Source organism: Haloarcula sp. CGMCC 1.6347 (genome assembly GCF_037078395.1).
Classification (GTDB): Archaea; Halobacteriota; Halobacteria; order Halobacteriales; family Haloarculaceae; genus Haloarcula; species Haloarcula amylolytica.
Genome location: NZ_JAYMGX010000002.1, coordinates 219613 through 330646 on the forward strand (window position 1 = coordinate 219613; position 111034 = coordinate 330646).

General features: G+C 60.1%; 114 protein-coding genes, 2 tRNA genes and 6 pseudogenes (2 of these 122 running past the window's edge). 40 read left to right on the forward strand and 82 right to left on the reverse strand.

All coding sequences use genetic code 11. From position 1 onward, the window contains the following. Positions 1-532: the 3' portion of a chemotaxis protein CheW gene (locus tag VI340_RS09460; protein ID WP_336358256.1), read on the forward strand. The gene continues 452 nt to the left of window position 1, outside the view; only the last 532 of its 984 coding nucleotides appear in the window; its start codon lies beyond the left edge, outside the window; its stop codon occupies positions 530-532. A 263-nt stretch (positions 533-795) separates the two neighbouring features. Here VI340_RS09460 and VI340_RS09465 read toward each other — a convergent pair whose 3' ends face one another. From VI340_RS09465 to msrA, 5 genes are all read right to left on the reverse strand, one after another. Further along, complete coding sequence (locus VI340_RS09465; protein ID WP_049943004.1) at positions 796-1113, reverse strand: RPA12/RPB9/RPC11 RNA polymerase family protein; 318 nt, start codon at positions 1111-1113, stop codon at positions 796-798. Between the two features lie 135 nt (positions 1114-1248). Next, complete coding sequence (locus VI340_RS09470; RefSeq protein ID WP_336329199.1) at positions 1249-2394, reverse strand: NAD(P)/FAD-dependent oxidoreductase; 1146 nt, start codon at positions 2392-2394, stop codon at positions 1249-1251. Positions 2395-2463: 69 nt separating this feature from the next. Beyond that, complete coding sequence (mvaD, locus tag VI340_RS09475; RefSeq protein ID WP_008311607.1) at positions 2464-3438, reverse strand: phosphomevalonate decarboxylase MvaD; 975 nt, start codon at positions 3436-3438, stop codon at positions 2464-2466. Between the two features lie 103 nt (positions 3439-3541). After that, entirely contained in the window at positions 3542-4078 is a 537-nt protein-coding gene (locus VI340_RS09480) for a cob(I)yrinic acid a,c-diamide adenosyltransferase (protein WP_336358257.1), read from the reverse strand. A gap of 94 nt (positions 4079-4172) precedes the next feature. After that, complete coding sequence (gene msrA / locus VI340_RS09485; protein ID WP_336329197.1) at positions 4173-4841, reverse strand: peptide-methionine (S)-S-oxide reductase MsrA; 669 nt, start codon at positions 4839-4841, stop codon at positions 4173-4175. 91 nt (positions 4842-4932) lie between these two features. Between msrA and VI340_RS09490 the strand changes: the two genes are divergently transcribed. The 3 genes from VI340_RS09490 to VI340_RS09500 all read left to right on the forward strand — a co-directional run bounded on the left by VI340_RS09490 (position 4933) and on the right by VI340_RS09500 (position 5782). Next, positions 4933-5103, forward strand: coding sequence for a DUF7838 family putative zinc beta-ribbon protein (locus tag VI340_RS09490; protein ID WP_004591646.1), 171 nt, complete (start codon positions 4933-4935; stop codon positions 5101-5103). A gap of 68 nt (positions 5104-5171) precedes the next feature. Beyond that, a complete protein-coding gene (locus VI340_RS09495) occupies positions 5172-5375 on the forward strand; it encodes a DUF7511 domain-containing protein (RefSeq protein WP_336358258.1) in 204 nt (67 codons plus the stop codon). Positions 5376-5413: 38 nt separating this feature from the next. Beyond that, on the forward strand, positions 5414-5782 hold the full coding sequence (locus VI340_RS09500) for a response regulator (protein ID WP_008311595.1): 369 nt from the start codon (positions 5414-5416) through the stop codon (positions 5780-5782). On the opposite strand, the gene VI340_RS09505 is transcribed toward VI340_RS09500, so the two are convergent. The 6 genes from VI340_RS09505 to VI340_RS09530 form a co-directional block, all read right to left on the reverse strand. Further along, on the reverse strand, positions 5779-8883 hold the full coding sequence (locus VI340_RS09505; RefSeq protein ID WP_336358259.1) for a PAS domain S-box protein: 3105 nt from the start codon (positions 8881-8883) through the stop codon (positions 5779-5781). The two genes, VI340_RS09500 and VI340_RS09505, sit on opposite strands and share 4 nt — an antisense overlap. Before the next feature lie 76 nt (positions 8884-8959). Continuing rightward, entirely contained in the window at positions 8960-10381 is a 1422-nt protein-coding gene (gcvPB, locus tag VI340_RS09510; RefSeq protein WP_336358260.1) for an aminomethyl-transferring glycine dehydrogenase subunit GcvPB, read from the reverse strand. 316 nt (positions 10382-10697) lie between these two features. After that, on the reverse strand, positions 10698-12041 hold the full coding sequence (gcvPA, locus tag VI340_RS09515) for an aminomethyl-transferring glycine dehydrogenase subunit GcvPA (protein ID WP_336329194.1): 1344 nt from the start codon (positions 12039-12041) through the stop codon (positions 10698-10700). A gap of 108 nt (positions 12042-12149) precedes the next feature. Beyond that, a complete protein-coding gene (gcvH, locus tag VI340_RS09520; protein ID WP_008311586.1) occupies positions 12150-12527 on the reverse strand; it encodes a glycine cleavage system protein GcvH in 378 nt (125 codons plus the stop codon). Next, on the reverse strand, positions 12524-13615 hold the full coding sequence (gcvT, locus tag VI340_RS09525) for a glycine cleavage system aminomethyltransferase GcvT (protein ID WP_336358261.1): 1092 nt from the start codon (positions 13613-13615) through the stop codon (positions 12524-12526). The genes gcvH and gcvT overlap by 4 nt, the downstream gene beginning before the upstream one ends. A gap of 143 nt (positions 13616-13758) precedes the next feature. Further along, a complete protein-coding gene (locus tag VI340_RS09530) occupies positions 13759-15558 on the reverse strand; it encodes a sensor histidine kinase (RefSeq protein WP_336358262.1) in 1800 nt (599 codons plus the stop codon). A gap of 167 nt (positions 15559-15725) precedes the next feature. Between VI340_RS09530 and VI340_RS09535 the strand changes: the two genes are divergently transcribed. Both VI340_RS09535 and VI340_RS09540 read left to right on the forward strand, forming a co-directional pair. Continuing rightward, positions 15726-16172 carry an NYN domain-containing protein gene (locus VI340_RS09535; RefSeq protein WP_336358263.1) on the forward strand — a complete coding sequence of 149 codons (447 nt, stop codon included), beginning with the start codon at positions 15726-15728 and terminating at the stop codon, positions 16170-16172. 52 nt (positions 16173-16224) lie between these two features. After that, a complete protein-coding gene (locus VI340_RS09540; protein WP_008311577.1) occupies positions 16225-17070 on the forward strand; it encodes a TatD family hydrolase in 846 nt (281 codons plus the stop codon). A gap of 29 nt (positions 17071-17099) precedes the next feature. On the opposite strand, the gene pstB is transcribed toward VI340_RS09540, so the two are convergent. From pstB to VI340_RS09560, 4 genes are read right to left on the reverse strand one after another with little or no spacing between them, the layout of a single operon-like run. Continuing rightward, the gene (gene pstB / locus VI340_RS09545) at positions 17100-17999 is read right to left on the reverse strand and encodes a phosphate ABC transporter ATP-binding protein PstB (RefSeq protein ID WP_336329191.1); all 900 of its coding nucleotides are present in this window, start codon (positions 17997-17999) and stop codon (positions 17100-17102) included. A 3-nt stretch (positions 18000-18002) separates the two neighbouring features. Beyond that, the gene (gene pstA, locus VI340_RS09550) at positions 18003-19703 is read right to left on the reverse strand and encodes a phosphate ABC transporter permease PstA (protein WP_336358264.1); all 1701 of its coding nucleotides are present in this window, start codon (positions 19701-19703) and stop codon (positions 18003-18005) included. A 19-nt stretch (positions 19704-19722) separates the two neighbouring features. Next, positions 19723-20655: a phosphate ABC transporter permease subunit PstC gene (pstC, locus tag VI340_RS09555; RefSeq protein WP_442905121.1), complete on the reverse strand. Its 933-nt coding sequence runs from the start codon at positions 20653-20655 to the stop codon at positions 19723-19725. Between the two features lie 51 nt (positions 20656-20706). After that, the gene (locus VI340_RS09560) at positions 20707-21717 is read right to left on the reverse strand and encodes a PstS family phosphate ABC transporter substrate-binding protein (protein ID WP_049943001.1); all 1011 of its coding nucleotides are present in this window, start codon (positions 21715-21717) and stop codon (positions 20707-20709) included. Positions 21718-22027: 310 nt separating this feature from the next. Here VI340_RS09560 and VI340_RS09565 point away from each other — a divergent pair, with 310 nt between their 5' ends. Next, positions 22028-23026 (forward strand): phosphate uptake regulator PhoU, encoded by a 999-nt coding sequence (locus VI340_RS09565; protein WP_008311572.1) that lies wholly within the window; start codon positions 22028-22030, stop codon positions 23024-23026. Positions 23027-23081: 55 nt separating this feature from the next. Here VI340_RS09565 and VI340_RS09570 read toward each other — a convergent pair whose 3' ends face one another. After that, complete coding sequence (locus VI340_RS09570) at positions 23082-23453, reverse strand: 30S ribosomal protein S8e (RefSeq protein WP_008311571.1); 372 nt, start codon at positions 23451-23453, stop codon at positions 23082-23084. A gap of 90 nt (positions 23454-23543) precedes the next feature. Between VI340_RS09570 and VI340_RS09575 the strand changes: the two genes are divergently transcribed. Next, positions 23544-23984, forward strand: coding sequence for a DUF2240 family protein (locus VI340_RS09575; protein WP_008311569.1), 441 nt, complete (start codon positions 23544-23546; stop codon positions 23982-23984). Next, positions 23984-24328: a hypothetical protein gene (locus tag VI340_RS09580; RefSeq protein WP_008311568.1), complete on the forward strand. Its 345-nt coding sequence runs from the start codon at positions 23984-23986 to the stop codon at positions 24326-24328. The genes VI340_RS09575 and VI340_RS09580 overlap by 1 nt, the downstream gene beginning before the upstream one ends. Before the next feature lie 53 nt (positions 24329-24381). Here the strand turns inward: VI340_RS09580 and VI340_RS09585 are convergent, their stop codons facing one another. After that, positions 24382-24864 carry a hypothetical protein gene (locus tag VI340_RS09585; RefSeq protein ID WP_049943000.1) on the reverse strand — a complete coding sequence of 161 codons (483 nt, stop codon included), beginning with the start codon at positions 24862-24864 and terminating at the stop codon, positions 24382-24384. Between the two features lie 121 nt (positions 24865-24985). On the opposite strand from VI340_RS09585, the gene pyrF reads away from it, so the two are divergent. After that, positions 24986-25819 (forward strand): orotidine-5'-phosphate decarboxylase, encoded by an 834-nt coding sequence (gene pyrF, locus VI340_RS09590; RefSeq protein ID WP_336358266.1) that lies wholly within the window; start codon positions 24986-24988, stop codon positions 25817-25819. Here pyrF and VI340_RS09595 read toward each other — a convergent pair whose 3' ends face one another. Then, positions 25820-26020, reverse strand: a complete 201-nt coding sequence (locus tag VI340_RS09595; RefSeq protein ID WP_008311563.1) for a hypothetical protein — start codon at positions 26018-26020, stop codon at positions 25820-25822. Between the two features lie 83 nt (positions 26021-26103). On the opposite strand from VI340_RS09595, the gene VI340_RS09600 reads away from it, so the two are divergent. After that, positions 26104-26292, forward strand: a complete 189-nt coding sequence (locus tag VI340_RS09600; RefSeq protein ID WP_008311561.1) for a hypothetical protein — start codon at positions 26104-26106, stop codon at positions 26290-26292. Here the strand turns inward: VI340_RS09600 and trpG are convergent. Genes trpG through trpD form a run of 4 tightly spaced genes read right to left on the reverse strand, consistent with a single transcriptional unit; the run spans position 26289 to position 30179 of the window. Continuing rightward, positions 26289-26912, reverse strand: a complete 624-nt coding sequence (gene trpG, locus VI340_RS09605) for an anthranilate synthase component II (protein WP_008311559.1) — start codon at positions 26910-26912, stop codon at positions 26289-26291. The genes VI340_RS09600 and trpG overlap by 4 nt on opposite strands. After that, positions 26909-28546 (reverse strand): anthranilate synthase component I, encoded by a 1638-nt coding sequence (gene trpE, locus VI340_RS09610; protein WP_336358267.1) that lies wholly within the window; start codon positions 28544-28546, stop codon positions 26909-26911. Before trpE ends, trpG begins: the two co-directional genes overlap by 4 nt. Next, a complete protein-coding gene (locus tag VI340_RS09615; RefSeq protein ID WP_336358268.1) occupies positions 28543-29187 on the reverse strand; it encodes a phosphoribosylanthranilate isomerase in 645 nt (214 codons plus the stop codon). The genes trpE and VI340_RS09615 overlap by 4 nt, the downstream gene beginning before the upstream one ends. Further along, positions 29184-30179 carry an anthranilate phosphoribosyltransferase gene (gene trpD / locus VI340_RS09620; protein ID WP_008311553.1) on the reverse strand — a complete coding sequence of 332 codons (996 nt, stop codon included), beginning with the start codon at positions 30177-30179 and terminating at the stop codon, positions 29184-29186. The genes VI340_RS09615 and trpD overlap by 4 nt, the downstream gene beginning before the upstream one ends. A gap of 178 nt (positions 30180-30357) precedes the next feature. Between trpD and VI340_RS09625 the strand changes: the two genes are divergently transcribed. Further along, a tRNA-Val gene (locus VI340_RS09625) sits at positions 30358-30432 on the forward strand. Between the two features lie 283 nt (positions 30433-30715). Continuing rightward, positions 30716-31069, forward strand: coding sequence for a hypothetical protein (locus tag VI340_RS09630; RefSeq protein WP_008311551.1), 354 nt, complete (start codon positions 30716-30718; stop codon positions 31067-31069). Positions 31070-31080: 11 nt separating this feature from the next. On the opposite strand, the gene VI340_RS09635 is transcribed toward VI340_RS09630, so the two are convergent. Together VI340_RS09635 and VI340_RS09640 are read right to left on the reverse strand one after the other, a co-directional pair. Continuing rightward, positions 31081-31572, reverse strand: a complete 492-nt coding sequence (locus VI340_RS09635; RefSeq protein WP_008311549.1) for an HTH domain-containing protein — start codon at positions 31570-31572, stop codon at positions 31081-31083. Between the two features lie 181 nt (positions 31573-31753). Further along, positions 31754-32074, reverse strand: coding sequence for a lycopene cyclase domain-containing protein (locus VI340_RS09640; RefSeq protein WP_014040839.1), 321 nt, complete (start codon positions 32072-32074; stop codon positions 31754-31756). Between the two features lie 108 nt (positions 32075-32182). Here VI340_RS09640 and VI340_RS09645 point away from each other — a divergent pair, with 108 nt between their 5' ends. Continuing rightward, positions 32183-33325 carry a CBS domain-containing protein gene (locus VI340_RS09645; RefSeq protein ID WP_050007162.1) on the forward strand — a complete coding sequence of 381 codons (1143 nt, stop codon included), beginning with the start codon at positions 32183-32185 and terminating at the stop codon, positions 33323-33325. Positions 33326-33342: 17 nt separating this feature from the next. Here the strand turns inward: VI340_RS09645 and VI340_RS09650 are convergent, their stop codons facing one another. Further along, positions 33343-34356 (reverse strand): NADP-dependent oxidoreductase, encoded by a 1014-nt coding sequence (locus VI340_RS09650; protein WP_049943038.1) that lies wholly within the window; start codon positions 34354-34356, stop codon positions 33343-33345. Between the two features lie 188 nt (positions 34357-34544). Further along, positions 34545-36770: a CDC48 family AAA ATPase gene (locus tag VI340_RS09655; RefSeq protein WP_336358269.1), complete on the reverse strand. Its 2226-nt coding sequence runs from the start codon at positions 36768-36770 to the stop codon at positions 34545-34547. A gap of 200 nt (positions 36771-36970) precedes the next feature. Here VI340_RS09655 and VI340_RS09660 point away from each other — a divergent pair, with 200 nt between their 5' ends. Together VI340_RS09660 and larC are read left to right on the forward strand one after the other, a co-directional pair. After that, positions 36971-37387, forward strand: coding sequence for a universal stress protein (locus VI340_RS09660; protein ID WP_044951939.1), 417 nt, complete (start codon positions 36971-36973; stop codon positions 37385-37387). 75 nt (positions 37388-37462) lie between these two features. Then, positions 37463-38800 (forward strand): nickel pincer cofactor biosynthesis protein LarC, encoded by a 1338-nt coding sequence (gene larC, locus VI340_RS09665; RefSeq protein WP_336358270.1) that lies wholly within the window; start codon positions 37463-37465, stop codon positions 38798-38800. On the opposite strand, the gene VI340_RS09670 is transcribed toward larC, so the two are convergent. Continuing rightward, positions 38797-39606: a hypothetical protein gene (locus VI340_RS09670; RefSeq protein WP_049943037.1), complete on the reverse strand. Its 810-nt coding sequence runs from the start codon at positions 39604-39606 to the stop codon at positions 38797-38799. The genes larC and VI340_RS09670 overlap by 4 nt on opposite strands. A gap of 163 nt (positions 39607-39769) precedes the next feature. Between VI340_RS09670 and VI340_RS09675 the strand changes: the two genes are divergently transcribed. Both VI340_RS09675 and radB read left to right on the forward strand, forming a co-directional pair. Then, positions 39770-40600, forward strand: coding sequence for a hypothetical protein (locus VI340_RS09675; protein ID WP_008311539.1), 831 nt, complete (start codon positions 39770-39772; stop codon positions 40598-40600). Between the two features lie 54 nt (positions 40601-40654). Then, a complete protein-coding gene (gene radB / locus VI340_RS09680) occupies positions 40655-41365 on the forward strand; it encodes a DNA repair and recombination protein RadB (RefSeq protein WP_008311538.1) in 711 nt (236 codons plus the stop codon). Between the two features lie 320 nt (positions 41366-41685). Here the strand turns inward: radB and phoU are convergent, their stop codons facing one another. The 7 genes from phoU to VI340_RS09715 form a co-directional block, all read right to left on the reverse strand. Further along, positions 41686-42366, reverse strand: coding sequence for a phosphate signaling complex protein PhoU (gene phoU, locus VI340_RS09685; RefSeq protein ID WP_014040846.1), 681 nt, complete (start codon positions 42364-42366; stop codon positions 41686-41688). Positions 42367-42492: 126 nt separating this feature from the next. Continuing rightward, positions 42493-42804: a hypothetical protein gene (locus VI340_RS09690; RefSeq protein WP_008311535.1), complete on the reverse strand. Its 312-nt coding sequence runs from the start codon at positions 42802-42804 to the stop codon at positions 42493-42495. Between the two features lie 57 nt (positions 42805-42861). After that, positions 42862-44193, reverse strand: a complete 1332-nt coding sequence (trkA, locus tag VI340_RS09695; protein WP_008311534.1) for a Trk system potassium transporter TrkA — start codon at positions 44191-44193, stop codon at positions 42862-42864. 159 nt (positions 44194-44352) lie between these two features. Beyond that, positions 44353-44481, reverse strand: coding sequence for a hypothetical protein (locus VI340_RS09700; RefSeq protein WP_004957274.1), 129 nt, complete (start codon positions 44479-44481; stop codon positions 44353-44355). A gap of 397 nt (positions 44482-44878) precedes the next feature. Further along, on the reverse strand, positions 44879-45592 hold the full coding sequence (locus tag VI340_RS09705; RefSeq protein ID WP_336358271.1) for a DUF7344 domain-containing protein: 714 nt from the start codon (positions 45590-45592) through the stop codon (positions 44879-44881). 485 nt (positions 45593-46077) lie between these two features. After that, positions 46078-47778 carry a helix-turn-helix transcriptional regulator gene (locus VI340_RS09710; protein ID WP_336358272.1) on the reverse strand — a complete coding sequence of 567 codons (1701 nt, stop codon included), beginning with the start codon at positions 47776-47778 and terminating at the stop codon, positions 46078-46080. A 108-nt stretch (positions 47779-47886) separates the two neighbouring features. Further along, positions 47887-48645, reverse strand: a complete 759-nt coding sequence (locus tag VI340_RS09715) for a helix-turn-helix domain-containing protein (protein ID WP_336329184.1) — start codon at positions 48643-48645, stop codon at positions 47887-47889. Positions 48646-49519: 874 nt separating this feature from the next. Here VI340_RS09715 and VI340_RS09720 point away from each other — a divergent pair. Continuing rightward, positions 49520-50935: a DUF4330 family protein gene (locus VI340_RS09720; RefSeq protein ID WP_336358273.1), complete on the forward strand. Its 1416-nt coding sequence runs from the start codon at positions 49520-49522 to the stop codon at positions 50933-50935. Positions 50936-50984: 49 nt separating this feature from the next. Then, entirely contained in the window at positions 50985-51434 is a 450-nt protein-coding gene (locus VI340_RS09725) for a hypothetical protein (protein ID WP_336358274.1), read from the forward strand. A gap of 53 nt (positions 51435-51487) precedes the next feature. Here the strand turns inward: VI340_RS09725 and VI340_RS09730 are convergent. Beyond that, positions 51488-51805, reverse strand: a pseudogene (locus VI340_RS09730) (transposase); the annotation flags it as partial. Further along, positions 51794-52004 (reverse strand): annotated as a pseudogene (locus VI340_RS09735) (transposase); the annotation flags it as partial. The pseudogenes VI340_RS09735 and VI340_RS09730, both read right to left, overlap by 12 nt. 73 nt (positions 52005-52077) lie before the next feature. On the opposite strand from VI340_RS09735, the gene VI340_RS09740 reads away from it, so the two are divergent. The 4 genes from VI340_RS09740 (at position 52078) to VI340_RS09755 (ending at position 54133) form a co-directional block, all read left to right on the forward strand. Further along, a complete protein-coding gene (locus VI340_RS09740) occupies positions 52078-52647 on the forward strand; it encodes a DUF7342 family protein (RefSeq protein ID WP_336358275.1) in 570 nt (189 codons plus the stop codon). After that, positions 52640-53077, forward strand: coding sequence for a hypothetical protein (locus tag VI340_RS09745; protein WP_336358276.1), 438 nt, complete (start codon positions 52640-52642; stop codon positions 53075-53077). The genes VI340_RS09740 and VI340_RS09745 overlap by 8 nt, the downstream gene beginning before the upstream one ends. Positions 53078-53652: 575 nt before the next feature. Beyond that, complete coding sequence (locus VI340_RS09750; RefSeq protein ID WP_165896008.1) at positions 53653-53847, forward strand: hypothetical protein; 195 nt, start codon at positions 53653-53655, stop codon at positions 53845-53847. Continuing rightward, positions 53840-54133: a type II toxin-antitoxin system RelE family toxin gene (locus VI340_RS09755; protein WP_336358277.1), complete on the forward strand. Its 294-nt coding sequence runs from the start codon at positions 53840-53842 to the stop codon at positions 54131-54133. The genes VI340_RS09750 and VI340_RS09755 overlap by 8 nt, the downstream gene beginning before the upstream one ends. Before the next feature lie 545 nt (positions 54134-54678). Here VI340_RS09755 and VI340_RS09760 read toward each other — a convergent pair. The 7 genes from VI340_RS09760 to VI340_RS09790 form a co-directional block, all read right to left on the reverse strand. Beyond that, positions 54679-55878 carry an orc1/cdc6 family replication initiation protein gene (locus VI340_RS09760; protein ID WP_336358278.1) on the reverse strand — a complete coding sequence of 400 codons (1200 nt, stop codon included), beginning with the start codon at positions 55876-55878 and terminating at the stop codon, positions 54679-54681. Between the two features lie 452 nt (positions 55879-56330). After that, positions 56331-56882: a hypothetical protein gene (locus VI340_RS09765; RefSeq protein WP_146417103.1), complete on the reverse strand. Its 552-nt coding sequence runs from the start codon at positions 56880-56882 to the stop codon at positions 56331-56333. Between the two features lie 534 nt (positions 56883-57416). Continuing rightward, positions 57417-58385 (reverse strand): IS1595 family transposase, encoded by a 969-nt coding sequence (locus tag VI340_RS09770; protein WP_146417102.1) that lies wholly within the window; start codon positions 58383-58385, stop codon positions 57417-57419. 245 nt (positions 58386-58630) lie between these two features. Beyond that, positions 58631-60436: an ABC transporter ATP-binding protein gene (locus VI340_RS09775; RefSeq protein WP_146417101.1), complete on the reverse strand. Its 1806-nt coding sequence runs from the start codon at positions 60434-60436 to the stop codon at positions 58631-58633. Between the two features lie 229 nt (positions 60437-60665). After that, on the reverse strand, positions 60666-61550 hold the full coding sequence (locus VI340_RS09780) for an IS1595 family transposase (protein ID WP_146417100.1): 885 nt from the start codon (positions 61548-61550) through the stop codon (positions 60666-60668). Positions 61551-61685: 135 nt separating this feature from the next. Next, on the reverse strand, positions 61686-62645 hold the full coding sequence (locus tag VI340_RS09785) for a hypothetical protein (RefSeq protein ID WP_336358279.1): 960 nt from the start codon (positions 62643-62645) through the stop codon (positions 61686-61688). A gap of 88 nt (positions 62646-62733) precedes the next feature. Next, positions 62734-63600, reverse strand: coding sequence for a hypothetical protein (locus VI340_RS09790; RefSeq protein ID WP_146417099.1), 867 nt, complete (start codon positions 63598-63600; stop codon positions 62734-62736). A 99-nt stretch (positions 63601-63699) separates the two neighbouring features. On the opposite strand from VI340_RS09790, the gene VI340_RS09795 reads away from it, so the two are divergent. From VI340_RS09795 to VI340_RS09820, 6 genes and pseudogenes are all read left to right on the forward strand, one after another. After that, positions 63700-64641 carry a UDP-glucuronic acid decarboxylase family protein gene (locus tag VI340_RS09795; protein WP_186764069.1) on the forward strand — a complete coding sequence of 314 codons (942 nt, stop codon included), beginning with the start codon at positions 63700-63702 and terminating at the stop codon, positions 64639-64641. Positions 64642-64646: 5 nt separating this feature from the next. After that, a complete protein-coding gene (locus VI340_RS09800) occupies positions 64647-65879 on the forward strand; it encodes a glycosyltransferase family 61 protein (RefSeq protein WP_146417097.1) in 1233 nt (410 codons plus the stop codon). A 627-nt stretch (positions 65880-66506) separates the two neighbouring features. Then, on the forward strand, positions 66507-66836 hold the full coding sequence (locus tag VI340_RS09805) for a hypothetical protein (RefSeq protein ID WP_146417096.1): 330 nt from the start codon (positions 66507-66509) through the stop codon (positions 66834-66836). 283 nt (positions 66837-67119) lie between these two features. Further along, entirely contained in the window at positions 67120-68031 is a 912-nt protein-coding gene (locus VI340_RS09810; protein ID WP_146417095.1) for a glycosyltransferase family 2 protein, read from the forward strand. A gap of 119 nt (positions 68032-68150) precedes the next feature. Then, positions 68151-68735 (forward strand): annotated as a pseudogene (locus VI340_RS09815) (IS66 family transposase); the annotation flags it as partial. Between the two features lie 291 nt (positions 68736-69026). Continuing rightward, positions 69027-69551, forward strand: a pseudogene (locus tag VI340_RS09820) (IS66 family transposase); the annotation flags it as partial. Here VI340_RS09820 and VI340_RS09825 read toward each other — a convergent pair. From VI340_RS09825 to VI340_RS09840, 4 genes and pseudogenes are all read right to left on the reverse strand, one after another. Further along, positions 69551-70309: pseudogene (locus VI340_RS09825) on the reverse strand (ISH6 family transposase); the annotation flags it as partial. The pseudogenes VI340_RS09820 and VI340_RS09825 overlap by 1 nt on opposite strands. Before the next feature lie 712 nt (positions 70310-71021). Then, the gene (locus tag VI340_RS09830) at positions 71022-72236 is read right to left on the reverse strand and encodes an O-antigen ligase family protein (RefSeq protein ID WP_146417093.1); all 1215 of its coding nucleotides are present in this window, start codon (positions 72234-72236) and stop codon (positions 71022-71024) included. Further along, a complete protein-coding gene (locus tag VI340_RS09835; protein ID WP_146417092.1) occupies positions 72233-73351 on the reverse strand; it encodes a glycosyltransferase family 4 protein in 1119 nt (372 codons plus the stop codon). Before VI340_RS09835 ends, VI340_RS09830 begins: the two co-directional genes overlap by 4 nt. A gap of 22 nt (positions 73352-73373) precedes the next feature. Further along, a complete protein-coding gene (locus VI340_RS09840; protein ID WP_146417091.1) occupies positions 73374-74168 on the reverse strand; it encodes a hypothetical protein in 795 nt (264 codons plus the stop codon). 297 nt (positions 74169-74465) lie between these two features. Between VI340_RS09840 and VI340_RS09845 the strand changes: the two genes are divergently transcribed. Beyond that, entirely contained in the window at positions 74466-75638 is a 1173-nt protein-coding gene (locus VI340_RS09845) for an ISH3 family transposase (protein WP_146417090.1), read from the forward strand. 539 nt (positions 75639-76177) lie between these two features. On the opposite strand, the pseudogene VI340_RS09850 reads toward VI340_RS09845, so the two are convergent. Then, positions 76178-76372 (reverse strand): annotated as a pseudogene (locus VI340_RS09850) (transposase); the annotation flags it as partial. Positions 76373-76670: 298 nt separating this feature from the next. Between VI340_RS09850 and VI340_RS09855 the strand changes: the two are divergent. Then, positions 76671-77852 (forward strand): glycosyltransferase family 4 protein, encoded by a 1182-nt coding sequence (locus tag VI340_RS09855; protein WP_146417089.1) that lies wholly within the window; start codon positions 76671-76673, stop codon positions 77850-77852. Positions 77853-77932: 80 nt separating this feature from the next. Here the strand turns inward: VI340_RS09855 and VI340_RS09860 are convergent, their stop codons facing one another. From VI340_RS09860 to VI340_RS09995, 28 genes are all read right to left on the reverse strand, one after another. After that, positions 77933-78889: a polysaccharide deacetylase family protein gene (locus tag VI340_RS09860; protein WP_146417088.1), complete on the reverse strand. Its 957-nt coding sequence runs from the start codon at positions 78887-78889 to the stop codon at positions 77933-77935. Between the two features lie 5 nt (positions 78890-78894). Beyond that, positions 78895-80451, reverse strand: a complete 1557-nt coding sequence (locus tag VI340_RS09865; protein WP_146417087.1) for an alkaline phosphatase family protein — start codon at positions 80449-80451, stop codon at positions 78895-78897. A 75-nt stretch (positions 80452-80526) separates the two neighbouring features. Then, a complete protein-coding gene (locus VI340_RS09870; protein ID WP_146417086.1) occupies positions 80527-81363 on the reverse strand; it encodes a glycosyltransferase in 837 nt (278 codons plus the stop codon). A 259-nt stretch (positions 81364-81622) separates the two neighbouring features. Then, positions 81623-83086 (reverse strand): preprotein translocase subunit SecY, encoded by a 1464-nt coding sequence (gene secY / locus VI340_RS09875; RefSeq protein WP_008312928.1) that lies wholly within the window; start codon positions 83084-83086, stop codon positions 81623-81625. Between the two features lie 6 nt (positions 83087-83092). Further along, the gene (locus VI340_RS09880; RefSeq protein WP_008312927.1) at positions 83093-83590 is read right to left on the reverse strand and encodes an uL15m family ribosomal protein; all 498 of its coding nucleotides are present in this window, start codon (positions 83588-83590) and stop codon (positions 83093-83095) included. Next, positions 83590-84054, reverse strand: a complete 465-nt coding sequence (gene rpmD / locus VI340_RS09885) for a 50S ribosomal protein L30 (protein ID WP_008312926.1) — start codon at positions 84052-84054, stop codon at positions 83590-83592. The genes VI340_RS09880 and rpmD overlap by 1 nt, the downstream gene beginning before the upstream one ends. Next, the gene (locus VI340_RS09890; protein WP_004957374.1) at positions 84054-84692 is read right to left on the reverse strand and encodes a 30S ribosomal protein S5; all 639 of its coding nucleotides are present in this window, start codon (positions 84690-84692) and stop codon (positions 84054-84056) included. The genes rpmD and VI340_RS09890 overlap by 1 nt, the downstream gene beginning before the upstream one ends. Then, positions 84689-85252: a 50S ribosomal protein L18 gene (locus VI340_RS09895; RefSeq protein ID WP_336358280.1), complete on the reverse strand. Its 564-nt coding sequence runs from the start codon at positions 85250-85252 to the stop codon at positions 84689-84691. Before VI340_RS09895 ends, VI340_RS09890 begins: the two co-directional genes overlap by 4 nt. Beyond that, positions 85252-85701: a 50S ribosomal protein L19e gene (locus VI340_RS09900; protein WP_008312924.1), complete on the reverse strand. Its 450-nt coding sequence runs from the start codon at positions 85699-85701 to the stop codon at positions 85252-85254. Before VI340_RS09900 ends, VI340_RS09895 begins: the two co-directional genes overlap by 1 nt. After that, positions 85701-86426, reverse strand: a complete 726-nt coding sequence (locus VI340_RS09905) for a 50S ribosomal protein L32e (RefSeq protein WP_004516954.1) — start codon at positions 86424-86426, stop codon at positions 85701-85703. Before VI340_RS09905 ends, VI340_RS09900 begins: the two co-directional genes overlap by 1 nt. After that, positions 86426-86962, reverse strand: a complete 537-nt coding sequence (locus VI340_RS09910; protein WP_004591564.1) for a 50S ribosomal protein L6 — start codon at positions 86960-86962, stop codon at positions 86426-86428. The genes VI340_RS09905 and VI340_RS09910 overlap by 1 nt, the downstream gene beginning before the upstream one ends. Positions 86963-86964: 2 nt before the next feature. Next, positions 86965-87357, reverse strand: a complete 393-nt coding sequence (locus VI340_RS09915; protein ID WP_004516956.1) for a 30S ribosomal protein S8 — start codon at positions 87355-87357, stop codon at positions 86965-86967. Between the two features lie 2 nt (positions 87358-87359). Continuing rightward, entirely contained in the window at positions 87360-87545 is a 186-nt protein-coding gene (locus VI340_RS09920) for a 30S ribosomal protein S14 (RefSeq protein ID WP_008312921.1), read from the reverse strand. Further along, entirely contained in the window at positions 87542-88075 is a 534-nt protein-coding gene (locus VI340_RS09925; protein ID WP_004591562.1) for a 50S ribosomal protein L5, read from the reverse strand. The genes VI340_RS09920 and VI340_RS09925 overlap by 4 nt, the downstream gene beginning before the upstream one ends. After that, complete coding sequence (locus tag VI340_RS09930) at positions 88072-88776, reverse strand: 30S ribosomal protein S4e (protein WP_008312920.1); 705 nt, start codon at positions 88774-88776, stop codon at positions 88072-88074. The genes VI340_RS09925 and VI340_RS09930 overlap by 4 nt, the downstream gene beginning before the upstream one ends. Then, positions 88773-89135, reverse strand: coding sequence for a 50S ribosomal protein L24 (gene rplX / locus VI340_RS09935; RefSeq protein WP_008312919.1), 363 nt, complete (start codon positions 89133-89135; stop codon positions 88773-88775). Before rplX ends, VI340_RS09930 begins: the two co-directional genes overlap by 4 nt. Positions 89136-89139: 4 nt before the next feature. After that, entirely contained in the window at positions 89140-89538 is a 399-nt protein-coding gene (locus VI340_RS09940) for a 50S ribosomal protein L14 (protein WP_004516961.1), read from the reverse strand. Continuing rightward, complete coding sequence (locus VI340_RS09945; RefSeq protein WP_008312918.1) at positions 89538-89891, reverse strand: 30S ribosomal protein S17; 354 nt, start codon at positions 89889-89891, stop codon at positions 89538-89540. The genes VI340_RS09940 and VI340_RS09945 overlap by 1 nt, the downstream gene beginning before the upstream one ends. Continuing rightward, entirely contained in the window at positions 89882-90166 is a 285-nt protein-coding gene (locus tag VI340_RS09950; RefSeq protein ID WP_336329133.1) for a ribonuclease P protein component 1, read from the reverse strand. The genes VI340_RS09945 and VI340_RS09950 overlap by 10 nt, the downstream gene beginning before the upstream one ends. Beyond that, positions 90166-90381 (reverse strand): 50S ribosomal protein L29, encoded by a 216-nt coding sequence (gene rpmC / locus VI340_RS09955; protein WP_004516964.1) that lies wholly within the window; start codon positions 90379-90381, stop codon positions 90166-90168. Before rpmC ends, VI340_RS09950 begins: the two co-directional genes overlap by 1 nt. Further along, positions 90378-91295: a 30S ribosomal protein S3 gene (locus VI340_RS09960; RefSeq protein ID WP_008312915.1), complete on the reverse strand. Its 918-nt coding sequence runs from the start codon at positions 91293-91295 to the stop codon at positions 90378-90380. Before VI340_RS09960 ends, rpmC begins: the two co-directional genes overlap by 4 nt. Beyond that, positions 91295-91762 carry a 50S ribosomal protein L22 gene (locus tag VI340_RS09965; RefSeq protein ID WP_008312913.1) on the reverse strand — a complete coding sequence of 156 codons (468 nt, stop codon included), beginning with the start codon at positions 91760-91762 and terminating at the stop codon, positions 91295-91297. Before VI340_RS09965 ends, VI340_RS09960 begins: the two co-directional genes overlap by 1 nt. A gap of 2 nt (positions 91763-91764) precedes the next feature. Beyond that, the gene (locus tag VI340_RS09970; protein WP_004516967.1) at positions 91765-92187 is read right to left on the reverse strand and encodes a 30S ribosomal protein S19; all 423 of its coding nucleotides are present in this window, start codon (positions 92185-92187) and stop codon (positions 91765-91767) included. After that, positions 92184-92906, reverse strand: a complete 723-nt coding sequence (locus tag VI340_RS09975; RefSeq protein WP_336329132.1) for a 50S ribosomal protein L2 — start codon at positions 92904-92906, stop codon at positions 92184-92186. Before VI340_RS09975 ends, VI340_RS09970 begins: the two co-directional genes overlap by 4 nt. A gap of 2 nt (positions 92907-92908) precedes the next feature. Beyond that, positions 92909-93166, reverse strand: coding sequence for a 50S ribosomal protein L23 (locus VI340_RS09980; RefSeq protein WP_004591553.1), 258 nt, complete (start codon positions 93164-93166; stop codon positions 92909-92911). Then, positions 93163-93903: a 50S ribosomal protein L4 gene (gene rpl4p / locus VI340_RS09985; RefSeq protein WP_008312892.1), complete on the reverse strand. Its 741-nt coding sequence runs from the start codon at positions 93901-93903 to the stop codon at positions 93163-93165. The genes VI340_RS09980 and rpl4p overlap by 4 nt, the downstream gene beginning before the upstream one ends. Positions 93904-93906: 3 nt before the next feature. Next, positions 93907-94923, reverse strand: a complete 1017-nt coding sequence (gene rpl3p, locus VI340_RS09990; protein WP_008312890.1) for a 50S ribosomal protein L3 — start codon at positions 94921-94923, stop codon at positions 93907-93909. Positions 94924-94927: 4 nt separating this feature from the next. Continuing rightward, a complete protein-coding gene (locus tag VI340_RS09995; RefSeq protein ID WP_004957426.1) occupies positions 94928-95773 on the reverse strand; it encodes a putative RNA uridine N3 methyltransferase in 846 nt (281 codons plus the stop codon). Between the two features lie 349 nt (positions 95774-96122). Here VI340_RS09995 and VI340_RS10000 point away from each other — a divergent pair. The 5 genes from VI340_RS10000 (at position 96123) to VI340_RS10020 (ending at position 99064) form a co-directional block, all read left to right on the forward strand. Continuing rightward, positions 96123-96194: transfer RNA gene (locus VI340_RS10000), tRNA-Gly, on the forward strand. A gap of 307 nt (positions 96195-96501) precedes the next feature. After that, on the forward strand, positions 96502-97152 hold the full coding sequence (locus VI340_RS10005) for an HVO_2922 family protein (protein ID WP_008312886.1): 651 nt from the start codon (positions 96502-96504) through the stop codon (positions 97150-97152). 118 nt (positions 97153-97270) lie between these two features. Beyond that, on the forward strand, positions 97271-97603 hold the full coding sequence (locus tag VI340_RS10010; protein WP_008312885.1) for an MTH1187 family thiamine-binding protein: 333 nt from the start codon (positions 97271-97273) through the stop codon (positions 97601-97603). A 24-nt stretch (positions 97604-97627) separates the two neighbouring features. Beyond that, entirely contained in the window at positions 97628-98560 is a 933-nt protein-coding gene (gene mch / locus VI340_RS10015; protein WP_336358281.1) for a methenyltetrahydromethanopterin cyclohydrolase, read from the forward strand. Between the two features lie 6 nt (positions 98561-98566). Continuing rightward, complete coding sequence (locus tag VI340_RS10020) at positions 98567-99064, forward strand: hypothetical protein (RefSeq protein WP_008312883.1); 498 nt, start codon at positions 98567-98569, stop codon at positions 99062-99064. Between the two features lie 12 nt (positions 99065-99076). On the opposite strand, the gene VI340_RS10025 is transcribed toward VI340_RS10020, so the two are convergent. The 3 genes from VI340_RS10025 to VI340_RS10035 form a co-directional block, all read right to left on the reverse strand. Next, on the reverse strand, positions 99077-100708 hold the full coding sequence (locus VI340_RS10025; protein WP_336358282.1) for a GTPBP1 family GTP-binding protein: 1632 nt from the start codon (positions 100706-100708) through the stop codon (positions 99077-99079). A 265-nt stretch (positions 100709-100973) separates the two neighbouring features. Next, on the reverse strand, positions 100974-101657 hold the full coding sequence (locus tag VI340_RS10030) for a phosphoglycolate phosphatase (protein ID WP_014040882.1): 684 nt from the start codon (positions 101655-101657) through the stop codon (positions 100974-100976). A 37-nt stretch (positions 101658-101694) separates the two neighbouring features. Continuing rightward, positions 101695-102264, reverse strand: coding sequence for a J domain-containing protein (locus VI340_RS10035; RefSeq protein ID WP_064287673.1), 570 nt, complete (start codon positions 102262-102264; stop codon positions 101695-101697). Positions 102265-102838: 574 nt separating this feature from the next. Here VI340_RS10035 and VI340_RS10040 point away from each other — a divergent pair. Then, on the forward strand, positions 102839-105940 hold the full coding sequence (locus tag VI340_RS10040; RefSeq protein ID WP_336358283.1) for an adenosylcobalamin-dependent ribonucleoside-diphosphate reductase: 3102 nt from the start codon (positions 102839-102841) through the stop codon (positions 105938-105940). A gap of 82 nt (positions 105941-106022) precedes the next feature. On the opposite strand, the gene VI340_RS10045 is transcribed toward VI340_RS10040, so the two are convergent. Then, on the reverse strand, positions 106023-106313 hold the full coding sequence (locus VI340_RS10045; RefSeq protein WP_008312878.1) for a DUF7526 family protein: 291 nt from the start codon (positions 106311-106313) through the stop codon (positions 106023-106025). A gap of 43 nt (positions 106314-106356) precedes the next feature. Next, the gene (locus tag VI340_RS10050) at positions 106357-107877 is read right to left on the reverse strand and encodes a sulfite oxidase (RefSeq protein ID WP_336358284.1); all 1521 of its coding nucleotides are present in this window, start codon (positions 107875-107877) and stop codon (positions 106357-106359) included. A gap of 105 nt (positions 107878-107982) precedes the next feature. On the opposite strand from VI340_RS10050, the gene VI340_RS10055 reads away from it, so the two are divergent. Then, on the forward strand, positions 107983-108105 hold the full coding sequence (locus VI340_RS10055) for an HVO_2523 family zinc finger protein (protein WP_004591539.1): 123 nt from the start codon (positions 107983-107985) through the stop codon (positions 108103-108105). 46 nt (positions 108106-108151) lie between these two features. After that, a complete protein-coding gene (locus tag VI340_RS10060) occupies positions 108152-110731 on the forward strand; it encodes a PAS domain S-box protein (RefSeq protein ID WP_336358285.1) in 2580 nt (859 codons plus the stop codon). Here VI340_RS10060 and VI340_RS10065 read toward each other — a convergent pair. Next, a protein-coding gene (locus VI340_RS10065; RefSeq protein ID WP_008312874.1) for a TVP38/TMEM64 family protein crosses the window boundary here: on the reverse strand, positions 110709-111034 show its 3' end. The gene runs 334 nt beyond the window's last position; only the last 326 of its 660 coding nucleotides appear in the window; the start codon falls outside the window, past its right edge; its stop codon occupies positions 110709-110711. The genes VI340_RS10060 and VI340_RS10065 overlap by 23 nt on opposite strands.

Consider the following 111034-nt stretch of genomic DNA (forward strand, 5'->3'; position numbering starts at 1 on the left):
ACTCATCGAGGAGGCGATGGCGTCGGACAACACCGCCACGACCGAAGGCGGCGCTCGCGCCGCGGCTATCGACGACGACGCGACCCAGACGGAAGAGATGGTCCGGGTACTCGAGTTCGCGCTCGGCGACGAGTACTACTGTCTCGACATCGACTACGTCGAGGAGATCGTCAAACGCGAGACGGTCACCCGCGTGCCCAACACCGAGGACTACGTCGAGGGCGTCGTCGACCTCCGCGGGCAGATTACGACGATTCTCAACCCCAAGGCGATGATGGACATCGACAGCGACGGGACTGAGAACCTCATCGTCGTCTTCGACGCAGGTGTGTTCGAGGAACAGGGCGCGATGGGCTGGATCGTCGACGAGGTCCGGCAGGTCGTCCCTGTCGCCGAATCCGAAGTGAACACCGCCCCGGTCGACGGCGAGTACATCAACGGCGTCGTCGACCGCGACGGCGAGGACGAGTTCGTCATCTGGATCGAGCCCGACGACGTACTCGGGAACGCAACTGCGGACAGCGAGGACTGACGCGCCGCTGTACTGTTTTCAGCTTGACTGCATCCCCTCGTAACGGACAGAACTGCCGTGCTGCATAGAGCGGTTCCACGCAGCACAGGCTCCGTTCCTTTCGTGTCGGAGACGTTGAACCAACCGCTCGTTGACCGACAAGAACGGTGTGAGAGTTGGTTCGAAGTCGATGTCTGGTCCTACGTGAGACCGAGTACCACCGGGAGTTGCGGGGCTGAATCGGTCTCTGCATATTGACCCGGCGGGGTTCGCGAGATACGCCGTCAGGACTCGCGCCACTTGTGGCCGCAGTCGACGCAGGTGAACAGCCGAACCTCGTAGGAACCGCCCGGTTTCGGCAGCATCTCGTAGTAGGCCCGGTCGCTGTCGCAGTCGTCCGCCGGACAGGGCTCCTGCATCGTCTCGGAGGTGCTCTGGGTCGCGTCGGCCACGGCGGGTGCCCCGTCATCCCGCTGTGCATCCTGGGTCGCCATCGCCGCTTCTGCTTGCGAGTCCCGGGGCGCCTCGTTTTCACAGGAGCGACACACCCAGGTGTCGCCCTCCGTGTGCATTACCGAACCACACTCATCACAGAATTGCATATAACGTCGGGATACACGGGTGTCGGATATATGTGTTAACTTCCGCTCCGCCGTGGGTTTCAGGTACCCGCTCGTGCTGACGCCCGTGAAAATCTCTCGTCTTTGAGAGGGTCACCCAGGCCGCTTTCCTGCCTCTTACTCACTGTCCGGCTTCTCGTCGTGGAGGTCCAGTTCCTCGCTGACGAGGTCGACCGCGTTCTGGACGGCTCCGACCGTTCCGAGATAACCCGCGCCGACAGTCGTCTTGAGCGCCAGCGCGGCCCGCCCGGTGAGGATAGAGGGGCCGACCTTCGCCACGGCGTCGTCGCCGACCGAGACGAGCCACCCAGGGACGTTGAACTGGTACTGGGTCAGTCGGGGCTGGAAATCGCCGGGGCCACCCTGCTGCTGGTCGACGAGCGTCCCGATGTTGTCCGCGGCCACGCGGGCCTCGCGGATGGCCGCCGCCGCGCTCGCCGGCACGGCCTCGCCGTCGCTGTCGACGACCCGGGCGGCGTCGCCGACGGCGAACGTCGACTCGCCGAGTCGGAGGTCCGCCCGGACGACGGGGCGGTCGGCATCGAGCGCTGGCGACCCCTCGATACCGCCGGTCCAGACGAACTGGTCCATCGCTAGGTCCGTGCCGTCCTCGAGCGCAATCGCGTCGGCATCGGCTCCGGCCACGCCCGTTCCGGTCCTGACTGTCACGCCGGCGTCGACCAGCGCGTCGTGGACGGCCGACTGGAACGACGCCGGGAACGACGGCGCGACGGCGTCTTCCTGTTCGAGCAGCAGCACCTCGATATCGCTGTCCGAGGCCATTTCGGCCAGTTCGCCGGCCACCTGCACGCCAGACAGGCCAGCGCCGCCGACGACCACGCGGTCGCCGTCGCCGAGGTCGAGGAACTGCTCGCGGATCTCGCGGGCGTCGTCGAGGCGCTTCAGCGGCGCCGCGTGCTCTCGCACGCCCGGAAGGTCGTAGAAGGCCGTTTGCGCACCGAGACACACCGCACCCACGTCGTAGGACAGCGTCTCGGAGCCATCCAGCGTCGCCGTCCCTTCGTCGGGCGAAACGTCCGTGACCGTCGCCTGTCGGACCTCGCAGTCGAGGACGGCGTCGAGGTCGACAGTGATCTCGTCGGCCAGCGACGGCCGGCGGACGACCCGGTGGAGTTCGTGCTGGACGAGGTGTTCGGGCTCCTCGTCGACGACGACCAGCGAGACGCTATCGGGAAGAGTCTGTTCGAGCTTTCTGGCGAGCGTGAGCCCGGCGTATCCGGCTCCGAGAACGGCGACGCGCATTGTGTTCTCCGGTTAGGACGGCGTCGGGTTAACCCTGTGCTCGGGAGCGACGATTCGATCAGTGCCGGTTCAGAACAGCGCCTTGTCCTCGTCGAGAATCTGTGCGGGGCCGCCAACATCCCAGACGCGGGTGTCGACGCCGCAGTCGGCGACCGTCTCTTCGACGCGGCCGACGTACTCCTCAGTCGTATTGATGTAGACGCTCGCGCCGGTGTCGACGGAGAAGTACACCGGCACGTCCTCGGTGTTCCGGAGCTCCCGGACGGCGTTGAAAATCTCGATGGTGCGGGGCTGCCAGTACACCCAGCCGGCGGGACCGGTCATCGTCGCGGCGGCCAGCGACAGGGAGTCCTTCTCGGCGAGGTCGAAGACGGCGTCGAAATCGCCGTCGTACAGCGCGTCGCGCATGTCCGAGATCTGGCCGTGGATGTGGGCCATCCGCGACTCGAACATGTGGCTCTCGGCAGCCTCCTTGTGGGCTTCCTCGGTTTCCTTGTAGGATGGGACCATCCCGGCGACGATCCGCAGGTCGTCTTCGAGGTCCGTCTCGATGCGCTCGCTCCGACAGTCCTTGTCGTTCATGCCGGTCCGCAGGTGGGAGAACGCGCCCGTCACCGCGCGAGCGGCCGAGGAGGAGCCGCGCCGGGCGACCGTCGATATCTCGGGTCGCGTCATGTCGAGCCCTGCTGCCTCAACGAGGGCCATCGCCGCGGCGGCAAAGCCCGAGGAGGAGGAGCCAAAGCCGATGTTCGTCGGGAAGTTGTTCGCCGACTCGAAGCGGACGCCGTGGTCGATGCCCGCCAGGTCGCGGACGTGGTCCACGACGGCGTCGATGCGCTCGGCACCGCGGCCAGTGACCTCCTCGCCGTCGATGACGTACACGTCTTCCTCGCGGTCCGGGTCGAAGGCGGCCGTCGTCTTCGAGTGGCTCGGTGCGGTACAGACGGAGATGCTGTCGTGGTACGGCAGTCGCAGTTCCTCGTCGCGCATCCCGTGGTACTTGACCAGCCCCTGAATCGGATGTGCCTTCGCGGTCGCTTTCATACCTCACCCTTCCGGGCCGGTCACTTTGCTATTGCGAACCGCCGGCGCTAGCATGGAGTCAAGTCACGACGGCTACCTACCCGACAAAAAACGTCCTACAGCGTCAGTAGTCGGGATTCTCCTCGCGGATGCCCTCGCGCTTGTTGACGAGGCGAGCGAGCGTGAACAGGGCGTCAGAGAGGCGGTTCAGGTAGATGATCGCCGTCTCGTTGACGCCAGCCTCCTCGGCAGCAAAGGAGACGCAGCGGCGCTCGGCGCGCCGACAGACCGCACGGGCGTGGTGGAGCTTCGCCCCAGGTTCGGAACCGGAGGGAAGGATGAACGATTCGAGCGGGTCCAGTTCCGCATCGGCTTCGTCGATGAGGTCCTCCAGCGTTTCGACGTGGGACTCCTGTATCCGCGGGTCGCCCTCGTCGGGGTCGGGGTTGGCGAAGTCGGCCTGGACGATGTGGAGGTGGTTCTGGATGACACGGAGCTTCTCGTCGATGTCGTCGTGGCCGGTCGGCCGCACGACCCCGACCAGCGCGTTCACCTCGTCGACGGTCCCGTAGGCCTCGATACGGCGGCTGTCCTTCGATACCCGCTCCATGTTCCGGAGATCCGTCTGGCCCTGGTCGCCGCGGCCGGTATAGATAGTCATAGCTGAATCTGGCACTGCCAGCGTCTTATAGCCGTGGGCGAATCGTTGGGGCGCGCGGGCAGCCCGTGGCGACTGGAGACCGCCAACACCGCGTTCAGAGCCGGCGGCGCACTTCCGAGAGCGCAGCCGGCGAGATATCCAGCTCGGCGAACAGCGCCTCGCGTTCGTCACCCTCGCCGTGGCCAGCGACGAAGCCGTTGAGCCGGGCGGCGACCGTCGAATCGACGAACGCGTCGCCGTAGCGGTCTTCGAGCTCGTCGGCGACCACCGGCGTCGAGCGGAGCTCGTACTTCTGGTGATACCCCTCTGCCAGGTAGAACCGGTCGAGGGCTTCGATTGCCGTCTCGACTGACTTCCCCGTCCGCGATTCGAGTTCCTCGCGCGTCCGCTTGGCGGTTTCACGCTGCTGATCGTTACGAGCCAGCACCACGCCGCGGTACTGGCGTTTCAGAGGGGCAGAGAACGGCGCGTGATTCGCCCAGAACACGTCAAGCAGGTCCTCATAGCGCACTACCTCGGGGTCGTACTCGACCTGGACGACCTCGGTGTGGTCGCCCAGCGAGTAGTAACTGGGGTCCGGGTCGGTGCCGCCGGCGTAGCCGACTCGTGTCCTAACCACGCCCGGTGTCGCGCCGAAGCGGGCGTCCGGCCCCCAGAAACAGCCCATGCCGAACGTCGCCGTCTCGGTCGCCGACGGCGGCAGCGATTCAGCGTCGACGGCCAGTTCGGTCGGATGGGTCGGCTCGTACGCGCTCGGAATCATACTGGGATACAGGGGTTCGAGCGGTTTGCCTGCTTCGACGCCCCGAGTGGAACCGGGAAATTCAACTGTACCCCCGCGGAAACAACTGGATATGGGCCTCGAACTCGAACACTACTGTCCTGAATGCGAAGAGTACCGCGACTTCTGGAAGGTCGCGAGCACGACGATGCACCTGGGGACCAAGATCAAGTGGCACTGCCCGGAGTGTGACTACGGGTTCGTCCGCATCGACGGCGAAGTCGACACCGGCCAGGCGGCATAGCTCTCCGGAGCGGTATAGAGACCTCTTAGCAGCCGTTTTACATCGTCCCTGAGAGATATCCATTACCGATGAGTCTCGACCCGGACGGTGCGGGAAACGCGACCACCGAGCGAACGCAGGCCCCGCACGACCTGTCGATGACCGTGGTTGAGTACACCGGCGAACCGGACCGCTGTACCGTGTCACCACGGGGGCTCTCCGGCATTGCCAAACTGTCGACGTGGATTACCGTGGATAAGGCGGTCGTCGTCGACCTGAATACAATGCGGTGACCGAGAGTTTTTATCGGGGAACCACGGACCTAGAACCGATGAGTATCGAGGTCCTACTGGTAGACGAGGATGTAGACGTTCTGGACATCGTCGGGACGTTTCTGGGACAGGAAGACGGGTTCGAGATCACGACGGAAGCCGACCCAGAGGCGGCACTGGACCTGGCAACTGACGGCGATTTCGACGCCGTCGTCAGTGACTACAAGATGCCCCGACTCGACGGGATGGAGCTGTGTGCTGCGCTCCGAGAGAACGACGTTGACATCCCGTTCCTGCTGTTTACGGCCCGCGAGTACGACGACGTCGCAGATGCTGCCGCGGAGCACGGCGTCACTGCCGTGGTCCAGAAGGGGACGGGCACGGAGCAGTACAGCGTGCTCGCCGACCGGATCCGCGACGCCATCTAGGTATCCAACCGAGGCAGTTCTAGCGTGACGACTGTCCCGCCGTCCCGGCCGCTAGCGAAGTCGACGGTGCCGCCGTAGGTTTCGGTCACCCAGACGACCAGCCACAGGCCGAGTCCCGTCCCGTGACGGAGTTGTGTAATCGGTTCGTCGCCGGTCACGACGTCGAGTTCGTGCTGTGGAATCCCCGGGCCGTCGTCGGCGACAGTGATTGAGATGGTTCGCTGGTCGGCCGTCACGTCGACGCTAATCGACGGGTCGTCGCCGGCGTGTTCGAGGCTGTTTTCGAGGAGTTCACCGAGGATTCGATGTAGCCGCCCATCACCCGCCGTAACCGACACATCCGGGAGGTCTGTTTTGATTTCACCGGCGTACTCGTCGTGATACGAGGATACGGTATCCGTAACGGTTGCGGGCACGTCGACCGGGTCCACGCCGTACTGGTCGCGGCGAACGGAACGCTCCATGTCGCGCGCCCGCTCACTCAGCGACGCCATCTCCTCCGCCTTTCGCTGAAGCCTGTGGAGAATGGCCCGCTGGTCCTCGTCGTCGATACGCTCGTCCAGCGCGTCAGCCATCCCGAGGACGACAGTCAGGTCGTTCCGGAGGTTGTGCCGAAGGACGCGGTTGAGCAGTTTCAGCCGGCGTTCGCGCTCGCGCTGCTCAGTGATGTCGGTGTAGATACCGAACCCGCGGACGCTGTCACCGTCCCGGCTGTACGGCACGCCCCGGAAGAGGAAGTCACGGAACCCCGTCTCGGTCATCAGTCGGAGTTCGGTCTGGAAGGGGTCGCCGTTCGTCTGCTTGTCGTCGAACTGGGGCAGTTCGTCGTGTGCAGTGTCCGGTGGTCGGAGGAGGTCGGACAGAGGACTGTCCACAGCCGTATCCTGACCGTACCCGAACACGTCAGAGAACGCGGGGTTGACCGACCTGACGACCGACTCGTCCGCGACCGTCTCCGTTTCGATGACGGCGTCTGGGAGCGTGTTGAACAGGTACGAGAACCGGTCACGCTCGTCTTTCAGCTCTGCCCGCGCCTGCTTGAGTTCGGTCAGGTCCCGGACGACGCCGACAGTGCCGCGGAACTGGTCCGCGTCGAGCAGCGATACCTCGATTTCGGCCGGACGCGTCCCTCCGCTGGCCGTTTCCAGCGCCGCTTCGAGCTGGACCGCCCCGGTTCCGCCCGCGCGGCAGAGGTCGCCGATACGACAGGCGAACTCGTCGATAGTGTCCTGGTCGAGAACAACGCGCGGGTGCTGGCCCAGAAGCGTCGCCCGCTCGTAGCCGAGCCACTCCGCGAGCGGTTCGGTGACCAGCTGGAACCGACCCTCGTCGTCGAGGACGTACATCATGTCACGGACGTTTTCGAACACTGACTCGTACCGTAACAGGCTTCGCTCACGCTCGACGCGGTCGAACGCGGCGGCCGCATTGGACGCGAGAATCTTGCCGACGGAGACGTCCGACTCGGTGAACTCGTGGCCCTGTCGCGCACCGATGCTCACGACTCCGTGGTCTCCCATCGGGAGGTACATCACCGCTGTCAGCACGTCGGAGTCGTAGTTGTCGATCCGCTCGAACTCGTCAACGATCAGCGGCTCGTCGCGCTGGAACGCGTCGCCGGGGAACCCTTCGTCGGCGTCGTACACCGGTCGTTCCGGGACCTTGTCGCTGGCTGCGACCGGTCGGAGCGTGTCCGCCTCCTCGTCGTACAGCCTGACGAGCGAGTGGTCGAACCCGAGATCCGACTCGGTCGCCTCGATGACTGTTTCGGCGACCTCCTGGGGTGTCTTGGCCTGCATGAGCGACCGAGTCGTATCAAGCAGTCCGGACAGCGCCTCGTCGCGCCGTTTCTGTTCCGTGATATCCCGGATGACGCCCGCGGTCCCAGCGAATCGCTCGTCGTCGTCGTACAGCAGCGTCATGTGGTCCTGGGCGGGGAACGAGTTCCCCGACGCCTGCTGAATCTCCAGTTCGAACGATTCCTCGTCGTCGCGGTCCCCGAATATCATCTCCTGAACGATTGATTCGGCGCGCTCGACGACGGCATCGTTCTTGATGAACCCGGTGTAGGCGCCGAGCAGCTCCGACTCGGAGTAGCCAGTGAGGTCGGTCATTGCTTGGTTGACGAACTCGAAATACCCCTCTGAGTCGAGTGCATAGACGCCGTCATCGACCGCTTCGATGATGTTCTCGTATCGTTCGAGTTCGTCCTCGCGGCGGCGGCGTTCGAGTTCGCGGTTCATCCATTCGGTCAGCAGTTCGAGAAATGCCTGCTCCGAGTCCGAGAACGGCTCCGGACGCGGGTCGCTGTCGGCGAAACACAGCGTCCCGTAGGTCGTCCTGTTGACGCTGAGTTCGCTCCCGATATAGCAGGATATCCCGGATTTCTGTGCGATTGGCGGACCGCCCGCCACGTCAGTAGCGTCGGCGACCTCGTACATCTCGCCGGTCTCGATGACCCGATCACAGTAGGTCTCTTCGACCGGGGTCGTGGTCCCGGGCTCGAAGCGGGGGTGATCGCCGACCATTACCGCGACCTCGTGTGTCCCGTCCGCGATTCGGTTCAGAAAGCCAAGTGACACGCCGAGCCGCTGGCATCCGATTTCGAGGACTCGTTCGACCGTTTCGGTCTCCGTGAGCCCGTCTTCCGTTGCGAGCTGTGCTAGCTTCCGAAGCGCCGCGTTGTTCGTCTGTAGCTCGTGCTTGCGCTCGATGGGATCGGCTGGACTGTCGGCGTTCGTGTCGGTCCCTGTCAGGATGTCGCCGACCCGTGTCGCCAGGTCCACGTCGCTCCGCGGGACGTACTCAGTGACGGCCAACTGCGTCGCACGGGCGGCGACCTCGCCGTCCGGTTCGGCCGTACAGAGAACGACCGGGAGGGCGTCGTATTGCTCGCGTATCGCCGCCAGCACGTCCAGACCCGTTTCGTCCCCCGGGAGCTCTTGCTCGCAGATGACGGCGGCGTAGTCGCGGTCGGCCAGCTCCGACAGCGCGTCTGCCGCGCTGGTGACTAGTGTGGCTGGGGCCGGTGTGTCTGGTGTGGCTGTGTCCGCGTCATCGTCGGTAGGACCTACGTACAACAGGTGCGGCGTATCGGACATAGCGTTGCGTTGTAACTGCTATACAACGAGGTGGCATATACGCTCGGGCGGGAGTATCAATTGTCGAAACGAGCAGCTACGTGTCGTCAAGCGCCTGCCAGGAGAGCCGCGGGTTTCGGGCCGCAGTCGCCTGGTCGATGCGTTTCGCCGCCGGACGCGACGGCGCGTCGGCCAGTTCGGCGTCGGAGTCGCCGGCCACGGCGTTGAACGCGGCCGCGAGCTGGTCCAGCGAGCGTTTGGTTTCGCTCTCCGTGGGCTCGGTCATCAGCGCCTCGTCGACGATTTCGGGCCACTTCGTCGTCGGCGGGTGGACGCCGTAATCGAGCATCCGCTTGGCCGCGTCGGCGGCGTCCTGCTCGCCGGCGCTGGCGACGAACTCGTGGTGGAACGGGCCGAAGGGCACCTCGTACTCGATCTGCTCGGCGAGGTAGTTCGCGTTCAGCACGGCCTTCGCGCTGGCGTCCCGGAGTCCCTCGTCGCCCAGTCTGGCGATGTAGGCGAAGGTCTTGAGCAGTACCGGCCAGTTACCGTAGAAGCCGTGGACCTTCCCGATCGTGTTGTCCGGCTCGTAGTGTTCGTAGTTGCCGCCGCGCTCTCTGACGTGTGGGTCCGGGAGGAACTGGGCCAGTTCCTCGCGGACGCCGACCGGGCCGGCCCCGGGGCCGCCGCCGCCGTGGGGCGTCGCGAACGTCTTGTGGACGTTGTAGTGCATCACGTCGAAGCCCATGTCGCCGGGGCGAGCCCGCCCGAGCAGGGCGTTGAGGTTCGCGCCGTCGTAGTACAGCAGGCCACCGGCGTCGTGGACGATGTCGGCGATGTGTTCGATGTCGCGCTCGAACAGCCCCAGCGTGTTGGGGTTCGTGAGCATGAGCGCGGCGGTGTCGTCGCCGACGGCAGCCTCCAGTGCCTCGATGTCGACGCGGCCGTCGTCGCCGCTCGGCAGTTCCACGACCTCGTAGCCGGCCATCGCCGCCGTCGCGAAGTTCGTGCCATGTGCCGAGTCCGGGATGACGACCTCCGAGCGCTCGTCGCCGTTGTTCTCGTGGTAGGCCTTCGCGATCTGGATGCCGGTGAACTCACCGGCCGCGCCGGCCGGCGGCTGCAGTGTCACAGCGTCCATCCCACCGATACGGCCGAGGTAGTCCTGTAGCCGGTGACACAGCGCCAGCGTCCCCTGCACTGTGGAATCAGGCCGGTCCGGGTGGATGGCGGCATCCCCCCGTGCGGCCACGTCCTCGGTGAAGGAGGGGTTGTACTTCATCGTACACGAGCCAAGCGGGAACGGCCCGCTCTCGACGCCGTAGTTCATCTGGGAGAGGCGCGTGTAGTGCCGGGCCAGTTCGGGTTCGGCGGGGTCCGGCATCGAAAGCGAGTCCCGTGTCAGATCGTCGGGTAGCGGCGAGTCCTCAACCTCGACCGTCTCGTTGGCTTTCTCCGAGAGCAGCGGCTCGTACCGGTCGTCACTGTCGTCGGTCCAGCGCGCCTGGTCGTATTTCACGCGAGACACCCCCGTGTCGAGCGTGAAACTCGTGGGACGTGGTTTGTCCCACGGTGTTTCGCTGAGTAGCGCGAAGCGAAGAGACACCCCCGTGTCGAGCGTGAAACTCGTGGGACGTGGTTTGTCCCACGGTGTTTCGCTGAGTAGCGCGAAGCGAAGAGACACCCCCGTGTCGAGCGTGACGCTCGTGGGACGCGGTTTGTCCCACGGTGTTTCGCTGAGTAGCGCGAGGCGAAGAGACACCCCCGTGTCGAGCGTGACGCTCGTGGGACGCGGTTTGTCCCACGGTGTTTCGCCGAGTAGCGCGAGGCGAGTGTCATTTCGCCACCTCCCGGAGCGCCGCGACGAACTCGTCTTCGGCTTCGGCGGTCGTCTCAGTCGCACACACCTGCACCAGATGGTCGCCGACCGCGTGGACCGCAAAGCCCTCGGCTGCGAGGTCGGCGACGATGGCGCTGGCCGGCTGGTCCGTACGGGCGAGGAATTCCCTGAAGTGGTGGCGGTCGTGGACTGGTGCCTGCACCCCGACGATGTCGTCGAGGCGGTCGGCGAGGTCGCGGGCGCGGGTCACACAGTCCTCGGCGAGGTCGATCAGCCCGTCCGGGCCGAGCCACGCGGCGTGCATTGCGGTCCGAAGCGCGACCCACGCCTGATTCGTACAGATGTTGGAGGTGGCCCGCTCCTTGCGGATGTGTTGCTCCCGCGTCTGGAGCGTCAGCGTGTACGCGCGGCGGTCGGCGGCGTCTTCGCTGGCCCCGACCAGCCGGCCGGGGACCTGCCGAAGGTACTCCTCGCGGGTGACGAACATTCCGAGGCCGAATCCGTAGGCGGTGCCGGTCCCCAGCGACGCGGCGTCGCCGACGACTACGTCGGCTCCGACGTCGGCCGGGCGCTCCAGCAGGGACAGCGCTATCGGGTCCGAGCCGAGACAGAACAGCGCCTCGTGGTCGTGGGCCAGGTCGCCGACAGCCCCGAGCCGTTCTTCGATGACGCCCCGGACCGTCGGCGACTCGGCGTACACCATCGCGGTGTCGTCGCCGATCTGGTCGGACAGCGCCGCCACGTCGACAACGCCGTCGGTCATCGGATAGGATTCGACGGTAAGGTCCGGGCCATCGGCGTAGTTCGACAGAACGGTGCGTTTACCCTCCCGGAGGTGCTCGGGAACCAGAATCCGGTCGCCCGAGACCGAGCGCACTCGCTGGGAGAGCGTCGCCGCCTCGCCCAGCGCCGTCGCGTCGTCGTACATCGAGCAGTTGGCGACGCCCAGTCCCGTGAGTTCGACCAGCATCGACTGGAACTCGAACAACGCTTGGAGAAAGCCCTGTGCGACCTCTGGCTGGTACTGCGTGTAGGAGGTCAGGAACTCCGAGCGGCTGGCGAGGTCGTCGACGACGCTCGGGACGTAGTGGTCGTAGTGGCCACGGCCGAGAAACTCGGTGAGGTCGGCGTTGCGGCCCAGGAGGCCGGCGACTTCCCGGCGCGCCGCCCGCTCGCTCCGGGCGTCGATACCGAACTCGCCGTCGAAGGCGACGGACTCAGGAACGTCGAACAGCGATTCGAGGTCGTCGGCCCCGACTGCATCGAGCATCGCCGCGGTCTCTGCGGCCGTCTGCGGTGCGTACGGACTGCCTGTCGCGTGTGAGTCACTATTGCTCATTGGAGAACCACCCAGTAGCGCCGGGGTGACATGATATCGGCAGCTAGCGACCGTGTCCACATTAGGTTACTCCTTTCACCCCCGCAAGAGATCACTCCCACCGGGAAGTTACTCGATCTGGTCGCGGTACGCGGCGGGTGAGAGCAGCTCGTCGCTCTCGTCGGCGATCTCGACCTCAAGCATCCACCCGTCACCGAACGGGTCCTCGTTCAGCAGTTCCGGCTCGTCGCGGAGCCGGTCGTTGACTGCTGTGACGGTACCGGAGACGGGGGCGTACACGTCGGACACGGCCTTGATAGACTCCACCACGCCGAAGTCCTCGCCCGCGGTCAGCTCCGCCCCTTCCTCGGGCAGTTCGACGAACACCACGTCGCCGAGTTCGTCCTGTGCGAACGCCGTGATGCCGACCTCGGCGGTGTCGCCGGAGACGCGTACCCATTCGTGTGACTCCAGATATCGCAGGTCGTCGGGAACGTCGAAGCTCATCTATCGAGGAATGGTGTGCTCCTGGTACGTGCTTTCTTCGGTTCGCCGCGGACGACAACGCGGACGGACTCGTCCGGTTGGGCGTACGCCGCCGGGACGTAGGCGAGGGCGATCGGCGCTCCGAGCGTCGGACTCATCGTGCCGCTTGTGATGTGGCCGATGGGCTCTCCGTCCGGCGTCGTCACGTCGTACCCGTGGCGCGGGACGCCGCGGTCGACGAGTTCGATGCCAACGAGCTTTTCTTCGGGACCGTCCGCGGCGATGCCCTCCAGTGCGTCCCGGCCGACGAATTCCGTATCGAGCTTGACGGTCCAGCCGATACCGGCCTCGTAAGGCGTTCTGGGCTCGTCGACCGGGTGAAACTCCTGACCGGAGAGCAGAAAGCCCATCTCAAGGCGGAGGGTGTCGCGCGCGCCGAGCCCGCAGGGCTGGCACTCAAGCGCGCCCCAGACCGCCTCGGCTTCGTCGGGCGGACAGAGGATTTCGAAGCCGCGTTCGCCCGTGTATCCCGTCCGAGCGATCAACGAGTCGACACCGGCGACAGCCCCGTCAGCCACCTCGAACCGCGACAGGTCAGCGAGCGAGACAGTTGTCTCGGCTGCCAGCAGGTCCGGCGCGTCGGGCCCCTGAACGGCGATCATGGCGTACTCTTCGGTCCGGTTCGCCACCGTCGCGTCGAGCCCCCGTTCGTCCCGCTCAGAGAGCCACCGTTCGGTCATCTCCCCGTCGTGCCCGGCGTTCGGGATGAACAGGAATTCATCGGCTGCGCCTTCCGGCAGTCGGTAGACGACGGTGTCGTCCAGCATGATTCCGTCCTCGTCTGTGATAGCCCCGTACTGGGCCTCGCCCGGGTCCAGCACGGTCACGTCGTTGGTGGTCAGCCGCTGTGTCAGCGTCGCCGCGTCCGGACCGGCCACGGTTATCTGTCCCATGTGCGAAACGTCGAACTTCCCGGCTTCGCTCCGGACGGCCTCGTGTTCTGTGCGGATCGACTCGAACTCGACCGGCATCTCCCACCCGCCGAAATCGGTGAACGAAGCGTCGGCTCGCTGGTGAACCGCAGAGAGCGGTGGTGCCCGCAGTGTCATACGCGGACCTCTCGTACCGCGTGGTCTTACCGTTTGGCCCTTGACCGCCTGTGGCCTCATGATAAATCATATGTGGCGATATCAAATCGCCGATTGCGCTAGATGGAGCGACAGAACCGGGACGGAAAATACGCTGTCGTTCGTTACTCGCTCCGCGCCAGCGGGAACGCGAGTCGAACTCGCGTTCCGCCGCCATCGGCGTCTTCGTCGAGCGTCACAGACCCGCCGAGACGTCGGACAAGCCATGTAACCGCCCACAGCCCGAGACCGCGACTGTGTGCCACTGGCCCTTCCGTCTCCGAAGCCAGGACCTTGCGCTCCATGTCGGGGATACCGGACCCGTCGGTATCGACGCTGACTGTCACCTGGCCCGACGAGGTCTCTTCAGCCGTAAGTTTGACCCTCGGGCTAGGTAGATCACTGTATTCCAGCGCGTTTTCGACAAGAATCTCCAGCATCAGGTCGATAGCCATCCTATCACCAGCCACCTCCGCGTCGGTAGGTGTCACCTCGATTGCGGCCTCGGGATGCTGGTCTACAAGATCGTCACGGACATCGGTGAGGACTTGCCGTAGGTGGACTGTCCCGCTTCGGAGGTCGCGCTCGATGACCCGGTCGAACGTCCGTGCTCGTTCGGCCAGTGAATCGAGCTCTTTCGACGCGTTCTCGATTCTGTCGATGTGTCCTCTGGCAGCGTCGACTGAGAACTCGGACGAGCCGAGTTCTTCTTTGAGGAGCCTCGAATTACCCCGTATCACGGTCAACTTGTTTCGGATGTTGTGCCGGAGAATCCGACTCATGACCATTATCCGCTGTTCTCGCTCCTTGTCCTGAGTGATGTCGCGAACGATGCCTCGCAGTTTCGGTTCCCCGCCCCGGACGGTTTTTTCTGCCCGGAGTCGGAACCAGCGCTCGGTTTCGTCCGCGGTCTGGCGGCGCGCTTCCAGCTCCATCGGGCCGCCGGTTTCGCGACAGGTCTCGATAGCGTCACGAAGGGCCGCTCTATCGTTGGGATGGTACTGCTCGAGTGCCTCCTCGAGCGTCGGATTGTACTCCGGGAGCCCGTACAGGCGTTTCATCCCCGCGGTTCCCTCTATTAGACCTGTCTCCAGATCCAGTTCCCATCCGCCGACGTCGGCGAGCATCTCCGTCCCGATAAGCCACTCCAGTTGCTCCTCCCGCTGTTTCAATCTCGTTGCGTCGTCCATGCCAACGGCGACACGCTCGACGGTCCCGTCATCACCCAGTATCGGCGCGGCATTGCTCGAAAGCCACCGTTCGGTCCCGTCGGCGAGTTCTATCCAGTGCTCGAATCCGAACACTGGCTCGCCGGATTCGAGTACTCTCGTAACCGGATGCTCCGCTTCAGGGACCGGAGTGCCGTCTTCGTAGAAGAGATTCCACTCCGCTTCGTCGTACCGCCTCCCAGTGATTGTACCGCGTTCGAGGCCGAGCAAGTCCTCAGCGCGGTCATTGGCGAACAAAATCTTGCCTGACGGTTCGACGACGACGAGACCGACCGGGCTTATCTCGAACACTCGCTCGATGAGGACCTGCTTCTCCTCGCGTCGCTTTCGCTGCGTGATATCCTCGGCCAGCCATAGCACGTGTTCTGTACTGTCACTGCCAACCGGCGTGACGCGAGCCTCGAAGTACCGATCCCCGTCGTCGAGCGATAGGTGGTACTCGATGTGTTGCTGTTCGCCTGCCTGCAGAGCGTCCTCGATGACTGTGTAGAACTGGTCAGCCTGTGCTGTGGAGAAGACGTCCCAGAGATCTGAGCCTAACAACGTTTCCGGCTGTCTGAAGAATAGTGCCCCGTTGTGGGCATTATGGATGACGTCGACAAAGACGCCATCAGCATCTAGTACGATCGCTGGGTCGGAAATTATCTCGCAAAGCCCGTTTAGGACGTCTCGATTGTGAAGAGATTCCTTACTCATAGTACCGAATATCGAGCAGTTGCCGCCAGTCGCCGCTGTCTGGAAAGACTATCCATGAAGTGAGGAGGGGATCCTCCTAAGTGTTGTGCAGTTGCATTTGATATAGCGGTTACTGATTTACGATATGAAACGGCACGCATAAGCGGGCCGGGAAGGGAAAGGGGCGCATGGAGCTGTTTCGTCGGATATTCGGGGAGAAAGACTCGCAACAGCGTGTTGGACTGTTCGTCGACGGTCCGAACGTGCTCAGGTCTGAGTTCGATGTCGACCTCGACGAGGTCCGGGACATTGCAGTCGAATACGGCCCGATGGCGTTGACTCGTCTCTACGTCGACCAGAACGCCTCGCCGGGGCTGATTCAGGCCGCCGAGGCCCGCGGCTTCGAGGTCCGAACCACCAGCGGTGACGTCGATGTCCGACTCGCCGTTGACGCGACAGACGCCGTCGCCTCGGGACAGATCGACGTGTTGGTCGTCGCCTCGCGGGACACGGATTTCAAGCCGGCGCTGGAAGTGGCCGCCCGAGAAGGGGTCAGAACCGTCGCCATCGCGCCGGGTGAGTACGGCCGCTCGGACGCGTTACGCAACGCGGCCGAAGACGCAGTGACGCTCTGAGGGCCGAACTCCGTGACGCCAACTGTTTTTTCCGCCAGTGCATTGGCCACGTATGGACATCGACGACACGCCGGTACTGGATAACCACCTCCATCTCGATCCGGTCAACGGCCGGAACGTCGCGGCAGCCGAGGAGTTCGCCTCACAGGGCGGCACACACTTGTTAGTGCTCAACAAGCCGTCCTGGCACCTCGTCGAGAAGGCGACAGAGGCGGAGACGTTCCGCGAGGTGTTCGACCTCACCGTCGAGGCCGCTACAGCGGCGTCCGAAGTGCTCGATGGCTGCGCCTGGCCCGTCCTCGGCGTCCACCCGGCGCTGATTTCGAAACTCGTTGATGACGGCTACACGCCGCCGGAAGCACGGGACATCATGCAGACCGGCCTCGACGTGGCGGCGGAGTACGTCGATAACGGTGACGCGCTCGCGATGAAGTCCGGGCGACCGCACTACGACGTTGACGACGCCGTCTGGGAGGCCTCCAATGCGGTGATGTGCCACGGGTTCGAACGCGCCGCCGACGTGGGCTGTGCGATACAACTCCATACGGAAGGCGGCGAAGACTTCGAAACAGTGGCTGGCTGGGCCGAAGACCGTGGCCTCGACCGTATGCAGGTCGTCAAACACTACTCCGGCGGGCGGCTCCGTGGCCCAGTCAAATCAGTGCTTGCGGATAAGGACGAACTGGAGATTGCGGTCGAGACGGACGAGCCGTTCCTGATGGAGACCGACTACATCGACGACCCGGACCGTCCCGGCGCAGTGCTCGGCCCGAAAACGGTGCCACGGCGCGTCCGCTGGCTACTGGAGAACGGCCACGAAGACGCAGTCAGAACGGCACACGTCGAGACGCCGGCAGACGCGTACGGCATCGACACCGAGGCGACGCTAGAGCGGTAGGCGGCGACGGCAAAAGCGAGCCGCGACGGCTATCCGAACTTGCCGGTGATATAGTCCTCGACGCGCTGACTGTCGGGATTCTCGAAGATTTTGTCCGTGTCGTCGAACTCGACCAGCTCGCCACCGGTGAGGAAGACGGCGGTCTTGTCCGAGATCCGGGCCGCCTGCTGCATATTGTGGGTAACGATGACGACGGTGAACTCCTCGGCCAGTTCCTCGATGAGGTCCTCGATTTTCGAGGTGGCAATCGGGTCAAGCGCCGACGCCGGCTCGTCCATCAGGATTACGTCCGGGTCGACGGCAATAGCGCGGGCGATGCAGAGCCGCTGTTGCTGGCCGCCCGAGAGGTCGAGCGCGCTCTTGTCCAGTTGGTCTTTGACTTCGTCCCACAGCGCGGCGCGCTTGAGCGCCGTCTCGACTTTGTCGTCTATGTCCTCCGTCTGGTCCTGAATCCGGAGGCCGTAAGCGACGTTGTCGTAGATGCTCTTCGGGAAGGGGTTGGGGTGCTGGAACACCATTCCGATGCGTCGCCGCAGCGCCACCGGGTCCACGTCGGCATCGTAGACGTTTTTCCCCTCGAAGTAGAGGTCTCCCTCGACCCGCGCCGCGTCGATGAGATCGTTCATGCGGTTGATACACCGCAGGAACGTGGACTTGCCACAGCCGGAGGGTCCGATCATGGCCGTCACCTGTTTTTCCGGGATAGCCAGGTCGATACCCTGTAGCGCCTGCGTCTCGCCGTAGAACACGTTCAGGTCGCGGGACTCGATGACTGGCTTCCCCGTCTCGCCCGCATTCGCGTCCGTTCCCTCCACGTCGATCGACTGGTCGACGAGAGGGTCGCCGGACGGGTCCGGCGACGACGCGGCCGTTTCAGTGCTCGGTGTGGGCTCGGTACTCTCGTTGCTCGTCATCTCGTTCTCTGTCATGAATTATCCTGTTCGCTGATACCGGTTCCGGATGACAATCGCTGTCGCGTTCATCACCAGCAACACTGCAAGCAGTGTAATCACGCCGGCCGCCAGCACGCCGTGGCGGAACGACGGGTCCAGCTCCGACGACCACGAGAAGATCTGGCGGGGCATCATACTCGCTACGTCGAAGAAGCTGTTTGGCGCGAGTCGGACCGACGCCGCCGCCCCGATCATCAGCAGCGGGGCCGTCTCGCCGATAGCCCGACCCAGCGCCAGTATCGTCCCGGTCAGAATGCCCGGAAGTGCTTCGGGGAGGACGACCTGCCGAATCGTCTGCCAGCGGGTCGCCCCCATCCCGTAGGAGGCCTGTCGGAACGAGTCGGGAACGGAGCGAATCGCCTCCTGGGCGGAGATGATCACGATCGGGAGTATCAGCAGGCCGACGGCGAGGCCGGCGACGATAACGGAGCCCTGAGGCCACTGGAGAACTCGGATGAAAAGCGCCAGCCCGAGCAGGCCGTACACGACCGACGGCACGCCGGCGAGGTTCCCGATATTGATCTCGATGAGCGTGACGAACTTGCCCATCAGTCCTTGTGAGGGAGCGTACTCTTCGAGGTAGATCGCCGCCCCGACGCCGACCGGGAACGTGGTGAGCACGATCACGATAATCATCATCACCGAGCCCACCATCGCGGGGTAGATACCGGCATCGGCGGCGGTCCGCGAGGTCGCGCTCGTCAGGAACCCCCAGTCGAGCCAGGGGTCCGGGCCGGCGAACCCGAGCGCGCCGGTGACGACGCTGCCGACGACCACGCCAAGCACGGCGGCGACCGGGAAGGCGAGGCCGCGGACGCCCTCGCCACGACGGAGCACGCCTTCGACGTAGACACCCAGCGGGAGTACGGCGAACGTGACTACGAGCAGCCACACGTCAGTCCCGATCCCGAGTAGCGGCCCGGCGACGACGCCCACCACCGCAACTGCCGTCGTCAGCCCGACGACGGCCAGGCCGTCTCGCCGCGACTCACGTCGCTGTTCGACGAACCAGCCTGCGGCACCGGCGACCGGGAGCACGAGCGTCAGGAGTAACATGACCCAGTCCGTGGGCACGAACGGGAGCATCATGATGGCTTCTCGGAGGCTTATTACGCGATAGTACAGCCCGAAGTCGAGGCCGAGCGCCGCGGCGGCGTCGGTGACGAACCAGTTGAACCTGGTGGGTGGCAGCCCGAATACCGTGATAATCGGAGCGAGGAGCACCACGGCGAGGCGTTCGAGCGCGGCCTTCGGCCGCAGTCGGCCGTGTGCGGCGATCAGGCCGCCGGCCACGACCAGCGAGATGAGGAGCGCGAACCACTCGAGCACGGAGAGCAGTTCGATGAACAGGACCGCAAACCCGCCTGTCAGCAGGAGTCCGACGACCGGGAGCCCGCTGGTGACGTAGGCGACCTCGCCGGCCGGTTCGTCGAGTCGATAGTAGTAAACAGCCAGTGCGGCCAGCGGCACCAGCACGGTGGCGGCGTAGGTCGCCAGCCACCCCGCGTCGGCCGAGAAGGGCCGAAACGCGTCGTTGGCGACGAACAGCAGGAGGAGCAGGACGGAGACGAGTCCGAAGGCGGTCGCCGCGAGACAGGTCGCCTCGAAGGCACGCCCCCGCAAATGGTTGACGTCGCTGTTCTCCCCGTGCCAGCCCGTTTCAGGTTCTCGTGTTGCCATCAGTTCAGTCCCCCAGTGTTCATTCGTACTCCTCCCGGTAGCGCGCCGCGATTCGGTTGCTCAGCAGGTTCAACAGGAACGTGATGACGAACAGCGTCAGGCCGATAGCGAAGAGACTGGTAAAGCCCAGCTGACTGACGCTGTCGGCGCTGTTGATCTGGACCATCGCCGCCGTCATCGGCTGGTACCCCTGAAAGAAGTTCGCGAGCGGGTCCGAGAGGTTCAGCATCCGGGGCCGACTGCCGGCCGCGACGACGACGATCATCGTCTCGCCGATGGCCCGCGACAGGGCGAGGATGAACGAGGAGAAGATACCCGAGGCCGCCGCGGGGACGACGACGCCGGTGGTCACCTCAAACTTCGTCGCGCCCATGCCGTAACCGGCCTGTCGCAACGAGTCTGGGACAGCGCTCATCGCGTCCTCGCTCAGACTGGAGACCATGGGGATGATCATGATCCCGACCATGATGGAGGCGCTGAGGATGTTGAACGTGTTGACCGGGAGTCCGATGGTCTGGAGGAACGGCGTCACGTACACGAGCGCGAAGATACCGTAGACGACGGTCGGGATACCAGCCAGAATTTCAAGGCCCGGTTTCAGCACTGAGCGCATCTGGTCGCTGGCGTACTCACTGAGATAGACCGCGGCCGCGACACCCGTCGGGAGTGCGATGACGGCGGAGATCACTGTGACCAACAGCGTGCCGCTTAACAGCGGGAGCAACCCGTAGACGTTCCGACTGATGAGGAACTCCGTTCCGGTGAAGAAGTCGACCGGGTTCACCAGCGTAAAGAACGTAATCGCGTCGCGTGCGAGCAACACGACGATGCTGACGGTGACGAGAATCGACGTGGCAGCACACAGGAGCAAGACGTATCGGTACATACGCTCGCGTGCTGCACGCCCGCTCGGTCTGGACGTAATATTCGGCCCGGGCGTCTCGGTACTCATTGTGTTGTCTCTCATAATGTACTCATGTGAGTAAGCCGACTCTCGACCGTGTTAGCCGGCGATCTCGTCCAGCTTTTCGAGGTTCTCGTCGCGCTGCTCGGCGCTCGACGGCACGTACCCGATTTCCTGGACGACATCGGTTTCGGCCTGTTCGAGGTAGAACTCGACGAACTCGGAGACTTCCTCCGTCTGGAGGGCCGACTCGGCCACATAGAGGAACAGCGGCCGGGCAAGCGGGTAGGAACCGTCCTTGGCGTTTGCCAGGCTCGGCGGTGTACATTCGTCACCCTCCTCAGCCCTGACTTCGACGGCTTTCACCGCCTCGGAGTTCGAGTTGTAGTAGGCGAAGCCGAAGTACCCAATGCCGCCTTCGTTGTCGCGGATTCCCTGGACGATAGTCTCGTCCTCCTCGGTCGGCTGGTACTCGGTCGTGTGTTCAGTGTCTTCGCCGACGACGTTCTCGTTGAAGTAGTCGAACGTCCCGGAGGTCGACGCCGGGCCGTAGCGTTCGATCTCCATATCGGGCCACTCGTCGCGCACGTCCGACCAGTTCGTGACGCCCGCTTCGTCGCTCCAGATCTGGCGCAGTTCGTCGAAGGTTATGCAGTCGACCCAGTCGGCGTCGTTGTTGACCGCGACGGTCAGTGCGTCGCCCGCGATTTCGAACTCGACAGGCTCGACGTCGTTGCCAGAACACTGCTCTATCTCGGCGTCGCTGATGGGGCGGGAAGCCCCGTTGATATCAGAGTCGCCGGGACAGAACCAGTTCTCGAAGCCGCCCCCGCTTCCTGTGGAGTCGACGGTCACGTTGACGTTTTCATGTTCTTCCATGAACTCCTCGGCCATCGCGTCGGAGATGGGAAACACAGTACTGCTGCCCTTGATAATGACCTGTCCCGAGAGGCCGTCAGAACTGCTCCCATCAGAACTGTTGTTACCGGAGCCATCGCCGTTGCCACTGCTCGTGTTCTGCGTACAACCGGCCAGTGCCAGCGTCCCAATCGCACCAGAACTTGTTAAAAATCGGCGGCGTGAGAAACCACCGCTCGGTGAATCTGTCATCACCTGATGGAAGTTACAGAGCGGATAAGTACCCTACTATTAGCCCTATATCCGGGTATAAATACTATATACCTCTATATATTTTCCGAGGCCGTTACTATTTCACGGGGCTAAAACGGGATATCGGGTGTTTGAACCCGATAGCGGCCAAGCCAGTGAACAAGTCACTGGGTCAGAAATTGCCACAGTACCCCATAATTCACCGCCCTCACCGTGTGTCGTTATTTCATAACAGCATAAGTCAGAAACCCAACCCGTAATATATAGTCACAGCATATTTTATAAATCTACAGCGCGTATTCGTAGTACTATGGAGACGCGCAAAGTACAGCTGACGGGCGGGTCCACGTACACTGTCTCACTACCGAAGGAGTGGGCGACTGAGAATGGTGTCGAGAGCGGCAGTATCGTCGAGTTTTACGCCGAAGACGACCTGCTACTGGTCTCGCCACAGCACGGCGACGATCACGTCGAGGGAACGCTGGACGTGACTGGCCTCGAAAACAGGCACGAACTCACGCGGGCAGTGATGACGATGTACGTCAGCGGCTTCGACATCATCCGACTGGAGGCCGCTCGGATAACGGCCGAGCAGCGACGGATCATCCGCGATGCGACACAGGGACTGGTCGGCCTGGAGATGATCGAAGAGACGGCTGACCGAGTCGTTCTGCAGGACCTGCTCGATTCGTCGGAGCTGTCCGTCCTCAACGCTATTACGCGTATGCGGCTGGTCTCGTTGACGATGCTCTCCGACGCTGTCGAGGCGCTCATCGAGGACGACAACGACCTCGCAGAAGACGTTATACAACGCGACGACGACGTGGACCGCCTCTGGTACATGGTCTCGCGCGTGTTCCGAACCGTCCTTCGCAATCCGACGGCTGCCAACGAAATCGGCTTCCCGCGTGAGACAGTGTTCGACTACCAGTCCAGCGCCCGTCAGCTAGAGCGCATTGCCGACCACGCGACCAAGATCGCCAGCCTCTCTCAGGAGATCGGTGAAATCACCGGCGAAACTGCCGACCTTCTCGACCAGTTGGAAACCGAGGCCATCGCCGTCCCCGAAACCGCGATGGATGCGCTGTTGGCTGACGACAACGACGAGGCCGTCGAGTTGGCAAACGAGGCCCGTGCTCGTATTCCCGAAGTCGACGAAACCGCCCGCGAGGTCGACGGGAAAGTCAGGGAGCTAGACCCACAGAGCGCACAGCTACTTGGCCGCGTGGTCGACTCGCTGTCCCGAACCGCCGACTACGGCGGCAACATCGCCGAAAGCGCGCTCCAGAAGGCCGCTCCCCGGCCATAGTTGACGCTGTCGCTCCGAGTCCGTGAACAGCCGAAAAAGCTGATTGCGTGCCGGATTACTCGACCAGCACGGCGTTGACCTGACCGTGCTGCCCGGGGCGGGAGGTCACGCGGGCCTGTCCCTCGGAGGTGTCGAGGATTGCGCCTTTCGTGATGATGTTTCGCCGGGCGTAGTTCGGGTTCGACGGATTCTCGACGACGTTCTCGATGGTCGCTTCGATGGTTTCCGCGCCGTCGGCGATACTCGCAACGTCGGTCTTGACCGCACGGACCTTCTGGGTGTTACCGCGGGAGTCGACGGTCTTCAGTCGCTGCTCGCCGACCTGCGTCTCGACGGTGTCCTTGCCGAGCTCGTGTTTCTTCTTCTTGTGGTTCGGTCGTCGGCGGCCGCCTGTCCGCTTGCGAGGGGAGCGTCCCTGGTCTTTCATACGGGAAGGAAGACCCAGCGGCTACTTGAACCGTTCGATGCCGACTCGCCATCGTAATCGTTACCCCCGCGCCGACCGGTTGCTCTGACGATGAGTCTGAAGACGGCCGTCGCCGCGCCGTTCCGCCAGCGTGGAACCGACCGGATGGCGGAAAGCGAGTTCGTCGTCGCGCTCTCGCTGGACCGGAACTGGTTCTCGCCCGACCAGGCCAAGACGCTGGTGGACGTGGCCGCGAGCGAGGGGCTGGTCGAACGGGACGAGGACGACCTCGTCGTCGCTTTCGACGCGACACACACCGCGATTCCGGACGGGTTCACGCCGGGTGAGGAAATCCTGCAGTCGCGGTCGACGTTCGAGCGGGTGCTCGACGCGGTCGTCGAGGCCGGCATCGAGAAACAGACCGCTGTCGCCGGCATCAACGCGCTCCAGTCCGACATCGGTGTCACGCTCGAGGCCGCGGCCGTGGTGTACGCGCGGAGTGAGGGTGTCGACGTCGAAGCCATCGCTGCGGACGTTCGGGAGGAGCTCTAATGGTCAAAGACAGGATCGCTGACGGCCGACGGATCGGACAGTTACTCGCCTCGGAGCTGACCGGCCTCCAACGCGGGCCGCTCTCAGGCGTTTCTGTCGTCGATGCCGACAGGGACGTGGACCCGACGCCGGACGGGGCCTTCGCCTACCGCGTGACGGCCGACGACGCCGAAGTGGCAGTCGTCGAGGTAACGTCGGCGACGGCTCGGTTGGTCCTGGAGCGAGAGCCCGCAACCGTGCCGGAGCGCGATGATCTCACCGTCGACGGGACGACAGTTGTCGTTCACAGCGGCGCAGCGGTGAAAGCCGCGGTCGACGTGCTGGAGCAGTCCCTCTCGGAGTAAGACGGGTTTTTCGACCGAAGGAGACGATTGGACTGCGGCCGAAATATCTGCAATCAGTGGCGGCTCGGCTCGGCAATAGCCGCAGATGTCCATGCGACGAAGCCAGTGAGGACGAGCACGGAGCCGAGTACCGCTGTCGCGGCAGCGATAGCAAGCACCAGCGTCGGGAGGCCGAGCGGCGTTCCGACGGCGATGACAATCGGTGTCGCCGTGATACAGAGCGAGCCCAGCGCGACGGCCCGGCGCTGTGTCGTCGTTAGTTCGATGCCGAGATGGAACAGCGACCCGGGCTCCGGATCGGGAGCGGCGAGGCCGAGACACAACAGCGGAACGCCGATAAACACCAGCGTTGCCGCGACAGCGTACGACCAGAACAGCCACTGACCGGACGCGGGCGCGAGCGACAAAAGCGCGCCGACGGCCACGAGCAGGACACCGCCGACGAGTCCGAACTGCCGCAGCCGCGGGTCGTCCAGGGCTTCGCTCAGGTCTGGGAGGGTCTCGGCCACATGGCCGACATCCATGAAACGGTCCATGAGCGCGCTTCTACCTGCGGTGTGAAATAGACAGGGGAGAAAATATCAAATCTGATTCCGACGGAACGGCCCACGACGCGAGAAGGAAACGCTTGTATCGCTGCCAGCCGCCGCGGTATCTATGCACTTCTTCGACCGTCTCGCGGACCGCATCGCGACCGCCGACAGCGTGGTGTCGGTCGGCCTCGACCCGGACCCCGACCGCCTGCCCGACAGCGTGCTGGACGCCGACCTCCCGCGCTGGCAGTTCAACCGGCGAATTATCGACGCGACCCACGACCACGCCGCCTGCTACAAGCCCAACGCCGCCTTCTACGAGGACGCCGACGGCTGGCGCGCCCTCGAAGAGACCATCGCCTACGCACACGGGAAGGACGTGCCCGTGCTGCTGGACGCCAAGCGGGGCGATATCGGCAACACGGCGCGGCAGTACGCCCGGATTCTCGACGACGAGGAGGGGCCTGCGGCCGACGCCATCACGGTCAACCCGTTCCTCGGTCGCGACTCGCTTGAGCCGTTTCTCCAGCGCGCGGACAAGGGCGTGTTCGTGCTGGGGCGTACGTCCAACCCCGGCGGCGAGGACCTCCAGGACCTCGAACTGGCCTCCGGCGAGAAGCTCTATGAGCGCGTGGTCCACCTCGCGGACCTCTGGAACGGGAACGGGAACGTCGGCCTCGTCGTCGGTGCGACCAACCCCGACGAACTCGAAGACATCCGCGAACTGGTCCCGGACATCCCGTTTCTCGTCCCCGGCGTCGGCGCACAGGGTGGCGACGCCGAGGCCGCCGTCGAGCACGGTCTCGCCGACGGCGTCGGCCTCGTCAACTCCTCGCGGGGCATCATCTTCGCCGGCGAGGACGCCGACACGCGGCGGGACGACTCCGGCGACGCGTTCTTCAAGGCCGCCGGACAGTCCGCAAAACAGCTCAAACAGCGACTGAATCAGTTCCGCTAATCAAAACCGGTACGTGTCCACGCCGTCAGGCATATCCTCCGGCGATGTCCGGTCGCTCGGCTGGCCGACCTCCGCACCGCACTCGACGCACATCCCGATGTCCTCGTCCCAGTGGCGGTCACAGACGAGTCGCCCGCATCTATCGCAGGTGTGGTCCACGTCGGGGCGCTCACAGATTTCACACAGTCCGGCTACGCTCATGCGGGTAGCTAGCATAGCTGGCTGTTTGAATCTTTGGCGCAGTGGCCACGAAGTATTTCCCCGTGGGCATTCCTCTCTATACTATGTTGCCACTCCTCCAGCTCGGATCGCTTCCCTCACCGCCGGCGATACTCGTCGGCTTGCTGGCTATCGCCGTGGTGCTACTGGTCGGTCGGCTCGTGATGAAGGTGGCGTGGCGGCTCATCATCATCGCTATCATCGCCGTCGCAGTCCTCTGGATACTCGGAATGCTCGGCTTCCAGGTGATCTAGAGTCCGGCGAGGAAGTTCCGGATCACGTCGTGGCCGACCGCGGTCAGGACTGACTCCGGATGGAACTGAACAGCTTCGATGGGGTGCTCGCGGTGGCGGACGCCCATCACCAGTTCCGTGCCGTCCTCGGTCTCCGTCGTCGCGCTGACGACGAACTCCTCGGGAACGTCCTCTGCAATGAGCGAGTGATAGCGCCCGCCCTGGAACCCCTGTTCCAGTCCCTCGAAGACGCCCTGCTCGTCGTGGTCGATGGGGAACGCTTTCCCGTGAATCGGCTCCGGCGCGCGGCCGATGGTACCGCCGTAGGCGTACACCGCCGATTCGAGGCCGAGACAGACGCCCAGCGTCGGCACGTCGGGGCTGACCGCCCGGAGGACCTCCAGCGTGACGCCGACGTCCCGCTCGTTCTTCGGGTGGCCCGGACCCGGCGAGAGGATGATTGCGTCGGGGTCGAACGCCTCGACGTCTTCGAGCGATGCCGTGTTCCGGACGACTTCAGTCTCGGCGTGTTCGGAGACGTACTCGACGAGGTTGTACGTAAATGAGTCGAAGTTGTCCACGAACAGCACGCGGAGGTCGTCCCTGACGGCGGCTTGGCCTGCGGGTTGAGATGCGCTCATCGGGACACCTCCTCGGGGCTGTCGGCTCCGCTCGCAGCCTCGGCGTCGTCAGCACTCCCAGTCGTGTCGACCGGCTGGCCTTCGATTTCGTCCAGCGCTGTCAATACGCCGTCCATCTTCTGCTCGGTTTCGACGTACTCGCTTTCCGGGTCCGAATCCGCGACGATGCCGGCCCCGGCCTGGACCGTGATGCGGTCCCGGTCGCCCTCGTCTTCGACCGTCGCCGACCTGATGACGATGGCGAAGTCGGTGTCGCCGTCCCAGTCGAAGTAGCCGACGCCGCCGCCGTAGGGGCCACGCGGCGAGCGCTCCAGTTCGTCGATAATCTCCATCGCGCGAATCTTCGGCGCGCCCGAGAGCGTTCCCGCTGGGAACGTCGCGCGGGCGGCGTCGAAGGCGTCCTTGTCTTCGGCCAGTCGCCCCGTCACCGTCGACTCGATATGCTGGACGTGGCTGTACTTGAGCACGTTCATGAACTCCGGGACGCGGACGCTGCCGGCCTCGGAGACGCGGCGCACGTCGTTGCGCGCGAGGTCGACGAGCATCGTGTGCTCGGCCCGCTCCTTGCCGTCGGCGAGCATCTCGCCGGCGAGGCGGCGGTCCTCGACGGGGGAGTTCCCGCGCGGGCACGTCCCCGCGATGGGGTTCGAGACGACGTGGTCGCCGGCGACGGAAACGAGCGTCTCCGGGCTCGCGCCGACGATAGTCAGGTCGTCGTAGCCGAGCAGATACATGTACGGCGACGGGTTCACCGCCCGGAGCGCCTCGTAGAACCCGAGCGGGTCGACCTCGCCGTACAGCTCGCGGGTCCGCGAGATGACGCCCTGGTAGATGTCGCCCGAGAGGACGTACTCCTTGGCGCGCTCGACGGCGTCCTCGTACTCGTCTCTGGGGCCGGCGACTTCGTCCGCACGGCGGAAGCCGCCAGTCGAAAGCGGCGACAAGTTCGAGAGGACGCCCTCGACGCGCTCGGCCTCGGCGACCAGTTCGTCGTAGCGGTCACCGGCGTCCTCGCCCTGCCTGACAACGGGTGTGAACACGAGCGAGACAGTGTCCTCGACGTGGTCGAAGCGGACCGTCGACGTCGTGAGGACGAACTGGGCGTCCGGGAACCGCGAGTCGGGCCGGTCCAGCCCGACTTCGTTGAGCCAGAGGTCGTAGACTGCGTCGTACGAGAGGAAGCCGACGAGGCCGCCTTCGAGGTGCTGCCGGTCCATATCCGGGAAGTTCCGCAACGCCACGTCGGGCATCGCCGTCCGGAGGTCGTCGACCACGTCGCCGCCGTCGGTCGTCACGAGGTCGGCGTAGCGGTCGTCGAACGCCTCGACCTCGCTCTCGTCGCCGGTCACAGTGACGACGGCGCGCGGGTCGTAGCCGACGAAAGAGAAGCGGGCGTGGCGGTCGTCGGTCTCCGGCGCGAACGCGCCGTCGGGGTCGCTGGAGGCGACCTTCTCGGCGCTTTCGAGCAGGAACGTGTAGTCGTTTGCGGCCACGTCGCTCGTGCGGCCGGTCAGCGCCGCGTACGCGGTCAACGGTTCCACGTCCACGTCCAGTTCCGCGGCCGCCCTGACGACGACCGGGCGGTCGGCCTTGGCGTGTTCGACGAACTCCTCGCGGGAGATGTCGAGGGTCATACCGTACCCTCCGACGCTCGCGTGGCGTTCCGGACGAACCGCTCGACTGCGTCGTGGTCTTTCGTGCCGCCCGAGGACTCGACGCCGCTCGCCACGTCGACGGCGAACGGGTCGACCGCTTCGACAGCCTCGGCCACGTTCTCGGGAGTCAATCCGCCGGCCAGCACGACGGGGACGTCAAGCGAGTCGACGAGGTCGCGCGTGCGCTCCCAGTCGTGTGTCTCGCCCGTGCCACCACCGCCGTCGGCGTCGACCGAATCGACGAGCAGCGCGTCGGCGTGGGCAGCGTAGTCCTCGATGGCTGGCGCGTCTGCCTCGACCACAGCCACGATGTTCTGGGTGATTCGGCTATCGAGAGCCCCGAGTTCGGCCGGTGAGAGCCCGTCGTGGACCTGCACCGCGTCGGGTTCGATCCTGTCGATGCGCCTGACGGCCTCCTGGACCGTCGTCGGCATCGTCACCAGCACGCTCGTCACGAACGGCGGGACGCCCCCGGCGAGCGTCTCGGCCGTCTCCTCGTCGACTTCCCGCGGTGTGTCGACCGGGACGCCGTGGATGACGCCGACCGCGTCAGCGCCGGCCGCAACGACGGCATCGCGGTCCGCACTGTCCGTCACGCCACAGATCTTCACGCGCGTCATGCACCGATCAGGTCGTCGAGTTTGTCGGCCGCCGCGCCCGACTCGATGGCCTGCCGGGCGTGCTCGACCCCCTCCTCGTGCGTGTCGGCGACGCCGGCGACGTAGATGGCCGCGCCGGCGTTCGCGAGGATGATGTCCCGCTTTGCACCGGTCACGTCGCCAGTGACGATGCCACGGAGGTCGGCGGCGTTCTCCTCGGGCGATCCCCCGGAGATAGCCTCGATGTCGCGTGTTTCCAGACCCATATCCTCCGGAGTGATGGTGTACTCCTCGATCCGGTCGCCGGTGACCTCCGCGACAGCCGTCTCGCCGTGGATAGCGATCTCGTCGAGGCCGTCGCCGTGGACGACCAGCGCCCGCTCGACGTCCAGTCGGGCCAGCGCCTCCGCCATCACGGGCACGAGGTCCGGGTCGTAGACGCCCAGCACCTGCGCGTCCGCGTCGGCGGGGTTCGTCAGCGGGCCGAGGATGTTGAAGACGGTCCGCATTCCGAGTTCCTGACGCGGGCCGATGACGGCTTTCATCGCCGGGTGGAACACGGGCGCGAGCATGAAGCCGATGCCGTCTCGTTCGATAGTCTCCTCGACGGCCGGCGGTTCGGCCTCGATGTCGACGCCGACCTCTTCGAGCACGTCGGCGCTCCCCGAAGATGAAGAAACAGAGTAGTTACCGTGTTTGGCGATGGGGACGCCAGCACCGGCCGCGACGATGGCGCTCGTCGTCGAGACGTTAATCGTGTTGTAGTCGTCGCCACCGGTCCCACAGGTGTCGACAAGCCCCTCCCGGTCCGGTCGAATGGTCCGTGCGGCGTCACGCATCCCCTCGGCGAAGCCGGCGATCTCGGCCTCCGTCTCCCCCTTCGCCCGCAGTGCCGTCAGGAGCGCACCGATCTGTGCCTCTGTCGCATCCTCGAAGACAGTCGTCGCAACGGCTCGGGCCTCGTCCTGTGTCAGGTCGTCACCGTCAGTGACGCGTTCGATGTACTCTTTCATTGTATTCACCAATGGACTTTTTCGTGTTGTAATGTACAAATCCGTACATTGACTTAAGCCTATCGGGACCCCGACTCGCTGCCGTATCTGTGTGGGCAATCAACAGACAACGTGGCGATACGGAATCCGAAACCTTCAATTACACCCACCGGAAACAATGTGGTGTACCTCGCAGTGAGGGTTCGTGGTCTAGGTCGGTTATGACACCTCCTTGACATGGAGGAGGCCGGCGGTTCAAATCCGCCCGAACCCACTACTTCTGTCGCAAGCAAACCGCGAGCGACGAATCTACGCGTGAGTGCGGATTTGAACCCTGAAAGACGAACGAAGTGAGTCTTTCTCTGGTTCACAATCCGCCCGAACCCATTTCTGACGACGTAACCGACGAGCGTAGCGAGTCGCGTTCGTCGTCTGTCTCTACTATCGTCGAGTAAGTGATTCCGACGGATGTGTGTTTCAACAGAGTCGGGATGAGACCACCGGACTGACAGAGTCGTCCCATAGTTTCTTGCCCCAACCGGTTTAGAGTCATCTATATGAGAGATCAGGTCCAGTCGGCGGATGCGTTCGAACAATTCGTGCTACTGGCGGTTGCAGAACTCGAAACGGTTGGCGAAACGCCGGCCCACTCCTATCATGTGACCCAGACGGCGAAGGCGCATCTCGCAGATATCGACCGACAGCCGTTCGGCGGCGTCGAGCGCCAGAAGGTCATCTCGGCGCTGGGCCAACTCGCCGACAAGGGGCTGTTACGAACCGAACAGACGGAGTCACCGACGGGGAAAGGACGGCCTGGGTACGAACTGGCCGGAGACCCGGACGAAGTGCTCGAAGTGCTGTCGGCGACAGACGAGTTCACGTCGTATATCGAAACGGTCCGGTCCTCGTAACCGATCCCTCGTTAGACGACGCTCACGCCGCCGCGCTCCTGATCGAGGGCGGGTGGCTGGCCCGCTTCGAGGCGTTCGAGCCGGTCCATAATCGTGTGGACGACATCGCCTTTCGTACAGGGTGCGACGTGGACGAGTTCGTTGCCGTCGTACTCAGCCAGCCCCATGACTGGTAGCGCCATGGTGTCGTACGCCGATTCCGCCACTTCTGAGTCAACGGTCGTGTCCTGATAGAAGGAGTCCAGCGAGACGTTGTTGGTCAGCGCCCACTGCTTGAACTCGGCGACGCGGTTCAGGATGTACGTGCCTTCCTCCGTCCGTGCGGCGGCCGACTGGGGTGCGATCTGCTTGCCCCAAACGATGACGTTGAACCCGTCGATGTGGTCGTTCTCGTCGAGCGTCTGGAGACGGTCGATGACCGCCTCCTGTCGTTCGTGTGCGCCGTCGGGCAGCATCGACCGAACGTACAGCTCGATGTGAGGTGTCGGGATAGTATCACTCATAGCTATCAGACAGCACTCCCGGCTGACACATATAGGTACTGTGAGAGATGTCTGCATAGGACAGATTGTGTCTTCAGACCCTGATACGCACGAAATCACCATTTCCTGTGAGGGGGTCTACTTCCAGTTGTAACGCTAACGCAGGAGTAGTTAACAACTGAAACCAGTATTCGATTACTGACTATTCGGCGTTTGACCCGGACGAAAGACCGTGGAGGTTCTCGTGGATGCCGAGAATGAGTGCGGGAACCACGATCATGAAGATGTGCTCTTCGATGGGAATCCCGAGCAGGTCGACACCGGTCCGGAGTTTGATCGCGAAGACACCGACGGTGAGGGTGTACCAGTCCCAGACGTAGGCAATCGGATAGAGCACGACGATGGTCTTGGCCGCCATCCGGAGGGCGTTCGCACGCCAGAGCAGCACGAGGGCAATACTCCCCCAGACCACCTCTGTGGCCAGATAGGTGTAGGGACCGAAGACGCCGATGTCGGGCAGCATACACTGACCTTAGACCCAAGGGCCTAAAGCTTAGTTCGTCTCTCGGTTTCCGGGGACTAAACCAACCTTGATAACCCCACACGTCGAATCTACGAACTGTGAAGAACGATGGATATTGCTGATATCGCCACCAGAGAGTTTGTCGAGGTTGACGCCAACAAGCGCCTGGGGAAAGTCCGGTCTATCTTCGAACGCGAGAACCCTAAGGGCATTATCGTCACGGAAGACGGTGACTACGCTGGCGTTATCACGCAGAAACAGCTGGTCCAGTCCCACGTCGAGGACAACGCGAAAGCGGGGGCGATGACGCGCTCGGCACCGAAAGTCGAGCGCACCGACGACGTGCGCGAGGTCGCGCGCGTCTTGGTCGAGGGTGGAGTCAAGCTCGCGCCGGTGTTCGAGGCGGACGAGCTCTGGGGTATCGTCACCGAAGACGATATCCTCGACGCGGTTCTCGACAACCTCGACGCGCTGAGCGTCGAGGACATCTACACGCGAGATGTCATCACGGTGTCCGAAGACACCAACGTCGGGCAAGTCGTGAATCTCCTCCGGAAACACGGCATCTCCCGGCTGCCGGTGCTCGGTGACGACGACGGCCTGACCGGAATGGTCACGCGCCACGACATCGTCGACGTCGTCGTCCGGGACATGAACAAGACGACGCGGGGCGACCGCTCCGGCGAGATCGAGCGCGTGCTCGACATGCCCGTCTACGACGTGATGAGCAGTCCGGTAGAGACGGCGAAGCTCGGCGACTCCGTCGAGGACGCCGTCGCGCGGATGCTCGAAAACGACTTCGCCGGGCTCGTCGTCACGCCGGAAGACGATGACACCCACGTCGCCGGCATCCTCACGAAAACCGACGTGCTCCGCGCGCTGACCTACACCGAGGAGGAACACATGGACGTTCAGATTACGAACATCAAACTGCTGGACACCATCTCCCGTGCGGACATCCGGTCCGACATCGAGGCGGTCGCGGACAAGTACGGGGCGATGCAGGTCCAGCACGCCCACGTCCGGTTCCACGAGCACAAGGAGAAACTCCGTGGCACGCCGCTCATCCAGTGTCAGATCCGCCTGCGGACCAACAAGGGCCAGGCGGCCGGCTCCGGCGAAGGCTACGGCGCTGAAACCGCGTTCAACGTCGCGCTCGACAAGCTAGAGCGCAACGTCCTCGAACTGAAAGGCGTCCAGGCCGACGAGGAGTACCGCGGCCAACTCCTCCGTAAGCTCGGCGAACTATAACCGGATACTCGCTTTTTCTATCGCTCGGCGACCTGCACGAGCTGCTTGCCAATGTTCTCGCCCTCGAACAGCCCGAGGAACGCGTCGGGCGCGTTCTCGATGCCTTCGGTGACGGTTTCTCGGTAGGAGATGTCGCCCGAGGCGACCCACTGACCGAGCTGCTTCGTCGCTTCCTCGAACCGCGGCTCGAAGTCGGAGACGAGAAGCCCTTCGACGGTCGCCCGGGACTGGATGACCTGAGTCAGCTTGCGCGGCCCCATCGGGACTTCCTCGCTGTTGTACAGCGAGATCTGTCCGCAGACGGCGACGCGCGCGTCGGTGTTGAGTCGCGTGAACACCGCGTCGGTAATCGGTCCGCCGACGTTGTCGAAGTAGGCGTCGACGCCGTCCGGCGCGGCCTCGTCCAGCGCGGCCCGATAATCGTCGGTCGTCTTGTAGTTGATCCCCTCGTCGAAGCCCAGCTCGTCTTCGAGGAACGAGACCTTCTCGTCGGAGCCGGCGAAGCCGACGACGCGTGCGCCCTGCAGCTTGGCGAGCTGACCCGCCACGGAGCCGACGGCCCCGGCAGCCCCGGTGACGACGAACGTGTCGCCGGCCGAGGGCTGTGCCACGTCTCGGGTGCCGAAGTACGCTGTCAGGCCCGGCATCCCCAGAACGCCGAGTGCCGTCGAGATCGGTGCGAGTTCCGGATTGACCTCTGTCAGTACCGGTCCGGGTGCCGTGGCGTACTCCGCCCACTCTAGCTCGCCGGTGACGACGTCGCCCTCGTCAAACCGCGCACCGTTGGATTCGACGACCTCACCGACGACGGCACCCTTGAGCGCGTCGCCCACGTCCCACGGCTCCTCGTACGATTCGCTGTCACGCATCCGGTCGCGCATATACGGGTCCACAGAGAGGTACAACGTCTTGATGAGCACCTCGCCAGGCCCCGGTTCCGGGATCTCTTCCTCGGAAAGCTCGAACGTATCGTGGTCGGGGGTCCCTTCGGGCCGCTTTGCTAGCCTGTAAACGCGGTTAGTGTTCGACATCATCCCCTATACACTTGGGACCCGAAAGGGGGCTTCGAAAGGAGAAACAAACACCGGTTGTATAGTTTATCTAATAATTATCCACGGGTGTTGTGCGGCCGGCGGCAGGGGCATCGCTGATCGGGGACACCAAAACCGAAAAACCGCGCTCGAATCACAGCGAGGAGCAGGAACCGTGAGCGCCGGAGTTACTGGAAGCCGATCCGGCCGCCGGTCCCGGCCTGGCGCTGCGGACTGGAACCGCCTCTGAACTCCTCTTCCATCTGCTCGTAGTACTCACGGATGTCGTCGGTGATGGTCGGGCGCACGCTGTCCATCGCCTGCCGGAAGTGACGCATTTCGACTTCATCCGCGTCGTCGTCCTCGCGGAGCGCCTCGATAGCGGCTTCCCGGGCGATGGATTCGAGGTCCGACCCGACGAATCCGTCGCTGACTTCGGCCAGTTCGCGCAGGCTCACGTCGGGCGACAGCGGCGTGTCGTCCGTGTGGATCTTCAGGATCTGCTCGCGGCCCTCGACGTCGGGCTCGCCGATCATCACCAGCCGGTCGAACCGGCCCGAGCGGATCAGCGCCGGGTCGATCATGTCCGGCCGGTTGGTCGCGCCGATGACCATCACGTCCTCCATCTCTTCGAGCCCGTCGAGTTCGGTCAGCAGCTGATTGACGACGCGTTCGGAGACGTTCGACCCCATCTCGCCGCCCCGACCCGGTGCGAGCGAGTCGAGTTCGTCGAAGAAGATGATGGTCGGGGCGACCTGCCGGGCCTTCCGGAACGTCTGCCGGATGGCCTTCTCGCTCTCGCCGACCCACTTCGAGAGCAGTTGCGGGCCACGGACCGAGATGAAGTTCGCGTCGGTCTCGTTGGCGACGGCTTTCGCCATGAGCGTCTTCCCGGTGCCGGGCGGGCCGTACAGCAACACTCCCGACGGCGGCGTCACGCCCATGCGCTCGAACTTCTCCGGGGAGTTCATCGGCCACTCGACGGCCTCCTGGACCTGCTCTTTGGGGCCGCTGAGGCCGCCGACGTTGTCCCAGGACATCTTCGGGAGTTCGACCAGCACCTCCCGCATCGCCGACGGACTCACCTCGTTGAGTGCGCCCTTGAAGTCGTCCCGTTTGATTATCATCCGGTCGATGAGACTCGGCGGGATGTCCTCCTCGTCTAAGTCGATCTCGGGGAGGTAGCGACGCAGCGCCTTCATCGCGGCCTCCTTCGTGAGGCTCTCGATGTCGGCCCCGACGAAGCCGTGCGTGTCCGTCGCCAGCTTGGCGAGGTTCACGTCGTCCGACAGCGGCATGCCGCGGGTGTGGATCTGGAGGATCTCCTCGCGACCCACTTCGTCCGGCACGCCGATCTCGATCTCGCGGTCGAAGCGGCCCGGGCGGCGCAGCGCCGGGTCCACGCTGTCGACGCGGTTCGTCGCGGCGATGACGATGACCTGGCCCCGCGATTCGAGGCCGTCCATCATCGTCAGCAGCTGGGCGACGACCCGGCGCTCGACCTCGCCGGTCACGTCCTCGCGCTTGGGCGCGATGGAGTCCAGCTCGTCGATGAAGATGATCGAGGGCGATTCCTCGCTCGCGTCCTCGAATATCTCGCGTAACTGCTGTTCGGACTCGCCGTAGTACTTCGAGATAATCTCGGGACCGGCGATAGAGAAGAAACTGGCAGAGGTTTCGTTGGCGACAGCCTTCGCAAGCAGCGTCTTCCCGGTGCCGGGCGGGCCATGCAGCAACACCCCTTGTGGTGGCTCGATACCGAGCTTCTTGAAGATCTGGGGGTGTTTCATCGGCAGCTCGACCATCTCTCGCACCCGCTGGATCTCGTTCTGGAGGCCGCCGATGTCCTCGTAGGTGATGCCGCCGCCAGTCTTCTCGAAGCCGGAGATCGGCTCCTCGCGGAGTTCCACTTCGGTATCTTCGGTGATGAGACAGACGCCCTCGGGCTCAGTCTCGACCGCGATGAGCGGGATGGCCTGGCCCGGCGAGCGCATGAACGGGTGGTTCGTCGAGGACATCACCGGGACGATGTCGCGCTCGACGACCGGCCGTTTCAAAATCTGCCGTTTGACCATGCCGGCGGCGTCGGAGCCGAACTGGACCGAGGCCTCCTCGGGCGGCGCGAGGACGAGCTTGTCGGCCTTCTCGGCCTCGGCCTTCCGGATGGTGACGCGCTCGCCGATGCCCACGTCGGCGTTCTGGCGCGTGAAGCCGTCGATGCGGACGGTATCGGTGTTCCAGTCCTGCCGGTCGGCCCGCCACACCTTCGCCGCGGTCGTGTCGCTCCCCTCTATCTCGATGATGTCGCCGGGAGAGAGCTTGAGGTGCAACAACGTGTCGGGATCGAGTCTGGCGATACCGCGCCCCGAGTCGTTCGGGTACGCTTTCGCCACTTCCAATTGGACTTCGTTCATAGTAGAGCCTGCTTACAACGAACTCGGGTAGCCCCGGAGATATGCTTTATGCTACCGGCGGGCAAGACGCCCGGCGACGGGTTTATATGACACCTAATAACACACCGCACAGCAGGGGCTAATACCCTCCGGCTTGAGTGGCGGTAACACAGGCTGCCGCCATCGCCGCGTTTCATAAGGCTGGACGCGATAGCGCCGGTATGGTATTTCTCGTTCCCTTCGACGGGTCACCGCTCGCAGACGCCGCGCTCGACCGTGCTGTTTCCTACGCCGCGGCCCTCGGCGAGGACGTCGTCGCCGTCGCGTTCATCCCGACCGGGGCCGACTACGCCGAGCGACGCCGTCGCGTCGACCCGACCGAGGACTTCGCCGCCGAAACTGCCGCGGACGACCTCCGGCGCAAAATCGAGGAGGCGACCGACGACTCCGAACTCCGGTACGACGACGTGAGCGCCCACTCCACCAGCGAACTGTCGACGACGATCAGACAGACTGCCCGCGACGTCGACGCCAGCGTCGTGTTCCTCGGCAGCGACGACACGGAGGACATCGTCGTCCCTATCGGCGAGGTCACGGACGGCGAGGCCTACGACGTCCATATCGTCCGACGGACCTGAGCGGTCCAGCGACCTGACACGCTGGGTGGAATCGTAGTATGAGGGCTTTTACTCGCGGGGCGCGACGCCCCGTGTATGCGAACACTCGCTTTCGACGGCCGGATGGGCGCAGCCGGCGATATGCTTCTGGGGGCGCTACTGGCTGCCGGGGCCGACCGCGAAGCCCTGTCACCGGTCGAGGACGCACTCGCTATCGAGTACGCCGTCTCCGAAGTGGACCGATGCGGCATCGCCGCCACGCGCGTCGAGGTACTGCTGACCGACGCCGAGACCGATAGCGACGGCGACGGGTCTCACGACAACTCCGGAGGCGACGCCGGGCATTCACACGAATACACGCACGGCGATGGCCACGACCACCCGCACAGCCATTCTCACGAACACACGCACGACGACGGCCACGACCACACCCCCGCTGAGGGCCACGGCCCGAGCCGAACGTACGCCGAGGTCGTCGAACTCGTCGAGGAGATGGACCTCCCGAAGGCCGTCAGAACGGACGCGCTGGCGATATTCGAGATACTCGGCGAGGCCGAGGCGTCGGTCCACGGGACGGACCTCGACGACACGCACTTCCACGAGGTCGGGGCCGACGACGCCATCGCCGACATCGTCGGGGCTTGCCTCCTGCTCGATGACCTCGACGCCGAGCGGGTCGTGACGACGCCGCTGGCGACGGGCGGCGGGAGCGTGGAGATGAGCCACGGCACCTACCCGGTCCCGACTCCCGCGGTAGTCGAGATCGCCGAGCGGGCCGACTGGTCGCTGCAAGGCGGCCCTATCGACAGGGAACTCCTGACGCCGACCGGCGCGGCGATTCTCGCCCACGTCGCGGACGGCACCGAGTCGCTGCCGTCGCTCGACATCGACGCGTCGGGCTACGGCGCTGGCGGGTGGGACCTCGACGACCGCCCCAACGTCCTGCGGGCGATGGTCGGCGACGGCGCGGGGCGGCTCCGTCGCGACGAAATAACGGTCCTCGAAACGAACGTCGACGACGTCCCGCCCGAGGTGCTCGGCGACCTCCAGCGCTCGCTTTCAGAGGTCGGCGCACGCGACGTGTCGATAGTGCCGACGACGATGAAGAAGTCCCGGCCCGGCCACATCGTCAAAGTCATCTGCAGACCGGAAGACGCTGAGCGGGTCGCGCGTCGCCTCGCTGAAGCGACCGGGACGCTCGGCGTACGCGAGTCCGGGGCCGGCCACCGCTGGGTCGCCGACCGGGAGTACGAGACGGTTGTGCTCTCCGTCGACGGCGAGGAGTTCGAGGTCACGGTCAAGATCGCAAGCGACACCGACGGCACGGTGTTCGACGTGAGTACGGAGTACGACGACGCCGCGGCCGTCGCGGACGCGACCGGCCTTCCCGTTCGTGAAGTGATGCAACGGGCCGAGCGGATGGTTTCGCGTTAACCGCTCTCGTTGGCTGTTTCGTCTTCTGAATGGGCCGCTTCCTCACCGCTTTTCGCCTCGCTCCCGCCGGCCGGGCTATCGCTGTCGTGTTCGGCCAGCGCCTCCTCGACGGTGAGCGCGCCGGTCGCGACCTGCCGGGCGAGGTCCTCGCTGATGGCCCGGTTCGTGTCGCTTTCCTCCCGCGAGCGGTCCTTGATCTTCTGGAGTTCCCCGGCCGTGGGCTCGATGGTTCGGCTCTCGATTTCCGCGCCGTCGAGGCGGGCGATGTTGACCGCGGCCAGCACGTCACCCATCCCGCGCGCCCCGGAGCCGAGGTACGGCGTTGTCCCCGTTTCGTCAACCAGCTCCACCGGCACGGACTGGATGTCATCGATGATGCGCGCGCCGACGAGCCGCGCGCCGTCGCCGATGCGAACGACTGGATTGACAGCGTCTTCGACCTCCTCGCGGACGATTTCGCCGGCCTCAGCCGCGGGCACCTGAAACGCTGCGACGACCATGTCGCCGTGGAGAATCGCGACGCCCGGTCGCTCGCCGGGGTCGATACCGATGACGGTGCGACCGTCGCCACCGCGGAGTGTCGAAATAACGGCTTCGACGGCCCGCCGCGGCGCGTCCGGGTCCGCCTGTACGACATCCACGCCGTGGGGGATTTCGACCGACTCCCCCGCCGCGATGACCGCGACGTCCGCCCCTTCTGGCCACTCGTCGCCCGGTTCGATAGTCGTGAACGCTACGCCGCGGTCGCGTAGCTCGTTCACGACGCCGTGGTACACTTCGAAATCCTCGGTGGCGACGACAATCACGGCCGGATTTCGGACGCCGATCACTTACAGATGTGGGAGTCCGGTGGTCCGTATCTGTGTTTCAGATAGTTATGAGAAGGATAAGGATGCAGTTAGATAGAGGCCGTCTGTGCATCTACTACGTTTGATAGATTTTTTATGACAGGTGGCTGGACTGTTAGTGATGCGTTCGGCGGCCAGTACCGACCGGGGGGAGACGGAGTCCGACCCGCTGTTCGGCGGAGTCAGCGGCGCCTATCTGGGCTCGATGCTGGTACCGCCAGTCATACCGCTCATCGAGCGTGTCGGCGTCACCGAAGCCGGGACGCAATATCTGGCGCTGATCGGAACCGTTGGCCTCGTGACTACCGTGACGGGCTGGGTACTCTCCAGTCGACCACCAGTGGCCGTTACACTCGGCGCGACTCGCGCACGCTGGCTTCCGTCGGCGATTGCGTTCGCGTACGCCGTCATCGGCTTCGCGTCACTTGAGACGACTGGCGTCGTCGGCGTGCTGGCGTTCTTCCTCGGCCTGCTGGCCTTTCTACTCGGAGGCGCTATCGCAGTCATGGCACAGACGCGGTACACCGCCGCGGTCACCGCCGGCACGGAGGAGGTGACTCGCTGGCGGGCGAGCTGGCCCGAGTCCGCGCGGCGGCGGCGGTTGTACGTCGGCGGGGCCGTTGTCGGCGTCGCGGCCGTCGGCGTCGCAGTCGGTGCGGTGTTCGATCTCGCCCTGCTCCAGTACACCGGTCAGGTGCTGTTCCCGTCCGGGTTCGTTCTCCTCCCGACGGGCGGGACCCGAACCGCCGTCGCGACTGAGCGCGGTCTGGAAATCAGGCTTCCGGTGGCGAGGTGGTTCTACGCTTGGAACGAACTGGAATCCTACGACCTCGACTCCGAATCGCTCGTTATCACCCGCAGATGGGGATCAGACCTGCGGTTTGCGACGGCTGACATCGACGACGTGTCGCTCGTCGAGTGGACGCTGGCCGAGCGGCTTTCGGACGACTGACAGCAGCCCAATCAGGTACCAGCGTTTTTATCCGAACCTGCCCAACCCTTGCTCGTGAGCGAGTACGTCCCGACCGGGTGTGATGCAATCGACGACCTCCTGGGTGGTGGGCTGGAGCGCGGCGCGGTCACGCAGGTGTACGGCCCGCCAGCGGCCGGGAAGACTAACTTCGCCCTCTCGGCGGTGATGGAAGTCGCCGCCGCAGGCGACGCGGCGCTGTACATCGACACTGAGGGCCTCTCGGCCGACCGCATGGAGCAGGTCGCCAAAGGTCGCGCACGCGGGACGGCCCAGACGGTGGACGACCTCGCTGGCCGACTCATCATCACCGAGGCGCTGGACTACGACGAGCAGGCCGAGGCTGTCCAGGACGCCGCCGAGTTCGCCGCCGAGGTCGAACTCATCGTGCTGGACAGCGCAACCGGGTTCTATCGGCTCCGCCGGGACGACGAGGACGGCGGCGAGACGCTGCGGGACGTGGCCCGCCAAATAACCCATCTGCTCTCGCTGGCCCGCAAACACGACATCGCCGTCCTGTACACGAACCAGGTGTTCACTGACCCGGACAGCGACCGCTCGACGGCGCTGGGCGGCCATACCCTCAATCACTGGTCGGGCGCAATCGTCCGCCTGGATCGGTTCCGCGGCGGCAACCGCCGCGCCACCCTGGAGAAACACCGCGCCAAACCGGCCGGCGACACGGCCCAGTTCCGTATCACCGATGCAGGACTCGTGGGCGACGACACACCCGAGACGCCGAAGTAGGCTTTTCGTCGAGAAGCGTTGCTGTCAGGCGCGCGCCGTCGCGGCGACGGCCGCGTCGCAAGCGCGAGGGACGAGTCGCACAGGCGAGCGGAGCGAGCCGAGCAACGCAGTCGGCTGGGGAGGCGTGTGGCTGTCGCGGTTTTGTGGCTGGTGTCGGTACTCGAACGCATACCGCGCGAGCGGAGCGAGCGCGGTTTCACTCCGAGCGCGCTCGCAGAGCGCGACTCGGAGGTCGTTTTTAGCGTAGATTTTTGCGAACCCACTCCCCGCAGCGCGCTCTCTGAGCGCGCGAGGAGAGGGGGTGACGTAAAAAGGTACTCTCAGTAGATGAGGTCGTCGTCGTTCTCGACCATGTACAGCGTCCGCGCGGCGATGTTGACAGCGTGGTCCCCGACCCGCTCGATGTCCCGAATCGTCAGCAGGAGGCGGGACACGTCGGCCATCAGCTGCTCGATTTCTTCCTCGCTGGAGTCGGCGTCGATCTCACGCTCGATGAGGTCGCGCACGACCGTCTCGGAGGCGGCCTCACAGCGCTCGTCGACCTCGTCGTCGATGTCGGCGATAGCGTAGCACTGGTCGGCGTTCTCGTCGCCGTAGGCCTCCATGGCGTTTTCGACCATCTCGATCGTCACATCGGCGACGTCCTGAATGTCGACCTCGGGGTACACGTCGCGTTCAGCAGTGAGCGAGTACTCGCCGAGGTTCGTGGCGAGGTCGCCGATGCGTTCGAGGTCAGTGATGATCTTGAACGACGCGGCGATGAAGCGGAGGTCGGACGCGACCGGCTGTTGCAGCGCCAGCAGGTCGATACAGTCCTGTTCGAGGTCGAGATACAGCTGATTGATCTCGTGGTCGCCTTCGATGACCTCCCGGGCCATCTCCTCGTCTTTCTGTTCGAGTGCATCCAGACCGAGCCGGAGCCGCTCGAGAACGATCTCTGACATATAGAGGACGTCCTCGCGGAGCGAGTTCAGTCCCTCCTGATAGGAATCGCGTGGCATAGTCCGGAATGTGCTGGTTGTATGCATCAGCCTTTCCCTTCTCCCAATATCTCCCGATACCGACCGGCGCGACGGTAGCAGCGGGCGTGCTATGCGGGGACAGGGACGCTCGACAGCGAAAACCGCCTACTGTGACACTGCCTCGGTGTCGTTACGGGGATGAACGTCCAGCGTCGTCGCGTCGCTGAGTGCCGTTCCGCCCTCGACGCGCTCGACGCGCAACACCACGTCCTGTGGCGTTGCACAACCACAGCTCACGAACTCGTCCCACTCATCGCCAACAGCCACTGGGCCGCCGTGGGCGCGTCGGAGGTACTGTTGGTAGGTGTCCCCGCGGAGTTCGTCGGCTATCCACTCGGTGTCGACGCCGGACCACGGGTTCCCATCGGCGGTGCTGGGGGCAAACGAGAGCACGAGACGGTCCGCAACGGGAGCCATACACTGGCTGAGGCGGGAGACAGGCTTAGTCCCTTGGGAGCGCCCTCTTCGGCGCGGCTACAGTTTGTCGTTGACCGCTTCCAAGCAGTGGGCGTCGACGAACACCACGACGTGATCGCCGGGTTCGATGACGGTGTCACCACGGGGGATGACCAGTTCGCCGCCGCGGCTGATGGCCCCGATGACCACGCCGGTCGGCAGTTCCTGCACCGATTCCTGGATCGGCCGCCCGGCGAGGACGCTGTCGGCGGAGATCTCGATTTCCAGCACCTCGGCGCGGTCGGATTCGATGATGGCGACCTTCGTCGCGTCGTACTCCCGGGTGAACCGCGTGATCTCCTCGGCGGTCGTCTCGCGGGGATTGACGGCCACGTCGACGCCGACGGCCTCGAACAGGTCGACGTACTCGCCGGAGTTGACGACGGCGACGGTTCGCTCCGCACCGAGTCGCTTGGCCAGCAGCGTCACCAGAAGGTTCTTTTCGTCGCTGTCGAGCGTCGCAACCACGGCGTCGGCGTCTGAGACGTGTTCGCGCTCGAGGAACTCGCTATCCGTTGCATCACTCTCAAGCACGGTGGTCCCCTGCAGGTCCTCCGCGAGTTCGCGTGCCCTATCGTGGTTCTTTTCGATAAGCCGGGGCTTGATCCCTCGATCCTGAAGCAGTCGCGCAGTGTGATAGCCGACGTCGCTCCCGCCGACGATGAGGACGTTCTGGGTTGTCTTTGACTCCGGCGCGATTTCAGTCGCGAACAGACGCACGCTCTCGCGGCTGCCGATGACGACGAGATCGTCACCGGCTTTGATCACCGTCTCCCCGCGCGGGATAATGACTTCGTCGTCGCGCAGTACGGCAGCGAAGGTCAGAGATTCGTAGCGGTCAGCCTCCGCGACGGTCAGGTCCGTGATAGGACTGGATTCGCGAACCTCGAACTCCCCCATCTGGACCTGTCCGTCAACGAACGTTTCGACATCGCGCGCGCCGGGGAGCCCGATGACACGGGCGATGTTTTCCGCAGTGAGCAGGTTCGTCGCAACCATGTGGTCCACACCGAAGGCCCCCTCTGACTTCTCCCAGGTCCGGAGGAACTTCGCGCTCTTGACGCGGGAAATGGTGAACGGATCAGCCGCCGTTACTGCCGTCCCACAGGTGACGATGTTCGTCTCGTCGTCGTCGGTACTGGCGATGAGAACGTCGGCTTTCTCGATACCGGCCTCCGCGAGCGTGTCGAGTTCCGCGCCATCCCCTTCGACGCCGAGGACGTCGGCCTCGTACATCAGGGCCTCCACGCGGTCAGGGTCGATATCTACGACGGCGACTTCGTGGCTTTCGGCGAGGCTCTCGGCGATGTTCGAACCGACCTCGCCCGCGCCGACGATTACGATATACACGGCTGCGCCTCCGCCTGATACATGTGCATCAGCTTTCCACCGATGGGTGAAGTGTATTTTCATCCGGCCGGCGGACCAACCCCATCGGGGCGGCCGGGCTATCGAACCCGGCGATGAACGAGGGCTGATTCATCGGTGAAGATGTAACCTTCGAGCCGCTTACGGCTCATCTCGGAGCGGCACGTCTAACCAGGGACAGAGGGCTGACCGACGTTGGAACCGTTCGACTGAATCGAACGACTCTTTCGTCTCTTCGATCGCCTTTCGCATACTGGCGTAGTCGGTCATACACACTTCATCTGTCGCCCCACCGTTTGATTATATGCTTCTTTACGCCTGCTATCTACCCGGTAGACGCGTACTTCTGTCGGTCGCTCGCGCCGATCCGTTCGTCGAACCGACCGCAGCAACTGTGACGCGATAGCTACACAGACTCTTGTCTAGGGTTCTGGCCAACGCGTAGCGGACACTTGGCGGACCGTTCGCTTAGTAGCAGGTGACTACTCTCCCGTCGCTAGTCGGCGTGACTGCCACTCACCGTCACGCTGGCAGCTTAGTGACTATTTGTAGACGTGGCTGTGGACGCGAGTACGAGAAGATGGACTGCACTAGATCCGACTGTCGGCAGCAAGCGTTATCGCCCTCCGGATGTGCCACTGTGTCACGCATCTCTCCAGTACGTAGCTTATTTCTCCGTATCGAGAGCGGCCCGCAGACGGTCAGCAAGTGACTGTGGTGCCGACAGTGAGAGCCGATGGCTCATCGCCAGTGCTACAAACACCACGCTCACGACGAGCGCGACGGCGATGCCCGGCACTGTGACCCCGCTAAGTGCGAGTCCGCCGACGGTAATCAGTGTGGCACACGCGGTCCCGAGATACCGACCTGACCACCGCTCATCGGCCGAGGTGTGAGCACCTGTCCGGTCGTGATCGATGACGGACTCAGTCGACGGCGTCGACTCCGCGTCCGGCGTCGACAGGAGCGATGGTTCCTCGTCGAGATACCCGTCGAAGGAGTCCGCGAGTGCGGTCGCTTCGACGAGTCCGCGGTCCTGATTGTAGTTGATGACGCCTGCGTCGTCCATCTTCGGGAGGTGGGACTGGTACAGCGCGATGTAGACGCGCTGACGCTGTTTCGAGCGGAGCGAATCGACCGTCGTGTCGTGTTCCAGCGCCGCGATGTGTTCTGCGATGTCGCTCATATCGGCCGGCTCGTCGCCGGGGTGTTCGTGGAGGTACTTGAGGACCAGGCGGCGGCGACGACACTGGAGGACGTGGAAGAGGTCGTCGCGGGTGAGTTCGTCGCCCGATTTGGACTCCGAAGACGACGACTCCTCTGTCGCGGACTCCTCGGCCTCAGTTGTCGTGGGGTCGGAAGTCGTTTCAGCTATGGACATGTTCGCTCGTTCCTTTTCCAGCAACCGACATATACCGGGTCGACTGTTCCGCCGATTGCGACTGTTTCACCGATTTAACGGGTCGATAATGGCCGACTTACCCGGGGCCAACGTGCAATAAAACAGCGTTCTGAAGTGCCTACACCTATTTGCTGGGGGTTTCGGGTCAAGAACTCTGTTCCACGGCTGTTTCACACAGCATACTAAATTGTTTCATCACTACGACGGCAAATAATGTCTACAAATACACATATGTGCAGTTGCGGTAGGCGTTGTTTCTCGGGCTAATTCTGCTGTTTGTCGGCCATAGAAGGATCAGAGGGCGAAAGTTACCGTTTCTATGTGCCTGTCGGCTATCGGTGTGGCTTCAGTTACGACTGTCGTGACAGTGGCGAATAGTTTCACTTGGTGGAGACACACCCGCAAAACGCCGGTAGCGAACAGTGATGCCACTATCGACCCGGCTATCCGAGCCGTGAGCCAGTTTATCCGCCGGGCGTCGGTGGCTTGATATCGCCCGCGTGTGGCGAGTTCGCGGCTGCGGGTTTCGCCCGCTCCAGACAGATGAGGTTCTCCCGGCCGAGACGGATCTTGACGACCTCGTCGTCGTCGACCATCCGCGAAAGGAGGCGGCTGACCTTCGCTTTCGACCAGTCCGTCGCCTCGACGATGTCGGTCTGATGCATACGGCCGTTCTCGACTTGCAGCATCAGTTTCACGAGCCGCGCGTCAGGGGTGAGTTCCCAGTCGGCTTGCTCGAAGGCCTCAGCCGCGGTGTCCGCGTCGATATCTGTACGGTCAGCTCCGGCCACCCTGTCCGTCGCCTCGATTTCACGGTTGACCTCGATAATCTCTCGGTCCAGTTCGAGGCGGCGATAGATGTACAGTCTGGCCGCCACGGAAAGCTCCGTGACCCAGCCACGCCTGATCGCCGCGATTGCCACCCCGGTCCCAATGAGGAACCCAAGAAGCGAACTCGTCACCCAGACTGGCGTCAGCATGCTGTTCGGATTTGTTCCCCAGGCGACTTCCTGGCGATCGGTCAGGAAGTCACCGTCCGAATCGGCCGCGAGCGGGTCCGTTCCGAGGTCCGAAACCTCGCGCCCGTCGCTGAGACCATCGCCGTCCGTATCAGCGGTGGTCGGGGACGTGCCAGCCGCCAGTTCCTTTCCGTCGTCGAGGCCGTCGTCGTCCGTATCGCTCTCGGTAGGTGCGGTGCCCGTTTCGATTTCTGTCCCGTCTGTTACCCCATCTCCGTCAGTGTCCGCGACTGTCGGGTCCGTGCCTATGGCCAGCTCTCGCCCGTCGGCGACCTCATCGGCGTCAGTGTCAGCCTGTACTGGGTTCGTGCCAATCTCCAGCTCCCGACCGTCGAGAACACCGTCGTCGTCCGTGTCTGCGTCGGTCGGGTCGGTCTTGCCGGATGCCTCTCGCTGGTCGGACAGCCCATCGCCGTCAGTATCGGCGACGGTCGGATTCGTCCCAAGTGACAGTTCGCGCTCGTCCGACAGCCCGTCGCCGTCCGTGTCGCTCTGTCGCGGGTCAGTACCCTGTTGAAGCTCAGTCCTGTCGGCGACACCGTCTTCGTCAGTGTCTGCGGCCGCTGGGTCCGTCCCGTGCTGGTGGACCTCCGCACCGTCCGTCAGCCCGTCGCCGTCAGTGTCAGCATCAGTGAGATTTGTCCCCTGAGAGACCTCGTTGCTGTTGTTGAGCCCGTCGTCGTCAGTATCACCGGCACGCTGAATCGGCTGTAGAGACACCGACTGCCGATCTAGCGTGGTGTTAGAGCTCGTGTTGGAGAGCGAGATAGAGAGATCATCGAGCCCCGCCGTTCCGGGGGTTGTGAGGGCTGCGGTCCCGTTCGGGCCGACCGACGTACAGGCCGACCCGTTCGCACGCGCACAGACTGAGAGGTTTTCATGCGGCGAACTGACGGTCACTGCGATCCGATACCCGCTGACCCGCTCGCCGTCTATCCGTTCCCAGACGAACGCGGTTCCGTTCGGCCTGTCCGCAGCAGCCTGTGTGGGCTCGACCGACTGTATCGCCGGCGCTGTTTCGTTGCCCGCCGCTGTGTATTCAGCATACTGCCCGGCGTCCGCTGCGGTAGCGACACCAACGGAGACAGACGCGACTGTCAAGAGGAGGAGTAAAGCGCAGATCCCGCTCACGATCCGGTGTCTCATACAGTACGAGTGTCACAGCGGGACAATATCCTTTTTGGCATATAGTCTCCTTGTCACTTCGAGCCACACCTGATACTTCAATGATGGTTTCCGCTGCGTCCCAACTACTTACTCATCGGATAATCCGAGCTCCGACCCAACGACCTGATCCATCCCCCGCCGAATCCGCTGTGACATCGCCGATGGCGAAATGTCGAGTTTGTCCGCCAGCTCAGCCTGTGAGATGCCACGGGGCACGTCGAAGTACCCCTCTCTGTGTGCCGTCTCGAGCGCGACTTGCTGGTCTGCGGTCAGTCCGCATACGCCGGCGTTTGCCTCCCCAGAGGTCCAGTACAGTCGATCAAGTCGAAACGTGATATTCCGTTCAGAGCACTCAGATCGGAACTGCGACAGTGCTGCTCGCGACCGAAACTGCGCCTGTACCTGCCACTGTCCACCCGTTCCTTCGATGTCGAGCACCCGCCCACCGGCGCGGACGAGCGAGGGCGTGAGTCGGACGGCGCTGTCGGCCACCTTAACCCGATAGACGCGGTTCGTCTCCGTCCAGTCTAACACGACGGGCTCGCATACCGTGCTGTCTCCCTCCAGTTCTGTCTCGAACTGGTCAAGACTCTCACCAACGGCCTCTATCACCAGAAAACTCGACGTCCCGTCGTCGACCATCTGTTCCGGACGGACTGTTATGTCCGGACTGCTCTCGACTGCCTCCGTCAGAACCAGCTCCGGATGACTCAGACACAGATCGACACCGAGGCTTTTCTCCCGTGGTGACCCATCCGTCTCCGATGGGCTTGCCGGCCCGTATCCAGCACCATCGACTGGCTGGTCTGCCTCGGTTGCCGACCCCTGGTCGCCGGTGTTGCGCATGTGGACACCAGACGAATCGGGCACAAGGACATTATCACTATACAGATAGTGTCTGAAAATCGAGGGGCTATACTAATAGCCACTCTGTGGGTCCGGTGTTTGATCACTTTTCAAGACAGAACAGTATCTTCCAATAACAGGTTTCGCCGGGACAACTCAAACTGAATGAAATAAGTCCTACTTCACGGTGGTTCCGGACTGGCTTTGAATAGGGTACTGTCCCACGAAATCAGCCGTATTGGCCGGTCAGATACGGCATACACCAGCTGGGTCATCCACCAACCTAGTCAGGTACGACAGCGGTCATTCATCTTGTTCTGGTGGTGTTGACGTGGGGTGGACACCCGCAGATTGACAAAGGACGGTGTTCGGTCGGTTTGTCGGTCTCAGCTGGTCTATTCCAACCTTGCAAGTCATACGAAACGGAGGGGTCGGTGCAGTCAAGCAGTTGGGTACCAGTTGCTATACTTGCAACTTCGCTGCGTTGACTGGCCGCAGCCGGGGCAACGTTCTCAATCCATTGGAATGTATAGACGATTATGGGCGACCCAGCGTGTTACCGCGACTACTGTCCTGCATGTGACGCGCAGGTAACGATTACTGACGGTGAGTGTCCGGACTGTGGCACGAGCTTAGAGTCGTCGGGTCGTAGAACCGATTGAGATGTCACTCGTCGTGGGGAGCCCGTAGTTCAGTTGGAGCGAGACCTGAATGATTGTGACGACTAACCACACTCGGTCCGGGAGATGGGGGATCAGTCAGAGCGGAATCTTGACTGAGGGACTGTACTTACTTAGAGAAGTGCAAATTGAGAGGGGCACAGTCATAGTAGTACAACGAAACAGCCAAACCACTCCGAAAAAATGCCTACAGTATGGCAGATAGTCGTTCGTCGGCCCTCCTCGACGAGGATGGAAACCTCTTCGGCCTCGTCAACGTCGTCGATGCACTGGCCGCCCTGCTCGTCATTGCGGTCGTTGTGGCAGGCGCCGCACTTGTCCTCCAACCGGAGCCAGAGCCACCTGCTCCGAACACAACCAACGTCACTCTCGATCTCGGGACACAACCTGAATACATCGTCACAGAAATCACCGAGGGAGACACGTACAGTCCAAACGGTAATTCGGAGCTCACGATCACAGACGTCCATCTGACACCGCAGGGTAACCAGACACGTGTCATCTTACGCGCTACGCTTCAGGGACCGCCTGACGGGGACAGTCTCACATATGCGAATGCGCCCCCGCGCCTCGGGCGACCGCTGACCATCGCGACGAGTCGATACGAAGTAGACGGTCAGATCCGTGCAGTGGGTGGTGACAACAGTTTCACTCAGGAAGACACGACGGTGGTTCTCAGAGACACCATGGCCACCGCCGAAGCGCGAGACGTCACTCCCGGTGATGAGATCCGACTCAGCGGACGCACTGTCGCGACTATCGAAGACGTAGCTGCATACACAACCGAGAATTCAACCGAACAGACCGTCTTCGTCGAAGCAGAACTCGACACACACAGACAGCAGTCTGACCGTCGGTTCGGCGGCACACAGATGCGGCGCGGGCAGACGGTCACGCTCCCGGCCGAAGACTACACCTTCGACGGTCGCATTGAAAAGGTGGATAGCGGCCTCCAGCCAACGACTACTGATGTGCTCCTGGAAACAACCGTCGATGCAGAAACGGCTGGCCGTATCGCTGCCGGCGACGTCACTACCGTCGCCGGGTACGAGGCAGCCGAAGTACGAACGGTTACCACGTACGCGACCCAGAACCCCGACCGCAAACGCGCGCTCGTGGGGCTCTCGTTGGCCACTCTGGAAAACGCCGGTCGTCAGCAGTTCGGTAGCGCCGCCGTCCAGCGTGGGAACAACATCACTATTTCGACCGAAAGCTACGAACTCTCCGGCACCATCGAACGTGTTGGCGCACTCGAACCGCGTGGAACGCTCACCAATCGGACGGTAACCCTGCGGATGACCGACATGCGTGCGGACATGGCGGATGCGATCGAACCCGGCATGACCGAGACCAGTGGTGGCGAAACAATCGCTCGCGTCAGCCGCGTCAACACCGAGCCATCTGTCATCATCACGACGGGCGATAACGGCACGGTAAACGTCGTCGACCATCCATACTTGCGTGACGTCACCGTCACGACCGAACTCCGAGTCCGTGAGTCGACAGACGGTGTCCGGTTCAAAGGTGAGTCAGTTCAACAGGGCTCGACAGTCGTTATCAATCTGGGGACAGTCACGATTGAAGCGACAGTCGTGAATATCGGCCTCTGAATTACACCAAAAACCGTATATCGAACCAATCAAACCAGTATATAATCGGATGTCCGAGGAATCCGGGTTGCTAAGCCCTATTGAAGCTGTCGGGGAGAAAATCAGCGCGATTACTGACGGTTCACGGGTCATTACCACTGTGCGAACGCTCGGTGCTCGAACGAGTGGTTTTGTTCAGGAGTCGTATTGCTATCGCTGGCTCACCAAGGAGCCCGACCCGGAAGTCATCGTTATTGACCTTCGGGAGACGTATACTGTCGGTCCGTTCATTGCACTACTGGATAGGATCATCCCACATATTGAAGACGCATGGCAGCATTCACGCGTGGGCTCGGTCGTGAAGCGTGTGTTCGAACGGCTCAGTGAGGCGGTGTTCGACCCGCTTGCTGAGACACGTGGCTACGAACTCGCAGTCTCGGTTTTGGCGCCACCGGAGCCGCCAGAACGAGAACGTACCGTAGTGGATGATTCGGAATCTACCGAACGTAAGCAATCCTGACTTCCGGTAATATTCCCTTTGTGCTGTGTTGAATCGGTATAAGTCAGTGGAATTCACTGTTTGACGGTACGTTTGATATTATAGACGACACACATCAGGGCGATTTCTCGGAACTCACGAAACCAGGAACGCGCTCGCACGGCGAAGCCGAGCGAGCGCTTCACAGCCGAATTAACGGTCTCAGTCATAGAGCGCTGATTGTAGCGTTGTTTGTCGATTCTGGCGGTGTGAGCGTAGTCATAAGGAGTGAAGATACGTTGCTTGATTAGCGGTCTGATGCGGAGTTCACGCAGTGCTTCGCGGAGTGCTTGCTTGTCGTAGCCTTTGTCAGCCGCCAGAGGCCGCAGATCGCCCGCGTTCCGGCGGTAGATCAGCGTCATCTCGTGCCATTCGTTCGTCCCGAGATGCAGTTTCCTGTCGGTCTCGTATCGGTCTTGACCCCGCTGGAGCAATCGCTTTGTCTTGTGCTTTCTCGCTGGTCAGTATCCGCTTCGGGACGACATACGACAGTCCACGCTGGCTGAGCATCTCTGGAATATGCTGGCTATCGAACTCACGGTCCATCAACACATAGCGGAAATAATTCAGTTTGCAATAGATATATACCAGTCTAAGTGGTAGCTCCCGTACGGAGACGTCATGAATGGAGATCACTGACATTCCCGACGATGCGTACGCTGGCGACGAGTCACCGCCGGATCTCGATGATTTAGAATCGCCCGATTCGCTGCTCAAGAGTGGTCCGATCCGCGAGCGACTCCTCGATATCGTCACCGGGCTTCGAACCCCTACGAAGGTTTCCGACATCGCCGATCTCACTGACTGCGACACTGAGACTGCCCGCGACTACTTGGAGTGGTTCGACGGGATGGGATTGGTTCACCGTCACGACGGCCGCCCCGTCCGGTACGAGCGCAACGATGCGTACTTCCAGTGGCGACGTATCGACCGCATCCGCGAGAACTACTCCGACCAAGAGATCGTTGAGGCACTGTCAGACGCCATCGATCAGATCGAGGAATACAGAGAACAGTTCGACGCAGACGATCCTGACGCCGTCTCTCTTGTCGAAGCCAGCCGCGAAATGGCAACTGAAGACGCGTGGGAGGCCCTCTCCGAGTGGAAAACGCTCGAACGCAGAGCTACCCTCCTCGATGCGGCGCGTCGTGATCACTCAGCTTCTGGTAGTTCTCCCGGTCATATCGATGCCTGACAATCAGGACGGGCCGTCCAGTACCGGCCCGATCGATGCTGAAATTCTCGACCGGATTGCCCCACACCTCTCTAGGAGCGCTCGCTTCGGCGATGTCCAAGCACGCCCTGAGTATGCACCGAACGCCGTCGTTGCTGACTACGACCTCGGGTACTTCCCAAGTGGGGTCACGCGGGCGTATCTTCGTATCCGATGGTTCGAAACCGATGATTTCAGCATCCACTACTCCGAGCAATACCGGACGGGGAACTCCTGGGAGTGCCGCTGGGACCGCCACCCCAATAATCATAATACCCGCGAGCACTTCCACCCGCTGCCGGATGCGCCGACGCCAGGCGAGGACGAAGACTATCCGGATGAGTGGCAGGACGTACTCGCCACTGTGCTCACTCGTCTTGACGAACGAATCGAGGCACTCTGGAGCGAATGACGAGCCAGGGTAGAAACGAGGTGTACGGTTCTACGGAACATTGTCAGGCTGAATACGACTCGGGTCAAGGAAACTGGTTACTGGCGTCTCGGTGTATCGTCGCATCGATGCCCCCGGTATTCGAGTTCCACTGTACAAACCCTGCCTGTGCCTTGTGGCATCGGACCGTACGCATTGAGAGGAGCGGTCTCAACTTCTGTTCGTGTGAGAGGAGTTGAGACTCCACCGGGTTTAGCGGGACTATGATGCGTGGATTCAGCCGACTCAGTGAGCGGGAATTGCCCCAGATTGCTCTCCAAACGCTCATTTATATTGCATTGCCAACTATGCACGCGAGTTTCAGCGACCTCTGGCAGCGTTGCCATTAAGATACCGCAGTACCGCGGGTAGAGGTCCTCACTATCCGATTCCGGTTTCTTTCTTCACCAGCGTCAGAGTATTATCGGTTGTCACGATGGGCGAATGCTCGCATTCACCAATAACTGTGTAGCGAGTGTGCAGCTGGCCCGAGTAGCGATGTGAAGGTGGTTCCCGATGCTGTTAAGACTGGCAGGGTTGCAAGGACTGATAGCGCAATGTCGGCCGACAAACGCATTCCAGTCACCGAAGAGACCCACAAAGAGCTACACGAACTCAAAGACCCGGGACAGACCTACGACGAACTGCTTCAAGACCTCGCTCAACAGCGTCGCCGTGAGGACCTCGAAAATCGTTTCAGAGACGTCGAAGCAGCTGATTCTGAGGATCTGACTGCGCTTGAAGATGTCTGAGTACGACGTGCTGTTGGGCGACGATGCACGTGCCTTCCTCGAGGCTGCCGGCGAAAAGACGACACGTATTTGCAAAGCGAAACTCGGATATCTTGCCGCAAACCCGCATCCTGGTCAGGGTCGCGGAAATAAAGAAAAACTGCCTATCGACGGCCGCCGAGACCGTTACCGGCTGCATGTCTCCCGGACGTACACAGCCTTCTGTACGATTGTAGAAGATGAGACAGAGGTTCGTGTACTCGAAATTCTCCCGATTGACGAAGCCCACGACCGCTACGGCTTCTGACCGTTTCTCGGATAAAGATAGAATATTCGGAAGGTATTCAGTCACGTGGCGGAGTGGCGCCTGGAAAGCGGTCCGGGTGTCACGAACCATGTCTGAAAACGAATGTACGTCCGGTGACGATCCGGGCACTGACGGCACAGCAACTGACCATGCATCGACCGGCGAGTCACTCGAAATCCGGTACAGAGACCACAGTGGCCTGTGGCGACGGCTGCAGTTCGAACCACGCCCGGACGGCTCTGGGTGGTACCGGCATGAGGCAGAATGGACTGGCTGTCACTGGCGGCCTGTTGGCCGTGCGGTGGTGACGGATATGTGGTGGCAGACCAGCGTTGGTGGACAGTGACGTAATCGACAGCGATAGCGACATAGTTCTGCACATAAAAGCAGGTGGAAGACACACAGTTCGTTTCGTCTGTCTTGGAGGTCACTCAGACAGTGCGATTCTCACCAGATTTTATTTCGATATCCCCATCGATCAGGGCGTGTGAGTGAACGAAACCGGGAATGAGAGAGGACGTTTCGTCTGTCTTCTCACTGATGTCTCACGGGTTGCGTTCCGCTTCGATCTCGGCTCTGATGTCGAGGACGATCTCGGGATCGAGGTCAAGGCCGTACTCGTAGTACCGGCCACCGCTCTCGCCGCGATTCCGATCGGTCCGATGGAGAAATCCGAGCATATGGAGGTCCGAGAGGTGGTTCTGAATGCTCTTGAGCGTCGTGAGCGGGTCCACGGCGTGTGAGTCCGCGACGCGCTCGTATCGAGTCTTGATCGTCTTCGAGCGGGCCAGTGTCTCCTCCTGCTGCTCGAGATACGCGAGCGTTTCGAGAAGCAACTGTGCGTGCTGGGTCTGATCGCGGATCCGATTTCGCAACCGACCGCGTTGGACGAGTTCCTGGGCTGCAACGATATGCGAATCGTCGACGCTATCAGCCTCCTGCTTTTTCGCCACTTCGCCACCGACCCTGAGGAGATCGATCGCTTGTCGGGCGTTTCCCCGGTCTTTCGCCGCAATCGCTGCTGCTCGCGCGACCGCTGAGTCGTCACAGGCGCCGTCGACAAACGCGTGATCGGCGCGGTCAGCAAGTATTGTTCGGAGTTCACTGGCATCGTACGGGCTAAACGAAATCTCAGCTTCCATCAGGGTGTCTTTGACCTTCGGCGAGAGGCCCTGTCGAAACCTGTAGTTATTGGAGATCCCGATGACGCCGATTTTCGAATTCGTGATGTGGCCGATCGAGCGCGCCCGCGGGAGTTCGTACAGGAGCGTGTCGGCATCACCGAGGTGATCGATTTCATCGAACACGATGAGGTGCGTCCCACCCAGTCGATCGAGTTGCGCGTACAGTTCCTCGAACGCGTCGGCTGTACTGAGCCCTCGTTTTGGGAAGTCACTCGCGGTCTCCGGGAGCAGTGTGTTGATGAGCGCTCGGACGACCGAATAGACCGTCTTTCCGTTACAGTTCAGCTCGTGGACGAACAGGTCGTCGGCGTCGGAGCGCTCTGTGGCTTCGTTTTGAAGCGCTTCCATCATGTATGTCGTCACCGCCGTTTTCCCGAGTCCGGCCCTCCCGTACAGCATGATGTTCTGTGGCGTCCGGCCGAAGAGGACGTCCTCAAGCGCGTGGCGATACTCGTCGATTTCCTCGTCACGCTCAAGGATCTGATCGGGTTGGTAGTCTTCGGAGAGGACCTCCTTTGCAGTAAAGAGAGAACGTTCGACGTCGCTAAACGGTCCGGACATGAGTCTATTTATAATGACCCACCACCAATATATAAAACCTGCTTTTGTTTGTCTCGTTTGTCTGGATCCACTCCCGCTTGTTAGTCCCATTTCAGCTATCGAGACGCTACGCATTACTTGGCGTCAGGAGACAAACGAAATCCACTCTCTGAAGCGGAGGTTGAGTGGCTGCTGTGGAGTACCCGGTGTCACAGTCGAAGACAGACGAAACGTCCTCTCTCATTCCAGAAGAGGTCACCTACAGCGGAGCAGGCTAAGTCCTTCTGGGTCGTCCGAAAGACGGAGTTTCTCCGGATGACGAGACATCGAGAGCATGTTGAACCACGGGACTTCGAGGCGGTTTATAGTGGTCAGCCCAATACGACAGAGTCGACAGGAGACTGACTGTGGACTTCCTCCGAGAAACACACACGAAGAATCGAGACAAACGAAACGTACTCTCTCATCATGTATCATATCGTATCGTCGAAGTCGAGCGTAGAACTTGCACGAATGGTATCTGCGACCGTGACGAGACGTTTGTCCGGTCTAGAGATCGTGTCTCTTGAATTCGGGTCTACGAGTGGATTCTGTGAAGCAGCGCCGAAATACGGCACGAACGAACGATTAGGCTTCCACAAATTCGGGTAGTCCCGAATATCTCGTGTGAATCGAGAGAGGCCGGGATGCTTCTGCAGGGCGCGTGTCATCATCCGGCGTTCCAAACTGTGCTCGAGGAACTGTTCGTAATGATGCGTTCCTAGAAGCGGATCCGCGAATTCGACGCGGACAGCAGCAAGGGCTGCAAACGTGGCGATCTCGTGGATGAACTCCACGACTGGCGGATCATCAGGGCTACCCGTTCGCTTCAATGTCTCGACGCAGTACTCATCGAGTCGCTTCCGAAATGGTGTCTCGGACTCGCCAGACAGAGTCAGCAAGTCCTTCAATTGCTTCCGAGAGCAGTCCAGTGGCAACACCACCGCTCGTGCCACATTGGCGTCAGAAGCGTCCAGATCAAGCATAGGTCGGAACGGAGACCGGGTGGTCGAGAGTGTCGAATCCTTCATCCAAGAATTTCCGGCGGGGGAGCAACGCGACCCCATTGAGGAGTTGAATGTCACGGATGACCTGTTCGTGTAACGCCAGAACGTTCGGGACCGACGAGTACTCGTCTCGCTCATCCGGGAGCACACCATGATCTTGGGTCAGTTCGGTGGTTTTCAGGAAATGGAGGAAATCGTAGATCTGCTCTCGATTCGGAAGGACAACGACGCCGGTAGCTGCTGTCTTGCCGAGTTGGACGATCTGTAAATAGATCTCAAATAGATCTCAAATAGATCCTCGTCCCAATCGGTGACGATTCCCAGGTATCGCAGCCGCTGTCCATCAACCGTGTGTTCGAACCCGGCGAAGTCGAATCCGAGTCCTGGCAGCCTCGGCGAAGAATCCTCAGAGACGTCGTAGTCAGCGCGAGAGTAGAAGATGTGCGGTGCGACCGCCCAGTTCACGTCCGGTAATCCGAGCAGTTCTGCTCGCTCTTCGGTAGACTGGCGGAACTAGCGGAATACATTGACGGCGATACAATCTATGAGACCGTGGATCGGTGCCCCAGTAAGGTTCAGTGACCGGAGGAAGCCGTAGGTCCGAGCGGCCTGCTCCAAGCCCTGCTTGGACAGGCCGCGGAACTTCGCCAACCACGGCTGGAGCAGTGACCAGAGACACTCTACCTGGTTCGTGTGGACGCCTTCGCCGGAGACGTACCGGTCGTCGTGGACAACGTATCGGTGGTCGTGCTCCATGCCTCGGTATGCTGGCAATCCATCAGTCCAGACCTCTCCCAGCGGCTGGGAGAGGTCGTCTGCTTCCTCAATAACTGGCCCGAGATCATCTTCGTAGTCGCTTCCCTCTTGGGCTGAGACCACGCGAAGCACGTCGCGGCAGGCCGCGACGAGCGTCAGTTCGTCTCCCTGATCCCCTGTCCAGCGGGTGCGTCCGCCCTCGGGCGACCCGCCGCGGTCGAGTCCCTCCCGCGGCGGGTCTTGACCTTTGAAGCCCGAACACACCTGCTGTGTTTCATCGACCTGCGTTGGCCCATCGACTGTCTGGGAGATGCGCTCCCAGACTGTCGGAAATCCCCGACAGAACGCGGTTTCAAACTCTCTGAGCTGGTCGTGAAGAGTCGTGTAACACGGTGAGAGGAGTTCAGCGATTTGGGTGATGCTGAGCAGCGTATCAGCGTAGAGGATGAAGGCGATGAGGAACTCACCGGGAGTGAGTTCCGAATCGTAGAAAGGTGTGCCTCGTGTGTACGTGGTTTTCCAGTCACAGCGGCCACACCAGATACGGTCAGAGCCGCTGAGAGCATGGAGACTGTCTGCACCGCAGTGCGGGCAGGATCGTTCCTCCCAGATTGTCTTGAGACGCCGCTCGACGATGGCGTCGAGCGGCTTGGGCCGAAATTCTATTACTCCAAGCTCCGAAAGTTCCGATAGCCTCTGACCGAAGGCAGGGCGGTCTTCGTGCATATCCGTTTCTGCCCGGCCAGAGGCACTAATGCTCTTAGTTCCGCCAGTCTACCGAAGAGCGTTTTCGGTGGCCACAGAAGCCAGCGCTACCTTCATCGGCCCGGCGAACGTGAATGCGTCCAACGAGAGGTCAGAATCCGGCGGAACAGAGTGTGAGAGTCCTTCTGTGTCACCGTCTCAATGGGTGACGATCAATATATACACTCAACATATCTGAGAACTAATGCTCTGTCTCGTTCGGTAAGTCACTCTTTCGCTTGGATCGTGTACAGGTCTTCATACTGCCCGCCGTTATTGAGCAGTTCAGTATGTGTCCCGACCTCGGTCACCTCGCCGTCATCCATTGTGTAGATCCGGTCGGCATTCTGAACCGTAGACAGCCGGTGTGCGATAGTGATCATCGCGTAGTCTCGGTCCATCGCTTCAATCGCCGCCTGGACTTCCTGCTCCAAGTTTGAGTCAAGGTCGCTTGTTGCTTCGTCCAAGACCAGCAAGTCTGCATCCTCTAACAAGGCTCGCGCCAACGCGACACGTTGTTTTTGCCCCCCAGAGAGGCGGACGCCATCGTCGCCAAGCATCGTGTCGTACCCGTCAGGTAGATCGTCGAAAAATTTGTCAACCCGTGCGATTTCGCAGACACGGTCTAGTTCTGTTTCCGTCACGTCCCGGTTTCCTATCGTGAGGTTATATCGCAGGGTATCGTTGAAAATAAACGGATTCTGACGCACAACCGAAAGGTGGTCGCGCCACCTATCGATGTCCATTTCATCTATCGGCACACCGTTCGCCCGGATCTCGCCCTCGTCTACCTCATAGAGACGAGCCAGCAAGGACACGATAGTCGATTTCCCAGCACCGGATTGTCCGACGAACGCGATAAACTCGCCTTTCTCAACCTCAAAATCAACCCCGAAGAGTACCTGCTCTTCATTATCGTACGAGAATCGAACGTCATCGAATTCGACGAGGTCAACCTCTGCTGAAACGTCACGGACGGGTTCATTCGGCTCTTCATTATTGTCCAGTTTCTGTATGAACTTCTGAGTTCGGACGAGATGGGGCAAGTCATTTTCGAGGTTATAAAACTGCTGGTTCAATGCACTCACCTTCGGACCTAGTCGGAACATAGCGAACAGAAACACACCAAGTGATCCTACTGAAAGGTTCGCAAAGGTTAGTGCGAAGTATATAAGCACGAATACGGAGACGGAGACACCGAGATTGTAGAAATTATTAATCGCAGCTTCGTTACGGCGGAGTTTGATACGAGAATCCGTGAACTGATCGATAGCATCCATGAAATCCTGATACAGTTCATCAGCTAACCCGAAAATCCGGATGTCTCTGATTCCCTGTGTCCCCGCTTGCACCGCTTCCTGTCTCTGTTCGTTAGCCTCAGCAACTAACTCTCCAATCTCATATCCTGGTTCAACAATATTCCGAAGCAATACGGTGAGTCCTCCGAGAACGACAAGAGCAAATATTGTAAGTGAGGGAGTGATTAGTAGTGCGATTAACAAATATGCTAATGATAGGAACAGCGTTTCTGTAAATCGCACAACCCGCTGAATCGCCCGGCCAGCGTAGTTCGTCTGCGTGACAATCGCATTCAGTATATCATCGGAGCCTTCCTCATCGAAATATTCGATGCGAGCATCTAACGCGCTTCCGAACGCCCGCATCTGTAGATCCCGGATGTAGTACGTCCGCAGGGCTTCGCGGAACCAAGCCACAATGAAACTCATCGTGTACCGAGCTGTCATCACGGCCGCAACGCCGACAACGACGAACCCGAGAGTGAACGGGATACCCAACGTTTGGTATACCGTTACGAACGCGGCCATGAGCCCGTCAGCTTCGGCAACGGGGTCTTCTGCCTGGACGATCTCAACGACTGGTAGAATAAAACTCAGACCGACCCCTTCGAGGACCGCAGCAACGAGTCCAAGCCCAATGATCAGTACCGTAAACTTAGGGTTGAACCGAGCTACATCGAGAAGCGCGTCGATCTTCTCCCGACGGGAGACAGTGGTGTTTTCCGAATCAGACATGTGTACCTGTGCGAAGGCGCATCTACCACTATGGATGGTACATGACCCACAAAAGCACTCTGATTTCGCGGCACAGGAGAAATACGGGCTGCGAGTTCGGGCAGCATTCGAAAACTTACTTGTCTTCCATGGCTCACGTGGCTTAGAAGGGTTAGAATTAATTAGGTCACGGAGGTCTATTGGATTCTCACAAATTCAGTTTCGCTCTTGTGAAGCACGTTGTTGATTTTCAGAGGGCAGCGGCGAGAGCATGTTTGAGCGCTTCGTCACCTGGTTTTCTGTAGAGTTCGCAGCGGAGCTGAAAGGCTCTGAGATACTGCGTGAGCTTGTCTTTTGACACTCCTCGGTGGGGCGAGAGCCACCGTCGCGTCAGCGACGCGTGGCTCTCGCAGGTGTTGACGTGAATGTCTCCGTCAGCGTATTCTCCGTCGCCGTGGACGACGTATTTGCGGGTGAATGCGTCGTCTTCTTCAAGCGGATCGTAGGCCCGAAATCCGTCCGTATAGACGGTCAGCGACTCCTCATCGTGGTCAGCAAGCAGGAGTCGAATGGTCGATTCGTCGGCGGATTTCGCTGGCACGACGTACCGATCGTCCGAGCCACGATCGACCAGCGTGAACACCGGCAGTTTGTCGCCGTCGTACGATCCTCGTCCACGCGTGGACAGGCCACGCGAGCGCGACTTCTGGTCGCGCTCGCGGCCTTTGAGGCCCGCAGACACGTACACTTCGTCGATTTCAACCGGTCCTGACAGCGTGATCGAAGGCGCGTCGAGCGCTCTGACGAAGCGCTCGACACGCCGTCTCACCGTTCTGTACGAAAGATCGAGTTCCGCCTCAATCTGTCGAATACTTGTGTTGAACCGTAAGAACACGTAGATCGTGAAGTACCACTCTTTTAGCGAGAGCTTCGAGTGAGCGAAGATCGTGTCGGTCTTGTCGTTAAACGTCCGACCGCAATTCTTACACAAATACCGTTGATACACCCGATAGCTGCCGTTTCTGACCGTCAGGTCAGAACGGCAGCGGGGGCATCCAACACCATCACACCAGCGAACCTGTTGCAGCAGGTCCGCTGCAGCCGATTCCGACACGAACCGGCTTAGTGGGAACATATCGGGCACCGCTGGCGCGGTGCCCTTGCCCTCTTCGACTTTCAGCCGCAGCTCTCGCTATCAACAATCTACTTCGCAAGAGCGATTCAGTTTTATTACTTGGTGCGTCATATCTGATTTTCTAACTCTTCGGGACTATAAATAACCGAGCGCTTCAAGTCGGTTATCTCGAATTTCATCGCTTAATGCGTCGTGTTCTATTGGATTATCTGATTGAATCTCACGTCGTTGATTGGCAGGTATAGATAACCATGGCACCTCTCTCAGTTCCTTTGTATACATATCTGTTTCCCATCCAAGGTGTCCGTATTGTCTTTTTCCGAGGGGTCCTATCCGCTCGCCCAAGTGTTCGCCGTGGTCAGATGTTATTATTGTTTTACCGCCAAGTTGGCCAACGAGAACTGTAATGTGCTCCAACGCTATTTCAAGTGTTTCGTTATAAGCCTGCGACGTTTCAGAGAGTGAGATCTTATCCGTCTTGACGAACTGGTACCAACTCTTGCCAGATGGTCCGTTTCCATTACGAAACTCATTATTGTTGAATCCTTTTAGATTGACCTGCTGTCGTACCTTTTGAGCAGTAGAACCGAGAAATGGCAGATGTGGTTGCATGAAGTGAATAATAAGGCGCTTATTGGGATGCTCTCGGTGAGCCGAAAGTGCGGCTTCAACCACATCCTCAGGATGGACTGTCCCTAATTTTTTGTTCCATTGGTCGAGGAGTGGGTGGATTGTATAGAAAATCCCATCTGATAACAGTTCTACGTGGGGGTTTGCAGTAACATAGACTGTATCATGGAGCTCTCTTTCCTCGAAGTTTTTTTCCATAAATTCCCAACTTTGGCTTGCTCTTGAAACCCGGCACTCTAAATCTCCATCCAGATCAGATTTTTCGTAGGCGTCAAAAAAATAATCGTACCGACAAGCGTCTAAGAGAATCAGGTTGTCCCAATCCTCGGACATTACATCAACGCCCTTCCCATACTTCTGTTTCAGACGGTAGCTGTTGGCTTTCATTATAGATGAATTATATAATCTATAGGACTCTTTAAAAAGTATTTTTGGATTACGCACCGAACGAATAAGATTGCGCATATTATACCTGTCTGGAAGCATCTACCAATACTGTCGCGTTCTGAGTATATAAAAACTTAGTAGACAGGTCATCAGAGTAGCGAACAACTCACATAACATACCTAGCAGCGCGACGTAGAGTTTCAATAAGCCCCCGACGTTGATAGCTTGAATAAAATAGTCCCAATAAATTTTTTATGGAATAACTGTATGACAAGCATTTTGATAGCGGCAGAGTGAGAGAATTTAATCGGGGCTTTGCAGGAGCATAGATGTCCCCCCTTGTTGGATAATAAAACAACCGCGGCCTGTCTGTCACATTCATGTGGGTATTTATATCCTCAATATCTTGTACGGTGGCCTGAGCTAGTCGACCATGAGCTATTTTCACTTCCCCGGTTACTTGCATCGGCCATTCTATTAAGCAATTATACAGGTTTGAAAGAGTCATATGATTTATATTTGCTCCGTCAATTGCTATTCGAAAAGATGTCTGGTCGCGTTTGATGGTGCTATTTTGATGAATGTTGATCCAGTTCCTTATGAATTCTTTACATTCCTCGTTTTGTTTATAAGCTATAACGCCTGTTTGAAACAGAGGAACACTCTCGGGGACATCACCAAAATCAACGTTATCCATATATCTCAACTCAAACTCATTAGGATCAATTGCTGTGGCCAAGTCAACGTTATCTAACAAGTCAAATAGTTCTGGAACAGGCTGTAACAAGAACACATCCCCATCCATGTAGATCGTTTTGTCATAAGGAGATTTCAACAGGTTTCTTGGCTTATCAAAAAATGATCGGTCAGGAGACTCGTCTATGATTACTTTGTCAATATATGGCGAATTCACTTCTCTATCACTGATTACTGTGATTGGCAAATCCATGTGATGTTTTGTGACTTGCGCTGAAAATTTTGCTTCTTCAATATACTGTTCCCCAGTGGCAACATAAAGAAACCCCTTATCCATAGTTCACGTACTCTATGTGCTCAATTGAGTTTAATGATTCTATACGGTCTACCGTGGGAAATGGGTGCGATTGATATGTATTGAGCCATAGATTTGGGTATGGCTCATCGTATTTTGGTCACAGGTGGGGCCGGGTTTCTTGGGAGCCACCTGTGTGAACGATTACTGTCTGATGGACACGAAGTGATCTGCCTCGACAATTTCGGCAGTGGCCAGCAAAAAAATATCGAGCAACTCGAAGACCATCCCTCGTTCACCGTTAACGACCGCGACGTGCGAATCCCGGGATCGCTCCCGTCTGTAGATCGAATCTACCATCTTGCGTCGCGGGCCTCTCCAGCGGACTTCACTGACTTCCCTGTCAACATCGCGTTAGCGAATACGCAGGGGACACGCCGACTCTTGGATCACGCTCGCGCCTGCGACGCGCGGATGGTGTTCGCCAGCACGAGTGAAGTCTACGGCGACCCCGAAGTACATCCGCAGCCAGAGACCTACACCGGGAACGTGAACATCCGGGGGGTTCGAGGCTGCTATGACGAATCCAAACGCTTCGGAGAGACACTCACCGTTGCGTACCAGCGGAAACACAACGTCGATGCTCGAACGGTCCGGATCTTCAACACGTACGGACCGCGTATGCGACCTGACGACGGGCGGGTCGTTCCGACGTTCATCACGCAAGCGCTGCGCGGTGAGGACCTCACGATCTACGGTAACGGCGAACAGACCCGCAGCTTCTGCTACGTAGACGATCTAATTACTGGACTCGTATCTTTGATGCGTGTCGAGAATTCTGAGCACGACGTGTACAATATTGGGAAAGAGAACGAACGGACAATCAAAGAACTAGCCCACGAAGTGCTGGATATTGTCGATACGAGCTCTGACATCACCTATGAACCGCTTCCTGAAGATGATCCGAGCCAGCGCAGGCCCGATATTACACGAGCCAAGACAGAGTTGAATTGGGAGCCTGAAATACACCTAACAGAAGGACTGGAGAAGACAATTAGCTATTTCAAATCAAATCTCTCGTAAAACGTATGAGTGAAAACGATAGCCCACCGCTGACATTACCCCAGAAGATATGCCGATATTATTCGAGAAATGGTATAACCGACTTATTTAAAGAATCAGTTCCATTCCTAACAAGGCGAATAGTTGATCGACAAAAGGTTACAGCCGACGAGATTGTCGGACAAACAGACACTTATCAATTCTGGGAAGAGAGCAAGGAAAGCAGTTTCTCCATCTCAGAGTCGAACAACCAACGACTACGCAGTGAATTTAAACCCTATCCAAAAAAATTCAACCCCCGTCCTGGGACGGTGTATGAGATTGAAGACTGTGATTTGATAGGTCCCCATGCTACCGGGTTATATAAAGGAAAAAATCTCATATCTGAAACTTCTGGATTCCGTAATGGGAATACGTTTGTTAGAGGCGAAATCATAATACATAATACCAAATCACGGTTCAAAATCAGACCTAGCAAATCAAAGGAGAGTGTGTTCCCACTCATATGCCCAGATCCAAGTTATTATCATTGGATGATGGAATATCTACCCAAACTCCGACTTCTTGAATTATATCAGAAAGAGACAGGGGAAGAACCTACTTTACTGATTGAGTCGAACCCACGAGACTTCGTATGTGATACACTCAAAGCAGCCGGCTATGACTCTACTAAATACACAGAATGGGACCAGCATGGGACAAGAGTCGAAAAACTGATTGTTACTACGCACCGCCCACATTTTTTCAATTACGAAACACCTGAATTATCAAATTATAATCCATCAATCAAGGACTTTAGTTGGTTGCGTGACCGAATGAGGTCGAATATACCAGACTCAGGCACCAATTCGGATAGTCCAGAGAAAGTCTACATTTCTCGGCAAGAAGCTAGTAGAGGGAGGAAGGTAGTCAATCAGAATCAACTTAATGGAATTTTAGAAGAATACGGTTTCGAGACGTATAAATTAGAAACACTTCGCTTCAAAGAGCAATTAGAGATCTTCTATAAAGCGGATGTGATTATGGGGCCACATGGGGCTGGTCTTTTGAATATGATATTCGCGGACGACCCAATAATAATCGAATTGTTCCCCGAATCAGCAATAAAACCCCACTTCCACTTTTTGGCTGATATGTTTGGCTTTGACTACACATCTATGGTTACCAAATCTGAAGGGAATAATTTAATACTAGATCCAGACGATCTAGATGAGCTACTCAGTGACATATTTGACAAGAAATTACAACCACCAGTCTGATCTAACACAAGGTGTGCTCGGGGGGTAACCGATTTATCCACCGGTTTCAGTCGCTTTGCAAGCACTTTTATAATAAATCCAACAAATTCATGTCAGTCCCTGCGTATTTATCCGTTTCGGTATGAGAAGCGGGCCGGTGTAGGAGCACCGACTCAGGGGCTGTCTGGAGCGACAACCCATGCAAATCAACGCTGCTGACTCAAATGAATCATTCGGAGTGACGCATAGCACCGAACGTGACGCCGAGACTGACTTGCTCAGTACGCAGGTCCGCGGTGTTCACGTTCTCGAAGTCATCGAACAGAGTGACGAGTTGCGTGATCGACCCATCTAGGTTCTCTGTCCGGACTGTGGTGGGGAAGTCGAGCGGTACGAAGACGGGCTGCCGTCGTACGTGGTGTGGTTCAAATCGCGGTGTTCGGACTGCGAGGTCGAACTGCGCCGGTGGAGCGCGGTCGTGGTCGATGCCGCGTACACCGATATGGTGACGCCGTCAGACCTGGCTGAACTCGTCCAGGCGTACTGGGATCGGCACCTATGTGACGGGATTCAGACTGCCGAGAACTGTCCCCGGACGCGTGAGTTCACCGAGGCGTACTCGAAGCGAGCGCAGCAGTACGGCTGGGTGTGGAGCCCGACCTGTCCCTGTGTCGACGGACGGTTGACGAACTCGGGATCAGTTGGTTAGACTACCATCATTGGCAGAAAGAGCCTGATGTCGGGGTTTATCTCTTTCGAAGCTGTCACGACGACATCAACGGTGGGGACTGCGACACGGATGTGGACTGGCCGGCACGCAAGCGGTTGAAGAACAAACACGACTTCCAAATCCTGAGGCTGGCTGCCCGGGAGCACTTGGCCGAGCCTGCGGCCTCGCTCGATACATTCACTGCCCGGCTCGTCGAACGGTATAACCTCATCCAGACCCCCGAGGCCGTTCGAACGACCATCGACTAGGCTCGAGAAATCGAGAGGCCGTAAAAAAAGTAAGACAGGAATTTAATGTAGAATGCTAAGCTGCCAAATTAGAATCTATGTTCAGAAATGAGGCCAGTAAGCGTCAAGAAGCAGTATATTTCATACGAATTCTGTCAGCTTTATAAAATTGTTAGCCTCGCTCTCGGTAGCATACCAGTCTACAGGACTTAAAAAACCAACTTTTGCAGGTAAGAGGTAGAGCAACAAAGCCAAGTAGTAATAATCTATTGACCTAGCAAGTACCAAACTGAGGTAACAACTAATGCCTGGTTCTATTAGTGTTATTACACCCACCTATAATCGTGCGGACACTCTTCCTCGCGCAATCAACAGCGTACTCGCACAGACAGAGGAGAACGTGGAGCACATTATCATAGATGACGGTTCAACGGACGCAACTCCTTCTATGATGGATAATTGCGAACACCCTCGAATAACATATCACCGCTTAAGTTCAAATCAAGGAGCATGTGTTGCTCGAAACGTGGGAATTGAACTTGCTTCCAGTGAGTACGTTTCGTTTCTTGACTCTGATGATGCCCTTAGACCGGAGTACCTTGAGAAGGTTATTGATGCATTCAACCCAGCACCTAACAAGCAAGCTGGGGTATACACGTCGTATTCGATCCGTCGGGCAGAAGATGATGAGAAGATCAGGACATCTCGGGCTGAACCTGGCTCAGTTGATCAACAGTCTGTACTTCAGCAAAACCCGATCGGAAGTCTTTCTGCAACTACCTTTCGCCGGGACATTCTTGCGGAGGTCGGTGGATTCGATCCATCCTTTCAGGCCCGTCAAGATTTAGATCTCTATGTTCGGATTCTTGAGAACTACGAAATAGTCGGTATTGATGAGGTACTAGTAGACCACTACCAACACGATAGTCGCATTTCAGCTGATCCTGGCCGTCGGATACAGGGCCACGAACGCTTCATTGACAAGCATGGTAAAAAAATGTCTTCGTCGGCCATCGCAAACACGCATTATCAGAGAGGGCACCACTATGCTGAAATGGGCAACCTTGGTGCTTCAAAGGAGCATTTCTGGGAAGCCGTTCGCTATGCTCCAGCAAACCCAAGACATTTGTATTTTTATTTCGCTAGTTTACTAAATCATAGTGTATTTGACACTGCCAAGATTATCAAAGAAACTGTTGGAAAATATCTAAAATAAGAGCGTGGAATAGCGCATACGTAAGGACTTAGTATGGCAACCTCCCGTTCAGTAGTTGGATAGCACTCCAGCCGAATTCGTAGCTGACTCCTTGCTGGCGCACATCAGCCGAATCAAGAGTGTCTCTCGGGACAGGTGGATCGCCGAATCTACCGATTTCGGCGATCCAAGCTGATAGCAAGACAGCTCTCCGTCAGGAAGTCATTAGACTTCGCGCAGAGAATCAGTGGCTTCGCCAGCAACTTGCCGCACAGCAGGAGCGGATTGATGAGCTTGAGGCAGAGCTCAAGCAATACAAAAACGCGAATACGCCTCCCAGCAAGGAGGGCGGTGCTGGTGGAGGTGGTGGTAGCAACGGTTCCGATGATGACGAGACTGACGATGAGGAAGAAGAGTCAGCTGGCGGCGATGATGCCGCCAGCGACTCTTCGCCTGGCCGTGAGGAGGGTCACGAAGGAACCACAAGAACACCGCCAGAGCCTGAAGAAACACGCTTTGTCGACAACGGGTTTTGCCCTGACTGTGAGCACGTTCTCACCGATCCAGACAGCTACACGTCACAAATCGTTATTGACACGCCGCTTCCTATTCCAACAACCGTCGTTGAGTACAAGCTTGGCAAACATGAGTGCTCTTGCGGCAACGAAGTAGTCGCTGAGCACCCAGATTGCCCGCAAACCGGGCGGTTTGGGCCAAACATAATGACCTCGGCGCGATCTGAAAGCTAATTCTCAGTTATGGCAGTAAGAGCCTTCTACTCCCAATTCTTGGAGAGCAGAATACGGTGGAACGGTCGTTTATATGTGGCCGGTGAAAATCGACGTATCAAGATTCCTTCTGGCTATATTCGGAACCCGATGAGTTGGCAGAAGAAAATTCTGGCAAAGTGAGGGTGATCCTGAAACACTCTTAAATCACCGTGCACCTAGTGCACGGCTATTTCAGGCCGTTATTTTCTTCTCACGCATTAGCTTTCAAACCTTTTCTGTGCCATTATCATGGCCCAAACCGCTCTCGGTCGGTTCCACGAACGGCTCCCTAATCGAAAACAAGCTGAGCTCTTCGACTGGAAACTTGACGAACCAGTCTCTCATCGAACGATCTATAACTTGACTGAGCGGGTCGCAGACCGGCTGCGACCCGCATATGAGGAAGTCAAAGATAGCGTAGCGGAGAGCGACGTGATCTATGTCGATGAGACGGGATTTCCCGTAGACGGTGAACGGTACTGGGTCTGGACGTTCGTAACTGAAGATGAAGTGCTGTACACAGTTGATGAGAGTCGAGGCAGTCAGGTGTTAGAGGATGTCCTCGGCGAGGAGTTCGCCGAGGACGCTACGCTCAGCTGTGACGGTTGGTCGGCCTATCCAGCGTATCACACGAAGTTACAGCGATGCTCGGCACACTTGTTGCGGGAGGCGGAGTTCGTTGCTGATCGGTACGACGAAGCGCAGCAGTTGTGTGATGAGTTGCACGAACTCCACGATGATCTGACTGCCTTTACCGAGAGAAATCCATCGATGCCCTCCTCAGCGTCACTGACGACCGTCGCGTCGTCAGTGACTGCGTCGATGTCATCGAGGTCGGCTGCTGTCTCGTCCCAATCAGCATTGACCGAGAGATCTAGCAGGGAGCGTGACTCCTCGGCAGTGTCTTCGCCGAGCGTGGCCTGGACGGAGTGGTACGCGCGGTCGTCGTCTTGACTGTGACACTTCGTGCCGTCAGGAATAACTGCATCAGCGTCTGTGTCAGCGACACAGTCGGGGAGGAATTGCTTGAGCTTGCTGCCGTACTCTTTGGCGCGACGGTTAATTGTGGTCGGCGACGGCATCTCCGAGAGGATGCCGTCGCCGTGGTCAGCAGCATCACGATAGCTGAGCGAGGTGGCGAGATCGACGCTCTTGGTTGCAATGTCCTGCTGATAGCGGTTTTGCCCGTCGAAGCTGAGAACATCTTCGACGGGCCGGAAGTAGCTGGATTCGTCGTGGTCAGCGGCGGTATCTTCGACGTAGTGAAGGTCGAATTCGTGTTCACCGGCAGTTGTGACGGCCGTGCGGGTGTCGGTACCGGCGCGTTGGAATCGCTGTTCACCATTGCCGTGGGCGTGTTTCTCGCCACAGAGCGCCTCGAGGCGGCTCGCGTCGAGGCTCTCGACCAGTCCTTCGAGAAGAACTGATTCGACGTTCTGGTCAGTGACGAACTCGGCGAGCGTGGCCAGCGGTATCGTTTTGTCGTCGTCAATGCTAACCGTCAACCGCACGTCGATTGTGGCGTGCATGGGACACCTCTTGGGTGGACACCAGAGGCGTCCCGTTCTTCACGGGAGCCAGTTGCTACTGAACTCTAGAGGACTTTGGGACACGACCGAGGAGTTGCGTCGGCAGTGGAAGATCAAAGCGAACGGCGTTGGTGTACCGGCATCACAGGCAACGGCCGCGGGCTGACCGTGGTCAGCCCACGGCCTACGCGGTGGTCGGTGAGCGACAGCTTTCAGCAGAGATTGCCGTGATTCGGTAGACCTCACTTGTTCGGAGCGGTGAATTGGAGCGGTCTCAATCTACGCCGCGGTAGCAACAGAAACTGACCGTCAAATCATACAAAAACTGACTGTTTCGTGGTGTTCAGGCAGCGCTCTCCTGACTCGTTCGGGAAGTAACGACCATCGCAGCTGCAGTCAATGCTTGGTGGACGAAAACTGGAATCACCGTGAGAGCCATCTCTACCGGCTGATTCTCATTTCCGCTATCCAACTACCCCGTTCAGAGCTGGTAATTAAAAAATAAAGCGCAAGGATGCATGTATTCGTGAAAGGACATGACTCCGTGGAGGGGGAGCTTGGAACGGCAGTTTTTGAATGAATCGTCATCTAATCCCACTATAATTATGCTGTTGGGCATTCTATCCCAATAAGGATGCAAAGAATAAGTATTATTACGGTATATGTCCATACATTCTACTGACCTATTCTTATATGTAATAATATGTCAGTATTACTTCCGCATATCATTGCCGACCCTTTGAATATTTCCTGAAGCAAACAGGGCTAGCAAACTCCATAAAATAGGGTGATATGCCAAGTCGTTTGCCAGGGCCATTACTAAACAACAGGCAACCAGTGAACCAAATTCTATACGCATATATGAGCTCTGCGAATTTAGAACAGTTGATACGACAGTTCTGAGTAAGAAAGCTGAAAAAATAATTCCGATGAGACCGAGTTCATAGAGGATTTGTAAATAGGTGTTATCGGTTGCTACAGAGTAACCAATTATCGGTTCCACGGATCCAGGAAATGCACCAAGTCCTACGCCAAGGATGGGGTTCGATTTGAGAAGTTCAAAGCCAGCACTCCACTGGACTGTTCTACTAGCTAGATCCCCCCGAAGGACTTCTTGCGGAATGCTACTGAACCGGCTTAAAATCTCTGCGGGAAGAAGAAAGTATAGGAATCCAACTGAAACTACTGTGAAGATTGCTATTGCAGGAATACTTCTCTTGGGTCTGAGTGTGATTACACGCATGGTGTAATAAAAAAATATGCTTGCTAATCCTACATATGCGGTTCTTGATCCCGTTAGAACAATTCCCAATGAAATAATTACTGCAGCACCAGCGAGGAATATGCGGACTCTTTTTCTCTTTCCACTTCTCCCCAAATAAGAGATACAAGGAATGCTAAATACCAGTGAGAACGCTACAGAATTTGGGTTTAAACTTCCTACGGTGTATCTCCCAGCAGTGAATGAATTACCGATTAGATAGTTTGCAAGTAAAAGGAGGCAAAGAATTAGAGCCCCAAGTGTGTAAGCGTACAGGGGTGGTTTGATAGATTTTCTGCTTGCAAACGTATATGATAATATTAATATAATACCAACCAAAAATATATTTCGGAGTGAAGAAAGGGTAGTCGCTGGCGGATAGCTGGACCAGAGTATACTTAAGATGGGAAAAGAGACGAAAGAAATGCCTACTAAGTGGAATTTGTGGAGGGCCATTTCCGATCTATGTTTTAGCACTGAGATTATCCAAATAACCCCGACAAGCACCCCTACAACTTTTCCGATAGTTACTGACGCTGAGATAGTGAATAGGCCTCTTATTGGTAAAATAAACAGAAAAACCAAGGTAGAAAAATACAATAAATCTTTCACTGTAACCAAATTCGAATCGAACCTGTGGCCCATTGCTGAGTAATCATCTATCATTGTAGGCCCCTATAGATGTCTATTATATCGCCGATCACTCTTCCTGGTTTATACTTATTATAGACATGCTGTTGGTTTGTTCGCCCAATGGTACTTTTATTTTCATAAGCGAACTTAACAGCCTCGGCAATGCCTGTAGGATCCTTCGGATCTACCAGAAGTTCATCATGAGGAATTGCCTCCGGTGGCCCGCCGATATTGGTACAAACTACTGGTAACTGAGCTTGCATAGCCTCAAAAATTGTTCTGTTTAGTGGTTCAGGCCAAATCCCGGGATGGACGAAGACATCAGCGTCAAGGTAAATTGAGGGTAGTTGGCCATACGGGATAGACCCAGTGAGGGTTACTTGATTATGAAGACTGTTTTCTCTAATTTTGTTCTCTAAGTCTTCCCTCATTTTTCCATTTCCCACTATTTTTAAACTGTATCTCTTTGGAAGATGGGCGGCCGCTTCTATCAAATATTCAACCCCCTTCCCTGGTCTCAAGGCACCAACGTAAAGTATCTCGCCACCACTGTCAGTGTTATCTATATTCGGCTCGATAAACGACTCATCCAGCATATTGGGGACGACTTCCATCGCATTTCTATCGAATCCTTTATTGTCATATATATTATAAACTGATTTGCTCAGGGGAATGAACTTGTTAATAGATTTAATACACTTTAATAAAATCTTCCCTGTAGTTGGGAGTCCAATATATTCATAAATTCTTCTTTTGAGAGATGGGCTAATGTTCATTACTTTTTGTTCAAAGAATGCGTAAGAATTCAACGTTGCTACCGTTGGAATGTCATCGAAATCAGATATAAATCCAACAGCCGGGTGCAAATCCATGTTGTAGCTGTGAATTATGCCATCTCTGTACATATGATTTCTAATTTTGTCGAGGGCCCGCACGTTAGATATTTCTTTAATTGGAGTCTGTATATCCCCCAATCTCTTAATCAGAATATCGCCATCCCTTGTTTGTTCTTTGCCGTCAAAGGCGAGCACTTGGACATTATCGATTTCTTTATGCCCAGCAAGCGTTGTTGTTAGGAGTTTTGCACTCAGTACACCACCGCCAATAATCGGTGGTGGATAGCGGGGCGTGACGACTGTAACATTCATGAATTATTTATATAATAAATGTTCATTTGTATCCCAGGCTTTCAAGACGATCAGTCACTACTTCCGTAGATTGATCGTCTACTTGGTTCGCAGGTGGGTCAGGTACTATTTTCCGATTATTTCCACCCAAGTCTAACCACGGGACTTCAACAAGCTGGCGGGTGTGAGTTCCACGGGGATGGCCCCACTCACGAATTGGGATGGGAAATGAACGCTCCCCCACCATATTCCCATGATCGGATGTGACAACAGTCCGCCCATCCAAGGTATCAGCCAAGTCTCTAATGGAGTCCAGTACATGTTCCAAATTGTTTTCATATAATTCCCATATGCGGCTTTTTTTTACAGAAAGTTTTCCAGTCATAAGCCCTGCCCAGAATGATTTATTATTATTTGGATCATACAGCTGACCTTTATCGAATTTCACTTCTGAATCGAGGAATGGGTAATGTGGCTGAATATAGTGAACAATCAACCGCTTTTTATTATACTCGGAAGCTGCATGACGTGCATATTCGGTCACAGTTTCTGGTAATACGGTTTGATATTCGCTATCCCATCCATCATCCTTCCACACATGAATAACATTATGAAATTCACAGTTAATTGTATCTTTGTGTCGGTAATATTGAGGATTAGCAGTGACGTAGACTGTATCGTGTAGGACTCTATCAGAAAAATTTCCGATAAGGAATTCTGTCGTACTTGATCCCATCGACTCAATCTTTTTAAGATTCCCTTCTAACTCATTGTGGTTCTGAAACATGTCGTACCTACACGCATCTAGAAGTAACAAGTTATCCCACTCTGATTCCATTATATCTTTCCCGTTAACATTTTGACTAGAGGATCCCTTGGATTCAAAGTATATTTTATTACATTTTCTCAGTATTAGATTGGGCGATCTGAGGCCCTTTTTCAATCGCTTAGTAGAGAGCATAATCAGCCAATTGAGAACAGTTGAATAATAGATTGTCGATACAGTTCTTCGAAGGCAAATTCGATATTTAAAGATTCATCGGCTCACTGGTCCAGAAGTTCGGTACTTCCCAACTAGCGTAATCAGCTGAATTGAATCGCTGAATTAACCACACGAAAGTGTCTGGATCTGGATGTGTTCACTATCCCTGATCCAGACGGGTTCCTTTCGGCGTCGGATGTCAAAGACGTAGCGGAAGAGGTCATTACCGCCCTTCCCTTGCCGGGTGTCGAGGGGAGCCCCCTCGACCCCGGCGACATCTGGCTTGTCGTTATCATGGCCTGTATCAATCAGAACTCGATTTGGGATACCTGCAACGACACCAACGGAACACCGTGCGACGACACTGTTCTGACGTGGCTGCATACACTCAACCGTCAGCGGCTTGAGTTCGTCGCAAACCTTCTGCTCGGACGCCTTACGATGACGATTCTCGACCCTGACCGGTCGAGAATCGTCTCCATCGACTTCATCGATAACCCATATCACGGCGATCACTACGCCAATGAAGGCGAACTCTGTTCGATGGCCCCCAAAGATGGCACGACCACGTGCCATCGCTACTGCACGGCGTACGTCGTCTCCAACGGGAAGCCGGTGACACTGGCAATGACCTATGTCCGCAATGACGAGGACGAGGCTGACGCGGTCGAGCGTGTGCTCGCCCGCGTCGAGAACTATCCCTTCGAGATCGACCTGTTGCTTGCCGACAGCGGCTTCTATAACGAGCGCGTCATCCGCCGCGCTCGTGATATCGCCGCAACGGTCGTTCATGTGCCCAAGAAGGGTGAGCGGATGAAGGACAAACTCGACACCCACAAGTCGTACATGACGACGTATCGGATGTACAAAGACAGCGAGCGGGAACTGCGCTTCCCGCTCGCGGTCGCTGTCTCCTATCAGAACGGTGATCGAGGTAAGCACGGTGAGGTTGTTCGTGGCTACGTGGCTTGCGGCGTCACTGATCGGTCACCGAAGCAAGTTGAACACCTCTACAGGAAGCGTTCAGGCATTGAAACGACCTATCGGTTGCTTCGGCAAGCACGCGGGATCACGACGACGCGTAATCCCGTCGTGCGGTTTGCCATTATGTTAGTCGCAGCACTGCTGGAGAACCTGTGGCTAGTGCTGCGATGGGCGGTCGTCGCCCGCCCTCGGCGGGGCGGGCGCGACCTCCCCGAAGAATTCACGTTCAAGACTTTCCGTGACTGGATTCGTCACGAGTTAGAAGAGGAGTTGCGTCGGCAGTGGAAGATCAAAGCGAACGGCGTTGGTGTACCGGCATCACAGGCAACGGCCGCGGGCTGACCGTAATGACCTCGGCGCGATCTGAAAGCTAATTCTCAGTTATGGCAGTAAGAGCCTTCTACTCCCAATTCTTGGAGAGCAGAATACGGTGGAACGGTCGTTTATATGTGGCCGGTGAAAATCGACGTATCAAGATTTCTTCTGGCTATATTCGGAACCCGATGAGTTGGCAGAAGAAAATTCTGGCAAAGTGATGGTGATCCTGAAACACTCTTAAATCACCGTGCACCTAGTGCACGGCTATTTCAGGCCGTTATTTTCTTCTCACGCATTAGCTTTCAAACCTTTTCTGTGCCATTATGGTCAGCCCACGGCCTACGCGGTGGTCGGTGAGCGACAGCTTTCGGCAGAGATTGCCGTGATTCGGTAGACCTCACTTGTTCGGAGCGGTGAATTGGAGCGGTCTCAATCTACGCCGCGGTAGCAACAGAAACTGACCGTCAAATCATACAAAACTGACTGTTTCGTGGTGTTCAGGCAGCGCTCTCCTGACTCGTTCGGGAAGTAACGACATTCGGAGAAGGAGCGGGCGGCGAGGCTCAGCTCGCCGCCCGCGATAGGTTGTGCACGATGCACTTACGAGTGAGCTCCCGGAACTGGCCGTGCCACGTTCGGGAGCGTAACCGTTCTCCGTCCTTCTTCAGCATGGAGAACGCAGTTTCACTCATTGTTCGCTGGTTGTACGTATCATCGTCAATCCGGGCGTTATGAGCCTTCTTTAGCCTGCTGTGTTGAATAGCGGCCCCTGAGCGAGGATGATGATCCCCTCAATCTGTGGCGAGTGGTGTCAGCTCCTCACGGCCCCGCTCAGCGAGCGACCGGGCACGAAGAAACCACTATTCAACAGAACACTCCAGACAGTCAAGGAAATTAATGAAGCCACCGTATGTGTCCGGTTCTAAGATGCCCTCGACGCTTTCTCAGCAAGCAGATGTCTCAACTGACCGGCTTTACTGAGTACTGATTCTCCATTTGATACGGTTCATGTCCTTATCGAAGGGGTAAAGCAGTTCGCACCACCAGAATAGCCAAATGGCTCGTGTAGGAATATTCCATCCTGACTTAACGAGGCGGGGTGGAGCTGTGACCGTTGCTGCTCACATAATTAGTGCACTCAAAGGCGATCACAACCTCACTCTTTACACAACGACAGATCCTGATTTCGCTGAATTAAACGAGCGGTACGGAACGAATCTCAGAAAGGACGACATCACCATTTACAAGATCTCTTTAACATCGATAGATCTCGTAAAAAAGTCAAGCTCAGTACTCAACAAAATATTCAATAGTAACTTGAATCTTGATGCACTAAAATTTGCATTGATTCAACGTCATGTGAGATCTACTGATTCTATCGATGAAGAACTCTACATTAGTACAGTGAACGAACTATTCATTAACAAACCCTCACTGCAGTATATCCACTTCCCTACGTTCACAGGCGGGACTGATTCACGCCACATCTCCTGGACGCCAAACAACCTTCATAAAATATATCGAGAAGTGTGTAAAACTATTGTCGGTGTCGAGAACATGGGTTCATCAGCTGTTCTTGTCGCGAACTCCGAGTGGACACGGGATGTTGTTCAGGATACTTACGATCGTCGTGTTGAAGTTGTACACCCCCCGATAAATTTAGAAGATTTCAACTCATCTACTGGTGATAGGGAAGAAGGATTCGTTACGGTTGGTGCTATCCATCATCGTAAAAGACAACTGGAGATGATAGAGATCATCGATGGTCTACGGTCGCAAGGATTCAAGACTCATCTCCACATAGTTGGCGGGATAGACAACAAACCATACTTCGAGAAGGTTAGGAAAAAGTCCGAAGCACGCGATTATATTCATTTAGAAGGGTATGTGGAGCGGAGCGATCTTGTTAATATAATTAAGACACACAAGTACGGTCTTCATGGGCGGCCAAATGAGCACTTTGGAATCGGTGTTGCAGAGATGGTTGCGGGTGGTGCTATCCCCTTTGTTCCAAACGGAGGTGGTCAGGTAGAAATTGTAAATAACCGTCCTGAATTGCAATACGAGAGTACCGATGTAGCGGTTCGAAAAATAAAGAACGTTGTTGAGAATCCTAAACTACAACGTAATCTTCGGGAAGATTTGGAAAGTAAGAGTAATGAGTATTCCGCAAAGAAATTCAAAAATAATATTTTGCAGCTAGTTAACGATATAGCGAAAAATTGCTCTGTCGGTTAGTTCGGATTTATTCCTGAGTTGTAAAATTTACCCGTTAGACATGCCACAGCGAATTGTCTCTTACACAGTAATGCAACTCATCAGAGCTTACTCATACAATCTTCATTGGCTATCTCTTTGAGTGAAACTATTTTGAGGTCACCCTCCTCACGAAGCCTGTTAGCATATGAGAGGATTTCCTCCAGACGGCTAAGAAGCAGTTGAGGGTCAAATCCAAGATCAAATGGATGAAAGCGTAGATGAAAGATTTGCCCAGTTCTCGCTGCCTTGTCAAGACCTGTCTTAGCCCTTGATACTTGTGTCCAGTTGGGTGTATATTCCCAGCCATCATGGAATGGGCGAAACACCTGTGAGCCTGGGACTTCGATCATTCCTTGGTGTTTCTTTGGTGTAACAACTGGGGGGTCCCAAGATAAAGCTTCATTTAAGAACCTGAATGGTTTTCGACTGATATCCGGTATGTTCCATCGTTCGAACCAGATGTCATCACGGCCTCGATATACTTCCAAACCTGCTTCAGCCAGTACGTCAATGTGGTCAATCTGGTTCCTTGGATAAACAAAGCTAGAAGGCTCTATTCCGTGATCTTCAAGCGTTTCCACCGCGGTAGTTACTTCCCACTGTGATATTTCCCGACTACAGTTTGGCGCCCCCAAAATAAGATGACTGTACCCGTGAAGGCCTATGTCCTGTTTTACTGTACAGTTATGTATCACTTCTAGGATTTCCGGAGCATACCACAACTCTGGATCTATTCCGGTTGCACAGGGGAGGGAACCATACCAATCGTTTATCCACTCTAGATTTATCATCGGGAAGCTATCATGAGTACCGTCGCAGTTGTCAAGCAAGTGGGCAACAATAGCCCATGTTGCGGGGACCGTATATTCGTCAAATAAATTACAGAGATCGGTTATAATGTCACGTGCTCTCAGGTATGCGGTCTCATACCGTTCGTATCCTTTTTTAGTGTCAAAGGTGCCCCAAGCTAATTCAGTATCCAATGAAATCGTGAATAGCCCCATTTCATCACTCATGTTATCTAAGATAAATATCCCAGATCTTCCAATCTCTCACCAACGCCAGAATCCATTCGTGAATTTGTTTCCTCCTGCATCCAAGCTTCTACATCTGTTGAGATTTCTGGATTCCTCAATCGGGCATCTGAATCTTGGGAGAACAGGTCAAGAAGGACCTCTCCATCCATGTCTGCAGGGATTGTAGCGTTTTTTAAATGAAGAACAGATGGACCAATGTCGGTGATTTTGACTTTGTCCCTACTCCAGTCTTCTGTAACATTTTCACCATAAGCCATGAAGAGTCCGCTCATCGTATTCTCACCAGACCATTTTTGCGGTTGGTCAAAGGTCTGGTTGGATCCGATACCCCCATCAACATGGACACCTGTAGCCTGGTCTACGATTATGTCGGGGCCTTCTGAGACATGAGGGCCTTCGTAGACTTCTTCAGCGGCAAAAGCATCACGAAGCACTAATCTACCCTCTTCATCACAGAGTCCTGATAGTTCGCTAATTAATTTCTCTCGTAGTTTCTTTCTCTCCTCAAGACTGGTAGACAGAATGTATATCGGCCCCTGTCCACTTGCTACAGCTTGGGAATTCTCCCAATCAATCAAGTGTGATTTTGCACCTCGATCAATGGTACCATCCGTGTCAGGCAACATAGCCTGAATCCGAGACGGGATTATTTTACGCGCCCACCACTCAATGCCAAACGTCCCAAGTAGTGATCGAACCCGGTCCTTGGTAATACCAGTCTTTGCTAACCAATCAGACATGCCCGTTTCTGTTACAAGATACCCATTATTTTCTAACCAGGTATTGATTCTAAACCAAGTATCAACTTCATTTGATCCATGATCAGACATAATGATCAGGTCATCCAACTCTTCTGATTGGATCAGTTCCCCGATTCTTCCATCAATCTTTTCCCATGCAGTCTTAACTACATCATGATTCCAATAAAAATGCTGTAACATATTTATATAAAATATTGACAGATGCACAAATTCGCAGTCATTATCTTCAAGAATGTCAATCAGTACATCGAAACGACGGTCTATCAGCTCATAGATTTCGTTCACACATTCATTGTTCGGATTACTCGGTGAAAGTTCCGACAGGTCTTTTGGATGAACATAATAATCATGCTTCTCACGGAGAGTCTCTTCAAAGTCGGGTGGAGAAGTATAGCCCGTTTGTTCTGTGCCAGGCCCTCCTGAAACATGGACCCCATTCGTGGAGGGGGGAGGATAGCTCGTCGGTAGATTGAGGACTGCTCTTTTATCATCCAGATAGTCCCAGTAAAAGTGACCATCAAAGTCATTCATTGAACTTGTATGTTTAACTGTATTCTTTTCACGGTCAACTTTTTCCCACCAAAATACACCTAACTTACCGGGGTTTTTTGCCTTAGCGTAACATTGCCAATTAGGACAAGTTACCGGCGGATAACAGGGCTGCAATTCCGCAGAAACTCCATTAGAACGAATCTTCTCTAAATTCGGTAGGTTCTGATCAATCCAAGGGTCAAGAAGTTCAAACCCAGCGCCATCAAGACCCAGTACGACAGTGGTCATACACTCAAGATAGGAGTAGCACAAATTAACTCTTTCATTTCTGTGTACACCGCTGTTAGCATAAAGTAGAGTCACTCATGTTCTAGCTAAAGCCCGGTATATTGTACCTCGAATCTGATTTGGGAGTACCCGAAGGGTCGTTCTGGTGAAAATATTGAACAGAAAGATTGTGGTGGGGATGAACCCCCTTCTATAGAGTTCTACCTGGGTGCGGATTTCTTCCCGAGCATATTCCAATCCACCTCTTCGTCCATACATTTCCTCACCCGCTCTAACTTTAACCAAGACTTCGGGGATATTAGCAAACGTAGCGCCGTCAAGGAGCATTCTGACCCAGAGGTCATAGTCTTCCATTCTATCCACGGCTCGGTAATTACCTGCATTCAGTGCAGCGTCTTTTTCAAACATGACGGTCCCGTGATTCATAGGACTTCGAAACCGAGCCATTTTATTGATTTCCTCATGAGATGTTGGAACCTCGCGCCGTGCTATGGGATCATTAGGATCGGAGTCGAATTCTTCTATATATCCACCAACAATGTCAACATCAGAATTCTCGTTCAGGAAGTTTAGCTGTCGTTCGAATCGAGAAGGAACCGAAATATCATCAGCATCCATCCGTGCTACAATCTCATATGAACAATTTTCAACCCCAGCTCGGAGAGCGTTTCCCAACCCCTCATTTTCATTAATTTTATGTGTTCTGAGAGCTGTAGGAAACTCATTTGTTTTTACATCTATAACCGATTCTAAATCGTTAGTTAGTGGGCCGTCTTTAACGATGTAGAGTTCTTTGGGTAAGACAGTCTGATCGGCTAAACTCTCAATCGCTTGTTCCAGTTCATTAGGAGTGTCCCCATGATACGTGGGTAGTACGACTGAGATATTCGGCGTAGAAGTGTTGTTATTCATAAAATTTGTCCTCCATTCTGATTCCGGTAGCTCATTATCCAGTACGAGTCAGTTCTAGCAAATAAATAACCCGATGATTGGAAGCCGATTTAACAGTTTCCATATGAATAGTAATCACTCACATCATTAGCTATCGCGGCTCAATGCGGACCTCGTGCAATCAGCAACACGGATGAGTCTGTGTTAATTACCGGCAGAGAGGAATCGACCCGAGAGAACAAGATTGGCGGGTGGCCCCGATCTATACCTGTTCTACAACCTAGCCGAACATCTGGCGCATCATCGGATGCATCTCCATGAGCTGCTCTTCGGCGATCTCCTCGTACAGCTTGTACGTAATGGAGACCGTCAGTAGCAGCCCGGTACCGGAGACGCCGCCGATGGTACCCAGCATGTTGGCCATCACGGCAAGTAGTCCAACCAAGGCGCCGCCGATGACAGTCACTTGCGGAATGTACCGCTCAAGCACTTTCTCGATGACGCCGACGTTCTGTCGGAAGCCGGGAATCTGCATCCCGGAGTTGTGGATCTGCTTGGCCGTTGCTTCCGGGCCCATGTCGGTGGTCTCGACCCAGAAGACGGCGAAGATGCCGCCGCCGACGATCATCACGAACAGGTCAATCCCGACACGGGTCAGGATCTGCCAGACCGGCTGAGCAGTCCCTTCCAGCCACCACATCCAGTCGCCACGGCTCTGGACGGGAGCGAGGAAGTAGAACAGGCCGCCGGTCGGCTGGCCGTTGGCGTACGTGCCGAGGAACGACGGCATCGAGCCCAGTTGGGCGTTCAGGATACGGCCCAGGAACTGGATGTTCGCCTGTAGCGCCCGGACGAGGATCATCGGCAGGACGCTCGCGTAGATGAGCTTGACCGGGAAGCGGCCACGGGCTCCTTTCACGCGGGCGTTCGACAGCGGGATCTCCACGCGGACCGATTCGGCATAGACGACCACTGCGAAGATGAGGACCGTCGTGAACAGTCCCAGCAGTTCGCCCTGCAGCAACACGGTCTGGAGGCCATCAGCAGCCAGCACTGGCCCGGTGCCGCGCTCGCCGGTGATGAACAGATACCAGGTGTAGATGATCCCTTCGTTGTTGCCGATAAACGGTGTCGTCAGGATGCCACCGATGAGTCGCTGGCTCACGCCGGCGACAATGAACAGGCCGATACCGGAGCCGACGCCCCATTTGGAGATGACCTCGTCCATGAACAGGATGAGGACACCGCCGACGAACATCTGGCCGAAGATGAGCCACTGGACACCGGTCGTGCCGATACCCAGGGAACTCGCGACCGCCGTGTCAGCCGGGAGGAAGCCGCCGGCAAACACCATCGGAAGTCCGGTGAGGCAGATCATCACGAGCACCAGCAGCTTCTGGAGCCCCTGATAGAGGATCTGGTCACGCGGGTCGTCTTGGGTGTTCAGCCCGAGCAGGTCCGCCCCACCGAGGAGCTGTAACACGATGGACGCCGTGACGATCGGACCGATACCCAACTGCATGATGCTCCCCTGGCCAGAGGCCAGAATCGAGGAGAAGCGCCCGAACACCTGTTGACTGGCGTCGATGTCCAGCCCGAACAGCTTCACGTTCGTCAGGAAGAAATACAGCAGGAGCACGCCTCCTGTCCAGGTGAGCTTGCGCTTGAACGGAACGTGTCCGTCCGGCCGCTGGACTGCGGGCATCCGGACAAGCAGTGGTTCGGCGGTGTCCTTCCAGCTCATCGTTCGTTATTCCTCGTCCGCGTCCGCGTCTTCGTCTGTCTCGGCCTCGGCCTGGCGCTCCTGGCCGAGGTCGGTCAGTTCGACGCTCCCGCCTGCGGCTTCGACCTTCTCGCGAGCGCCCTCGGAGAAGTCGTCGGCGATGAGCGTGAGTTCGTGGCGAACTTGGCCGGCACCGAGTACCTTCACGTAATCGGCGTCGTCGGCGTCTTCGACCACATCACGGACATCGACGCGGAAGCCACCGTCTTCGACTTCGGCGACGTCGTCGGCGGCCAGCAGCGTGACGTTCTCGTCGATCTCGCGAACGTCGATAGTGGCGGCCTCTTCCTGCACCTTCTGCGGGCGCTTGAAGCCGCTCTTGCCGAGTGGTTCGTGGTTGTGGAACTCGTGTTTGTCACGGCCTGCGGCACCGCGACCACCGCGGTGGCCGGCACCACGTCGGTTCTTGTGCGAGCCGCCGCCGTGCGTGCGCGAGCCGCGCTGTCGTTTCTTTTTGCTCGTCATTATCGCATCGCCTCCAGGAGGTCGTCGATACCCTCGGTGTCGTGTTTCCCGAGCTGCCCGCCCTCCTTGACGGGGTGTTTGACGCCGTCGTGACCGCCGCGGGGCGGGTGCAGACGGAGTGTCGGGGACAGTCCCTGCTCGCGTAGCGTCGTCTCCTCGGAGAGGAGCGCGAACGCGAGCCCGGAGATGTCGTCGTAGTCCGTGTGCTCGGCGACCCACTCGTCGTCCACGTCGGCGTCGCCCTCGAGCGGCTCGGCGCGCGTCGCCAGGACTGTCTCCAGCGTCTCCTGGCTCGGCTCACCGAAGGCGACGAAGTCGTTGACCTTCGTCACCATGCCGCGGTAGGCGTCCGTCTCGGGGACGAGCGTGCAGTGGTTCACATGGTGGATGTTGAGCATCTCCAGGGTGTCCTGGATGTCGCTGTGCATGTTGACTTCGCCACGGAGCTGGACGAGCGCGTGCATCACTCGATCACCTCTCGCTTCTCGAAGGTTCGTTCGGGGACGCGTGCCTCGGCCGTGTTCTGCAGGGCGTTGAACGTCGCCTTTGCGAAGTTGACCGTGGTGCGCGTGTTCCCGCTACTGCGTGTCCAGATGTCCTCGATACCGGCGAGTTCGAGCACCTTGCGGACGGTCTCTCCGCCCGCGAGGCCCAGCCCGCGCGGGGCCGGCTGCAACTCGACTTCGACGCTCCCGGCCTTGCCCTCGGTGCGCAGCGCGACCGTGTGCGGACGGCCACAGCCACACTCCCAGGACCCGCAGCCGCGGGAGACGTCGATGATGTTCAGCTTCGCGATGTCGATGGCTTTCTGGATGGCACCGCCGACCTGGTCGTCACGCCCTTCGGCGTAGCCGATGAGGCCGTCGCGGTTGCCAACGGCGACCACGCAGCGGAACTTCACGCGGCGGCCGGAGTCTGTCATCCGCTGGACCATGTTGATGTCCAGCACTTCGTCTTCCAGGTCGGGAACGAGCTGGTCGACGACTTCCGATTCTTTCAGCGGGAGTCCGGAGTTCAGCGCCTCCTGCATGGAGTCGATTTCGCCCTCGACGACCTGCTTGCCGAGGCGTGTCCGTGGCTCCCATCCGTTGTTAGCACTCATAGTTCGATGTCACCGTCCAGTAGGGTCTCTCGGAGCTCGTCGAAGTGCTCCGGGAGGTCTGCAGCGTCGAGGTCGCCGCTGTACAGCGGCTCCTCGAGCTGCTCGTCGTACTCGGCGATGTGGGCACCGCGCGTGCGCTGCCAGTCGGCGAGTACGTCGTCGTTGTGTGGAATGTCCAGGCCGGCGTCGATTGCGCCTTCCTGTATTGCGAATACTTTGCTTCCGGGGGTCGGGCTGTTGAGTCCGATGTCGAGCACTGCCTCCTCGATGCCCGCTTCCTTCGCGCGAAGCCCAGCGAGCAGACCGGTGAGGTAGGCCGAGGGCATGTTGCCCGTCGGGGCCTCCCAGCCGTACTCGGCGAGGTCGCTCGAGTGAGCGGACGCGAGAGTGTCGTCGCCGTTGGGGCCAAGCGTCACCAGCTGCGCCCTGACGTGTTTATTGCTCTTTCGAGCAACGAGACGTGGCTTACCGGATTTCAACAGGCGCAACCGCTGATGGTAATCGGTTCTGGCCTCGCGGCGTCGCCGCATCGGAACTTTGTATCGTGGTCCTGTCGCCATTATGCGTCACCGTGGTTTGCGTCGATGTAACGTTCGAGATCGGCAACGCTGTCGAACTCGCCACCGCCGGCCTTGTCGTACAGGTCGCGGTACTGCGAACTCGAAAGCGTTCCCTCGTCACGCAGTTCGCGCAGCTTCGTCCGCTGTGCGCGGATGCGTGACTCCCAGTCCTCCTTGGAGTTCTGCCGTGCGCCTGCCTTGCCCTTCCGGGAACCGGCTCCCTTCTGGTGGCCGTACGCACGCTTCTTCTGGCGCTCCCGGGCGCGTCCACGGGAGTTGCCTTTCTTGTCTTTCGCCTGAACGGCGCCCTCATCGACCAGTTCGCGAACGTCCTCGCGGGTGATCGCGTCGGCGATGTCGCCCTGTCGCTCGGGGTCGAACCAGACGCGGTTCTTCCCGACGTCGAGGACGTCAGCCGCGAGTCGCTTCTGTGCGGAGAGATCAGTCATCACTCACTCACCTCGACTTCGACGTAGGTGGGGTTGAGCACGCGGATGCCCGCGTCCTCGGCTTCCTCCTCGATTCGCTCGCGCTTGCGAGCGCCGACCTTCGAGGCGATACGGACGGCCTCGGTGTCGCCGTCGACGCCTTCGAGGTCGTCCACGTTGTGCACGCGGACCTCCTCGAAGCCGGACGGGTGCTTGCCGCGAACCGCGGTCGGCGAGCGGAAGCCCGCCTCGACCGTGTCGCCCTTGCCCTTGATGCCGCGGCGCTGCTTCGAGAGCTGGCCGCGGGGCTTGCGCCACGAGGTCGAGACGCGCTTTTTCTTGTGGTGGTCCTGACGGTTGAACTGCGGCTTGCCGACCCGGTGTCGCTGGGTCAGGAGCCGCGCGTCCTCGTCGGAGAGGTCCGGCGTCTTGTCGGCGAGCCCGCGGGCCTGGAGTTCCGTCTCCACGTCCTCGTCGGGCGCTTCCTCGCCGCCTTCCTCTTCGACTTCGGCTTCGGTCTCGGACTCGACTTCGAGTCCGCCGACGTCGGCCTTGATTCGGGCCGCCAGCGCGTTCCCGATACCGCTGACATCGGCGAGCGCGGACTGGTCGGCACCGCGAACGTCTTCGACCGATTCGAAGCCGGCCTCGCGGAGCGACTCCGCCTTGGACGGACCGACGCCGCTGATGTCAGTCAGTTCGGTGTACTCTTCCTCTGCTTCGACGTCTTCTTCGTTATCCGCCATCAGGCGTCACCTCGGTTCGGTTTTCGGGTGATGTACACCCCGTCCTGGAACACGCGCACGTCCTTGTCGTTGATGCGCGTGAGCTGCTCGATGTCAGCGGCGGTCTGGCCGACGGCTTCGATGTCGGGACCGCTGATGGTCAGCTCCTCGCCGTCGATTTCGACGTCCGTGTCGCCGTGGATCGTCGTGCGGCGGGGGGCCTTCTCGCCCAGGAAGTTCTCGATGACGACTTCGTCACCCTCGACGTCGACCTGCATCGGGAAGTGAGAGTAAAAGACTTCCATACCGTACTCCCAGCCCTCGGTCACGCCGTGGAACATGTTCTCGATGTGGCTCTGGAAGGTACCGATCGTCGACATCGTCTTGGCGTTGTCCTCATCGGATTCGATGACGACCGTGTCGCCGTCGACGGACACGTCGATGTCAGGGTACCAGAGCCGACGCGTGACGCTGCCGTTGTCCCCCTCGACGGTGATGTCAAGGTGGTCCTGCTCGGCGTCCACGTCCTCCGGAATCTCCAGTTCTACTCGTGGCATTGTTAGTATACGTACGCGATGACTTGGCCACCGACGCCCTGCTCACGAGCCTCGTAGTGGCTCATGATGCCGTGGCTGGTCGTGACGACGAGGGTCCCGTAGTCACGGGCGGGGAGGAACCGCTTCTCCCACTTCTCGAACTCGTCAGCGCCCGCAGAGTAGCGGGGCTTGACCGGGCCACACTCGTTGATGGCTCCTTTCAGTTCGACTTCGAACTCGCCGGCTTTGCCGTCGTCGACGAAACTGAATCCGTCGATGTACCCGCGGTCGTAGAAGACCTCGAGGACGCTGCCGATCTCGTTCGAAGCGGGCGATACTGTCTGCTCTAAGTGCCCGACGCTCTCGGCGTTGTTAAGCGCCGACAGTGCGTTGGCAAATGGGTCGTTCCCTGTCATTGTTAGCTGTACTTCTTGAAGCCCATGCCCCGCGAAATCTCGCGGAAGCACTGGCGGCACAGCCAGATGTCGTACTTGCCGACGAGTCCCTGTTCGCGACCGCAGCGCTGACAGGACTCGAGCTGGCCAGTTCGCTCACTGGTTGCCGTCTCGGAATCGGGCTCGTCTGTGGTTTCACTTTCGCTCATTCGCTCACCTCCACGTCGTAGGTCGACTCGATGAAGGCGACCGCGTCCGCCGGGTTGAGTCGATGCTTCGTCGGAATCGAGCGCGACGCCTTGTCGCGCTTTGCGACGCGGTAGCCGGGGCGGACGAGGTTGACCGTCACGTCCAGCCCGTAGATTCCGATGCTCGGGTCGTACTCCTGGCTCGGGAACTCGGTGTGTTCCTCGACGCCGAAGCTGAAGTTGCCGGTGTCGTCGAACTGACTCGTCGCCAGTTCGGCCAGCGGCAGCGCCGTCTGGAGGAACTCTTCGGCCATCTCGTCGCGGAGCGTGACCTTCGCACCGATGGGGTCACCCTCGCGGATGTCGAACTCGCCGACGGTCCGTTTGGCCTTCGTTCGTACCGGCGTCTGCCCGGTGATTTCCCCGAGGATGTCCTCTGCGTTGGCGAGGTCGCGGCCACCGTGGCCGATACCCATGTGAACGACGACCTTCTCGATGCGCGGTTCGCGCATCTCGTGGAAGTCGCCGCCGGACTCACTCTCGGAGCTCATTCGTCATCACCCGTGAAGTTCTCGTCGATGACGACGACGTACTCTTCGACCGTCTCGAAGCCCTCGCCGTTCTCTTGAGAGACGATGACATTGTTCTGGGCCGACCCCGGCGTCACCTGAATCTCCTCGATCTCGCCGACTTCGCCCGCGTGGGCGCCGTCGACGGCGGTGACGAGCGCGCCCTCTTCGTACTCGAAGTGGGCGACGATTTCGCCGTCCTCGTTGCCGACGACGATGGAGTCGCCAGCGTCGTAGGTCTGGTCGTCCTCGACGATGAGCGTCTCACCGTCGTGGAGGCCCAGCTGGACGTCGCCACCGGAGACGTGGGTCTTGGTGACGATTTTACCGAGCTTGGACTCGGCCGCGTCCGGGTCGATTGCGGTCAGCGCCAGCCGACCACCCTCGCCGGGGAACACGCGGTAGTACTCCTCGCGCTCGGTGAAGGCCAGGATGTCGAACATCCCGACGGGGCGTTCCTCGTCGGAGATGGCCTTCCCGTTGATGAGGACGTTGTCCTCGTTGAGGGCGTAGCGGGCTTCTTTGCGGTTGTCGGCGTAGCCGAGCACGTCCCGAAGGACGATGAGCAGGGGAACCCCGTCCTCACCGTGCGGGCCGGCGCCGGCTTTCACCGTAAACGTCGCGGTCTTGCGCTCTACGGGCCAACTGTCCGGCACCGAGAGTCGCTTCTGGTGGTTACTCATGCGGAATCATCCTCCGAATCGAGACGGGCCTCGCGCTTCTCGTCTTCGAGGTCCAGGTCCGTCACGCGGACGTTCGAGGTGTCGAGCGGTCGCGGGACTTCCTCGCCGTCCGTCTTTTCGAGCGTGACGTCTTCGACGTGGATGACGGCCTTGTCGAGGTCCACCTTCAGGACTTCGCCTTCCTCGCCGGCGAAGTCGCCACGGAGCACCTCGACGGTGTCACCAGCGTTGACGCGGACGTTTCGCTGGCCGTACTCCTCGCGGAGGTCGGCGCTGAGCGTCGCCCGGACCTGCTTGTGCCGCTCGTGAAGCGGGGCACGTCGTTGACTCTTGCGTTGTTTGTCTGGTTGCTTGCTCATGGTTCTATACGATCATCGTCGCTGCTGATGCCACACTGCCGAATCGCTGTGCGACTTCCCGTGCGATAGGACCTTTCAGCTCGGTCCCGCGCGGGTCCTCGTTCTCGTCGACGATGACGGCCGCGTTGTCTTCGAACTTGACGCGGGTGCCGTCGGGTCGACGGATCGGCTTTCGCTGGCGGACGACGACGGCTTCGAGCACCTGGCGACGCATTTCGGGCGTCCCCTTGGTGACCGAGACCGTGATCTTGTCGCCCAGCCCAGCTTTGGGGTGGCGGTTCTTCGTTCCCGAGTAGCCGTGGACGGAAATGACCTTGAGTTCGCGCGCCCCCGTGTTGTCCGCACACGTAATGAGCGAGCCCTTCTCGAGGCCTTGCGTGACGTCAGCACCGAGTGCTTCCATCAGGCATCACCGTCCTGTTCGTCGTTCGCGGCCTCGTCCGAGCCCGCGCTAACGACGACGTGGCTTTTCGTTTTCGAGAGCGGTCGACACTCTGCTATCGTGACCGTGTCACCGACCGCGAGGTCGAGACAATCGGGTGCGTGAGCCGGAACGCGGCTCCGCCGCTTCATGAAGCGGTCGTATTTCGGCACCTTCACGTCGTACTCGCGCTCGACGACAACGGTCTTCTCCATGTCAGTGGAGGCTACCTCGCCGTTCAGTGTCTGTCCGCGCACGGAGAGCTCTCCGTGGAACGGGCAGTTCTGATCGGCACAGGTTTCCTCCGGTTCCTGTACGTTCAGTCCTAGCGCCATAGTGAATCTCCTGTGTTCTCTGTGCGACGAGCGGGACGCGCGACGAGTCGGTCGCCGTCGACCCGGACTCGCTGTCCGGAAACGGCAAAGGCGAAAGTCGCGCTGTCCTTCGGCACGTGCCACACCCGGTCGGCCCCCTCGATTGTCAGCATCTGTGTCGTCTCCATGACGACAGTTCCGCTGATACCGATGGCGTCCGGGTTGGACGCCGCGACGACCTCACAGTCGAGGCCGACGAGTTCGTGTCGTGGGAGCGTCTCGGGTGTCAGTGGCATTATTCGTTCTCCTGCAGGTCGCCTTCTTCGCCCTGAATCGTCTTGATGCGGGCGATGGCCTTCCGCAGCTCCTTGATGCGACCGGGGTTTTCCGGTGCACCACCCGCGGCCTGCACGGCCCGGGCGTTCAGCAGTTCGGTCTTCAGGTCGTCGAGTTCCGCCTCGCGCTCGGCGGGCGTCATGTCCCGAATCTCCTGGACGTGGAGGACGGTCATTCGTCGTCAGCCTCCTCGTCGTCCATTTCGTCCATCAGCTCTTCGGCTTCCGCCTCGACGTCCTCGTCGAGTTCCTCGTCGACAGCGTCTTCGAGTTCGTCGACGTCGACGTCCTCGACATCGTCGTCAGTCGGGACCTCGACGTCTTCCTCGACGATTTCCTCGTCGACGAACTCCTCGTCAGCCTCGGACTCGTCGTCGGCCCCGGTGGCCACGTCTTCGTCGAGTTCCTCGGCCGTCTCGCTGTCTTCGGGCTCGCCTTCGAGGAGTTCCTCGACAGACTCGCCGTCGGTGTCGGCCACGTAGTCCTCGACGTCGACATCCTCGTAGATCTCGAAGTCGTCGGGGAGCTCCGCGTCCGGCGGGATGATCTTGACTCGGACCCCGATGGTACCGAGCTTCATCACGGCGACGCCGACACCGCTGTCGACGATTTCCTCCGCGGGTTCGCCGTTGTGCTTGACGTAGCCGCGGTTGAACTTCTCCACGCGTGAGCGTGCACCGGTGACCTTCCCGGAGAGGACGATCTCTGCGCCGAGCGCGCCCGACTCCATGATACGGTCGATGGTGGTGTGGCCCGCTTTGCGGAAGTACCAGCCACGCTCGAGTGCGTTGGCCAGTCGGTCCGCGACGATGCGGGCGTTGAGGTCCGGCTCGTCGACTTCCTGCACGTCGACTTGCGGGTCGTCGAGGTTGAATCGGTCCTCGAGTTCCGTGGTGATCTTCCGGATGTTCTTCCCGCCCTTACCGATGACCATCCCTGGCTTCTCGGCTTTGAGCACGATCTGGGTCCCCATCGGCGTCTTGGCGACGTCCATGCCGCCGTAGCCGGCGCGACCGAGTTCCTCTGCGAAGAACTCGTCGATCTGGGTCCGCTGGAGTCCGTCCTCGATGAACTGTTGTTCGTCGGCCATTAGTCTTCGACCTCCGGCTCTTCGAGGATGAGTTCGACGTCGACCTGCGGGCTGTTCCACGCCGAGGCACGCCCCATCGCGCGGGGCTTGCGACCCTGCTGCTCGCCGACCTTGTGGGCGGCGACGTGCGTGATCGTCATGGCCTCACCGTCGAAGCCCTGGTGGTCGGCGTTGCCGACCGCGTTCTCGAGCAGGTCGAGGAAGGCCTTGCTGGCCTTCTCCGGGTATCGTCCGGCGTCCCAGCCGTCGACCTTGCTTTTGTGGCCGACGCCCGAGTTGTGCTGTTTGAACGGAACGGGCTGGTCGCCCTCGATAACCGCGTCGAGGTAGTCGACAGCCTCGCCGGCCGTTTTGCCCTTGATTTCGCGGGCGATGGCCTTGCTGTGCTTGAAGCTCATCTGCCGCTCCCGGAGCATCGCTTTGGCCGTCGTGTCCGGGTCGGCTTCGACTGAGTAACTGATTCCCATGATTATTTGAGCGGTACGAACTTCGAGGAGCGTGTCGCTCCGATACCGGCCTGACCGTGTTCGACGCTACTCCGTGTGAGCTGGAACTCACCGAGGTAGTGGCCGAGCATCTCGGGCTCGACTTTGACACGCTCGAAGTTCTGGCCGTCGTGGACGGCGAAGGTCAGCCCGACCATCTCCGGGACCACCGGCATGTCGCGCAGGTGGGTCCGGATCGGGTCGTTGGCTGTCTCCTCTTCGCCGGCCTCGCGGGCCTTTTCGAGGAGCTTGTGTTTCTCCTCGGTCAGGCCGCGTACGATACTTCGCCGCTGTCGAGCGGGGAGCAGTTCCGCGACTTCCTCGAGCTCCATCTCCTGCAGCTCGTCGAGCGTGTGGCCGCGGAAGGAGAACTCTCCTTCGTGGCCGATTTGATATTCTGAGCTCATTCGTTGCCACCTCGACCAGTTCGCTTCGAGGCGATGTCCCCGACCTTACGGCCAGGCGGGGCGTTCCGCGAGATGGACTTGGGCTTGCCGGGGTGCTGGCGGCCGCCGCCACCGAACGGGTGGTCGACGGCGTTCATCGCCACACCGCGGACGTTGGGCCACTTCGTCCCTCGCGCTTTCATCTTGTGATGCTTGTTGCCAGCCTTCACGAACGGCTTGTCAGTTCGGCCGCCACCGGCGACGACGCCGATGGTGGCACGACACTGCGGGTCAAGCCGCTTCATCTCCCCGGAGGGGAGCTTGACGACCGCGACGTTGCGGTCGTGGGTGAGCAGCTGGGCGTTGACACCCGACGCGCGGGCGAACTTCCCACCGTCACCGGGGCTGGATTCGACGTTGCACACCGGGACCCCCTCTGGGATCTCGGCCAGCGGGAGCGTGTTCCCGGGTGCGATTTCGGCGCTGACGCCGACCTGTAGCTCGTCGCCCACCCCGACGCCTTCCGGCGCGAGGATGAGTCGGCGGTCGCCGTCTTCGAACTCGACGGCGGCGACCGGGGCCGAGCGGGCAGGGTCGTGCTCGATGTCGACGACCGTGCCGGCGACGACGTCGCCGTCCTCGACCTTGCGGTGCTCCAGATTCGCCTTGTAACGGTGCGACGGGGCACGGAACGTGGAGGTCCCGCGGCCGCGCCGTTGTCCTTGGATTCGTCGTCCCATCGTTAGAACACCCCAATTCTGGAGGCGACTTCCTGGGCGTCGTCGTCCTCGGAGAGGCGAACGACGGCCTTCTTCTCGCCGTCCATCGTGTTCTGCGTGTTGACCTGTTCGACTGTCACGTCGTACTGCTCCTCGACGGCGTCGGCGACCTCGCCCTTGGAGGCGCGGTCGTCGACGGCGAACTGGAGCTTGTTCTGGAAGTCCATGTCGTTCATGGCCTTCTCAGTGACGTGCGGGTGCTTGATGACATCCCAGCTCATCGCTCGGCCACCTCCGCGAGTGCGGATTCCGTGAAGACGGTGAGTCGACCGGGCTCGCCGCCGGGCGCGAGGTCTTCCGTGTTGACCTCGCTGGCGGTCGCCACGTCGGCCCCCGCGAGGTTGCGGGCGGCCGTCGACGGCTCGTCGCTGGTCACGAAGAGAATCGAGGCGGGGCGACGGTACTTCCGTCCGCGGGCCGAGCCCTGTCCAGCCTTGATCTTCGTGTCGTCGGCGCGGTCGATGTCGGCGTCGACGTCGAGCGCCTCCAGCAGCGAGACGACTTCCTGCGTCTTGACGAGGTCCTCGAAGTCGTCGGAGACGACGACGGGCACTTCGTCACGGTCGAACTCGTGGCCGCGGTCGGCGACGAGGTCGGCGTCGGCCGTTGCGGCCAGCGCCGAGCGAACGGCCAGCTGCCGTTCCTTGTCGTTGAGGTCGAGCGAGCGGTCCTTCTCGGCTTTCGGCGGGTGGGCGCGTCGCCCCTTGACCGCCTGCGGGACGCGGCGGGCACGGCCGTCCTGCTTCGGGACGTGTGCCTGGCCGCGGCCGCTACCGAAGGACTCGGCCGGCGTTCGGAGGCCGGCGTACTCGTCGGACCCGTAGTCCTGCTTTCGGTTGGCCTGTGCGGCACGTACAGCTTTGCCGATGAGGTCGGTCCGAACCGGCGTCTCGAAGACGTCCGGCAGGTCGACCTCGCCGTCTGTGTTGCCGTCCAGGTCGTAGATTGTTGCCTGCATAGGTTATCCCTGGTTCGATTCGTTGGAGACGTAGCGCACCTCGGGGTCGAGGCGCGGCTGGTCGTTCGGACGCACCGCGGGCCGGAAGCGCACCAGGCGCTTGTCCGGACCGGGCACGGAGCCCTTCACGAGCGTGTACGGCCCATCGACCTCGCCGTAGTTGACGAAGCCACCGTCGACGGTCGGTTCGTCGCCGTCGCCGATGTCGATGAGGCGCTTGTTGAGCTCGGTGCGCTGGTGGTAGCCGGTCTGCCCCTGCTGGGGGACCGTCGAGCGCACACGGGACGGGTTCCACGGACCGAGGTTGCCGATCCGTCGGCGCCATCCCTGGCGGGCGTGCTTGCCTTTCCGCTTCTGGACGCCCCATCGCTTGACGGGACCCTGCGTCCCCTTGCCTTTCGTGACACCGGCCACGTCGGCGTACTCGCCGGCGCGGAAGATGTCGTTCATGGCGTGTTCGCCACCGTCCTCGACGAGGTCGAGGGCGTGGTCGAGGCGGTCCGAAACGGACCCACCGCCGACGCGAGTCTCCATCACGTCGGGCTTTTTCTTCGGGACGCTCGGGACGGCGTCGGGGACGGTGTGCGTAATGAGTCGCACGTCCCCGAGGTCACCGGCCTCGAGTGCGTCTCGTACCTGTTCCTCAGCAGCGTCCGGGTCGTGGTCCTCCGGAACGTCCAGGGTCCGGTCGAGTTCCGAGTGGAACTCGTCGGTCCAGACTTCCGTCAGCGGACGCTGACCGTACGGCGTGTCTTCGTACGCTCGCAGGGCGACGGCGCGCATCGGCGGCGTCTCGATGACTGTCACCGGGACAGTCTCCTCCATCCCCTCGCGGGGGGAGTTGGGTTCGTCGTTGACGAGCACGACGTGTGTCATGCCTGCCTTGTAGCCGGCGAACCCTTGGACGCCCGGCTGCCCGTCGTCAGACGGCCAGCTGTTGAAGCGAGGCGTCTCGCTCGTCGAGCGCTTGCGCGGGCCGAAGCCCAGCGAGCCTTTGCGTGGTCTGCTTGGTTGTGGCATTCGTTTACTCCGTGAGGGTTAGACAGGTGAGGGAGGCGAACAGAGCTTCCTCCGTTCGCACGACCTCACTGCCCTGGTTCGGAACCGTATTCAGCCAGAGGTCGAACCCTTCTGGTTCGTCGCTCGTCTGGTCTCCCCCGACGGCGTCCGGGGCAACGTCGAGTATCGACGGTAACCCGCGCTCGGGTGCCCCGAAGGCGACGGTCATGCCGCCCTCGGCGTCGCGCCGCTCGGCCAACTGGCCGAGACGGGTCGACGTTACCGGCTCGCCGTATCGCGAGGACGCGATAGTGAGCCCGGCATCGTCGCGCGAGAGTGCCGCATCGAGGTCCGCGGCGACAACGTCGAATCCCGTTGTGGGGGCGTCGACGAGTTTCGCCCGGACCGGCCGTCGCGAAGAGACCCTGACGGTCACGCGCTCCCCCTGTTCCACGTCCATATCCGCTGGGACGGGAAGGGAGATCGGGTGTTGCATGCCGCAATTGACCCGGACGCGCCCATCAGCTCCGACCTCGGTCACGATTCCCTGTCTTAACGACCCCGAACCCTCAGATCCGGAGCCGGTCTGTGAACGCACGCGGAGCGGCGGCAGGACGCCGACGTACTCCAGTTCGTCCCGCTTACCCCACATCTCCTTTCGGAGGTGCGGGGGCGTCGCGGCGTACCGCAGCACGGTTTCGACGAACCCGTCTTCCCACTTGCCCGCCCCGTCAGGGTCGGGGTACACTGTCAGCCGATCAACCCGGTAGACCGCGGCCGCGCGGGCCACGTAACCGAGCTTGCGAGTTGCCTCGCGTCTGTCTTCGGCTTCCCGTGCGAGGGAAGACGGCACGAGTACGCTGGTCGTCATGCCGTGACGCTTCCACGTCGCGCCACTAGACTGTGCCGATATCTCCCCTTCCCGGGCTTAAAAAGGCCCCGTTTCGCGTTCGCGATGCGTCGCGTTCACATGGTCCGTCATGCCGGTTCGGGACCGATGGGACCGTTCGCTGGATTGCCGCTTCCGAAAGGCCATGCCCCGTGACGCCATCACACGATACGGCTCTCAGACGGGGCGGCGATTGCCCTCACTTCCCATGGTTTTCCCCGGAAAACGGAAGGCTTTTTACTCTCACCCCCGCCAGATTTGATTGCAACGAGGCGTTGCGCGCTGGTACCGAGCGGCCGACGGCCGCAAGGGTCAGTGCAGAACGAAGTGCGCGCTGGTAGTGTAGTTGGTATCACGTGACCTTGCCATGGTCACAACCTGGGTTCAAATCCCAGCCAGCGCATTTCTACGACGAACAACTCCACCGAGCACCGCGTAGCGTGTGCTCGTAATCTGTGAGTCATAAAATCGAACTGGATTTGAATCCTGCCAGTCGCAGCGCCCACAACGAGCGTAGCGAGTGAGGGCGACCGTCTGGCTCCGGTTCAAATCCCAGCCAGCGCATTTCTGACGACGCAAACCGACGAGCGATGCGTCCCTTTGAGTCATCTGATTGCACACCACGTATCGAGGGTTCCCCTGAGCGACTATCGCATTGCCTGACAGATGGGGAGTACCATTATTTGCTACCCCATCGACAGTCCGGTTGTATGACAGACGAGACGGTCCACGAGTCACAGGAGACGCGGAGTCGAAGAGGAATTGCGTCGTACTTCCGACGGCTGGCGAACAGACTCAGCCGCGGTGAGCCGGCCCCGGCAGATGAGGAACAGACTGTGACGGTCACGCCGCCGGCCGAATCCGAGTTCGAGGTGGAGGTCGAGCAGGAAGACGGCACTGTCTCACTTGAAATCGATATGCAGTGGGACGAAGACGAGGGGGAGGTAGCGACTGACGTGGCTGCGAGCAAGGCCACGTTCGAGGTGTACGAGGACAACGCCGAGCAGTACCGCTGGCGGCTCGTCCACGACAACGGAAACATCATCGCCGACAGCGGGGAGGGCTACGCCTCCAAGCAGAAAGCCAAGCAGGGCCTCGAGAGCGTCAAATCCAACGCGCCCGGCGCGTACGTCGTCGACGAGTCCAAAGACGACGACGGTGTTGTCGAAGAGGGGGGCAGCAAAGCGACGTTCGAACTCTTCAAAGACAGCGAGGGCAAGGCGCGCTGGCGGCTCCGCCACGACAACGGGGAAATAATCGCGGACTGCGGGCAGGGCTACGCCTCCAAGCAGAAGGCGAAGCAGGGCCTCCAGAGCGTGAAGACGAACGCTCGCGGGGCTCCGGTTGAGGAAGGCGAGTAATCGTTCCGAACAGCGGCGGCTTCTTTAGTCCAGTCTGACAGCGGGTAGCGTCACGCGAGCACCACGGCGGGTCGCGTACACCACAGCGGTTAGGTCGCGGGCGCGCGTGAAGACCGATATGACCTGCATAGGGTTTCTCTCGGTCGCACCGGTCATCGAAGGTAGCATGTCCTCCTACGTCGCCGACGCCGTCGCGGCGCTGGAGGCGTTCGACGTCGAGTACGAGACGACACCGATGGGGACCATCATCGAAGCGGAGGACAGCAAGGAACTGTTCGCGGCCACCCACGCGGCTCACGAGGCCGTCGGCGAGCAGAGCGACCGCGTGAGCACGTTCCTGAAGATCGACGACAAGCGGACCGTCGACCAGCAGGCACAAGACAAGGTCGACGCCGTCGAGGAGCATCTGGGTCGGGCGGCCAGAAGCGGCGCGACCGAAGGCGGCAATTAAAGGGAAGGGTGCCAAAGACGGCGTATGGATAGTCTCAATCGGATGGCCACGGAACTCGTCGACGAGGCCATCGACTTCGCCGACGAGCTCACGATAGACGTACACGCGCTGGAGGGCGACGCCGCGGTGCTGGACTTCGGCGTCGAGGTCCCCGGCGCTGTCGAAGCCGGAATGTTGCTCGCGGAAATCCAGACGGCCGGGCTGGCGACGGTCCAGTCCACGATGGCCACCGTCGACGGCGCGCCGCTGAACCACGTCGAACTGTCGACGGACCATCCGGCGCTGGCCCTGCTGTGCTCGCAAAAGGGCGGCTGGGAACTGGCCGTCGACGACTTTCAGGCACTCGGGAGCGGTCCCGCACGCGCGCTCGTCGCTGAGGAGGAGGCCTTCCAGCGCATCGGCTACCGCGAGGACGCCGACTTCGCCGTGCTGGCCCTGGAAACCGACGAACTGCCGGACGAGGACGTTGCGAGCCAGGTCGCCGAGCGCACCGGCGTCCCCGAGACGGGCGTGTTCCTGCCGTCGTTCGCGACTGCGAGTGTCACCGGGAGCGTCGTCGCCGCGGCCCGGGCCGCCGAACTGGCCGTCTTCCGACTGGCCGAACTCGGCTTCGACCCGGTGTCGGTCCTGTCGGCCAGCGGCCGCGCGCCGGTCGCGCCGGTCGCCGGCGACGAAGCGACCGCGATGGCCCGGACCACGGACGCGCTCGCCTACGGCAGCGAGGTCCACCTCACCGTCGACGAGTCCTTCGACCGCTTCGACGAGGTTCCTTCCGTCGCGGCCGAAGAATACGGCGAGCCGCTGGAAGGCGTCTTCGAGGACGTCGACTGGGACTTCGCGGAGCTCCCGGTCGAACTGTTCGGCCCCGCCGCGGTCACCATCGACGTGGTCGGCGGCGACACGCACGTCGTCGGTGAGACGAGCGAGGGCGTCTTGGCCGAGAGCTTCGGCCTGTAATCGGGTATGCGTTACAAGGTCGCGCCGCCGGCCCGCTCGCACTCGTTTCTGGAGAGCGCCAGAGACGCGATTCCGCTCGTCCCCGACAGCGAGGCCGACTGCTGTCGCGCGATTCAGACGGCGACTGACGTGTCCGACCGCGAAACGGCCCAAAAATATCTGGTTTTCCTACAGGCGCTGGGACTGGTCGCCGAGAGCGACCGGGGCTACTACAGGACGAGGACCGACCCCGACCGGGCGGCCCTCGCGACGGCCTTCGAGGAATCGGTCTTCGGCGTCGACGTGCTCCTCGCCGTGCTCGGTTCGGAGCCAGTAGAGGCTGCCGCTGCGTTCGATGCACTCCGAGAGGAGATTCCTCGCTGGGAACGTGAACGTCACACCGACTGGGAAGCCGTCTGGCAGGAGCGCACGGCGAACCTGCTGGAGTGGGCTGTGATATTGGGACTCGCCGAGAAAACGGACGACGGTTACAGACAGCCGACTGAAGACGGGACAGACCAGTGAGACAGCGGGCCGCTACTCGGCCGGGTCGGTGTCGGTGACGGTCCCGACGCCCTTGGAACTCCCCTCGCGGAAGACGAACTTCTGGCCTTCCTCGACGAGATACGAACGGAACTTGAACCGGACTCGGGCCTTGCCCGCGTCGCCAGGGAGCAACTGCCCGCCCTCTGGATAGAAGGCCGCAGCCTCGCTGACCGTTTCGAGGTGGACCACGGGTTCGTAACCGTCACCGATACGGGTCGGATGGTTCAACACCATCACCTCGGCCTCGAACTCCTGGACGGGCGATGGGTCGGCGTCGCTCGGCAGCAGGACCGTCCCGCGCTCGATGTCCGCCTCGCGGACTCCCTTCAGCGCGATGCCGACGATGCGGCCGGCCTTGGCCTCGTCGACCCGGTGGTAGTGCATCTCGATGGACCGGACCTCCACCTCGCGGAAGCTCCCGTCCTGCATCGGCCCGAGCAGCAGTTCGTCGCCGGCTTCGACCTCGCCGGATTTGATGGTGCCAGAGGCGACTGCGCCGACCCCCTGAACGTTGTACGTCCGGTCGACGTACATCCGGAAGTCGCCCACCTCGCCGGCCGTCTTGGGTAACGCCTCGAACATCTCGTCGAGGTCGTCCAGCCCCGCCTTGGTGACGGCACTGGTGGTGACGACGGGGACGACGGTTTCGGAGATTTCGTCGATGGCCGTATCGACGCCGTGTCGCGCCACCCGGAGCGGCGTCTTATCGACCTCTCGCAGTGCCTGCTCGACGGAGCGTTCGACCTCCGCGACCCGTTCCGCATCGACCAGGTCGGTCTTGGTGATTGCGACAATGGTCGGAAGGTCCGTCGCCAGCAGGATGCCGAGGTGTTCGCGCGTGGTTTCTGTCACTCCGTCGTCGGCCGCGACGGTCAGGAGACCGTAATCGAGTTTCTGGCCCACGAGGCCGCGGATCGTCGTCCGTAGCCATGGCTCGTGGCCCACAGTGTCGACGAAGGAAACGAGCCGGTCGGATGCTTCGACGACCCGCGCGCGGTCGTCCTTCCGATGTGGGTTGTCCATGCGGATCGGCTCGCCGTCCTCGTCGAAGCCGTAGACGCCGTAGGAGAGGTCCGCCGAGAGACCTCGGTCGACCTCGTGTGGCTGAACGTCCAGAAAGCCGCGTGTCCCGCCTTCGCCGTCGTCAGGGTCGCCGGTGACCAGCGACCCCACGAGCGTGGATTTGCCGTGGTCGACGTGGCCGGCTGTACCCACGACGATGTGGTCGTCGTCTGCGAGGACCGATCCCTCCGAAACCGTCGCGACGCCCACGATGCCGTCGGTGACTGTCGCCCCGTCTTCCGAAACGCCGTCGACGCCCCACGTTTTCACTTCCTCGATGTGCGCGCCGGCCTCCTCTGCCAGCAGGCTGAGTACGTCCATCGACTCTGAGAACTCCGCCGGCGAAATGCCGGCCAGACCGCCGTCGTCGGTGACGCCGACGACGTACGTCGCCTCCCCGTCCCCGGAGAGAACGCGGTGGCGGAGTTGCGCTGCGAGGGATTCGAGTCGCCCCTCTGACAGGTGGAGATCTTCGGTGAGCCGTTCTTTGAACTCGACGCTGCCGCCCTCCCGCTCGCCGCGGTCAAGCGCGCGCCGGAGGACGGCCCGGTCGGGGCTCATATCCTCCCGTTACTGTGGGGCAGATATAAGCCTTCCCCGGATTTACGGCTCCAGAGAACTCCTGAGCGCGGTGGCTGAGTATCCCTCTCACAGTAGCGCTCGGCGGATATTTATACGCGAAGGCGCGGCCAGACCGGGTCGTGGACTGAGCCGCCACACGGAGTTTGCGGTTGTGTGACGCCGCTCCGTGTGCTGGGTTGCGCCGATGGTGTCTCCTGTTTGCCTATCTGATTAGCGACTGGTCTAAAAGTGAATCACACGACTGTCACTCCCGGTACGGCGCGACTGCTTCGAGAAAGCCGTCGCCGTAGGTCCCGTCGGTAACCCGGTCGGCGCGTTCGAGCGCTGTCTCGTCGGCATTGGCGACGGCCACGGCCTCTCCAGCCAGGTCGAACATCTGGGCGTCGTTCACTGAGTCGCCAACGGCGAGGAACGTCTCCGGAGCGAGGTCCAGTTCAGCACACACCGCTTCGAGGCCCGTCCCCTTGTCGACGACCGGGTCTGTAACGTGGTACGCGAAGCCGGTGTCGAGGACGACGAGCCCGCGTGCCGCGGCCAGGTCCTCCAGCGGTTCGAGCGGCTGGTCGAGCGACACGACGAGTTCCGTCTCGCGCCATCGGTTTGCCAGGTCGACCTGTCCGAACCCCAGGTCATGGCCCAGGTCGCGATAGGCCTCGCCGACCGCGAGCGCCGCCTCGTGGTCGCCTTCGAGTCTGAGCTCGTCGGTAGCTTCGACGAACACCACGCCGCCGTTCTCGGCGACGACCGTCCGTTCGATGCCGAGAAACTCACAGAGCGCAATTGGAAACGGCATCGCTTTTCCGGTCGCGATGACGACGCGTGCAGGCCACTCGCGAAGGACCGGCATGACGCGGGGGTCAATCGCTCGGCTTTCGTCAGTCAACGTTCCGTCGATGTCGACGATGAGCGGCGGCGTGTCGTTGTCCATACGTCCGGGTTCGGAGCGCCGCATATGGGAATTGCGGTCAGTCGTCAGTCAGCGTTTCGTAGGCCGCTTGCACCTGCTTGAACTCCCTTTCGCTCCCGCTGTCAGTGTCGGGGTGGACCTCCTTGACTTTCTCCCTGTAAGCCCGCTTGATCGTCCCCTGATCGGCGTCCGGCTCGATGCCGAGCCGCTGGTAGGCCTCCGCCGGACTCGGTCCCGACGACTGAACCCGCTGTCGGCGCTGCCGGCCGCCCGCTGCCTGGCGACGCTGTCGCTGCCGCCCCTGGCGACGACGCTGGCCACCCTGCGACGCTCGCGAGCGGCGCGCTCGCCGGCCGTCTCGTGGCGGTTCCCATTCTTCGCGTGGGCCGGCCCCGAACCCACCGCGGCGGGCGTTCCCCGTGTTCTGTGCCGCCTGTCGTTCGACCCGCTCGTAGAGGCTCGCGGCCATCTTCCCGCTGAGGTGGTAGTACATGAAATACGTCGACGCGCCGAACATGAGCGCCAGGAAGAGCACCGCGGGATTGATCACGAGGCCCACCGCTGTCAGGACGACTGTCAGGCCTCCAAACACCACTGCGATTCCCTTGGTGAGCCCGTCGTACTGCACGCACACTCCTTCGGTCCACAGACCTGTAAGCGTCCCGCCTCTCGCCTTCCATTCGGTCCGGCCTCGAACTGAATACCGGGCACGTTCCCGGATGGCACAGGGACGAACTGAGCTACCACCACACCATATCGACACCGCACGGACTGACAGGCCTGTTTCATCGAAACCGCACTACGGCGGGGCGTCTGACACAGCCTTATTACATCCCTACGCACTGTTGGCGAGCGTATATCCTCACCCGCAAACCCCCGCCAGTTTCCATTGGATATCTCGCTTACGTCTGGTGGTTCACAGGGCCGGGGTTTCACTTTCACCTCGGTCTGGACAGTATTAAGGAGAATCGACGGCATCTATTCCGTTGTACGCGGCTATCGTTTCACGCGTCACCAGCACAGTTCGTCGAGTACCGTAGCCACGACTCCCGAGATTGCTACGGCCGCCGCCGAATCGCAGACAAGAAGGATTAAACGCTATCGATGAATACGTATTCGCCGCCAGAAATGACAGGATCACGGGTAGCTACGACGAGGGGTATCGACCGACAGACGGCCGCTGTCGGGAGGAGGAGCGGGCGATGAGTAACAGCGACCTTTCCGCCGACGAGATCACGCTCCCGATCAAACGTACCGACGGTGACACTATCGAAGAGCGACTTACAGGCAACGCCTACCACAACATCCTCCCGGCTCGCTACCTCCGGAAGGACGCCAACGGTGACCTCATCGAGGAACCCGAAGATCTCTTCGACCGTGTCGCGAAGAACATCGCGCTCGCCGAGGCCGTGTTCGAGGCCAACAAGCAGGACGTCGACGTACACGTCTCGCCGGACCAGCTGAAGCCCGACCACCCGCGCCGCGACGAACTCGCCGACGAGGTGTTCGGCAAGGGAACGTCCGTCGACGACGACGTCGAGACCGAGCTCTCTGTCTACAACGTCAACAAGTTCGCCTACGAGACGGTCGTCCCGGAACTGCCCGAGGGCGTCCGCGACCACGTCGAATCGACCGCCGACGCATTCCAGGAGCAGATGGAGCAGCTCTCCTTCATGCCGAACTCGCCGACGCTGATGAACGCTGGCGACGAACTCCAGCAGCTTTCGGCCTGTTTCGTCGACTCCCCTGGTGACGACATCGACGACATCCACCAGACCGCCAAGGAGGCCGCACAGGTCTTCCAGTCCGGCGGTGGCATGGGCTACGCGTTCTGGAAGCTCCGCCCGTACGGCGACCCCGTCGGCTCGACCGGCGGCATCGCGTCCGGCCCCATCACGTTCATGCGGACGTACGACCAGATGTGCGAGACTATCGCCCAGGGTGGCGCCCGCCGCGGCGCACAGATGGGCGTCATGCGCGTCTCCCATCCGGACGTCATCCAGTTCATCCACGCCAAGAACAAGGACGTCTCGCTCGCCGAGACGCTGCGCCTGAACGACCCGGACGACTTCACGCACAACTCCTTCGCCGAGGCGCTGGAGGAGGCCCGCGAACTCATCGACGACGACGGAAAGGTGCCAAAGCACCTCCGCAACGCCGTCGAGGGCCACCTCTCGAACTTCAACATCTCCGTCGGCGTCACCGACGACTTCATGGAGGCGCTGAAGGCCGGTGAGGAGTTCACCTTCACCAACCCGCGAACGGGCGAGGCCCACATCGCCACCGAGGAGACGAAGGAACTGTACGACATGTTCGGCCTCGGCGAGCACGTCGAGGTCGGCGAGGAGCTCTCGATTCCGGCCGAGGAACTCTGGGACGACATCGTCGAGGGCGCTCACGAGAACGGCGAGCCCGGCGTCATCTACCTCGAACGGGTGAACAAGCAGCACTCCTTCGACGTCGAGGAGCACCCCGACCACGAGATTCTCGCCACGAACCCGTGTGGCGAACAGCCCCTCGAGGAGTACGAGGCCTGCAACCTCGGGCACATCAACCTCTCGACGCTGGCCGCCGAAGACGCGCCGGACTGGCGCGTCTGGTCGGACCAGCACGCCGGCGAGTACGACTCGAAGGAGGCAGCTATCGACGCGTTCCTCGAGGACGCCATCGACTGGGAGGAGTTCGACCGCCGCATCGAACTCGGTACCCGCTTCCTCGAAAACGTCGTCACGATGTCCGACTTCCCGGTCGAGAAGATCGAGCAGAAGGTCCGGGAGATGCGCAAGATCGGCCTCGGTATCATGGGCCTGGCCCAGCTGTACATCCAGCTCGGCGTCGCCTACGGGACCGAAGAGGCCAACGAGATCGCCCGCCAGACGATGCGCCACATCAACCACGGGTCCAAGGCCGCGAGCCACGAACTCGCCGAGGACCGTGGTGTCTTCTCCGAGTGGGAGAACTCCAAGTACGCGAACCCGACGGACTACCCCGAGTGGTTCGAGAAGCAGACCGGCGAGGACGCCGCGGACTGGGCTGACGGCTACCCGATCCGCAATCACAACACCACGACCATCGCCCCGACCGGGACGACTTCGATGATCGGCAACACCACCGGTGGGTGTGAACCGATCTACAACGTCGCCTACTACAAGAACGTCTCCGACGACGTGCAGGGCGACGAGATGCTCGTGGAGTTCGACGACTACTTCCTCCGCGCGCTGGAGGACAACGACATCGACGTCGAGGCCGTCAAACAGGAGGCCCAGGAGCAGATGGCCAACAACGAGTTCGACGGCGTCGACGGGCTGACGACCGTGCCCGACGCTATCGGCGAACTGTTCGTCACCACTGGCGACCTCTCGGCGAAGCAGCACGCGGGCATCCAGGTGGCCTGTCAGGAAGGCGTCGACTCCGCCATCTCGAAGACGGTCAACGCCCCGAACGACTCCACGACCGAGGACGCCGCCGAAGTGTTCGAGTACATCTACGACCACGGCGGCAAGGGCGTCACCTACTACCGCGACGGCACCCGCAGCAAGCAGGTGCTGACGACGCGCGCCCAGAACACGGAGTTCTCGGACATGGACGCCGACGAGATCGTCGCCCAGATCGAGGAGGTCTTCGGCGGCATCGAGGGCTTCCTCGAAGACGAGGCCGTCCAGGCGGCCATCGATGATTCCATCGAACAGGTGCTTGGTGTCGCCGACGGGGACGCCGAGTACGCCGAGAAGCAGACTCGGCCGGACGTACTCCACGGCGTGACCCAGCGCATCGACACCGGCTACGGGAAGCTCTACGTCAACATCAACGAGGACCCCGAGGCCGACCGGCCGTTCGAACTGTTCGCCAACATCGGCAACTCCGGCGGCTTCACCGCCTCCTTCACCGAGGCGCTGGCCAAGACCATCTCGACGGCGCTGCGCTCGGGCGTCGACCCCGAAGAGATCGCCGACGAACTGCAGGGCATCCGGTCGCCGAAGGTCGCCTGGGACAAGGGCGAGCAGATCCAGTCCATCCCGGACGCCATCGGCACAGCCCTGCGTCGCTACCTCGACGGCGACGTCGACAAGGCCTACCCCGACCAGACTACGCTGGAGGAGACTGCCGAGAAGGCCGACGGCGAGACCGCCACGCAGACTCAGACCGACGGCGGCGCGGCCGCCGCCGCATCTGACGTAGGTGGCGACCAGCAGGACATCATCGACGCCGGCGAAAGCCCGGAGTGTCCTGACTGTGGCTCGCTGTCGCTGTACTACTCAGAGGGTTGCAAGACCTGCGAGTCCTGTGGCTGGTCCGAGTGCTGAACGCTACCGCCTGAGACGCGGATTCTGATTTCGACGCGCCTGCGGCCGTTCTTTTCTGTCCGCGCTGTCCCGTCGCGTTCTGCTATCGAAATTCCGTCACGTCGTACACGCCAGAAATACCAGTCTCTTCGACAACCGCCATTATTTCTGCGCCCTCCTCGGCCGCCGAGTCCGCGACGAGTGTCACCGGCTCGATAGGCTGGCGGCGGAGAAAGGCCGCGATCCGTTCGAGCCACGATGGCTTCCCGCCCTTGCGACAGACGATGACGTAGCGCGAGTCCGCGAGCGACGCCATCTTGGGCTCGAAGTCGTAATCCTCGTGCTCGGCCGGCTCCACGACGTGGATGACCTCGCCGGCAATCGTCTCGTCCATACCCACGATAGCGACTACAGCGGTATGTGCCGCTCGCTTTGCACTACGAATACTGCTTGGAGACCCATCCCGAGGGACCGCTGGGATAGGAATCGGTCTCCTCCTCAGGCTGCACCTCGCCGCGCTGGTCGACCATCCGGACGACGACGGTGTGGCCGCCGGACGGTGGGTCGTAGGTGTACTCCCACTGTCGCCACGCGTCCTCTGCGGGGCCGTCGCCGCTGGCGGCCGGCAGTTGGTCCGAGAGCGTCGCGTCCGCCCACGTCTCGCCGCCGTCGGTGGAGACTTCGACGCGCTGGACGCCGTGCAGGCCGGCGTAGGCGTGGCCGCCGATGCGCCGGCGGCCGTCCGAAAGCACCGATTCGTGGTGGAGCTTGGCGACCGGATTGACGGGGCCGGTCCCCTGCCAACCGCGTTTCTCCCAGTAGCCGTCGGCTTCCTCGTCCAGCACTTCGATCTCCGAGAGCCACTTGACGTTGACTTCGCCCCAGTGGCCGGGGACCAGTGCCCGGACGGGGTAGCCGTGGCCGCGCGGGAGGACCTTCCCGTTCATGCCGTAGGCGAGCATCCCGCCCCGGAGTGCGTCGATGGGGAACTCCTCGTAGTAGTCGTCCTCGGCTCGGAGCATGACGCATTCACAGCCGCTCTGGACGCCGGCTTCTTCGAGGAGGCTGTCGACGGGAACGCCAGTCCACAGCGCGGTGTCCGTCTTGTAGCCGTTGAGGCGCTCGCCCACGCAACGGAGCGTAACGAACCGGTTTTCGGCATCCATCTCCAGCAGGTCCGCGTAGGTGAGCGTGACCTCCTCCTCGACGGCGCCGGTGATCGAAAGCGACCAGTCCGCGGCCGAGAGTTCCGGGTCGATAGAGTTGATGTCGACCTCGTAGAAGTTCTCGCTGACCAGCGGGTCGATATCGTCGAAGCCCAGGGAATAGTCCGCTGCGACGGCGAGCTTTTCGTCGATATCGTCGAGATCGGCCCCCGGCGCGTTGAGTGCGGGCGCATCGTCACCCGTCGCGACGACCGACCGCTGGTTGCCAGCCGCGTAGCCGACCGTCGCCGCGCCGACGGCCGCGCCGACCGTCGAGAGCGCCCGCCGCCGTTTCGAGGAGATCGGTGACATCGGACCACCGAATCTGTCGAGTGTCTGTGCGAGTCCGACAACGGCGGCGGCGGGAACCGCCGGACCGGCCGCGAGGACGACCTCGCCGGTGAGGACGACGCTCACGGCCCAGGTCACGACAGCCGTTCCGACGACCGGGAGGGCGCGGTTGTTCGCCAGTTGGCCGGTGAGGATTGCTGCCCTGGCTGCCAGCGCAATGAACAGCCCCGCGAGTCCGATAGCGAGCAGGAGATTGAGCTGTTGGCCGAGGCTGCCGAGCGTCGAGATGGCAGTCGAGACGACGATACCGGGCATCGACCGTGCGAGCGTCCGCTCAATAGGTGAGGCGACGAACGCGGGTGCGTAGCCGGTCACCGCGTAAGAGCCGGCCAGGCCCGCGATGGCGGCGGCAACGCTGACCAGCAGCCGACCGCCGGGCGAGTCGAGGAGGTCGTCAGTCATGACTCAATCGAGGGTCTACCCGGCAAAAGGGATTGTTCCAATTTCGTCCGGATTCCGTTCCGAAACTCCGGAAGACACAAGCGAGCGGAGCTGTTCTACGAAATCATGGACGAGCAGCCCGGGGGTCGGCCCTGCCCGCTCTGTGAACGGGCAATGTACCACCGACACTGCAAGTACGTCTGTCCGGAGCACGGCGTCGTATATGACTGCGCTGACACGTTCTACTGACGATACGCTCGCGGGTTTAATATCTTGGAACAACGAAAGAGGTGATATGAGTGGCCACGGGGGAGAGATTTCGGTGCTGCACGTCGACGACGACCCCGACCTTGGCGATCTCGTGGCGGTCCATCTGGAGCAAACTCACGGTGATATTTCCGTCTGTACCGTGCGAAGCGCGGCAGATGGGTTAGAGCGATTGTCCGAGCGCACGTTCGACTGTGTCGTCAGCGATCACGACATGCCGGGTATGGACGGGCTCGAATTCCTGAAGGTCGTCCGCGAGGAGTACGAGGAGCTACCCTTTATTCTCTTTACTGGCAAAGGAAACGAGGAAATCGCGAGTGATGCCATCTCCGCTGGCGTCACCGAATACCTCCAGAAAGGAGTCGGGACGGACCAGTACACTGTCCTTGCCAACCGTATCGAGCGGGCTGTCGGGGAACGGCGGGCCAAGGCCGCGCTCGAAGAGTCCGAGCGGATGCTGTCGACGCTCATCTCGAACCTGCCGGGGATGGTGTACCGCGCACGGAACGAACCCGATTGGCCGATGGAGTTCGTCAGCGACGGTGCGACGGAGTTAGTCGGCTACAGTTCGGAGGCGCTCGAGAGCGGCGACGTCTCCTGGGGGACGCTGATCAAGGATTCTGAGACGGAGCGTCTCTGGGAGACTGTCCAGACCTGTATCGCCGCCGGCGAACCGTTCGAAGTCTCCTACCAGATCGAGACGGCCGACGGTGAGACCCGCTGGATGTGGGAGCGCGGGCGCGTCGTCGGCACTGACGACGACGGGGTCGAAATCCTCGAAGGGTTCATCACTGACGTAACCGCGCGCGAGGAGCGCGAGCGCGAACTCGCGAATCAGCGGGCATTTACCGAGAAGCTCATCGACTCCGTCGACGATATGTTCTACGTTGTCGGTCCCGATGGCAGTCTGGTCCGATGGAACGACACCGTCTCGTCGGTGACCGGCTACACAAACGAGAAGTTAGCGTCGATGGGCATTGGGGAACTCATCGTGGATTCCGACCACGAGAAATTATGGCGAGTGTTCGAGGAGACGCTGGAGACCGGATACGGAACCGTTGAAGCAGGTGTCGAGACGGCTGACGGCAGGGCGCTCCAGTACGAATTCAAGGGCTCGCTCATCGAAGACGAGCGCGGCGACCTGTTCGGGATTGCCGGTATCGGCCGGGATATCACGGAACGGAAACGCCGGGAACGGGAGCTCAGGGAGTACCGGACGCTGGTCGAAAACGTCGGGGACCCGATGTACGTCCTCGATACTGACGGGGCAGTAGAGATGGTAAACGAGGCGATGGCCGCCCATCTGGGGTACGACCGCTCGGAAATCGTCGGCTCGGAACCAGTCCGTTTCATGCCCGAGACGGATGTCGAAAGAGCGACAGCACTCATCTGTGACCTGCTCGACGACGACGAGCGGACGTGGGGGGCCTACGAGATGCGGACGATATCCGCTGACGGGACAGTCCGGATCAACGAGGACAGGATCGCACCGCTGTTCGACGAGGACGGGAACTTCGACGGCTCGGTCGGCGTGATGCGCGAGACGACGGAGCGCAAGCAACGCGAACGGGAACTCGAACGCTACGAGACGATCATCGAGGCCGTCGGTGACCCGGTGTACACCCTCGACGACGAGGGCGTGTTCACCTACGCGAACGAGGCGATAAAGCGACTGACGGGGTTCGAGCCCGACGAACTCGTCGGCGAGCACATCTCCACGATCATGGCCGGCGAGGACATCAACCGCGGCAATGACCTCATCCGGACCATGCTGTCTGACCCGACCCGGCAGAACGTGACCTTCGAAACGGATATCGTCGACCAGAACGGGGCGCACACCCCTATCGAAATCCACATCGCGTTGCTTCCGGCCGCGGACGGGGAGTTCAACGGTACAGCGGGCGTCATCCGCGATATCAGCGACCGGAAAGAGCGAGAGCGACAGCTCGCGGAGTTCGCGTCTGTCGTCAGCCACGACCTTCGAAACCCGCTGAACGTGGTCAAAGGTCGGATATCGGTCGCTCGGACGTCGGGCGACGTCTCGCACCTCGAAGCGGCGGCGTCCGCGGCCGACCGGATGGACGAACTCATCAACGATCTGTTGACGCTCGCCAGACAGGGCGATACGGTCGGCGAGACGACGATGGTCGACCTCGCTGCCCTTGCGAGCCAGGCCTGGATCGATGTCGAAACCGGCGAAGCCACGCTCGAAAAACACGGGACGACGGCGGTCGAAGCCGACGCGGCACGGCTTCGCACGGTGTTTGAGAACCTGTTCCGGAACAGTGTGGAACATGGCTCCACGAGCAGTCGGACGGAGTCCGACGACAGTGTGGAACACGGACGTTGTGCAGACGGCGCAGCCCCGGTCACTGTCTCCGTCGGAACAACGGACGACGGATTTTACGTCGCCGACGACGGCGTGGGAATCCCACCAGAAGAGCGAGATGACGTGTTCGAGCGCGGCTACACCACGAGCGACACCGGGACCGGGTTCGGGCTGGCAATCGTCGTTGAGGTCGCACAGGCCCACGGCTGGTCTGTGTCGGTGACCGAAAGCGAGGACGGCGGCGCGCGGTTCGAGTTCACGACGAGTTCGGAGCGTTGACGTGGCGGTAGGCCGGCCCCGCGAGCACCAGCACGGCCAGCGCCGCGGAGAACAACAGGACGTGCGGGAGCGCGTCGACACTGAGCCCCGTGAGCGTCAGCGACCGCAGCGACGCGCCCGCGGTGACCTCGACCGCGACCCACGGAATTTCGCCGAGGAACGTCCCGACCGCAAAGGAGCGCGGCGAGACGCGGGCGAACCCGGCTCCATAAGAGACGGGGTCCGCAGGCACCGGTGAGAGCCGTGCCGCGAGCACCCCCCGCGTCTCGCCGGTCACCTCGATAATCCGGCGGCCTGAGTCGC

What these genes read in the sequence shown, in the direction of transcription:
- VI340_RS09465 (WP_049943004.1), bottom strand. Translation starts at nt 1,113, where the DNA reads ATGCAATTCTGTGATGAGTGTGGTTCGGTAATGCACACGGAGGGCGAC.
- VI340_RS09470 (WP_336329199.1), bottom strand. Translation starts at nt 2,394, where the DNA reads ATGCGCGTCGCCGTTCTCGGAGCCGGATACGCCGGGCTCACGCTCGCC.
- mvaD (WP_008311607.1), bottom strand. Translation starts at nt 3,438, where the DNA reads ATGAAAGCGACCGCGAAGGCACATCCGATTCAGGGGCTGGTCAAGTAC.
- VI340_RS09480 (WP_336358257.1), bottom strand. Translation starts at nt 4,078, where the DNA reads ATGACTATCTATACCGGCCGCGGCGACCAGGGCCAGACGGATCTCCGG.
- msrA (WP_336329197.1), bottom strand. Translation starts at nt 4,841, where the DNA reads ATGATTCCGAGCGCGTACGAGCCGACCCATCCGACCGAACTGGCCGTC.
- VI340_RS09490 (WP_004591646.1), top strand. Translation starts at nt 4,933, where the DNA reads ATGGGCCTCGAACTCGAACACTACTGTCCTGAATGCGAAGAGTACCGC.
- VI340_RS09495 (WP_336358258.1), top strand. Translation starts at nt 5,172, where the DNA reads ATGAGTCTCGACCCGGACGGTGCGGGAAACGCGACCACCGAGCGAACG.
- VI340_RS09500 (WP_008311595.1), top strand. Translation starts at nt 5,414, where the DNA reads ATGAGTATCGAGGTCCTACTGGTAGACGAGGATGTAGACGTTCTGGAC.
- VI340_RS09505 (WP_336358259.1), bottom strand. Translation starts at nt 8,883, where the DNA reads ATGTCCGATACGCCGCACCTGTTGTACGTAGGTCCTACCGACGATGAC.
- gcvPA (WP_336329194.1), bottom strand. Translation starts at nt 12,041, where the DNA reads ATGAGCAATAGTGACTCACACGCGACAGGCAGTCCGTACGCACCGCAG.
- gcvH (WP_008311586.1), bottom strand. Translation starts at nt 12,527, where the DNA reads ATGAGCTTCGACGTTCCCGACGACCTGCGATATCTGGAGTCACACGAA.
- gcvT (WP_336358261.1), bottom strand. Translation starts at nt 13,615, where the DNA reads ATGACACTGCGGGCACCACCGCTCTCTGCGGTTCACCAGCGAGCCGAC.
- VI340_RS09530 (WP_336358262.1), bottom strand. Translation starts at nt 15,558, where the DNA reads ATGAGTAAGGAATCTCTTCACAATCGAGACGTCCTAAACGGGCTTTGC.
- VI340_RS09535 (WP_336358263.1), top strand. Translation starts at nt 15,726, where the DNA reads ATGGAGCTGTTTCGTCGGATATTCGGGGAGAAAGACTCGCAACAGCGT.
- VI340_RS09540 (WP_008311577.1), top strand. Translation starts at nt 16,225, where the DNA reads ATGGACATCGACGACACGCCGGTACTGGATAACCACCTCCATCTCGAT.
- pstB (WP_336329191.1), bottom strand. Translation starts at nt 17,999, where the DNA reads ATGACAGAGAACGAGATGACGAGCAACGAGAGTACCGAGCCCACACCG.
- pstA (WP_336358264.1), bottom strand. Translation starts at nt 19,703, where the DNA reads ATGGCAACACGAGAACCTGAAACGGGCTGGCACGGGGAGAACAGCGAC.
- pstC (WP_442905121.1), bottom strand. Translation starts at nt 20,655, where the DNA reads ATGAGTACCGAGACGCCCGGGCCGAATATTACGTCCAGACCGAGCGGG.
- VI340_RS09560 (WP_049943001.1), bottom strand. Translation starts at nt 21,717, where the DNA reads ATGACAGATTCACCGAGCGGTGGTTTCTCACGCCGCCGATTTTTAACA.
- VI340_RS09565 (WP_008311572.1), top strand. Translation starts at nt 22,028, where the DNA reads ATGGAGACGCGCAAAGTACAGCTGACGGGCGGGTCCACGTACACTGTC.
- VI340_RS09570 (WP_008311571.1), bottom strand. Translation starts at nt 23,453, where the DNA reads ATGAAAGACCAGGGACGCTCCCCTCGCAAGCGGACAGGCGGCCGCCGA.
- VI340_RS09575 (WP_008311569.1), top strand. Translation starts at nt 23,544, where the DNA reads ATGAGTCTGAAGACGGCCGTCGCCGCGCCGTTCCGCCAGCGTGGAACC.
- VI340_RS09580 (WP_008311568.1), top strand. Translation starts at nt 23,984, where the DNA reads ATGGTCAAAGACAGGATCGCTGACGGCCGACGGATCGGACAGTTACTC.
- VI340_RS09585 (WP_049943000.1), bottom strand. Translation starts at nt 24,864, where the DNA reads ATGGACCGTTTCATGGATGTCGGCCATGTGGCCGAGACCCTCCCAGAC.
- pyrF (WP_336358266.1), top strand. Translation starts at nt 24,986, where the DNA reads ATGCACTTCTTCGACCGTCTCGCGGACCGCATCGCGACCGCCGACAGC.
- VI340_RS09595 (WP_008311563.1), bottom strand. Translation starts at nt 26,020, where the DNA reads ATGAGCGTAGCCGGACTGTGTGAAATCTGTGAGCGCCCCGACGTGGAC.
- VI340_RS09600 (WP_008311561.1), top strand. Translation starts at nt 26,104, where the DNA reads ATGTTGCCACTCCTCCAGCTCGGATCGCTTCCCTCACCGCCGGCGATA.
- trpG (WP_008311559.1), bottom strand. Translation starts at nt 26,912, where the DNA reads ATGAGCGCATCTCAACCCGCAGGCCAAGCCGCCGTCAGGGACGACCTC.
- trpE (WP_336358267.1), bottom strand. Translation starts at nt 28,546, where the DNA reads ATGACCCTCGACATCTCCCGCGAGGAGTTCGTCGAACACGCCAAGGCC.
- VI340_RS09615 (WP_336358268.1), bottom strand. Translation starts at nt 29,187, where the DNA reads ATGACGCGCGTGAAGATCTGTGGCGTGACGGACAGTGCGGACCGCGAT.
- trpD (WP_008311553.1), bottom strand. Translation starts at nt 30,179, where the DNA reads ATGAAAGAGTACATCGAACGCGTCACTGACGGTGACGACCTGACACAG.
- VI340_RS09630 (WP_008311551.1), top strand. Translation starts at nt 30,716, where the DNA reads ATGAGAGATCAGGTCCAGTCGGCGGATGCGTTCGAACAATTCGTGCTA.
- VI340_RS09635 (WP_008311549.1), bottom strand. Translation starts at nt 31,572, where the DNA reads ATGAGTGATACTATCCCGACACCTCACATCGAGCTGTACGTTCGGTCG.
- VI340_RS09640 (WP_014040839.1), bottom strand. Translation starts at nt 32,074, where the DNA reads ATGCTGCCCGACATCGGCGTCTTCGGTCCCTACACCTATCTGGCCACA.
- VI340_RS09645 (WP_050007162.1), top strand. Translation starts at nt 32,183, where the DNA reads ATGGATATTGCTGATATCGCCACCAGAGAGTTTGTCGAGGTTGACGCC.
- VI340_RS09650 (WP_049943038.1), bottom strand. Translation starts at nt 34,356, where the DNA reads ATGTCGAACACTAACCGCGTTTACAGGCTAGCAAAGCGGCCCGAAGGG.
- VI340_RS09655 (WP_336358269.1), bottom strand. Translation starts at nt 36,770, where the DNA reads ATGAACGAAGTCCAATTGGAAGTGGCGAAAGCGTACCCGAACGACTCG.
- VI340_RS09660 (WP_044951939.1), top strand. Translation starts at nt 36,971, where the DNA reads ATGGTATTTCTCGTTCCCTTCGACGGGTCACCGCTCGCAGACGCCGCG.
- larC (WP_336358270.1), top strand. Translation starts at nt 37,463, where the DNA reads ATGCGAACACTCGCTTTCGACGGCCGGATGGGCGCAGCCGGCGATATG.
- VI340_RS09675 (WP_008311539.1), top strand. Translation starts at nt 39,770, where the DNA reads ATGCGTTCGGCGGCCAGTACCGACCGGGGGGAGACGGAGTCCGACCCG.
- phoU (WP_014040846.1), bottom strand. Translation starts at nt 42,366, where the DNA reads ATGCCACGCGATTCCTATCAGGAGGGACTGAACTCGCTCCGCGAGGAC.
- VI340_RS09690 (WP_008311535.1), bottom strand. Translation starts at nt 42,804, where the DNA reads ATGGCTCCCGTTGCGGACCGTCTCGTGCTCTCGTTTGCCCCCAGCACC.
- VI340_RS09700 (WP_004957274.1), bottom strand. Translation starts at nt 44,481, where the DNA reads ATGACCGACTACGCCAGTATGCGAAAGGCGATCGAAGAGACGAAAGAG.
- VI340_RS09705 (WP_336358271.1), bottom strand. Translation starts at nt 45,592, where the DNA reads ATGTCCATAGCTGAAACGACTTCCGACCCCACGACAACTGAGGCCGAG.
- VI340_RS09710 (WP_336358272.1), bottom strand. Translation starts at nt 47,778, where the DNA reads ATGAGACACCGGATCGTGAGCGGGATCTGCGCTTTACTCCTCCTCTTG.
- VI340_RS09715 (WP_336329184.1), bottom strand. Translation starts at nt 48,645, where the DNA reads ATGCGCAACACCGGCGACCAGGGGTCGGCAACCGAGGCAGACCAGCCA.
- VI340_RS09720 (WP_336358273.1), top strand. Translation starts at nt 49,520, where the DNA reads ATGGCAGATAGTCGTTCGTCGGCCCTCCTCGACGAGGATGGAAACCTC.
- VI340_RS09725 (WP_336358274.1), top strand. Translation starts at nt 50,985, where the DNA reads ATGTCCGAGGAATCCGGGTTGCTAAGCCCTATTGAAGCTGTCGGGGAG.
- VI340_RS09740 (WP_336358275.1), top strand. Translation starts at nt 52,078, where the DNA reads ATGGAGATCACTGACATTCCCGACGATGCGTACGCTGGCGACGAGTCA.
- VI340_RS09745 (WP_336358276.1), top strand. Translation starts at nt 52,640, where the DNA reads ATGCCTGACAATCAGGACGGGCCGTCCAGTACCGGCCCGATCGATGCT.
- VI340_RS09750 (WP_165896008.1), top strand. Translation starts at nt 53,653, where the DNA reads ATGTCGGCCGACAAACGCATTCCAGTCACCGAAGAGACCCACAAAGAG.
- VI340_RS09755 (WP_336358277.1), top strand. Translation starts at nt 53,840, where the DNA reads ATGTCTGAGTACGACGTGCTGTTGGGCGACGATGCACGTGCCTTCCTC.
- VI340_RS09760 (WP_336358278.1), bottom strand. Translation starts at nt 55,878, where the DNA reads ATGTCCGGACCGTTTAGCGACGTCGAACGTTCTCTCTTTACTGCAAAG.
- VI340_RS09765 (WP_146417103.1), bottom strand. Translation starts at nt 56,882, where the DNA reads ATGCTTGATCTGGACGCTTCTGACGCCAATGTGGCACGAGCGGTGGTG.
- VI340_RS09770 (WP_146417102.1), bottom strand. Translation starts at nt 58,385, where the DNA reads ATGCACGAAGACCGCCCTGCCTTCGGTCAGAGGCTATCGGAACTTTCG.
- VI340_RS09775 (WP_146417101.1), bottom strand. Translation starts at nt 60,436, where the DNA reads ATGTCTGATTCGGAAAACACCACTGTCTCCCGTCGGGAGAAGATCGAC.
- VI340_RS09780 (WP_146417100.1), bottom strand. Translation starts at nt 61,550, where the DNA reads ATGTTCCCACTAAGCCGGTTCGTGTCGGAATCGGCTGCAGCGGACCTG.
- VI340_RS09785 (WP_336358279.1), bottom strand. Translation starts at nt 62,645, where the DNA reads ATGCGCAATCTTATTCGTTCGGTGCGTAATCCAAAAATACTTTTTAAA.
- VI340_RS09790 (WP_146417099.1), bottom strand. Translation starts at nt 63,600, where the DNA reads ATGGATAAGGGGTTTCTTTATGTTGCCACTGGGGAACAGTATATTGAA.
- VI340_RS09795 (WP_186764069.1), top strand. Translation starts at nt 63,700, where the DNA reads ATGGCTCATCGTATTTTGGTCACAGGTGGGGCCGGGTTTCTTGGGAGC.
- VI340_RS09800 (WP_146417097.1), top strand. Translation starts at nt 64,647, where the DNA reads ATGAGTGAAAACGATAGCCCACCGCTGACATTACCCCAGAAGATATGC.
- VI340_RS09810 (WP_146417095.1), top strand. Translation starts at nt 67,120, where the DNA reads ATGCCTGGTTCTATTAGTGTTATTACACCCACCTATAATCGTGCGGAC.
- VI340_RS09830 (WP_146417093.1), bottom strand. Translation starts at nt 72,236, where the DNA reads ATGATAGATGATTACTCAGCAATGGGCCACAGGTTCGATTCGAATTTG.
- VI340_RS09835 (WP_146417092.1), bottom strand. Translation starts at nt 73,351, where the DNA reads ATGAATGTTACAGTCGTCACGCCCCGCTATCCACCACCGATTATTGGC.
- VI340_RS09840 (WP_146417091.1), bottom strand. Translation starts at nt 74,168, where the DNA reads ATGGAATCAGAGTGGGATAACTTGTTACTTCTAGATGCGTGTAGGTAC.
- VI340_RS09855 (WP_146417089.1), top strand. Translation starts at nt 76,671, where the DNA reads ATGGCTCGTGTAGGAATATTCCATCCTGACTTAACGAGGCGGGGTGGA.
- VI340_RS09860 (WP_146417088.1), bottom strand. Translation starts at nt 78,889, where the DNA reads ATGAGTGATGAAATGGGGCTATTCACGATTTCATTGGATACTGAATTA.
- VI340_RS09865 (WP_146417087.1), bottom strand. Translation starts at nt 80,451, where the DNA reads ATGACCACTGTCGTACTGGGTCTTGATGGCGCTGGGTTTGAACTTCTT.
- VI340_RS09870 (WP_146417086.1), bottom strand. Translation starts at nt 81,363, where the DNA reads ATGAATAACAACACTTCTACGCCGAATATCTCAGTCGTACTACCCACG.
- secY (WP_008312928.1), bottom strand. Translation starts at nt 83,086, where the DNA reads ATGAGCTGGAAGGACACCGCCGAACCACTGCTTGTCCGGATGCCCGCA.
- VI340_RS09880 (WP_008312927.1), bottom strand. Translation starts at nt 83,590, where the DNA reads ATGACGAGCAAAAAGAAACGACAGCGCGGCTCGCGCACGCACGGCGGC.
- rpmD (WP_008312926.1), bottom strand. Translation starts at nt 84,054, where the DNA reads ATGCACGCGCTCGTCCAGCTCCGTGGCGAAGTCAACATGCACAGCGAC.
- VI340_RS09890 (WP_004957374.1), bottom strand. Translation starts at nt 84,692, where the DNA reads ATGAGTGCTAACAACGGATGGGAGCCACGGACACGCCTCGGCAAGCAG.
- VI340_RS09895 (WP_336358280.1), bottom strand. Translation starts at nt 85,252, where the DNA reads ATGGCGACAGGACCACGATACAAAGTTCCGATGCGGCGACGCCGCGAG.
- VI340_RS09900 (WP_008312924.1), bottom strand. Translation starts at nt 85,701, where the DNA reads ATGACTGATCTCTCCGCACAGAAGCGACTCGCGGCTGACGTCCTCGAC.
- VI340_RS09905 (WP_004516954.1), bottom strand. Translation starts at nt 86,426, where the DNA reads ATGGCGGATAACGAAGAAGACGTCGAAGCAGAGGAAGAGTACACCGAA.
- VI340_RS09910 (WP_004591564.1), bottom strand. Translation starts at nt 86,962, where the DNA reads ATGCCACGAGTAGAACTGGAGATTCCGGAGGACGTGGACGCCGAGCAG.
- VI340_RS09915 (WP_004516956.1), bottom strand. Translation starts at nt 87,357, where the DNA reads ATGACAGGGAACGACCCATTTGCCAACGCACTGTCGGCGCTTAACAAC.
- VI340_RS09920 (WP_008312921.1), bottom strand. Translation starts at nt 87,545, where the DNA reads ATGAGCGAAAGTGAAACCACAGACGAGCCCGATTCCGAGACGGCAACC.
- VI340_RS09925 (WP_004591562.1), bottom strand. Translation starts at nt 88,075, where the DNA reads ATGAGCTCCGAGAGTGAGTCCGGCGGCGACTTCCACGAGATGCGCGAA.
- VI340_RS09930 (WP_008312920.1), bottom strand. Translation starts at nt 88,776, where the DNA reads ATGAGTAACCACCAGAAGCGACTCTCGGTGCCGGACAGTTGGCCCGTA.
- rplX (WP_008312919.1), bottom strand. Translation starts at nt 89,135, where the DNA reads ATGAGCAAGCAACCAGACAAACAACGCAAGAGTCAACGACGTGCCCCG.
- VI340_RS09940 (WP_004516961.1), bottom strand. Translation starts at nt 89,538, where the DNA reads ATGGAAGCACTCGGTGCTGACGTCACGCAAGGCCTCGAGAAGGGCTCG.
- VI340_RS09945 (WP_008312918.1), bottom strand. Translation starts at nt 89,891, where the DNA reads ATGGCGCTAGGACTGAACGTACAGGAACCGGAGGAAACCTGTGCCGAT.
- VI340_RS09950 (WP_336329133.1), bottom strand. Translation starts at nt 90,166, where the DNA reads ATGCCACTGACACCCGAGACGCTCCCACGACACGAACTCGTCGGCCTC.
- rpmC (WP_004516964.1), bottom strand. Translation starts at nt 90,381, where the DNA reads ATGACCGTCCTCCACGTCCAGGAGATTCGGGACATGACGCCCGCCGAG.
- VI340_RS09960 (WP_008312915.1), bottom strand. Translation starts at nt 91,295, where the DNA reads ATGGCCGACGAACAACAGTTCATCGAGGACGGACTCCAGCGGACCCAG.
- VI340_RS09965 (WP_008312913.1), bottom strand. Translation starts at nt 91,762, where the DNA reads ATGGGAATCAGTTACTCAGTCGAAGCCGACCCGGACACGACGGCCAAA.
- VI340_RS09970 (WP_004516967.1), bottom strand. Translation starts at nt 92,187, where the DNA reads ATGAGCTCAGAATATCAAATCGGCCACGAAGGAGAGTTCTCCTTCCGC.
- VI340_RS09975 (WP_336329132.1), bottom strand. Translation starts at nt 92,906, where the DNA reads ATGGGACGACGAATCCAAGGACAACGGCGCGGCCGCGGGACCTCCACG.
- VI340_RS09980 (WP_004591553.1), bottom strand. Translation starts at nt 93,166, where the DNA reads ATGAGCTGGGATGTCATCAAGCACCCGCACGTCACTGAGAAGGCCATG.
- rpl4p (WP_008312892.1), bottom strand. Translation starts at nt 93,903, where the DNA reads ATGCAGGCAACAATCTACGACCTGGACGGCAACACAGACGGCGAGGTC.
- rpl3p (WP_008312890.1), bottom strand. Translation starts at nt 94,923, where the DNA reads ATGCCACAACCAAGCAGACCACGCAAAGGCTCGCTGGGCTTCGGCCCG.
- VI340_RS09995 (WP_004957426.1), bottom strand. Translation starts at nt 95,773, where the DNA reads ATGACGACCAGCGTACTCGTGCCGTCTTCCCTCGCACGGGAAGCCGAA.
- VI340_RS10005 (WP_008312886.1), top strand. Translation starts at nt 96,502, where the DNA reads ATGACAGACGAGACGGTCCACGAGTCACAGGAGACGCGGAGTCGAAGA.
- VI340_RS10010 (WP_008312885.1), top strand. Translation starts at nt 97,271, where the DNA reads ATGACCTGCATAGGGTTTCTCTCGGTCGCACCGGTCATCGAAGGTAGC.
- mch (WP_336358281.1), top strand. Translation starts at nt 97,628, where the DNA reads ATGGATAGTCTCAATCGGATGGCCACGGAACTCGTCGACGAGGCCATC.
- VI340_RS10020 (WP_008312883.1), top strand. Translation starts at nt 98,567, where the DNA reads ATGCGTTACAAGGTCGCGCCGCCGGCCCGCTCGCACTCGTTTCTGGAG.
- VI340_RS10025 (WP_336358282.1), bottom strand. Translation starts at nt 100,708, where the DNA reads ATGAGCCCCGACCGGGCCGTCCTCCGGCGCGCGCTTGACCGCGGCGAG.
- VI340_RS10030 (WP_014040882.1), bottom strand. Translation starts at nt 101,657, where the DNA reads ATGGACAACGACACGCCGCCGCTCATCGTCGACATCGACGGAACGTTG.
- VI340_RS10040 (WP_336358283.1), top strand. Translation starts at nt 102,839, where the DNA reads ATGAGTAACAGCGACCTTTCCGCCGACGAGATCACGCTCCCGATCAAA.
- VI340_RS10045 (WP_008312878.1), bottom strand. Translation starts at nt 106,313, where the DNA reads ATGGACGAGACGATTGCCGGCGAGGTCATCCACGTCGTGGAGCCGGCC.
- VI340_RS10050 (WP_336358284.1), bottom strand. Translation starts at nt 107,877, where the DNA reads ATGACTGACGACCTCCTCGACTCGCCCGGCGGTCGGCTGCTGGTCAGC.
- VI340_RS10055 (WP_004591539.1), top strand. Translation starts at nt 107,983, where the DNA reads ATGGACGAGCAGCCCGGGGGTCGGCCCTGCCCGCTCTGTGAACGGGCA.
- VI340_RS10060 (WP_336358285.1), top strand. Translation starts at nt 108,152, where the DNA reads ATGAGTGGCCACGGGGGAGAGATTTCGGTGCTGCACGTCGACGACGAC.